Below are 114,028 nucleotides of genomic sequence, written 5' to 3'. Positions count from 1 at the left end.
GACGCCACGATCGTCAACATCGCGATCCCCAGCATCGAGCGGGACCTCGGCGCCTCCTTCGGGGCCATCCAGTGGATCACCGCCGGTTACGCGCTCGCCTTCGCGGCCGGTCTGATCACCGGCGGACGGCTCGGCGACATCTACGGCCGCAAGCGCCTGTTCCTCCTCGGCACGGCCGGCTTCACCCTCGCCTCGGCGCTCTGCGGCTTCGCGGCCAACCAGGAGATGCTGGTCGGCTCCCGCCTCCTCCAGGGCGCGGCCGCCGCGATGATGGTGCCGCAGGTCCTGTCGATCATCCACGTCACCTTCCCCGCGCACGAGCGCGGCAAGGTGTTCGGCATGTTCGGCGCGATCATCGGCCTCGGCGCGGTCTCCGGCCCGCTGCTCGGCGCGCTGCTCACCCAGTGGAACATCGCGGGCCTGGAGTGGCGGCCGATCTTCCTGATCAACCTGCCGGTCGGCATCGCCGGCCTGCTCCTCGGCCGGAAGTTCATCACCGAGTCCAAGGCGCCGAAGGCGCTCCGTCTGGACATCGTCGGCATGCTCCTGGTGACGGCCGCGCTGCTCATGCTGATCTACCCGCTGACCCGCGGCCGCGAGCTGGACTGGCCGCTGTGGGGCCACCTGATGATGGCCGGCAGCCTGGTCGTGTTCGGCGCCCTCGTCGCGTACGAGAAGTACAAGACGAAGAAGGACGGTTCGCCGCTCGTCGAGCTGTCGCTGTTCAAGGTGAAGAGCTTCGCCGCCGGCATCGCGGTGCAGCTGACCTTCGGTGTCGTGCTCGGCATCTTCTTCCTGGTCTGGACGCTCTACATGCAGATCGGGCTCGGCTGGAGCCCGCTGAAGGCGGGGCTCACCGGAGTCCCGTTCTCCATCGCCGTCTCGGTGGCCGCCGGTCTCTCGGTGCAGAAGCTGGTGCCGCGCTTCGGCCGCAAGGTCCTCCAGGCCGGCGCGCTCACGATGATCGCGGGCGTCCTGCTCTACTTCTTCGTGGCGGGCCGCTACGGCACCGGGATCCACCCCTGGCAGATGATCGCGCCGCTGGTGGTCATGGGCCTCGGCATGGGCCTGATCGTGGCCCCGCTGACGGACGCCGTGCTCTCCGAGGTGCCGCGCGAGCACGCCGGTTCCGCCTCGGGTCTGATCAACACGACCGGCCAGATGGGCAACGCGCTCGGCCTCGGCCTCGTCTCGGTCGTCTTCTTCGGCGTCATCGACGACAAGCACCTCGCCCAGGCGCCGGCCGAGGTGGGCGCGGCCTTCACCGACGCCTTCCAGAACTCCCTCGGCTGGGCGGCCGGCGTGCTCGCCGCGATCTTCCTGGTGATGTTCGCGCTGCCCGCAGAGCCGAAGCAGCACCTGGAGGGCGGCGACGGGGACGAGGACGCCCCCGAGTCCGTGGAGAAGGAGCCGGCGCTCGCCCACTGACGGGGAGCACCGCTCGCCGAAGGGCCCTGCCCGGGGACACCGCCCCGGGCAGGGCCCTTCGCCGCACCCCCGCGCTCCTCTGAGGAACTCGGGCGCGGCCGGTCGGCGGTACGGGCGTCAGCGGACCCGGGAGCGGGACTCCATCGCGTCGCGGGCCGCGTCCTCGGACTCGTACACCTCGCACATGTGCCGGCCGTCGGGGGTCGAGGTGTGCTCGACCTCCCACAGGCTGACCTCGCTGCCGTCGAGCAGCAGGAACTGGTGCTCGTAGAGGGTGAAGCCGGCGTCCCGGCCGCCTTCGACCGGGCAGTGGCGTCCGAAGGCCTGCGTGATGTGGTGCGCGAAGGCCAGCCGGAGGCGGCGGACCGTGCGCTCGCCCGGCCGGTCCGCGTTCTCCGCGCGCCGCAGGACGCGGCGCGCGTGGTCGGCGGAGTTGTCCGGCACGTACATCCGGGGCTGGGCGGGTATGGGGCGGGCGAGCAGGGCGCTCAGCAGCTCCAGGTCGTCGTCCTCGTCGAGGACGCGGCCGTCGGAGCGCTCGGCCGTCCAGCCCGGCAGCGGCCCGGTCGGCAGCCGGGACGCGGCGAGCCGGGCCTCCGACTCCTCCGCGTACAGCTCGTGCTGCCGGGCGCCGTCCCGGCCGGTGTTGTGCACGAGCTCCCAGAGGCTGAGCGCACTCCCGTCGGCGAGCAGGTACGTGTGGCGGTGGGTGGTGCGGTGCAGCGACGCGCTGTGGTGCGAGGAGTGCAGCGTGCTGGAGTGCGCGAGCGCCGAACCGAGGCGCTCGACGGTCGAGTCGGGCAGGTCGAAGGAGTTGAGCGCCCGGCCGAGGAGGCGCTCAAGGTGCGTCTCGGTCGTCTCGAAGGGATCGTGAGGATCCTGCGGATCGTTCAAGAGGGTCTCCAGGCCGTCGCCGCATGTCACTTGGTGCTTGCTTAACGTAGTCCCTGGGTCTGACATCGTGTCCGGGGTTCGGAAAAACGAAGGGCGCGCACCGGAAGTTCCCGCAGGTTCGGCGCCAACTCCCGTGGACTTACCGGAAGTACGCGTCCGCCGCCGGTCCGTACAGCTCGCGGTACGAGGGGAAGTCGCCGCCCGGACCGCGCCGGCCGCCCGGGGCCGCGAGGACGGCCCGGACGATCGCCCGGGTCACCAGGTCCGCGCCCGCCGCCAGGATCTCGTTCAGGGCGAGCGGCCCCTGCTCCGCCGGCAGCTCCCGCGCCCCGGTGGCGAGCGCGAAGACCGTGTCCCCGTCGTTCATCAGGTGGACGGGGCGCACCGCGCGCGCGATGCCGTCGTGGGCCGTGCCCGCGACCTTCCGCGCCTGGGAGCGGGTCAGCGCCGCGTCCGTCGCGACGACGGCGAGCGTGGTGTTCAGCGGCGGCGGCGCGGCTGTCCGCCGCGCCTCGGCGAGCCGCCGCCCGGCCGCCTCGTGGACCTCCGGCTCCGGGAGGACGAGCCGGCCGTCCGTGAAGTAGCAGCCGTACGGGACGCCGTTCGACGGGTCGACGACCGAGCCCGCCGCGTTGACGACCACGAGCGCGCCGACCGTGATCCCCGACTCCAGGACGGTGCTCGCCGTCCCCACCCCGCCCCGCAGCCCGCCGGCCACGGCACCCGTGCCCGCGCCCACCGCACCCGTCTCCACGCGCGCGTGGTCCCCGCTCGCAGCGGCCGCCTCCACCGCCGCCCGTCCCGTCGCCGCGTCCGGCCGGGCCGCGAAGTCGCCGCCGCGCCCCAGGTCGAAGACGCACGCCGCCGGCACCACCGGCACCACGTGGGACGGGTCGGGGCCCACCCGCACGCCCCGGTGCCGCTCCTCCAGCCAGGCCATCACCCCGGCGGCCGCGTCCAGGCCGTACGCGCTCCCGCCGGTCAGGACCACCGCGTCGATCCGCTGGACCACGTTCCGCGGGTCCAGGGCGTCGGTCTCCCGCGTGCCGGGCCCCCCGCCGCGCACGTCCACGGCCGCGACCGCCCCGCCCTCCGGGGCCAGGACCACCGTCGTCCCGCTCAGCGCCCCGGGCCCGGCCACGCGCGCGTGCCCCACGCGCAGCCCGCTCACGTCGGTGATCGCGTCCCGGCCGGCCGTCTCCTCGGGAAGTGTCATGTCCCCTGCCTACCACGGGGCTTGGCTCCCCGCGCCCGGGCCGGCGCTCCGCGCCCGGGCGGATGCGGCCCGGGCCCGTCGCGGCGGCGTCGTCCACCGGGCCGTCGAGCACGCCTCCCCGGTGTGCGCGGTCCGTCGCCCCTCAGGCCGTGGCCGTCGGCCGGGTCGCCGGGTTGTGTGCGGTCAGGGTCACGCCGATCGCGACGGCGGCGGCCGCGACCAGGCCGGCGGAGAGGACCGCCCAGCGGCCGGCGAAGGAGCACATGAGGATGGCGAACGCCGCGCCCGGGAGGACGAGTTGCTGGGCGATGCCGACCTTGAAGTAGCGGGCGTGGAGCAGCCACACGGACAGCAGGAAGACCGCCGACGGGATCGTCACCGAGGCGGAGGCGGCGAGGGTGGAGATGTGGGCCTTGCCGACGGACTGCTCGACGGCGATCTCCAGGCCCGCGCCGACGGCGGCGGCCGAGGTGAAGATGACGTAGTGGCCGTAGCCCCACAGGAAGCCCTGGCGGCTGGAGGTCAGCCGGGCGTGGGCGGGGACGACGAAGTAGATCCACCAGGCGGCGAAGACCAGCAGCAGGCCTCCGGCGGCGATCGGCAGCAGCTCGCCGAGCGCGTCGTGCTCGACGATGCCGGACTTCACGGCGACGGTCGCGGCGGCGACGGTCTCGCCGAGCACGATGATGGTGAACAGGCCGTACCGCTCGGCGATGTGGTGCGGGTGCCAGGTGCTCGGGCCGTCCTTCTCCGCGTACACGGGCACGGCCATCTCGACGAGCGCCATCACGAGGAAGACCCAGGGGCGGGCGGGCTCCGGGGCGAGGACCAGCGCCAGCCAGCCGACCTGGCAGGCGAGGACCCCGACCGCGTACCGCCGGCACATCGTCCGCTCGGCGGGATCGGTCGCGTGGTGCGCGGCCCGCAGCCACTGCGAGGCGAGCGCGACCCGCATGACGAGGTAGCCGAGGTAGACGACGAGGAAGTCGTGCTCCTGGGCGGCGCGCGAGACACCGGCGGCGAGGATGAGCACGCCGGCGATCTGGACGAGCGTGACGACCCGGTACAGCACGTCGTCGTTGTCGTACGCCGACGCGAACCAGGTGAAGTTCATCCACGCCCACCAGATCGCGAAGAACACCATCGCGTAGTTCGCGATGCCCTCCCCCGCGTGCCCCTCGGCGACCGCGTGCACGAGCTCCGCGCCCGCCTGCGCGACGGCCACGACGAAACACAGGTCGAAGAACAGCTCCAAGGGCGTGGCGGCCCGGTGGGACTCCTCGCGGGAGCGCGCGGTGAGAGGAAGAAGCGGTTGCGTCATGGCCCCAGCACATCAGAGCGGGCCACCCGCATGCCACGCGGACACGACGAGGGCGGCGCCGTGCGGGGGTGGGGGCCGCGCGCGGCGGTGTCGTTCGCCGGCGCGGCCCCACGAGGTCACGGCGGCGGTGTCGTTCGCCGGCGCGGCCCCACGGGCTCACGCTAGGGGGAGGGAAGCGGGGCGGGACGGTGCCGGAAGGCCCGAGGGGGAGGGCCGGAGGTCCCTGTCCCTCCGGCCCGCCGCTGACGGGACGTACGCCCCGCCGGACGGGACGACCAACGCCCGCCCGTCCGGCGACCATCGGCACTCACCTGCCCCTGGCGCCCCGGCGCAGCCTGGAAGGGCAAGGAAAGCCCGCGAAGAGGCAGGGAAGCGCCATGAGTTCCGTAGTCCGAGCCCAGGACGGCACAAGGGCGGGTGGGCCTGCCCCCTCGTACGACACGGCCTCCTCGTGCGACCCCGTCCCCTCGTACGACCCGGCCCCCTCGTACGACACGGAGCAGTACCGCCCCGGCAGGCCGATCACCGACTGGGAGCCCGAGAACGAGCTCTTCTGGAAGTCGATCGGCAGGAAGGTCGCCACCCGGAACCTGTGGATCGCGGTACCGGCGCTGCTCGTGGCCTTCGTCGTCTGGCAGGTGTGGTCGGTCACGGCGACCAACCTGAAGGACGTCGGCTTCGGCTACTCGACGTCCCAGCTGTTCTGGCTGACGGCCGTTCCCGGCCTGACCGGAGGCACGGCCCGGATCTTCTACACCTTCCTCGGCCCGATGGTCGGCCAGCGCCGCTTCACCGCCCTGTCGACCGTGGTGCTGATCGTGCCGCTGATCTGGCTCGGCATCGCGATCCAGGACCCGACGACCCCGTACGCGGTGATGGTCGCCATCGCGGCCCTCTGCGGCATCGGCGGCGCGAACTTCGCCTCCTCCCTCGCCAACATCGGCTTCTTCTTCCCCAAGGCGAAGAAGGGCAGCGCGACCGGCATCAACGGCGGTCTCGGCAACCTCGGCGTCTCCGTCGTCCAGCTGCTCACCCCGATCGTCATCACCTGGTCGACCATCGCGATCGGCTCGGCCCAGCACAAGGCCGACGGCACCCCCGTCCACCTGCAGAACGCCGCCTTCCTCTGGGTCCCGGTGGTGCTCGTCCTCGCCGCGGTCGCCTGGTTCGGCCAGAACGACCTGAAGGTCGCCGCCACCCCGTTCCGCCGGCAGAAGATCATCTTCAGGCGCAAGCACAACTGGCTGATGACCTGGCTGTACGTCGGCACCTTCGGCTCCTTCATCGGCTTCGCCGCCGCCCTGCCGATGCTGATCAAGACCACGTTCCCGGACCACTCGGTCGCCACCTACGCCTGGATGGGCCCCGCCGTGGGCGCCCTGGCCCGCTGGGGCGGCGGCTGGATCGCCGACAAGTGGGGCGGCGCCCGGGTCACGATCCTGTCCTTCGTCGGCATGGCCGCGTCGATCGTCGGAGTGATCGCCTTCCTGCCCTCGGGCGGTGACGGCGGCTCCTTCCGCGGCTTCTTCCTCTGCTTCCTCGCCGCGTTCTTCTTCTCCGGCATCGGCAACGGCTCGACCTTCCGCCAGATCCCCGTCATCTTCCGCGGCACCCACCTCAAGGGGCTCGACGAAGGCACTCCGGCGCACGCCAGGGCGCTGAAGCAGGCGGAGATGGAGTCCGGCGCCGTCACCGGCTTCACCTCGGCCGTCGCGGCCTACGGCTTCTTCTTCATCCCGGCGCTCTTCGGCTCGGTGGCCGTGACCAGCGCGATGTGGGGATTCGTCGCCTTCTACCTGAGCTGCACGGTCGTGACCTGGTGGTTCTACGCCCGCAAGAACGCCGAGGCGCCCAGCTGAACCGACACCTCCGAGGAAAGGCCCCGCCGCGGCGGGGCCTTTCCGCACGCCGGGTACGGGACTTCGGTCCGTCGACAGGTGACCAACGCCGACCGGAACGATCGATCGGGAGGAGTGGGATGGAAGCAGGCAACGACGCGATCGAACGAATCGAAGAAGGCGGTGCGGGCAGTGACTGCGACCCCTGCTGAAGCGACGGAAGCGACGGAAGCGACGGTGAACGGGCAGGCCTGGAAGGGCTTCAAGGGCGGACTCTGGCGGGACGCCGTCGACGTCCGCGACTTCATCCAGCAGAACTACACACCGTACGAGGGCGACGACTCCTTCCTCGCGGGGCCCACCGAGCGGACCACCGCCGTCTGGAAGACGATCACGGACGAGTTCCCCGAGGAGCGCGCCAAGGGCGTCCACGACGTCGCGTACGACGTCCCCGCCACCATCACCGCCCACGCCCCCGGGTACGTCGACCGCGACAAGGAACTGATCGTCGGCCTCCAGACGGACGCCCCGCTGAAGCGCGCGATCATGCCGTACGGCGGATGGAGGATGGTCGCCGGTGCCCTGGAGACCTACGGCTACCCGGTCTCCGCGGACCTGGAGAAGGTCTTCACCGAGTACCGCAAGACCCACAACGCCGGCGTCTTCGACGCCTACACCCCCGAGATCCGCGCCGCCCGCAAGGCCGGCATCGTCACCGGACTCCCCGACGCCTACGGCCGCGGCCGCATCATCGGCGACTACCGCCGCGTCGCCCTCTACGGAGTCGACCGCCTCGTCGAGGTGAAGGAGGAGGAGAAGGCGGAGCTCGACGCCCTCCCCGCCGGGAACCGCACCCTGGAGGAGACCATCCGGCTCCGCGAGGAACTGTCCGAGCAGATCAGGGCCCTCGGCGAACTCAAGACGATGGCCGCCTCCTACGGGCACGACGTCTCCGGCCCCGCCACCACCGGCCGCGAGGCCGTCCAGTGGCTGTACTTCGCCTACCTCGCCGCCGTGAAGGAGCAGAACGGCGCCGCGATGTCCCTCGGCCGGACCTCCACCTTCCTCGACGTCTACCTCCAGCGCGACATCGAGGCCGGTCTCCTCACCGAGGAGCAGGCCCAGGAACTCGTCGACGACTTCATCATCAAGCTCCGCATCGTCCGCTTCCTGCGCACCCCCGAGTACGACGAACTGTTCTCCGGTGACCCCACCTGGGTCACCGAGTCCATCGGCGGCATGGGCGAGGACGGCCGCCCGCTGGTCACGAGGACCTCCTTCCGCTACCTCCAGACCCTCTACAACCTCGGTCCGGCCCCCGAGCCGAACATGACCGTCTTCTGGTCGCCGCGGCTCCCCCGGGGCTTCAAGGAGTTCTGCGCCCGCGTCTCCATCGACACCTCCTCCGTGCAGTACGAGTCGGACGAGCTGATGCGCCCCCGCTTCGGCGACGACACCGCCATCGCCTGCTGCGTCTCCGCGATGCCCGTCGGCAAGCAGATGCAGTTCTTCGGCGCCCGCGTGAACCTCGCCAAGACCCTCCTGTACGCGATCAACGGCGGCCGCGACGAGAAGTCCGGCGCCCAGGTCGGCCCCTCCACCGGAGCCCTCACCTCGGACGTCCTCGACTACGACGAGGTCATGGCCAAGTTCGACGAGCAGATGGAGTGGCTCGCGGACGTCTACGTCCACGCCCTGAACGTCATCCACTACATGCACGACAAGTACGCCTACGAGCGCATCGAGATGGCGCTCCACGACCGAGACGTGCGCCGCACCATGGCCTGCGGCATCGCCGGCCTCGCCGTCGCCGCCGACTCCCTCGCCGCCGTCAAGTACGCGAAGGTCACCCCGGTCAGGGACGCGACCGGCCTCGCCACCGACTACGTCGTCGAGGGCCACCACCCGGCGTACGGCAACAACGACGAGCGCGTCGACGGGATCGCGGTCGGGCTGGTCGAGGAGTTCATGCGGAAGGTCCGCAAGCACCCCACCTACCGGAACGCCGAGCACACCCAGTCCGTCCTGACCATCACCTCCAACGTCGTCTACGGCAGGAAGACCGGCAGCACCCCCGACGGGCGCCGTGCCGGCGAGCCCTTCTCACCCGGCGCCAACCCGATGAACGGCCGCGACACCCACGGCTACGTCGCCTCGGCCCTCTCGGTCGCCAAGCTCCCCTACGAGGACGCCGAGGACGGCATCTCGCTGACCAGCACCGTCACCCCCGACGGCCTGGGCCGCACCCCCGAGGAGCGGATCAGGAACCTCGCGGGCGTCCTCGACGGCTACATGGCGAGCGACGGCTTCCACATGAACGTCAACGTCCTCGACCGCGACGTCCTCACGGACGCCATGGAGCACCCGGAGAACCACCCGCAGCTGACCATCCGGGTCTCCGGATACGCGGTGAACTTCGTCCGCCTCACCCGCGAACAGCAGCTCGACGTCCTGAACCGCACCTTCCACGGCTCGCTGTAGCCGTGTCCCCGCGCCCGGGGCCGGCGGCCCTCACCGCCGGTCCCGGGGCACGCCCGACACCTCCGAAGGAGGCCCTGCCATGACCAGCCTCGCCACCGGTCCCGCCACCGGTCCCGCCACCCCGGCCGCCGCGGCGACCCGGCGGCCCTCGGAGGGCTCGGTCCACTCCTGGGACCTGTCCACCGGGGTCGACGGCCCCGGCACCCGCTTCGTCACCTTCCTCTCCGGCTGCCCCCTCACCTGTCTGTACTGCCACAACCCCGACACCTGGCGGATGCGCGACGGCACGCGCACCTCCGCCGACGACGTGATCGCCGAGGCCGCCAAGTACCTCCGCTTCATCTCCGCGTCCGGCGGCGGCGCCACCGTCTCCGGCGGCGAACCGCTCCTCCAGCCCGTCTTCACCGGCGAGCTGCTGCACCGGATGAAGCACGAGCTCGGCCTCCACACGGCCCTCGACACCTCGGGCCTCCTGGGCGTCCGCGCCACCGACGCCCTGCTCCGCGACACCGACCTGGTCCTGCTCGACATCAAGTCCTGGGGCCCGGACACGTACGAGAAGGTCACCGGCCGGCCCCTGCGGCCGACTCTGGACTTCGCCCGGCGCCTCGCCGACCTCGGCCAGGAGGTCCACGTCCGCTTCGTGCTCGTCCCCGGACTCACCGACGACCCCGCCGACGTCGAGGGAGTCGCCGCCTTCGCCGCCGGTCTCGGCAACGTCTCCCGCGTGGACATTCTCCCCTTCCACAAGCTCGGCGAACCGAAATGGCAGGCACTCGCCATGCCGTTCACCCTGCACGACACCCCGTCCCCGACGCCCGGTCAGATCGCCGCGGCCCGCGAGGTCTTCCAGGCCCACGGCCTGAACGCCGTCTGAGCGACGCCCTCACCCAGTAACCACCCAAAACAGGAAAAACAGCCCGTACGGCCTTACCGTGGCGGCGTGACCGAGCCACCCCAGACAGTCGATCCGACCCCCGGGCCGGGCGATCCGACCCCCACCACCGCCGCCACCGGAGAACCCGCGGCCGCCGGAACCCCGCCGCAGACCCCCGCCGCCGTGCACCGCCGCGCGACCCTCGCGGGGACCGCCGTGTCCGTGCTCCTGATCATCGCGATCGTCTTCGGCAGCCGACTGCTCCGCGACTTCGACTCGGCCCTCCTGCCCTACGCCGTCGCGACCGTCTTCCTCGCCTTCGGCGTCGCCCACCGCTACACCGTCTGGGTCTCCGCCCCCGCCGCCCGCCGCCTCTTCCGGCAGGGCTGGCGGTCCTTCTTCTCCGCCGCGAACTTCCGCCGGGCACCCACCGCCCTGCCGAAGATGATCGCCACCTACCTCGGCTTCCAGAAGTTCCTCGGCGCCCGCTCGCACGCCCGCTGGGCCGCCCACCAACTCGTCTTCTGGGGCTGCCTGCTCGCCGCCGCCATCACCTTCCCCCTCACCTGGGGCTGGTTCACCTTCACCTCGTCGACCGGCTCGGGACCCGGCTACGAGATGCGGATCTGGGGCTTCAAGGTCATCGGATTCGACTCCCTCAGCGTCCTCGGCTGGCTCATGTTCCACGGCCTCGACATCGCCGCCGTCCTCGTCATCGCCGGCGCCTCCTACTTCCTCTGGCGCCGCATGAAGGACCGCGGAGCCATCACCGGCCAGCGCTTCGCCTACGACCTGGTCCCGCTCATCTGCCTCGTCGTCATCTCGGTGACCGGGCTCCTGCTGACCTTCTCGTCGATCTTCCTGCACGGCGGCGGCTACGAGTTCCTCGCCGTCCTGCACATGGTCTCCGTCGTCTTCACCCTCATCTACATCCCGTTCGGGAAGTTCTTCCACATCGTCCAGCGGCCCGCCGCCGTCGGCATGCAGCTCTTCAAGTACACCTCCCGCCGCAAGGACGAGGCGGTGCTCGCCTGCCGCCGCTGCCACGAGCCCATCGACACCGCCCCCTACGTCGAGAACCTCCAGGGCACCATGCGCGACCTCGACCTCGGCTTCGACGCCTGGGCCGAGTACTGCCCCCGCTGCAAGCGCGTCCTCCGCGGCAACGCCTACCTCGACCACGTGAAGAAGGGCTTCAAGTGACCGCGACCGACCCCGCGACCACCCCCGGCCGGCCGCTGCCGCTCGACCCCTCCCTCGCCCCGCCCGGCACCCGCCAGTTCCGCGACGCCGGCGGGATCCCCGCGGACCGCTGGCACGCCGACCAGAACGGCGAGACGCTCGTCCCCACGCACTGCTGCTTCTGCGGGGTGCAGTGCGGGATGTACCTGCGCGTCGACCGCGGCGGCAAGGTCTTCGGCGTCGAACCCCGCAACCACGACATCAACCGGATGCGGCTGTGCCCCAAGGGCATCAACGCCTACCAGCAGGTCAACCACCCCGACCGGCTCACCGCGCCGCTCATGCGGCGCAACCGCGACGAGGAGTTCCGCGAGGTCGGCTGGGACGAGGCGCTGGACCACACCGTCGCGGAGATCCGCCGCATCCAGGGCGAGTACGGCAACGACGCCTTCGGGCTGCTCGGCGGCGCGAGCCTCTACTCGGAGAAGACCTACCTCGTCGGCAAGTTCGCCCGCGTCGCCCTCAAGACCCGGCACGTCGACTACAACGGCCGCCTCTGCATGGTCTCCGCCGCCGGAGCGAACAAGCTCGCCTTCGGGATCGACCGCGCCGGGAACCCGTTCTCCGACATCCTCCTCACCGACTGCCTCCTCATCGCGGGCTCCAACGTCGGCGAGTGCTTCCCCGTCATGACCCAGTACCTGTGGGGCGCGCGCGACCGGGGCGCCACGCTCATCGTCGTCGACCCGCGCGAGACGGCCATCGCCCGCACCGCGGACGTCCACGTCGCCCTCAAGCCCGGGACCGACTCGGCCTTCTTCAACGCCGTGCTGCACGTCGTCGTCGCCGAGGGCCTCGCCGACGAGGCCTACCTCGCCGCCCACGCCACCGGCTGGGACGAGGTGAAGAGCACGGTCGCCGCCTACCCGCCCAGCCGCTCCGCCGAGATCTGCGGCGTGCCCGAGGAGCAGATCGTCCAGGTCGCCCGGATGTTCGCCGGCGCGGGCAGGGCCATGGCCTGGCACGCCCGCGGTGTCGAGCACCACTCCCAGGGCGTCGAGAACTGCCTGACCATCATCAACCTCTGCGTCGCCACCGGGAACATCGGCAAGCCCGGCGCCGGGTACGGCACCATCACCGGCCAGGGCAACGGCCAGGGCGGCCGCGAGCACGGCCAGAAGTCCGACCTGCTGCCCGGCGGCCGCTCGATCACGAACCCCGAGCACCGCCGGCAGATCTGCGAGATCTGGGGCATCGACGAAGCCGAACTCCCGCTCGCCGGCACCTCCATGATGGAGATGGTCTGGCAGATGCAGCGCAAGGAGATCCGCGGCCTCGTCGGCATCTGCAACAACCCCTTCGTCTCCCTGCCGAACTACGCCACCGTCAAGGACGGCTACGACACCCTCGAGTTCCACGCCCAGTTCGACTTCTTCCTCTCCGAGACCGCCGCCAACGCCCACGTGGTCTTCCCCGTCACCGTCTGGGCCGAGGACGAGGGCGTCATGGCCAACGCCGAGGCCCGGGTCGTCAAGCACAACAAGGCCCAGGAGCCCCCCGCCGGCGTCCGCACCGACACCTGGGTCATGTGCGAACTCGCCCGCCGCCTCGGCGCCGGGGACAAGTTCGAGTTCCCCGACTCCCGCTCCGTCTTCGAAGAGCTCCGGATCGCCTCCGCCGGCACCGTCAACGACTACTACGGCATCACCTACGAACGCCTGGAGGAGACCGGCGGCATCGCCTGGCCCTGCCCGAGCACCGAGCACCCCGGCACCCCCCGCCTCTTCGAGAACGGCCGCACCTACCACCCCGACGGCACGATCCACCTGCAGGTCGTCGAATGGCACCCGCCGATGGACCCGTACAGCGAGGAGTACCCCCTCTCGCTCACCACGGGCCGCACCGTCGCCCACTTCCTCTCCGGCAACCAGACCCGCCGGCTCGGCGCCCTCGTCGAACAGACCCCGCGCCCCTGGGTCGAGGTCCACCCCTCCCACGGCTTCCGCAACGGCGAACCCGTCCGCGTCGTCACGCGCCGCGGCAGCGAGGTCTTCCCCGCCCTGGTCACCGAGGCGATCCGCCCCGACACCGTCTTCGTCCCCTACCACTGGCCCGTCCCCACCGCGGCGAACGCGCTCACCATCGACGCCCTCGACCCCCGCTCCAAGATCCCGGAGTACAAGGTCTGCGCCGCCCGCATCGAGGCCGCCGAACGCGTCGACGAGGTCCCCGCGCCCCCCACCGCCCCCGGACACCAGGCCTACCCGGAGACCCAGGTCTCCCGCACCGACCCGCTGCCCCCGACGTCTTCCCAGGGCCGCGGCACCGCGGAGAGGAGCTGACCCGCACATGATGGGCCGCACGATCTTCATCGACCCGGGCCGCTGCATCGGCTGCCAGGCCTGCGTCTCGGCCTGCCGCGAATGCGACTCCCACCGCGGCAAGTCGATGATCCACCTCGACTACCCCGACGAGGGCCACTCCGTCGCCTCCCTCCCCACCGTCTGCATGCACTGCGAGGACCCCGTCGCCCCCTGCGCCGAGGTCTGCCCCGCCGACGCGATCCTCGTGACCGCCGACGGCGTCGTGCAGCAGGCCGACACCACCCGCTGCATCGGCTGCGCCAACTGCGTCAACGCCTGCCCCTTCGGCGTGCCCAAGATCGACCTCCAGGCGAAGCTCCAGATGAAGTGCAACCTCTGCTACGACCGCACCGCCTACGGCCTCGCCCCCATGTGCGCCACCGTCTGCCCCACCGGCGCCCTCTTCTACGGGACCCTCGACGAGCTCAGGGCCGAACGCCCCGGCGTCCAGGTCGCCGACACGTTCACCTTCGGCACCACCACCGTCAGCACGGGCGTGGCGATGGTCGTCCCCGCCGACAAGGTCCAGTGGCCGGTGCCCGGCGGCCTCCCCGTCGTCGAGATCAATGGAAGGGACGTCCGTTGAGCGTCACCGATCCCCAGCCGCCCTCGGCGGAGGCCCCCGGCGACGCGGCGCGGGAAGCGCTCCACGACCGGATCGCCGCCGACTCGCTCACCACCCGCCGCGACTACCTGCGGATCGTCGCCACCGTCTCCGGCGGCCTGGCCGTCGGCGGGGTCGCCGTCGCGTCCGGCATCCTGCACCGGCACGGCGACAGTGCGGGGACCCCCGAGGTCAGGAAGATCGCCGACCGGATCGAACCGGGTGAGTCGCTCGCCTTCCGCTACCCCGGCGACGAGGACCGGGCGATCGCCGTCCGCATGGAGGACGGCACCCTCGCCGGCTACTCCGCCGTCTGCACCCACCTCGCCTGCGCCGTGCTGTGGCGCAAGGAGCGGGGGAGCGAGGGCGAGCTGTACTGCCCCTGCCACGAGGGGATCTTCGACGCCCGTACGGGAGAGGTCACCGCCGGACCGCCGCCGCGGGGTCTGCCGAAGGTGATCCTGATCGAGCAGGCCGACGGCAGTGTGTGGGCGGTCGGCACGGCCCGCTCGGGCGAGAGCGCCCTGGAGGGCTTCTGCCGCCAGCACGGCGACGACCGTCCGGGCTGCCCCGGCTTCGGCGCCGGCGGCCCCGGAGGCAGGGCGGCGGAGAGGAGTGAGCGGACATGAGCGACAGCACGTTCCCCCGGGATCCGGAGGCCCCGCGCTCCCCGGCGCCGTCCCCCGGCGGCGGGGACCCCGAGCCGCCGCGCCCGCCCGCGTACACCCCCGGCAGCGCGCAGCCGCGGCTGAACCGGCCGGTGCACGAGCGCTACCCGCAGATCCGTCCGACGAGCGGCTACGGCGACCCTCGGATCCGGCGCACCGGGCCGGGGCCGGGGGCCGGTACGGAGCAGGAGCCGGAGCGGTCCTCGAAGCTGTCCGCCCGGCTGGCGCTGGCGCTCACGGTCGTCATCGGCCAGCTCTGGGGGCTGACGATCGTGGTGGACGAGTGGATGACCGGTGACACCGGCACCGCCTGGTGGGGCGCGGGCTTCCTCGTCCTGTCGTTCCTCGTGGTGCTCGGCCTCTGGGCGATCGACCCGAAGGACCGCTGATCCGAAGACCCCTGAGCCGGGGCGCCGCCCGACCGGCGGGGCCCGTCCGGCCGGCGGGGCCCGTCCGGCGCGGTGGTGGCGGGCCGGTGCCCCGGTGCGGGATTTCGCAGATCAGGCGGGTACGGGGCGGGGCGGCGGGCGTACCCTGAGAGTATGAGTTCCGCCCCCGCCCACGGCCCGCGAGACGCGAAGCGACCCGGCAGCGCATCCAGCCCCGAGAACACTCCGAAGCCGGTGCTCGTCTTCGACGATCCACTGGACCAGCAGTCCGCGGACGACACGGACCGCGGGTGGGGCGAGCGGCCTCCCGCCGGCGGCGACAGCGCCGCCGACCTCGCGCGCTTCCTCGACGAGAAGCCGCCGCACCACCTCTGAACCCGGCGTACGACGCCGGTCAGGAGGTGGAGTGCGTCCCCGTGCCATCGACGACCCCGGAGCCCGGGGTGTTGTTGGTCGTGTACGGGCCGCGCTGGGCGACGAGGTGGTCGCGGATCTCCTTGAGGACCTCGAGCTCGCTGATCTCCATGGTCTCCGCGACGCCCTCCTTCGCCTTCTCGTGCGCGGCGCGCTTGGCGAGGATCTTGGCCATCGGCAGGACCATCAGGAAGTAGACGACGGCGGCGGTGATCAGGAAGCTCAGCACCGCGCTGAGGACCAGGCCCCACTGGAGCTGGATGCCCTGCATCTCCCCGTCGACCACGCGGCAGGGTGCCTTGAGGCAGGACGCGTAGCTCTCCAGGTCCTTCGTGCCGAAGGCGCCGACGATCGGGTTGATGATGCCCTTGACCACCGAGTTCACGATGTTCGTGAACGCGGCACCGATGACGACCGCGACCGCCAGGTCGATCACGTTGCCACGCATCAGGAAGGCCTTGAAGCCTCCCAGCAAACTTTCCTTCTTCTCGGCCACCAAGGTGCCTTTCGTCGCTCGTGATGTCGCGTGTACCGCGGTGTGCGGAGCCATTAGGCCGCGAACGGCGCAGACGCGTCCAATCCGTACACACGGGACGGTGACTTGACAGGTAGTCAGTGCGAATCAGCACAGCGTCACCGCCAGTTGGGACGTGACGCCGGCACCCGCCAGCGCCGTCGCCGTCGATCGCGGCACGGACAGGACGACGAGCGCCCCGCCGTCCGATCGGGTCTCGCCCGGCCGCGGGACCTCGGCCACGCGGGCGCCCGTCGCGACCACGCGGGCCTCACCGCCGCCGAGGCCGGAATCGGGCGCGGCGATGACGTCGACCCGGTCGCCGGGCCGCAGCAGTCGAACGGTCGCGGCGTCGGCGATCCGCACGGGGGCGGACACCAGGGGCGCGGCGGCGGGCGGTCGGGCGCGGGCGGTCTGCGCGGGCCGGGCGGAGTCCGCGCCGCCGCTCCCGCGCGGGACGGATCCGCTGGTGACGGCCAGCGCGACCGCGGTCAGCGCCAGGAGCAGCACCGGAGCGAGTCGGCCCCGGCGCAGCGCCCGCCGCAGCCGGTGCCGGGTGCCCCGGACCCGTAGCGGTTCGAAGGGGGGCACCGGGCAGGGGCCGGGGAGGGAAGAGGTGGTCGTCACGCGGGGTACCGCCGTCCTGGTCGGGTGCGCACGAGGGGTGCGTACACGGGTGCCCCGTACGCGGGTGCGTACACGGGCGCGCACGTGGGCCCGTACGCGGCGCGTACGTGGGTGCTCACGTGGAGTACGCGCCCCACTCTCCCCGCCCCGTCGCCGTCCCGCTCCGGCCTGGGGATCACCCCGTACCTGTGGACAACTCCCTCACCCCCGCGAGGGGTCTGCGGCCGCCCGCGAGGGGTTCACGGCAGTTCGATCCCCAGGTTCCAGCCATCGTGCGCGTGGGTGCACAGGCAGTCCCGGTCCGCCGTCGCGGGCAGCGCGCCCACCGCGTCGAAGAGGACGTCCCGGAGCCGTCCGACGTTCTCGCCGAACACCCGCAGCACCTCGGTGTGGGAGACGCCCTCGCCGGTCTCGGCGCCCGCGTCGAGGTCGGTGACGAGCGCGAGGGAGGTGTAGCAGAGGCCGAGCTCGCGGGCGAGGACCGCCTCGGGGTGTCCGGTCATGCCGACGACGGACCAGCCGGCGGCGGCGTGCCAGCGCGACTCGGCGCGGGTGGAGAAGCGGGGGCCCTCGACCACGACCATCGTGCCGCCGTCGACAGGTTCCCAGCCCCGCCCCCGGGCGGCCTTGACCGCGACCCGCCGGCCGTCGGGGCAGTACGGGTCGGCGAAGGTGACGTGGACGACGCGCGGCACGGCCCCGTCGGCCCGTCGCTCCCCGTCGAAGTAGGTCTGCGCGCGGTTCTTCGTACGGTCGACGAGCTGGTCCGGTACGACGAGGGTGCCGGGCCCGTGCTCCTCGCGCAGTCCGCCGACGGCGCAGGGTCCGAGGACCTGCCGGACGCCGACGGAGCGGAGCGCCCAGAGGTTGGCGCGGTAGTTGATCCGGTGCGGCGGGACGGTGTGGCCGCGGCCGTGCCGGGGGAGGAAGGCGACGCTCCGGCCGGCGATCTCGCCGAGGAAGAGGGAGTCGCTGGGGCTGCCGTAGGGGGTGTCGACGGACACCTCGGTGACGTCCTCCAGGAAGGAGTAGAAGCCCGAGCCGCCGATCACGCCGATGTCCGCGTACACGTCATGGTTCGCCATGGCGTCAGCCTAGGGGCGGTCCTGAGGGATGGGGTCCGGTTCCCGGATGTGCCGAGGGGCCCCGTCGCGGTGTGCGACGGGGCCCCTCGGGGAAACGATCAGGCAGCCGAGCTTCCGGTGCTCGACGCGGACGCCGAGGAGGTGGAAGAGGACGACGACGAGGTCGACGCGGCCGGCTTCGCGTCCGACGTCGAGGACGACGTGGACGAGGACGACGGGGTCGAGGACTTCGACGGGGCCGGCGAGCTGCTGGACGACGAGCCGCGGCTGTCGTTCCGGTAGAAGCCGGAGCCCTTGAAGACGATGCCGACGGCCGAGAACACCTTCTTCAGGCGTCCCTTGCAGCTGGGGCACTCGGTCAGCGCGTCATCGGTGAACTTCTGCACCGCCTCGAGGCCTTCGCCGCACTCGGTGCACTGGTACTGGTAGGTCGGCACTTGACTTCCTCCTGGCACTCACACTCATCGAGTGCTAACGACGATCCATAGTGACGTATTCCGTGGGTTCAGTCCACCGCCACCGGCACGCGGTGACCGATGCCACGCGCGGCGACCCGGCTCGACTCGCGCGGCCTCAGCCGCGACCGGAGGGCGAGGAGCGTGGCCAGGGCGAGCGCCGTGCCCGCCATCGGCACCAGGAAACCGCTGCTCGCGCCCTGTGTGTCGGCGAGGCGGCCGGCGACCGTGACGGCCGCGGCCTGGCCGAGCGCGACGGCGCCGGTGAGCCAGGTGAAGGCCTCGGTGCGGGCCGAGGCCGGGATCAGGGTCTCGACGATGGTGTAGCCGGTGATGAGGGCGGGGGCGATGCACAGGCCCACGACCAGGCCCAGGGCGCCGAGGAGCAGCACCGAGTGCGCGGTCCACAGCAGGGACGCGGCGACGGTGAGGCCGGCGTAGCCGAGGATCAGGCGGCGGCGGGGGCCGGTCTTCCAGGCGACGGCGCCCATGGCGATGCCCGCGAGCATGTTGCCGGCGGCGAAGATCCCGTACAGCAGGCCGTTGGCGCCGGGGTTGCCGATCTCCTCGGTGAAGGCGGTGAGGGAGACCTGCATGCCGCCGAAGACGGAACCGATGCCGAGGAAGGCGACGATCAGGACCCGGACGCCCGGGACGGAGAGGGCGGAGCGGTGCGGCTCGGCGGTGGTGGCCGCGGCGACGCCGTACGCGGGCTGGGTGGCGCGCTGGGCGGCGAAGAACAGGCCGCCGACGAGGGTGAGGGCGGCTTCGGCGATCAGGCCGGCGGCCGGGTGGATGCCGGTGCACAGGGCGGTGGCGAGGACCGGGCCGACGACGAAGGTGAACTCGTCGGTGACGGACTCGAAGGCCGCGGCGGTCGGCATCAGCGGGGTGCCGTCGAGCTTGGCGGCCCAGCGGGCCCGGACCATCGGGCCGACCTGGGGCACCGAGGCGCCGGCGGGCACGGCGGCCAGGAACAGCGCCCAGAGCGGGGCGCCGGTCAGGGCGAGGGCCACGAGCAGGGAGACGGACGCGGTGTGCACGAGGACGCCGGGGACCAGGACGGCGCGCTGGCCGAAGCGGTCGGCGAGCCTGCCGCTCTGCGGCGCGAAGAGCGCCATGGAGACGCCGGTCACGGCGGCGACCGCGCCGGCGCTGCCGAAGGAGCCGGTGGTGTGCTGGACGAGCAGGACGATGCCGATGGTCAGCATCGCGAAGGGCTGCCGGGCGGCGAAGCCGGGGAGCAGGAAGGACAGCGCACCGGGGGTGCGCAGCAGCTGCCCGTAGCCGGGCCGCTTGTCCGAGACGACCGTGGACGCCACGGTCCTGGCCTTTCTGCCGCCTGGTAGCGCGCCCCGGCACGGTGGTGCGGGTGTCGCCGAGAGCTGTCCTCATGCGCGTTACTGCGGTAGATACCGGGCCGGCCCCACTGCGGAGGGGCGCCACGGCCGCCATACGGTCGCGCCAGCTCTGCGTCAGGCAGAGTTGGTTCGATCAGGTGTGCCTTCATGCTACAGGGAAGAGCGTCTTCCCGCCTGGGAAAACGCTCCCGCACCTGAATTAATGCCTGGGATTAACCGGCGGTACCGCCGGATTTCTTCGGGGATCGGTGGAAGCGCGTCGTCGTGCCCTCCGGAGCGGAGACCGCCGTCGCTCCGCCGGTGCCGAGCCAGCCGGCGAGCTTGCCGCCCTGGCCGACCGCGCGCAGCCGCCGCTCGGTGGCGTCCCGCACCGGGTCGGTGGTGACGACGAGGAGCTCGTCCTGGTGCCGCAGGACGGTCGCGGGTCCGGGGACGAAGCTCGCCCCGTCCCGTACGACGAGGGTGACGGCCGCTCCGGCCGGCAGGCGCAGCTCGGCGACCTCGACGCCGTGCATCCGGGAGTGCTCCGGGATGGCGACGGAGAGCAGGTGGCCGCGGAGCCGCTCCAGGGGCGCGGACTCGACGCCGAGGTCGGCGGCCTCCGAGGAGTCGCCGAGCTTCAGGGCCCGGGCGAGCCAGGGCAGCGTCGGGCCCTGGACGAGGGTGTAGACGACGACGAGGACGAAGACGATGTTGAAGATCCGCTCGCTGCCCTCGATCTGCGCCACCATCGGGATGGTGGCGAGGATGATGGGGACGGCGCCGCGCAGGCCGGCCCAGGACATGAGGGCCTGCTCCTGCCAGGGGATGCGGAACGGCAGCAGGCTGACCAGGACCTCCATGGGCCGCGCGACCACGGTGAGGACCAGGCCGATGACGACGGCGGGCCAGAAGTCGTGGACGAGCTCGTGCGGGGTGACGAGCAGGCCGAGCAGGACGAACATGCCGATCTGGGCGATCCAGCCGAGTCCCTCGGCGAAGCCGCGGTTCGCGGGCGCGTGCGGCAGCTTGGCGTTGCCGAGGACCATCGAGGCCAGGTAGACGGCGAGGAACCCGGAGCCGTGGGCCATGGCGCCGGCGGCGTACGCGACGACGGCGATGGCCATGACGGCGATCGGGTAGAGGCCGGAGGCGGGCAGGGCGATGTGGCGGAGCCCGTAGGAGCCGACGAGGCCGACGGTCAGGCCGACGGCGACGCCGATGGCGAGTTCGAGGGCGATCGTGCCGACGAGGACGTACCAGTCGTCGACCGGTCCGGCGGTGGAGAAGGCGACGACGAGGATGACGACGGGGGCGTCGTTGAAGCCGGACTCGGCCTCCAGGACACCGGTGACCCGTGAGGGCAGGGGCACCTTGCGCAGCACGGAGAAGACGGCCGCGGCGTCGGTGGAGGAGACGACGGCGCCGATGATCAGGGCCTGCCGCCAGTCGAGGCCGACGAGGTAGTGGGCGGCGGCGGCGGTGATGCCGACGCTGACGGCGACGCCGACGGTGGAGAGGACGACCGCGGCGGGCAGGGCCGGCTTGATCTCCTTCCACTTCGTGCCGAGGCCGCCCTCGGCGAGGATCACGACGAGGGCCGCGTAGCCGATGACCTGGGTCAGCTCGGCGTTGTCGAAGGCGACGTTGCCGATGCCGTCCTGGCCCATGGCGACGCCGATGCCGAGGTAGAGCAGGAGGCTGGGGAGGCCGCTGCGGGACGAGATCCGCACGGCCGCGACCGCGATCAGCAACACGAGCGAGCAGATGAGCAGGAGTTCGTTGAGCTGGTGGACAGTCAGTGGCCGTTCCTTCCCCTCGCGTGCAGCTGGATCGTTCCTCCAGCGGACGACACTTCGTTACCTTACCTAATCTTTAACGTTTTCTTGACGCCCTCTTTGCACCTCCTCGTTCATCTGTACGGTTCTCTTCCTGACACCGCGTCCAGGCCGCCCGGACGCTGCGCCTAAGGTTGCTCCCGTACTCCAGGACCACCCTGCCCCTCGAAGGACAGCGATGCCCTCCAACACGACCGCGCCCCCCGCCAAGAAGAAAGGGCGGCGTGCCCGCCTGCTCCTCCTCGTCCTGGTCCTCGCCCTGGTCGCGGGCATCGGGTTCGGCGGCTACTGGGGTGTCAGCACCGTCCGGGCCTCGTTCCCGCAGACCACCGGCGAGATCCGGCTCGACAAGCTCTCCGGCGAGGTGGAGGTCAAGCGCGACGCCAACGGCGTCCCGCAGATCTACGCCGACAACGAGACGGACCTCTTCCGCGCCCAGGGCTACGTCCAGGCGCAGGACCGGTTCTACGAGATGGACGTCCGCCGCCACGTGACCGCCGGCCGGCTCTCCGAGATGTTCGGCGAGAGCCAGGTCGACACCGACGCCTTCCTGCGCACGCTGGGCTGGCGCCGGGTCGCGCAGCAGGAGTACGACGAGGTCCTGTCGCCGGAGACGAAGAAGTACCTCCAGGCCTACGCGGAGGGCGTCAACGCCTACCTGAAGGACCACGAGAAGCCCGCCGAGATCTCGGTCGAGTACGCGGCCCTGAACCTGACCAACGACTACGTGATCGAGCCCTGGACCCCGGTCGACTCGGTGGCCTGGCTCAAGGCGATGGCCTGGGACCTGCGCGGCAACATGCAGGACGAGATCGACCGCTCCCTGCTGACGAGCCGGCTGAACGCGAGCCAGATCAAGCAGCTGTACCCGGACTACCCGTACGCGCTCCACCAGCCGATCGTGGACCAGGGGGCCGTCGACGAGTCCACCGGGAAGTTCGACCCGAAGGCCGTGGCCGGCGAGGCCGACGGCGCGACCACCGGCGAAACCCCGGGCACCGGCCCCGGCGCCTCCGGCACGCAGTCCCAGCTCGGGGCGCTCTCCGAGGTCCTCGACACCGTCCCGGCCCTGCTCGGCCCCAACGGCAACGGCATCGGCTCGAACTCCTGGGTCGTCGCCGGCAAGTACACGACCTCCGGCAAGCCGCTGCTCGCCAACGACCCGCACCTCGCGCCCCAGCTGCCGTCCCTCTGGTACCAGATGGGCCTGCACTGCCGCTCGGTCTCCGCGACCTGCCGCTACGACGTCGCCGGCTACACCTTCTCCGGCATGCCCGGCGTGATCATCGGCCACAACGACAAGATCGCCTGGGGCCTCACCAACCTCGGCGCCGACGTCACCGACCTCTACCTGGAGAAGATCGGACCCGACGGCTACCTCGTCGACGGCAAGGTCAAGCCCTTCACCAGCCGCGAAGAGGTCATCAAGGTCGCGGGCGGCGACGACCGCAAGATCACCGTCCGCTCCACCGATCACGGCCCGCTCGTCTCCGACCGCTCCTCCGAACTGGAGACGGTCGGCCAGACGGCCCCCGTCGGCAACTCCGCCCCCGACCGCGGCACCGGCTACGGCGTCTCCCTCCAGTGGACCGCCCTCCAGCCCGGCAAGTCCATGGAGGCGATCTTCGCGATCGACCGCGCCAAGGACTTCGCCACCTTCCGGGAGGCCGCGAAGAACTTCGAGGTCCCGTCCCAGAACCTGATCTACGCCGACACCGCGGGCAACATCGGCTACCAGTCCCCGGGCAAGATCCCGCGGCGCGGCAAGGGCGACGGCACCGTCCCGGCGCCCGGCTGGGACTCCTCGTACAAGTGGAAGGGCTACATCCCCTTCGAGCAGCTGCCGTACGAGTACAACCCGGAGCGCGGCTACATCGTCACCGCCAACCAGGCCGTGATCGACCAGAAGACCTACCCCGACCTGCTCACCAAGGACTGGGGCTACGGCTCGCGCAGCCAGCGGATCAACGACCTCATCGAGTCGAAGACCAAGGACGGCGGCAAGATCTCGCCGGACGACATGCGGACCATGCAGACGGACAACCGCAGCGAGATCGCGACCCTGCTCAACCCGCTCCTGCTGAAGATCGACATCTCCGACCCGCACGTCCGCGAGGCGCAGAAGCTCCTCGAAGGCTGGGACTACACCCAGGAGCCCGACTCGGCCGCCGCCGCCTACTTCAACGCGGTCTGGCGCAACGTCCTCAAGCTCGCCTTCGGGAACAAGCTGCCCAAGGAGCTCCGCGCCGAGGGCGACTGCGTCAACGTCCGCCCGGTCGACGCCACCGGCCCCGTCGACGAGCAGAACAAGCTCGTCCGCGAGTGCGGCGAGCGCGACCCCGACTCGGCGCAGCCGGACGGCGGCGACCGCTGGTACGAGGTGGTCCGCCCGCTCCTCAAGCAGGAGAAGAGCGAGTGGTGGACGACCCCGGGCGGCCGCACCGACCAGCCCACCGAGACCCGTGACCAGCTGCTCGCCCAGGCCATGAAGGACGCCCGCTGGGAGCTGACCGCCAAGCTCGGCAAGGACGTCTCCACCTGGAGCTGGGGCCGGCTGCACCAGCTGACCCTGAAGAACCAGACCCTGGGCACCGCCGGACCCGGCGTCGTCCAGCAGCTCCTCAACCGCGGCCCGTGGAACCTGGGCGGCGGCGAGGCGGCGGTCGACGCGACCGGCTGGAACGCGGCCGGCGGCTACGAGGTCATCTGGGTGCCGTCGATGCGGATGGTGGTCAACGTCGGCGACTGGGACAAGTCCCGGTGGATCAACCTCACCGGTGCCTCCGGCCACGCCTTCCACACGAACTACACCGACCAGACGGACGCCTGGGCCAGGGGCGACCTCCTCGACTGGGCCTACGGCGCCGCGGCCGTCGACGCGGCGACGAAGGACAGGCTGGTCCTCAAGCCCTGATCAGGGCGTGAAACGGGTGATCCCTGCCGGGGTCACCACCGCGTGCACGGGGTGGTCGTGCGGTTCCTCCGGGACCCGCGCGACCACCTCGTCCGCGTAGAGGAGTACCACCAGGGCCGGGTCCTTGCCCGCCCGCGCCAGCCGGGCGAGGACCCGGTCGTACGAGCCACCGCCCCGCCCGAGCCGCATCCCGCGCCCGTCGACCGCGAGGCCGGGCAGCAGGACGGCGTCGGCGGCGCAGACGGCCTCGGGGCCGAGCCGCGGCCCGGTCGGCTCCAGAAGGCCGCGGCCGGCCCTGGCCAGCGCCTCCCGCCCCTCGTACGCGGCCCAGTCCAGGTCGTTGTCCGGGAGCAGTACGGGCAGCAGGACCCGCACCCCGCGCGCGTGGAGCGCGTCGAGCAGCGCGCGCGTGCCCGGTTCCCGGCCCACCGACACATAGGCGGCGACGGTGGAGGCCTCCGCGAGTTCGGTGAGTTCCACACCACGTCGCGCGAGGGATTCGGCCGTGTCCGCGAGGGAATCAGCGCTCAGGGCGGCGCGCGCGGCCAGAAGTCGGCTGCGCAGCAGGGTCTTTTCTGACGTCTCAGGTGTCATGACGGCCTCATGTGAATGCATGAATGTCTCGTAACTGTCTTTATGTGAAGGAAGTTAACCGAAGCCACATCTTCCTCTCATTCCGAACGACTAAAGTGCACGCATGAATCAGTCGCTCCCCAGGCTCGGCCGGATCAGCAAGGCTGTCATCCCGGCCGCGGGCCTCGGCACCCGCTTCCTTCCTGCGACCAAGGCGACGCCCAAGGAGATGCTGCCGGTCGTCGACAAGCCGGCCATCCAGTACGTCGTCGAGGAGGCCGTCGCGGCCGGGCTCTCGGACGTTCTGATGATCACCGGCCGGAACAAGCGCCCCCTGGAGGACCACTTCGACCGGAACTACGAGCTGGAGGAAGTCCTGAGCCGGAAGGGCGACGCCGAACGCCTCTCCAAGGTCCAGGAGCCCAGTGACCTCGCCACCATGCACTACGTGCGCCAGGGCGCCCCGCGCGGCCTCGGCCACGCCGTGCTGTGCGCCGCCCCGCACGTCGGCGACCAGCCCTTCGCCGTCCTCCTCGGCGACGACCTGATCGACCCGCGCGACCCGCTGCTCGCCCGCATGGTCGAGGTCCAGGAGCGCGAGGGCGGCAGCGTGATCGCCCTCATGGAGGTCGACCCCGAGCAGATCCACCTGTACGGCTGCGCCGCCGTCGAGGCCACCGTCGACTCCGACGTCGTGCGAGTGACCGATCTCGTCGAGAAGCCGGAACCGGCGGAAGCTCCGAGCAACTACGCGGTCATCGGCCGCTACGTGCTGGATCCGGCCGTCTTCGAGACGCTGCGGGACACCGAGCCCGGCCGCGGCGGCGAGATCCAGCTGACCGACGCCCTGCAGAAGCTCGCCGCCGACGAGAAGATCGGCGGCCCCGTCCACGGCGTCGTGTTCAAGGGGCGCCGCTATGACACCGGCGACCGCGGGGACTATCTGCGTGCCATTGTCAGACTCGCGTGCGAGCGTGAAGATCTGGGACCGGACTTCCGGACCTGGCTCCGGAGATACGTCAGCGAGGAGATGTAGCACCTTGAGCAGCAGCACGGCACCGTCGCCGTCCCCCGACGACAGCGGCCACGACCACGGGGCGGGCCCCGCGGACCCCTGCGCGGGCCCGGCCCGCGACCTGTGGTCGGTGGACGAGCACCTGGCCGACATCCTCGCGACCGTCGGCCCGCTCGAACCCATCGAGCTGCAACTCCTCGACGCCCAGGGCTGCGTCCTGGTCGAGGACGTGACGGTGCCGGTCGCGCTGCCCCCCTTCGACAACAGCTCCATGGACGGGTACGCGGTCCGGGTCGCCGACGTCTCCGGCGCCACCGAGGAGTTCCCCGCCGTCCTCACCGTCGTCGGCGACGTCGCGGCCGGCGACGGCGGACTGCCCACCGTCGGCCCCGGCGAGGCCGCCCGGATCATGACGGGCGCCCCGCTGCCGCCCGGCGCCGAGGCCGTCGTCCCCGTCGAATGGACCGACGGCGGCACCGGCGGCGGCGCCGCCACCGGCATGCGCGCCGCGAGCACCGCCCCCGAGGGCGCCGCCGGCGAGGTCCGGGTCCACCGGTCCGCCGAGTCCGGCGCCCACGTCCGCAGGGCGGGCAGCGACGTGACGGCGGGAGAGCTCGCCCTCGCGGCGGGCACGGTCCTCGGACCGCCGCAGATCGGCCTGCTCGCCGCGATCGGCCGGGGCACCGTGAAGGTTCGCCCCCGCCCCCGGGTCGTCGTCATCTCCACCGGCAGCGAGCTGGTCCAGCCCGGCGAGCCGCTGGGCGAGGGCCAGATCCACGACTCCAACAGCTTCGCGCTCGCCGCGGCCGCCCGGGACGCCGGCGCGCTCGCCTACCGGGTCGGCGCCGTCGCCGACGACGCCGAGTCGCTGCGCGCCACCATCGAGGACCAGCTCATCCGCGCCGACCTCATCGTGACCACCGGCGGCGTGAGCGTCGGCGCGTACGACGTGGTGAAGGAGGCGCTGACCGCCGACGGCCAGGTCGACTTCCGCAAGCTGGCGATGCAGCCCGGCAAGCCGCAGGGCTTCGGCGCGATCGGCACCGAGCAGATCCCGCTGCTCGCGCTCCCGGGCAACCCGGTCTCCTCGTACGTCTCCTTCGAGCTGTTCGTCCGCCCCGCGATCCGCGCCCTGATGGGTGTCGACGACCTCCACCGGCCCCGCGTCCGGGCCGTCCTCGCCGCCGACAAGGCCCTCTCCTCGCCCCCCGGCCGCCGCCAGTTCCTGCGCGGCACCCACGACCCGGAGGCCGGCACCGTCACCCCCGTGGGCGGCGCGGGATCCCACCTGATCGCGGCCCTCGCGCACGCGGACTGCCTGCTCGTCGTCCCGGAAGAGGCCGAGACCGTCGAACCGGGCACCACCCTGGAAGTGGTCCTCCTCGGCTGAGGGGGCGAGGGTGGCGGTACGGTGTCGTCCCCAACAGCGACCGGGAGTGTCACGGCCATGAGCACGCAGCAAGGTCTCACCCACATCGACGAGGCGGGTGCGGCCCGCATGGTCGACGTCTCCGCGAAGGACGTCACGTCCCGTACCGCGCGGGCCAGCGGGCGGGTCCTCGTCTCGCCGCGCGTGATCGAGCTGCTGCGGGGCGAGGGCGTCCCGAAGGGCGATGCCCTCGCCACCGCCCGCATCGCCGGGATCATGGGCGCGAAGAAGACCCCCGACCTCATCCCGCTGTGCCATCCGCTCGCCGTCTCCGGCGTGACGCTGGACCTCGCGGTCACCGACGAGGCCGTCGAGATCCTCGCGACGGTGAAGACCACCGATCGCACGGGCGTCGAGATGGAGGCCCTGACCGCGGTGTCGGTGGCCGCTCTGACGGTCGTCGACATGGTCAAGGCGGTCGACAAGGGCGCGGTCATCTCCGACGTGCGGGTGGAGGAGAAGACGGGCGGGAAGTCGGGCCACTGGACGCGGAGCGCGTCGTGACGGGCGGTGGCCGGGCGGCGGGGTCGCACGTCCACGGGCACCGGGAGCCGGCCGGCGCCGGGGAGGCGCCCGCGGCGCTCGGTTCCGGCCTCGGCGGGGCCCTGGCCGGCCCGTACGCCGCCCTCGTCGTCACCGCCTCCAACCGGGCGTCCGCCGGGGTCTACGAGGACAAGGGCGGTCCGCTGATCGCCGAGGGCCTCACCGCCATGGGCTTCGCCGTCGACGGCCCCCAGGTCGTCCCGGACGGGGCGCCGGTCGAGGCGGCCCTGCGGGCGGCGGTGGCCGCCGGGTACGACGTCGTCGTCACCACCGGCGGTACGGGCATCTCGCCCACCGACGAGACCCCCGAGGCCACCCGCAGGGTCCTCGACCGCGAGATCCCGGGCATCCCGGAGGCGATCCGCGCGTACGGGCGGGAGAAGGTGCCGACGGCGGCGCTCTCGCGCGGTCTCGCCGGCGTCGCGGGCGGCACGCTCGTCGTGAACCTCCCGGGGTCCCCGGGCGGTGTGCGGGACGGCCTGGCCGTCCTGGAGCCGCTGCTGCGGCATGCCGTCGACCAGATCCGCGGCGGCGACCACCCGAGAGCCTCGTGATCCCGACCTGGCCGGTGATCCTCGTGGACGGGGACGTCGTGCTCCGGCCGATAAGGATGCGCGACCAGCGGGACTGGCGCGAGGTGAACCGGCGCAACCGGGAGTGGCTGCGGCCCTGGGAGGCGACGGTTCCGCCGCCGCCCCCGGGCGGTCCCGTCGGCCAGCGGCCGACGTACCGTCAGATGGTGCGGCACCTGAGGTCGGAGGCGAACGCGGGCCGGATGCTGCCCTTCGTCATCGAGTACCAGGGGCGGCTGGTCGGCCAGTTGACGGTCGCCGGGATCACCTGGGGCTCGATGTGCTCGGGGCACGTGGGGTACTGGGTGGACAGCGAGGTCGCCGGGCGCGGGGTGATGCCGACGGCGGTCGCGCTCGCCGTCGACCACTGCTTCCGCGCGGTCGGGCTGCACCGCATGGAGGTGTGCATCCGTCCGGAGAACGGGCCGTCGCGCCGGGTGGTCGAGAAGCTCGGGTTCCGCGAGGAGGGGCTGCGGCCCCGCTATCTCCACATCGACGGCGCCTGGCGCGATCATCTGGTCTTCGCGCTGACGGCGGAGGAGGTGCCGGAGGGGCTGCTGAGGCGCTGGCACCAGGCGAGAATAAAATAAGTGTTCGATTTTAATCGGTAGTTGGCACACAAACGATCTGAACAATCACAAAAAAGTTCAGTGATATCAGCCAGATCGTGCGACACACCGGGCCAATTGGCCGATGCCCCCACGCGAACCCCTCTACCGTGTGAAGCGTGAGCAGCAGCGGCCTCATCTACGCAGTCATCGTCGGGGCCTGGGCCGCCTACTTGGTGCCGATGTGGCTCCGCAGGCAGGACGAGCTGAACGAAGCCCGTCCGACGGAACGCTTCAGCACCGCCATCCGGCTGCTTTCCGGACGGGCGGGCATGGAGCGCCGGTACGCCAAGGAGCTCAAGCAGCGGGACCTTGCGGCGGAGGGACCGACGCCCGACGTGGACCCGGACGCGGCGACCGAGCATCTGAGCTCGGTCGACGTCCGGGCCTTCTCCGCGCCCGCGGCCAGAACCGAGGCGCGCCTCGAACTCCCGGAGCCCGAACCGGAACCGGCCCCGGCGTCCGCCGCCCCCGCCCGCCCCGCCGCGGGCGCCACGGGCACCGCCGCCGAGCGCGCCCGGCGCGGCAAGGTCCTCGCCCGGCGCCGGCGCACCACCACGCTCCTCTTCGGCGGCTTCACCCTCGGCGCCGTCGTCGCGGCCGTCGGCGGCGTCACCTTCCTCTGGGCGCCCGCCGTCCCCGCGCTGCTCCTCAGCGCGTACATCGTGCACCTGCGGATCCAGGAGCGACGGCGCTTCGTGTACGTCATGGACCGCCGCCGCGCCGAGGACGCGGCCGCCCGGCTCCGTGAGAGCCGCCGCCCGACCCCGACGCCCGAGCCCGCCGCCGACCCGACGCCCTCCCCGCAGGAGGCCGACCGCCGCGCCCTCGTCGAGCAGACCGACCATGCGGAGTGGGTCGACCAGCAGCGCGAGCGCGGCCCCGCCCGCGGCGACAGCTGGGACCCCGTCCCGGTCCCGCTCCCCACCTACGTCACCGCCCCGGTCGCCCCGCGCGCCAGCAGCGGCATCGACATCACGGACCCGGAGACCTGGAGCGCCGCCCGCTCCTCCACGGCCGCCGACCCCACCCCCGTCCCCTCCCCGGCACCCCGCCAGCGCACCACCCCGCCGCGCCGCACCCGCGACCACGGCCGCACGCCCCTCTTCGACCAGTACGCCGACGACGACCGCCCCCGCGCCGCCAACGAATGACCCCTCCGGGTGTCCTCACCGGCCCCCGGCTGACCTGCAGGCCAACGGATTTTTGCGTCAGCCGGTCGGGATGCTAATGTTTCACACGTCGCAAGGGCCTGTGGCGCAGTCTGGTAGCGCACCTCGTTCGCATCGAGGGGGTCTGGGGTTCAAATCCCCACAGGTCCACAGACGACTGTTCTTGAGTAGCTCTCAAGGACGTTGACGAGATCCCGTCCGATCGCAAGATCGGGCGGGATCTTCGTCGTTTCGGGGGTCGGTCGATGCCTGTTCGGGGTGGTGGGTGGCGGCGTATCGGGTCTGGCGGGTTGTCGGGCGAGCGCACGGCCGCTGCCGAGGCATGCGAACCGGCCCCGGTCGCCCGGGGCCGGTGATGGTGCTGTGCGGCTGCGACGCTGCCCGATCAGAGTCTGGCCGGCGGATGCCGCCCCGTGTCGAGTGGTGTGGGCACGCTCTCCGGCCGCGCAGGCTGCGTCGCGGCCGATCGGTACGGTCACGTGCGGAGTGGGTCAGGGCCCTCCGTACAGCAGTTCCCCGTCGATGTCCGCGAGCCGGGCGCAGCCGGCGAGGGCCATGGACGTGGCGAGTTGGGCGCGGTACGAGTCCAGGAGGGTGGCGACGCCCATGGCGCCGCCGAGGGCCAGGGACCAGACGACGGGGCGGCCCAGCAGGACGGCCCGGGCGCCCAGGGCGAGGGCTACCAGCACGTCGGTGCCGGTGCGGATGCCGCCGTCGACGAGGACCGGGACCTCGGTGCCCACCGCCGCCGCGACGGCGGGGAGGGCGTCCGCGGAGGAGACCGCGCGGTCCAGCTGCCGGCCGCCGTGGTTGGAGACGATCAACCCGGCCGCGCCCGCGGCCACGCACGCCCTGGCGTCGTCGGCCCGCAACACCCCCTTGACCAGCACGGGGAGCCCGGACATCCGGTGCAGCCGGCCGATGGCGTCCAGGCCCAGCGAAGGGTCCTGCTCCCAGCCGGGCAGCCGGGTGCCGATGCCCACCGAGCGGCACAGTTCGTCGTCCTCGGGCAGGGGCAGCGGCAGTCCCGAAGTCGCCCGGGGCGGCACGTACGGGGCGTCGACCGTCAGCACCAGGGCCCGCGCGCCGGCGGCGACGGCCCGATCGACCTGGCGGCGGGTGATCTCCGCGTCCCGCAGCCAGTACACCTGGTACCACCAGGGCCCCGCCACCGCGGCGACGTCCTCCGGATGTCGGGTCGCGCGGGAGGAGAGGACGAGCAGCGAGCCGGCCGCGGCGACGCCCGCCGCCGTGGCCGTCTCGCCCTCGTCGTGCGCCATGCGGTGAAAGGCCGTCGGGCCGGCGAGCACCGGCGACGCGAGCCTCGTCCCCAGCAGGTCGACGTCCGTCTCGACGGACGAGACGTCGCGAAGCACCCGTGGCAGCAGCCGCCGGCCGCGCCAGGCGGCTGCCGCCTCGCCCACGCTTATCTCCTCGTCCGACCCGGCGGCGTAGAACTCGTACGCGGCCCTCGGCAGGACCTTGCGCGCCAGCTCGGCCAGCTCCCCCGACGCGCGGATGCCGGCGCTCGCCGAGCCGGAGAGTTCCTGTGCCGTCGCCATGTCAGACCCAGTCCTCCGCGCCGCCGGCCGCGCCGTCACCGGACACCGTGACCTCGAACTCCAGCGCCGCCACGGCCTGCCGGGCGCGCTCCACGGCTTCGGCCGCGTCCGCACCCCGGGCGCGTACGAAGGCCGCCCGGGACTCCGAGCTGTCCAGGTCCCCCAGCACCTCGCCGGCGCCGAGCAGGGCCTCGGCGGCCACCACGCCGGGCCGGGCGGCGGCTTCGTCCAGGCCGCCGATCCGCGCGAGGGTGCCGCGCGCCTGCGGGACGGCGAACCAGATCGCCTCCGGGCTGCGGTCCACCGACGGGTCGGCCAGCGTCTTGCGGATGTCCGCCAGCACCGGCTGTCCCAGCGTCTGGCGCACCACGCAGTCCACCAGGTCCACGCCGGTGACGTCCCGCACCAGGTACGGGATCTCGTCGCCGGCGAGTCGGACGTGGGTCTCGATGACCCGGGGTCCTGCCGCGGTCAGCACGACCTCGGTGTGGGTGACGCCGTACGCGATGTCGAGGGCGTCGAGCAGCCGCCGCACGTATCCGTGCACCGCGTCGGTCTGCTCGGGGGACAGTTCGGCGGGCACGACGTGGCCGAGCTCGACGAAGCCCACCGGGTCGGAGAACTTCCGCGTCACGGCGAGGATCTCGTGCTCGCCGTCCTCGGAGAAGGCCTCGACGCTGAACTGCGGCCCCTCGTGAAAGCGCTCCACCAGCACGCCCGCGTCCGGGATGACCTCGAAGTCCGCCGCGGCGCGGGCGAAGGCCGCCTCCGCCTCGTCGACGCTGCGGACCACGGAGACGCCGAAGCTGCCCGCTCCCTGCACCGGCTTGACCACGCACGGAGTGCCGTGCTGCGCCAGGAAGGCCCGCAGTTCGGCCACGTCGGCGACTCGCCCGCCCGGGGTCTCGTCCACGCCGAGTTCCGCCAGCCGACGGCGCATCGCGTCCTTGTCGTGGACATAGGCGATGGTCTGCGGCGAGTGGCAGGGCAGGCCGAGGGCGGCGGCGACCGCCGCGGCCCGGTCCTGGTCGCGCTCGCCGAAGGTGCCCACGCGGGTGAAGGGCTGCCGCTCGTGGACGGCGGCGGCCAGCGCGATCCACTCCGCGTCGGGGGCGTCGCTGCGCAGGGCCAGCACGCGGTCGTGCTGCCCGGGCTTGCGGATCTTGGGGACGAAGTCCATCCGGCACAGGATGGTCGTGACGACGTCCGGGCCGCCTGCGTCGCGGATCAGGCCGGGGATTTCCCTGCCGCCGCCGACGATCAGCACGTGTTCTGTCATGGGGTCACCTCGCTGGGAGAACCGGAAGGGGAGGAGAGCGCCGGGGCGGGTGTCGCGCGGGGTGCGCCGGTTGCCCGTACCACCACGGCGGCCAGCGCGAACACCGCGGCGAGCACGGCCCAGCCCGCCGTGCCCAGCGGCAGCAGCACGCCTGTCATCAGGACCGGGCCGACGATCTGCTGGCCGGTCATCCCCAGGCTGAAGGCGGCCAGGTAGCGGGACCGGGCCGGCACGGGCGACAGCTCGTACGACAGGTTCCACACGGCGACCGAGTGCAGGTTCTCGCCCACCGTCAGCAGCACCACGGCGAGTACCGCGCAGGCCGCGGCGGGCCACACCGGGACGTGCTCGGCGCCGGCGAACGCCGCGCACGAGACCAGCAGCGGGACGAGGGCGACGGGTACGAGTCGCAGGGCGCCCGCGGTGCTCTCGGCGAACCGGGCCACGTACACCTGGAGCAGCACGGTCAGCACGGTGTTGACCGCGAGCAGCACCGAGACCGCCGAGGACGGTGCGTCGGTGGCTGTGGTCAACCACAGCGGCAGGAGGACGAAAAGCACCGAGTCGTGCAGCGACAGCACGCCGTTGGAGACGGTGAAGAGCATGAACCGCAGGTCCCGGAAGGGGCTGCGGACCGCCGTGGGCTGCGGCTCGGCGGGGGCGGGCCCGGCGGCATCCGCCTGTGGCGCGGGGTCTGCCGGAGGCACGGCCGCGGTCCGGCGGCGCAGCTGCTCCACCACGGCGGCGATCACCCAGAAGGTCGCGGCGTTCGCCAGGAACAGCGCGACGAACGCCGCCCGTTCCTGGATCGCGAGGACCGCGCCCGCGAGCAGGAAGCCCGCGGTCAGGCCGATGTTGCGCACCGAGCGGATGGAGGCCATCGTCCGGGTCTGGTTCTGCCCGCCCTCGATGATGCCCACAACCACCTGCTGGAGGGGTGAGCAGCCCCGGTCCAGGGCGGTGAGTACGCAGGTGAGCACGGCGTACGGCCAGAAGTCGTCGATCAGCGCGAATCCGGCGTAGCCGAGGCCGCGCAGCGTCAGCAGGGCGACGTAGACCCGTACCGGACCCACTCGGTCGGCCAGCCGGCCGAGCGGCACGGGGCTGAGCAGCCCGGCCACCGCGGCGACGGACAGCACCAGGCCGACCTGGGCGGCGGGCAGGCCGACGACCGTGACGAAGTACAGGGTGGAGGCGGCCAGGAACATGCCCGAGCCGACCGAGTCGACCGCGGCGCCGGCCGCCAGCCGGCGTCCCGCGGGTGTCTTGGGCAGGATTGCCAGCAGCAGGCCGGAGATCCGGCCGGCCGGCCGCTGTTCCTCCTCCTTCGTGCCGCTCGGCTGCCCGCTCATCCGCCGCTCCGTTCTGCGGACGCGGATCCGGCGATCCAGTCGACCAGTTCGGCGGTACGCCGTACGTGGACGGCCGTGGCGGCCTCCGGGGGCGGCTGGCGCAGGTGGTTCCAGGTGTACCGGCGGGCCGCGTTGACGCAGATCTCGGCCTGTTCGTCCGGGTACGCCGGGGCGGCCGACAGCAGAGCCGCGGCCAGCGCGAGCCGGCCGATGCGGTCCACCAGCACCCAGCCGCCGGCGGCGGTGTGCGCCGGGTCGGCCCCGACCCACTCGTCTCGCGTGGCGCCCAGGCCCGACAGCGCCGACTCGGCGATCTCCCAGGCGGCGGCCGCCCGGTCGGCCGGGCACGGGCCCAGCGCGGTACGCAGCCGATCGCACACCCCGTCGTACACCTCGGCCGCGGCCAGCGCGGTGACCAGGGCCGCCACCCGGCCGTGCGCCGCCACGGCGGCGCGTGCGGTGCCGTCCGGCACGTCGGCGTCCGTCGCGGACCGGTCTGTTCCGGTCATGGCCAGGACACGCACGGTGTCCGTTTCCACGGCCCACAGCGCGCACCCGCGCAGCACGTCGGCCGCCGGGTCCCGCTCGGCCGCCTGATCCGCGGCCCAGGCCCTGGCGGCGGTCAGGTCGATCAGCCGGTCGCACAGCTCCTCGTCCAGCGCGGCCCGCCAGGCAGAGGCACCGGCCGGACCGGCCTCGCCCGCCTCCCGTGCGTCCAGCACCGTCCGCAGCCGCCGCGTGGCGTTCTCCAGCGAGGCGGCCGCGGCGGCCGCACCCGCTTCCCCGGTCGCCTCCACCGTGCTCACGCCCGCTCCAGCCAGCGCGCGTACCCGTCGTGCCGGCCGCCGACCACGTCACGGAAGAGGTCGCGCAGCTGCTTGGTCACCGGGCCGACGCCGCCCGCACCCAGCGGGCGCTCGTCCACCGAGGCGACCGGCACGATCTCGGCGGCGGTCCCGGTCAGGAACGCCTCGTCCGCGATGTAGACCTCGCTGCGCGGGATGCTCCGCTCCGTCACCCGCAGGCCCAGGTCGCGGGCCATGGTGATGACGCTGTCACGGGTGATGCCGGGCAGGACCCCGTCGCTGACCGGCGGCGTGACCAGGGCGCCGTCGCGCACCAGGAACAGGTTGGCGGCCGAGGCCTCCGCGATGTGCCCGGTCGCGGTCAGCATCAGCGCGTCGTCGTATCCGGCACGCTGCGCGCCCACCTTGGCGAGCGCGCTGTTGACGTACGCGCCGGTGGCCTTGGCGAGCGGAGGCACCGTCTGGTGGGAGTTGCGCTGCCAGTTGCTGACGATCAGCCGGCAGCCCTCCGCCTCGGCCTTGTCGCCGAGGTACGAGCCCCAGGGCCACACCGCGATCGACATCTTCACCGCGTCCAGCTGCGGCGCGACGCCCATCTCGCCGTAACCCAGGTAGGCGATGGGGCGGATGTAGCAGGATTCGTGGCCGTTGATCCGGACCAGCTCAAGCACCGCGGAGACCAGCTCTTCGTCGGTCCAGGGCAGCTCCATCAGGTACACGCGCGCCGAGTCGCGCAGCCGCGCGATGTGCTCGCGCAGCCGGAACACGGCCGGGCCCGAGTCCGTGGCGTAGGCGCGGATGCCCTCGTAGACGCCCCATCCGTAGTGCAGGCTCGGCGTGAGCACATGCACCTTCGCGTCGTCCCAGGGGACCAGCTCGCCGTCCATCCAGATGAACGGGGTCGGGGTCAGTGGCATGTCTGCTCAGTCTCCTTGTGAGGTGGTGCCGTCCTGCCCGAGGCCGAGCAGCCGGTCGTGCTCGCTCGCCCCTTGCAGGCGTACGGTCTCGTCGAGGTCGGCGCGGCCCTCGCCGGTGAAGCGGAACCAGCCGTGCCGCGCTTCGAGGTCGCAGCCGCGCAGCTTCTTCGCGTCGTAGGCGGCGAGGCCGTACCAGATCTCGCGCACGTCGTGGGCCAGTGCCCAGCGGATCGTCTCGTGGTAGGTGAGGGCGAAGTAGACGCCCTTGGCCCGGTCGTCGTCGAAGCCCGCCGTCCGCCCGTACAGGGCCCGGCCGGCCCGCAGGTACAGGACGAAGCCGAGGGTCTCGCCGTCGCGTTCGGCGCTCAGGACGAGGCAGCTGTCGCCGACCGTCTCCCGGATGGCGTCGAAGTCCCGCTGGACGCGGGGCCGTCCGCCGGGCAGCCCGTACTTGGCGCGCAGGGCGACCTGGAGGTCGACGATCGAGGCGGAGAGGGCCTCCGGTCCCTCGCGGACGACGGTGCGGAAGCCGGCATCCGCGTACTCGCGCAGTTCCCGGTTGGCACGCTTGCGCTTGCGGCTGACCAGGCCCGCCAGGTACGCGTCCCAGTCCGGCGCGTCCAGCCGCAGGACGGACTCGGCGCCGAGCACGGCCGGGACGTGGCCGCGGGCCTCCGCCGCCGGGCCGAGAACGGCGGCCTGCTCGTCGGTGGCGTACAGCAGCGAGCTGCTGCGGCAGCCGAGCTCGGCCGCGGCCTCGTCCAGGAGGCGCGGCAGCTCGGCGAGGACCCGCGTCCGGCCGGCCGCGTCGCGTCCGGTGGCGTGCACGATGCCGTGGTGTGAGCCGAACATGCCCAGTGCCACGGAGGGGTACTGGGCGCGGCGGGCCTCGTCCAGGCTGCCGCCCAGCTCGTCCCAGCGCGCCCGCTCGGACGGGGCCAGCAGCTCCGGGGCGCCGAACGCATTCGGCTCGCCGGTCATCTTCGGAGTGTCGTAGAAGAGCAGCCCGCCGCCGTCGCGGGTGACGAGCAGAGGGGCGAGGGCCACCAGCTCACCGGCCTCGCGCACGGCGAGGTAGCGGACCTCGTGCAGGTCGGTGCGCTCGGTGAAGCGCCACCAGCGGTCGTCCTCCCAGATCACCGCGGGCGCGGCGAGGGCCGGGAACTCGGCGGCGGTGGGGCGCCGGTCGGGGTGCAGGACCTCTGCGGTCAGGTCGCTCACGGGGAGGCCTCCTCCGGCCCGGTGCCTGCGGGTTCCCGGCCGTATCCGGCTTCCGCGGCCGGGATGTCCGGCTCGGCGCCTGCCGGTTCCCAGCCGAACGCCGCTTCCGCCTCCGCGCCCGTCTTGTCGAGCAGCGCGAGCAGTTCCCCGGCGTCCTGCGCCTCGACCAGCCAGGTCGCGATGAAGTCGCCGGACTTGCGGCCCGCGTACCGGGCGCCGCTCCAGTCCTCGCCGAGCCGGGCGAGGACGGTGAACCCCCGTGTCCCGGCCGGTGCTTCGGCGGGCAACCGGACGATGCGACCGTCGCGCGGCGGCAGGCCGAAGTTGGCCACCAGCGGCGCGGCGGCGGCGTGCGCGCGTACGGCGTCCAGGTCCACCGGCAGCCCGCACTCGAGCCTGGCCCACAGGTGCCGCGGGTCGAGGCCGAGCAGGGCCTCCAGCATGGCCGGGATCGGGGTGCCGCCCACCCGGCCGGCGATCTCGCAGAGCACGATCCCGCCGGCGTCCGTCACGAAGAACTCGGCGTGCACGAAGAGCGCGGGGGCGGCGGGCAGCGCACCGACCAGCTTCCAGGTCTCCGCGACCAGCCGCTCGTACAGCGGGTCGTCGGCGGGCAGCGTCCAGCTGCCGTTGCCGGAGTCGGTCCAGTGCGACAGGCAGCCGCCGTCGGTGTAGACGGACGGCACGCACACCACCGGCTCCCCGCCGACGTGCAGCGCGTCCACATGACACATGCGGCCGGTGACGTACCCCTCGACCTCGTGGTCCCCGGTGGTCAACCGGTCGGCCAGCTCCGGGACCCGCGCCGGGTCGTGCAGCACCACGACGCCGGTGGAACCGGATCCGCCGCGCGGCTTGACCACGACCGGGCCGGGGTGGGCGGCCATGAACGCCTCGACGTCGGCCGCGGAGGCGACCGCCGCGAACGGCGGCACCGCCAATCCGCCCTCCGCCGCGAGCTCCTTCATCAGCACCTTGTCGCGGTACGCGCGGGCGCTGTCGGGGAGCTGGCCGGGCAGACCGAGTCCGGCGCGCAGCGCTGCGGCCCGCTCCACGTCCACCTCGGCCAGGGCCAGTACGCGCGTGACGGCGTGCCGGCCGGCCATCCGCCGGGCGGCGTCGAGGACGGCGTCGTCGTCGGTGTAGTCCGGGACCCGCTCGACCTCGGCGAAGCCGGGCCCGGGGTCCACTCCCTCCGCAGTGACGGCCAGCAGACGGCCCGACTCCTCGCGCAGCCACTCGGCGAACGGCAGCCCCGCGTTGCGCGGGCTGAGCAGGACGAGGATCACGCCGACACCTCCGGCCAGGCCACGCCCTGCTCCGCGGCGAGCGCCGCGAACGCCGAAGCGGTGTGCGGGTCCAGCGGAATGCCCAGCTCCGTGCGCTGGGCGGCGATCCGCCGCTGCGGGTCGCCGGGCACCTGGACGGGCTGCTCGGCGTCGGCGCCGGGCCGGGTGCCGCGGGTGGTGTGGAGCATGCCGGCGAGCCCCGTCGCGAAGTCCTGCCGGCCGACGAAGGCGGCCGGGTCCAGGCAGACGATCAGGTGGCCGATGCCGCGGCTGCGGCCGGGGGTGGACGCGCCGATGTGCTCCAGCTCCCAGTCGGCCGGCGAACCGGTCAGCACCGCGCCGAGCAGGGTGGCCACCATGGCCAGGCCCTGCCCCTTGTAGCCGCCCAGCGGCGAGAGCGCGTACGCCTGCTGAGGGTCGGTGGCCGGGCGGCCCTCGGCGTCGGTCGCCCAGCCGGGGTCCAGCGCCCGGCCCTGCTTGCGGCGCTCCTTGATCTCGCCGAAGCAGACCTGGCTCGTCGCCATGTCGAGGGCGAACTCGTCGTCCTCGACGGCGGCGGCGAAGCTCAGCGGGTTGGTGCCGTAGAGCGGTTCGGTCCCGGAGAAGGGGGCGACCCGCGAGGCGGCGGAGGTGGTGACGATGCCGACCAGGCCCTCCCGGGCCAGGTACCGGCTGTAGACGGAGGCTGCGCCGAAGTGGTTGGAGTTGCGGACGCCGACCGCGGCCACGCCGTGGCTGCGGGCCCGCTCGGCTGCGATCCGGGCGGCGGCCAGGCCGGCCACCACGCCCAGCGCCCCGTCGGCGTCGAGCATCACGGCCGCGCCGCTGTCCCGGACCGTACGGATCTCCGGGCGGGCGGTGGCGATCGCGTCGGCCAACTCGTCGAGGTACTGCGGCAGCAGCCGCAGGCCATGGGTGTCGATGCCACGCAGTGACGTCTCGGTCAGGGCCTGCGCCACCTCCCCGGCGTCCTCGGCGGACAGGCCGGCACGGGTCAGGGCCGTCTCGGCCAGCGCCACGGCTGTGGCGGCCGGGAGCAGGGGCGCGGCCGGGGCCGAGCTGCCGGCGGATTCCCCGGCGGTCGTCGGGTACTGCACGTCGTGCACGTGGGTCATGCGGGTCGGTTCGCCTTCCAGAGCATGAGGGAGGACGGGCTGTGGCCGTCCTGGAGGGTGCCGTCGCAGGGCCGGTCGCCGTCGAGATCGCTGCCGTCGTCATCTCCGGCGGTATCCGGCAGGACGTGGAAGCCGGTCGCGCGGCAGGCTTCCCGGGCGCCGTCGTGCCCGGTCCGGAGCCAGACGGTGTCCGCCCCGTCGGCGACCGCGCGCGTCACCGCTCCGCGGACGAGCGCCGCCATTTCCTCGGCGGTCGCCGGGTCGGCGGACGGCGCGGGCAGCACGTCGAGCTGCCGGACCGTGTCCCCCGGTGCCCGGTCGGGCAGTGGCCGACGCCGGATCCGTACCGAGGCCAGCGCCGTGCCGTCGCGGTGCACGGACAGCTCGCCGCCGTCCCAGCCGGCCTGGCCGGCCGCCGCGGGACGCACGGTGAAGGCCGGTCCCCGATACTCGGGCACGAAGCCCGTGCCGGGCGCCGAAGGCAGCGTGATGCGGCCCGCGTCGTCCAGCAGGATGCCGGTGCCGGTGTCCACCGCCAGCAGCGCGATGCTGTCGGCGTCGAGGTGATCGACGAACGGGCCCAGGTGGGCCGTCGCGGAGACGCCCGCGCTGGACTCCGGCATACAGCCGAGCATGGTGCCGAGGCCGGCGGCCCGTGCCGCGCGCAACATCCGCAGGGCCGGCGTGATCCCGCCGGCCTTCATGAGCTTGAGGTTCACGCCGTGGAACGCCTCGGCGCAGGCGTCGAGATCGTGCGGCCCGGTGATGCTCTCGTCGGCGTAGACCGGGATCGGGGAGATCTCCTTGAGCGCCTTGGCCGCCGCCCACGACTCGCGGGGGAAGGGCTGCTCAAGCAGCGTCACGCCGAGCTCGGCCATCGCGCCGAGCGCGGCGGCCGTCGCGGCGGGCTCCCAGCCGCAGTTCCCGTCGACGAAGAACGGCGCGTCGGTGTGTTCGCGCAGCGCCTTCAGGATGTGCAGGTCACCGGGGGCGGCCAGCTTGACCTTGTACGCGGGCCAGCCCGGTCGATCAAGGAGCTTGCGCACCATCACATCGGGCTCGTCGAGACCGATGCTGTAGCTGGAGTGCAGCTCCCCGGGCTTGTCGGCGCCCAGCCGCCGCCACAGCGGTACGCCGGCCAGCCGGGCCGCCAGGTCGTGCGCGGCCACGTCCAGAGCGGCCAGCGCGAACGGCGAGTCCGCCAGCAGCGGGGCCAGCACCGACCAGGCGCCCTCGGGGTCGTCGGCCGCCAGCTCCCGAAGGACGCCGACGACAGAGCGCAGCGAGGCGTGCAGCGCGTCGAGCGAGGAGTTGTAGCGGTCGGTCATGAAGGCCGAGGCCTCGCCGAAGCCGGAACGGCCACCTGCCGTCAACTCGACGAGCACGCCCGGCTGTACCGGGATCGCCTCGCGGGCGCTGCGCCAGACGTCGTGGTCCGTGAGGCGGATCTCGTGGATGTGGAGCCTCACCACTGCTCCCCCGCGTACGCCGGCAGGGTCGTGCCGAAGGAGACCGGCTTGAGCTCGTCGTACCACTGCGCGTGCTCGTCGTACGCCGCGAAGAACGGCCGCCCGACCCAGTCGGGCCGACGGGCCTGGAGGAAGCTGAGGACGAACGCCTTCTCGCCCGCCACCTCCGTGGTGCCGTGCAGCATGACCTTGCCGGGCGCGGCCGACATCACCGGGCCGCGGGCGGTCCGGGCCAGGCCGGAGACGCCGCGGACGGCCTCGCGGTAGATGTCGAGGGCGCGGGTGAGGGGCAGGCCGAAGTAGCCGCTCGCCCCGGTGTCGCGCTCCACGAACATGTAGTAGGGGATGACGCCCAGTTCGACCTGGAGCTGCCACATCCGCGACCAGGCGGCCGGGTCGTCGTTGACGTGCCTGACCAGCGGGGCCTGCGCCCGCACCTCGGCGCCGGTGGCACGGATCCGGGCGATCGCCTCGCGCACCCCGTCCGTCTCCAGCTCACGCGGGTGCGAGAAGTGCGCCATGAGGGCCACGTGCCGGCCCTGTGCGACGCACTGTTCGAGCAGCCGCAGCAGGTCGTCCGCGTCCGGGCCGGTGGTGAACCGCTGCGGCCAGTACGACAACGCCTTGGTGCCGAACCGCAGGGTGCGCACCGACGGGGTCTGCGCCAGCAGCGGCTCGACCCAGCGGCGCACCACATCCGTCCGCATGATCATCGGGTCGCCGCCGGTGAAGAGCACGTCGGTGACCTCGGGGTGGTGGGACAGGTAGCCCGTGAGGTCCACCGGGTCACGCAGCGCCTGGCGCAGCTCCTCCTGGCTGACGAACTGCGCCCAGCGGAAGCAGTAGCCGCAGTACGAGTGGCAGGTCTGCCCCTGGGAGGGGAAGACCAGCACCGTCTCGGCGTACTTGTGCTGGAGACCGTTGAGCCGGCGCCCGTCGAGGGTGGGAACGTTGGACTCGAGCTGGCCGCCCGGGTGCGGGTTGAGGTCCCGCTGGGCCGCTGCGGCGGCCTCGCGCAGCTCGGCGCGCGGCGCGCCGGTGTCCAGCAGCGCCGCCATCCGGTCGAAGACCGGCGCGGGCAGCATGTCGCGGTGCGGGAAGGTGAGCCGGAAGATCGGGTCGTCCGGCACCGCCGACCAGTCGATCAGCTCGTCGGCCACGTACTCGTTGACCTTGAAGGGCAGGACGCTGGAGACCACGCGCAGGTCGCGGACGTACTCGTCCGGCATGCCGCGGTCCCGCGCGAGCTGCGCCAGGCGCTCGTTCGCGTAGTGCTTCACCAGGCTTCTCGATTCCCGCTCAGCGCGCGACGTGGGACTTGGACCAGTCGAACTCGACGAGGTCCTGGACGCCCATGCGATCGATCAGGGTGTGCAGGCCGGTGTAGTCGCGGACGAGGCGGCTGCGGCTCCGTTCCGCCTGGCAGTCGTGAAGCATCTCGTGGCCGCCCTCGACACCGACGAGGTCCATGATCCGATGCCACGTCGTGTAGTCGGTGGCCACGAAGGCTTCCAGGCCCTCGAAGAGCATGTCGCGGAAGAAGCGCTGCTTCTTCTCGTCGAGGCGGTCGTGGACGACCTCGGCCAGCACGGCGGAGATCGAGGCGTGGCAGTACTCGTCCCGGTTGTGCAGCTTGGCCGTGCTGCTGTTGATCGGCTGGATGTCCGGGTCGTCGGCGAGCAGGTCCAGGTAGGCGTTGATGGAGATCTCGGAGACCGTCGCGAAGGCGAGGGTGGTCAGCGAGGCCTCCCAGCGCTCGCTCGCGCTCTCGCGCAGCCGCAGGTGCTCACGCGCCGTGTGGGAGATCGGCAGCTCGTGATCGGGCATCGCCCAGCCGCGCTTGCGCCGGGTGACGGCGCTGGCGTTGAGGTGCATCAGTGTGTGGTACTGCTCGTCGACCATGGCCTGGGCCAGCGAGATGTTGAGCGCCTCGTCCTGGAGCTCGGGGTACTCGCCCTCCATGACCAGGGCGAAGGCCGGGTTGGCCACCTTCTGCTCGGCCATGATGGTGTGCCGGTTGTAGGCGATCCAGGCCCAGCTGAGCAGCTGGGTCTTCTTCTCCGGGGCCAGCGCCTGGAACGTGGGGTGGTCGCGGAAGGGCAGGATCCGCTCGGGGTAGTCCGGCCGGTCGAGCTCGAAGAGCTCATCGAGGTTGGGCTCGTCGCGCTTGACGGTGGCGCGGCGCTGCCAGTTGCCGACCAGGCGGCGGATGACGGCGCTCTCGATCTGGTCGTCGGGGTTGTGGCGGGGCACGCCCTCGGGCAGTCCCCTGAGCTCCTCCGGCAGCCCGGTGGGGAACTCTTCGTCCTGAACCGGTTCGTTCCGGTCGTCAGCCATGGTTCTGGGCCTCACGTGGTGTCAATGTGGGTGGACTGGCGACAGCGCTGCTGTGGCGGCGCGGACCGCAGGGCCTGAACGGCTCGTTGCGGGTGCGACGGCGCGCGGTCGGCCGGCGGCTGGCGCGGGTCAGCGCTGGGCGGTCGGCGGCGGTACGGGTCAGCGCTGGGCGGCGATCCAGTAGCGGGTGAGGTGGCGCCGCTTGTCCGTGTAGGCGGAACGGGCATGCACCATGCGCTGGTTGTCCCAGACCAGGACGTGGTTCTCGGGGATGAGCACCGAGATGCGGTTCTCCCGGAAGAAGGCCTCGGCCTGCTCCGCGAGGTGGATGCCGAAGTTGCCGAGCGGCAGCTGACCGGGGTCGACGGAGGCGTCGACCGGCGGGTCGTACTGGCCGGTGGTCAGCAGGTTGTAGCTGAAGCGCAGGACCTCCTGGCCGCCGTCGGTGACCTCGACGACCGGGCGGCGTACGCCTCCGGTGCCGACGCCTCCGGTGTTGTGGCCGATCCAGTCGATGGTCTGCTCGTAGAGCGCGGCCCGGTCGCGCTCGGCCAGCGAGGCGACGAACTGCCGCATGTCGGCAAGTTCGGTGTGGCCGCTGCCGCAGGTGGCCTGAACCCGGCAGTGCAGGGCCAGGTAGGTGGGCGGCGGGTTCCAGCCCGGCGCCTCGGTGTGCACCAGGATCGTGTTGACGCTCTTGGAGTATCGACGCTCCTCGAATCCGGGGGCGGCCTTCACCTGGTAGCGCAGCGAGCCGTCGTACTGCGGGACCAGATCGCCGAAGACGCCGACCGCGGCGGCTGCCTCCTCGTCCGTGGTGATCCCCTCGAGCAGCGTGTACCCCTGCTCGGCAAGTTCCCGAGTGTGAACATCAAGTGCCGTAGACATGCAGGATTCCCCCATCCTCAGTTGGTCTCGCGGCCGGGTGGCGTGCCGGCGATCCAGTCGAGATCGAGCCCCCCCGGCGGGCTCCGGGTGATCTTCCGGGAGGGGCGGGCGGGGGTGCAACGTCCCGCGTTGTGAGATGAATCACGGAACCAAAAGGCTTCCAACCTGTTGCGGCACCAGACGTTTTCCCAGGTGAACCAAGTCTGAATGGGGGTGATTCGCATCCGGTCGAGTGGTCGGTCGCTGCATGGGGCGTCTGGTTGGCATGCGGCGTATGACCACTATCGGTATCCGTCCCGCCGCGCGGGACGACCTCTCGGCCATCGTTGCCATGCTCGCGGACGACGCACTGGGTGCCACCCGCGAGTCACCGGACGATCTGGCTCCCTGCCGGTCGGCATATGAGCGACTGCAAAGCGATCCGAACCGGCTGCTGGTTGTCGCCGATCGCGACGGCGAGGTCGTCGGCACCCTCCAGCTCACGATTGTTCCGGGACTGTCCCGCAGGGGCTCGACCCGGTCGATCATCGAGGGCGTACGGATTCACAGGTCCGAGCGCGGCCACGGCCTCGGCGCCCAGCTCATCGAGTGGGCCGTCGACGAGTCCCGCCGCCAGGGCTGCCAACTGGTGCAGCTCACCTCGGACTCGGCCCGCATCGACGCCCACCGCTTCTACGAGCGCTTGGGTTTCACGGGCTCGCACGTGGGCTTCAAGCTGCAGCTCTGACAGATCCGTTCGCCATGCCGCCCGAGGTGGCCGAACGGTGATGGTGCCCTTGGACCGGGGCGCCGGCTCGGCGGGGGATGACGCCCCGGTTGCGCCGGCAGGGTGGGAAACGATCTCCGTCGGACTGGGGAGCGATCTCCCTTCGCTTCCGTGATGCCTGGTCAACGGTACTCGTGAACACCCCACAGACACTGAGGATCCCGTCCGATCGCAAGATCGGGCGGGATCTTCTTCGTTTCCGGGGTCGTGCGCCCTCTGGGCCGGGTGGAGGCCGGGCGGGACCTCGTGGCGGCTGGGGGAGGGTGGCCGGCCGGCGGGCGGTCGGGGCCTCGTGGTGACCACTTCCGGCGATTACCTGTAGATCTCGCGAACCGGATAATGATGGCCGTATCCGCCTGTTGTCCGGATTTAATTGCGCATTGTCGCAGCTCAAGTCTCTCTCAATTAGGTTGTGATCATGCTGGCGGGTCATGATTCTTTCGATGTTCGTCGAGAACCGAATGTGAGAGGTGTACGTGTCTGTTGCAAGCCGGCCTGCCGCAAGACCTGCGGCAGGATCCCGCAGAAGACGACTGATATCCATTGCGCTGACGGGCGCGCTGTCCGCTTCCGCTCTTGTCGCCCTTCCCGGCCTCGCTCCGACGGCCTCGGCCGTTTTCGTATCCCCGGTCGATACGGGAGAGCAGAGCGAGGAGGACTACGCGCTCGAAGAGGCGGCGACCACGGGGCAGCCCTACGAGCTGGAATCCGCCCGCACCGAGACCACCGACACGTGGGCCCAGCCCGACGGGACGTGGACGGTGAACCGGCACGCGGCCGCCGTCCGCCTGCTTCGTGACGGGGAGTGGATTCCGACCGACCCGACGCTGGTCCTCTCCGCGAACGGCGTGCGGCCGAAGGCGTCGCTGGTGGACGTGACGTTCTCCGGCGGCGGCACCGCCCCCCTGCTCTCCGGAGTGAAGGACGGGCGCACGCTCACGCTGAACTGGCCCACGGCGCTGCCGCAGCCCACGCTGGCCGAGAACGTGGCCACGTACGCCGAGATCCTGCCCGGCGTCGACCTCCAGCTGAAGGCGGAGGTCGAGGGCTTCTCCCAGCTCCTGGTCGTCAAGACGCCCGAAGCCGCGCAGAACCCGCAGCTGGACAGCCTGAAGTTCAAGTTCGAGACGGTCGGCCTGGACGTCTCGGTCGACGGTGAGACCGGCAGCCTGACCGCCGTGGACCCCTCGGGCCACGCGGTCTTCTCCAGCCCGACGCCGCTGATGTGGGACTCCACGAAGATCAGCAGCGAGTCGGCGCCGGCCGGTGGTGCCCAGGCGTTCTCCGCCGACGCCGTGGGAGGGACGGCGGACGACGGGACGACGGCACCGGAGGACACCTTCGAGCCGCCGCCGGGTGCCACGGACGCGCCGATGGACACCACGGTCACCGGGGACACCCTGGAGATCAAGCCGGACCAGACCATGCTGGCCGCTCCCGAGACCCAGTACCCGGTCTACATCGACCCGCAGTGGGCGTGGGGCGAGCGGCAGAACTGGACGCGCGTCTACAAGCACTACCCGAACTACTCGTTCTGGAACTCCACCGACCCGATCCGGGTCGGCTACGAGGCCCAGTCGGGTGGCTCGGACCGCATCTCGCGCTCGTTCATCCAGATGGACACGAGCGACGTCATGGGCACCGAGGTCAAGTCGGCCACCTTCCGCGTCAAGAACACCTGGTCCTGGTCCTGTGAATCCCGCCCCGTGGAGGTCTGGCACACCACGGGCATCACGTCGAAGACGACCTGGAACAGGCAGCCGACCAAGCTCTCCCTGCTCAGGACGGTGAACGACTCCAAGGGCTGGGACTCGAAGATCCCGGGCTGCGCGGCGGGGAACCTCGAGTTCGACATCACCTCCAAGGTCAAGGCGCGGGCCAAGGAGGGGACGAAGAACCAGGGCCTGCCGAACATCACCCTGGGTCTGTACGCCCAGAACGAAGGGGACACCTTCGGCTGGAAGAAGTTCGACCCGAAGACGGCCACCCTCGAGATCGGGTACAACACCCTGCCGAAGCCGCCGAGCGGCCTGGGGACGTACCCCAAGACCGACTGCAAGACCGGTGGTGTCATCGGCAACACCCGCGTCAGCCTGTACGCCACGCACTCCGACCGTGACGGCGGCAACCTGACGGCGCGCTTCAACCTGTACAAGGCGGGTGTCGCCGACCCGGTCAGGACGATGGACCTGCCCGCCCTGAAGGACAAGGTCACGACCTGGGCGGTGCCCGACGTGGACCTGCCGACGGGCAACTACACCTGGAACGTCGTCACGAAGGACAAGGAGCAGGCCTGGGGCCCGACCTCGGTGACGTGCAAGTTCAGCGTCGACCGCACGCGTCCCAGCAGCCCGCCGACCATCACCTCGACGGTCTTCCCCAACGGCGAGACCAAGTGGCCCACCAACACCGGCAAGGCGCGGACGCCCGGCGCGTTCACGTTCGGCCCGAACACCGTCCCCGACGTGGCCCAGTACTACTACTGGACGGACACCGACCCCGACGTCACGCCCGTCAGCGCGAGCGCGCCGACGGTGACCATCACCCCGCCGAGCTACGGTCCGCACTTCGTGTACGCGTACAGCGTGGACAAGGCGGGCAACCGCTCGGACACGGCCACGTACATCTACTACGCGGCCACGACGAAGACGCGGGACGTCCCCTTCGACCTGAACGGTGACGCGGTCCGCGACATCTGGGCCGCGGACGGCAACGGCACCCTGCTGACCTACGCGGGCCAGGGGTCGGGCGAGTTCAGCAACGCCACCAACGGCGGCGGGTCGTTCGCCGGCAAGCAGATCACCACCTTCGGCGACTGGGGCGAGGACGGCTACAACGACCTGGTGTCGCTGGAGTACGACGAGGTCGACAAGCGCAAGAAGATCTACACGTACAAGAACAACGGCCTCGGCAAGATCGATCCGAACTCGAGGCTCGAGCTGAGCGTCACCTGCCGGGTCAAGAACCCGGACGAGGGCTGCGAAGGCGAGGAGAGCTGGACCGGCGACGACCACTGGGCCACCGCCGACCAGATCGCCGCCCCCGGAGACATCAACGACGACGGCCAGCCCGACCTCCTGGTCAAGGAGGGCAAGCTGCTCTGGGCCTACTTCGGCAACCGTGCCGGCAACGACCTGGACTTCGGCCGCACGCGGGCGCCCGTCCTGGTCGGCGGTACGAACTGGGACAAGTACACGATCATCACCCCGGGTGACATCAGCTGGGACGGACTCCCGGACCTCTGGCTCCGCGACGACGTGACCGGTGACATCCTGCTCGCCTGGGCCGAGTACGCGCCCGACGGCGGCCTGGACGCCGCGACCTGGGGCCTCCCGGAGAACCTGATGAAGATCGGCAGCGGCGTCACCAAGGCCGCCTACCCGATCGTGGGCTCCTCCGGCGACATCACGAGCGACCCGGCCGACAACCTCCGCGCGGAGCTCTGGGCCCGTCAGGCCTCGGACAACGCCCTGGTGGCCTGGAAGGGCCAGTCGACCAGCGCGACCAGCAACATCATGTTCGGGGCCAAGTTCACGATCGACGGCATGACGGGCGGCGCCTACATCCCGTCCGGCACCGTCATCGAGTCCGGCCAGTCCTACACCTCCAACGCAGCCAAGCTCACCATGCGGGCCGACGGCAACCTCGTCGTGACCTCCAACGCGGGCAACGTGCTGTGGAGCTCGGGCACGGCCGGCAACAACGGCGCCACGGCCGTCCTGCAGACCGACGGCAAGCTGGTGATCAAGAACGCGACCGGGGTCGTGCTGAAGCCGTTCGGCGTGACCGCCCCCAACGGCTACGCGATGCTGCAGGACCGCGGCAACCTGGTCATCTACGACGCCGCGGGCCGGTCGACGTGGGCGGCGAACACCGTCGTCCGGCACGACTACGACGGTGACGGCCGCAGCGACATGGCGGCCTGGTACGCGATCCCCGGCGGTACCTCCGCGCTGCACACCTTCAAGTCCAACTCGGACGGCACCTTCGCCGCGCCGATCAAGTCCTACGAGTCCGCGGTCGGCAGCTGGAACGTCAACCGGATGCAGTTCGCCACCGGCGACTACAACGGTGACGGCAAGGGCGACATGGCCGCCTTGTACGACTACGACAACGGCGTGGTCAAGCTCTTCACCGCGCTCGGCAAGACGGGCGGCGGCTTCAGCGCCCCCTTCGCGTCCTACACGTCGCAGAAGGGCGGCTGGTACTCCGCGTCCATGACCCTCCAGTCGGGCGACTTCAACGGTGACGGCCGCGACGACATCATGGCCTGGTACAACTACGGCGCCGGCAACGACACCCTCTTCACCTTCACCGCCAACGTGAAGGGCGGCTTCAACTCGCCCTTCCCCTCCGCGCAGATAGCGGCAGGGCACTGGGACGTCAACGACAGCAAGTTCGCCACCGGCGACTTCAACGGTGACGGCCGGGACGACCTCGCCGCCCTCTACGGGTACCCGAACGGCGACCTGAAGATGCACACCTTCCTGGCCCTGTCCGACGGTGGCTTCAGCCAGAACAGCCTGGTGTCCTGGGGCGGCACCGCCACCAGCTGGGGCAGCTGGGCCCGCACCGGCCTGCACGCGGGCGACTTCAACGGCGACGGCCTCGACGACGTCTCCTTCTGGTACGACTACGCCGACGGCAAGGACTCCCTGTTCAAGCTCCCCGCCTCCACGGCGCGGGACGGGAAGTTCGCCAGCTCCAGCATCCGGGGCCTCGACATCCCGGCCGGCAACTGGTACTACCAGGGCGCCCAGTACGTGCCGGGCGACTACAACGGTGACGGCCGCGACGACATCGGCAGCTTCTACGGCTACTCCACCGGTGCGGTCAAGGCGTTCACCCACCTCTCGAACGCCACCGGCTTCGACTACCACAAGGCCGGCTGGACCACGGAGACCGGCTGGACCTGGGCGAACAGCACCTTCCTGCGCCCCTACAACTACTAGGAGCACGCCCACCACCAGGAAATGACGACGATGCCCGGGAATTCTTCCCGGGCATCGTCCCTTTTTATGTGTTCGACGTTCCGCCGGCGTCCGGACGTCGGATCGCGATTTCTTGTTCTGAATTTCTCGGTTCCAGCTCGGATCCCGGATTTGCGGTGGCGGGCGTGAGTGGCGTTCGGTGAAATTCACGCACCCGCGAGAGGTGGGGAGTGGGGAATTCACCGCACCTGTGCTTCCGCCACCGTTCTGGCGGTCGCGGTCACGACGGGAGTTCTGCCGTCGGGCACTCCGCCGTTCGTCGTTCCCGGGGTGTCTCAGGTCAGCGGCTTCGCGTAGCAGCGGCTGTTGGGGTAGTCGCGGTAGTGGCCGAACTTGGGGGCGGGGGCGTAGCCGCTGGAGAGGTAGAGGGCGATGGCCTCGGGTTGGGCGGTGCCGGTTTCGAGGACCATGCGGGTGCGGCCGGCGGAGCGGGCGTCGGATTCGAGGGCGGCGAGGATGCGGCGGGCGAGGCCGAGGCCGCGGGCTTCGGGGACGACGTACATGCGCTTGAGTTCGGCGTCGCCGTCGGAGTAGCCCTCGGGGTTGGCGTCCTGGGCGCGCCAGCCGCCGGTGGCGACGGGGGTGCCGTCCTCGTCGTAGGCGAGGAGGTAGAGGCCGTGGGGCGGGGTGAACATCGTCGCGTCCAGAGGTGTGGCATCGCCCTCGTCGCCGTAGCGGACGGCGTACTCGGCCTGGACGGCGTCCTCGAGCTTGACGGCGTCCGGGTGGTCATAGGGCGTGGGCTGGATGTTCATGCGGAATATCGTACATGTATGCACTGGGTGGGTGTCGGTATTCTCCCGGGATGCTCACTGTCACGTCCGTGAATGTCAATGGTCTCCGTGCCGCCGCCAAGAAGGGCTTCGTCGAGTGGCTGGCCGGCACCTCGGCCGACGCCGTCTGCCTGCAGGAGGTGCGCGCCGAGGAGGCGCAGCTGCCCGCCGAGGTGCGGGCGCCCGAGGGGTGGTTCACCGTGCACGCGCCCGCCGCCGCCAAGGGGCGCGCCGGGGTGTCCCTCTACACGCGGCGCGAGCCCGACCGGGTGCGCGTCGGCTTCGGGTCGAGCGAGTTCGACGGCAGCGGCCGGTACGTCGAGGCGGACCTGCCCGGCGTGACCGTCGCCAGCCTCTACCTGCCCTCCGGTGAGGTCGGCACCGAGCGCCAGGACGAGAAGTACCGGTTCATGGGCGAGTTCCTGCCCTACCTGAAGGAGCTCAGGGAGCGGGCCGCGGCCGAGGGGCGCGAGGTCGTCGTCTGCGGCGACTGGAACATCGCCCACCGCGAGGCCGACCTCAAGAACTGGAAGTCCAACAAGAAGAACGCCGGCTTCCTGCCCGAGGAGCGCGAGTGGCTGGGCCAGGTCCTGGAGGAGGCCGAGGGCGGTTACGTCGACGTCGTCCGGGCCCTCCACCCCGACCGGGAGGGCCCCTACTCCTGGTGGTCCTACCGCGGCCGCGCCTTCGACAACGACAGCGGCTGGCGCATCGACTACCAGATCGCCACCCCCGGCCTCGCCGCCAAGGCCGTCAAGGCGTACGTCGAGCGCGCCGCGACCCACGAGGAGCGCTGGAGCGACCACGCACCCGTGACCGCCGTCTACGACCTGTAGTCCTGCGGCGCCGCGGGCCCCTGGCGCGTGCCGGGCGTCAGGGGGTCTCGCGGAGGTGGCGGTCGAGGGCCATGGAGAGTTCGGCCTCGACGACGCTCTTGGCGAGGGGGCGGAGGCGCTGGACGTCGCTCTCGCCGGCGTGGGCGCGGAGGAGTTCGGTGAAGAGCTGGGCGAGGGCGTCGGCGTGCTCGCGGACGCGGGCGCCGGCCTTGAGGACCTCGGCGAGGGGGACGCCCTCGTGGACGAGGGCGGCGGAGACGTCGAGGAGGCGGCGGCTGATGTGGATGATGGCCTCGCCGTCGGTGACGAGGTAGCCGAGGTCGAGGGCGGCGGCCAGGTTCTCGGCGGTGACCTCGCCGGCGAAGTGGTCGGCGAGCTCCTCCGGGGTGAGGCGGACGGGCTCCTCCTCGCTGGGGGCGCCGAGGGCGAGGACCTCGCGGACGTTGCGGCCGCTCTCGAAGGCGGTGGTGAGGTCGGCGATGCCGTTGAGGGTGTGGCCGCGTTCCAGGAGGGCGGCGATGGTGCGGAGCCGGGCGAGGTGCTGGTCGTCGTACCAGGCGATGCGGCCCTCGCGGCGGGGCGGCGGGATCAGGCCGCGTTCGCGGTAGAAGCGCAGGGTGCGCACGGTGATGTCGGCGGCGCTCGCGAGTTCCGCCATGCGGTACTCGCGCACGCCGGGGTCCGTGCCCGTGCCGTCGGCCGCGTCGCCGTCCGCGTGCTCGCCCGTGTCGGGTGCTGATCCTTCTGCCACGTTCGCCAGCCTATGTTGTACCGCCGGTAACTTTCCCTCGCCGTACCCCTACCGCTCGGTATGGCGCTGCTCTACAGTCCCGATTGTGCCAGTGATTGCTGGCGTAATGGGCCGGGCGCGCGGGAGGCGGCATGGCGAAGCACGAGCACGTACGGGTGGCGGTGATCGGATCGGGGTTCGGCGGCCTTGGCGCCGCCGTCCGGCTGCGCCGCGAGGGAATCACCGACTTCGTGGTCCTGGAGCGGGCCGACTCCGTCGGCGGCACGTGGCGCGACAACAGCTACCCCGGCTGCGCCTGCGACGTACCGTCCCACCTCTACTCCTTCTCCTTCGCGCCCAACCCCGACTGGCCCAGGACCTTCTCCGGCCAGCGGCACATCCGGGCCTACCTGGAGCACGTCACCGACACCTTCGGCGTCCGCCCCCACCTGCGCCTCGGCCACGAGGTCCTGCGCATGGAGTGGGACGCCGAGGCGCTGCGCTGGGAGATCGAGACGAGCCGCGGCACCTTCAGCGCCGAGGTCGTCGTCTCCGCCACCGGCCCGCTCTCCGACCCCAAGGTCCCCGACGTCCCGGGGCTCGCCGACTTCCCCGGCAAGGTCTTCCACTCGGCCCGCTGGGACCACGACTACGACCTCACCGGCAAGCGCGTCGCCATGATCGGCACCGGCGCCTCCGCCATCCAGATCGTGCCCGCGATCCAGCCGAAGGTCGGCAGGCTGACCCTCTTCCAGCGCACGCCCCCGTGGGTCATGCGCCGCATGGACCGCGCCATCACCGGACCCGAGCGCTGGCTCCACCGCGCCCTGCCCGTCACCGGCACCCTCCGCCGCGGCCTGCTCTGGGGCATCCGCGAACTCCAGGTCGGCGCCTTCACCAAGCACCCGGGCGAGCTCGGGATCGTCGAGAAGCTCGCCAAGGCCAACATCGCCAAGGCCGTCAAGGACCCGGTCCTGCGGGCCAAGCTGACGCCCTCGTACCGCATCGGCTGCAAGCGGATCCTGCTCTCCAACACGTACTACCCGGCCGTCGCGCAGCCCAACGTCGACGTCGTCGCCTCCGGCCTGCGCGAGGTCCGCGGCTCGACCCTCGTCGGCGCGGACGGCACCGAGACCGAGGTCGACGCGATCGTCTTCGGCACCGGCTTCCACGTCACCGACATGCCGATCGCCGACCGGGTCGTCGGCGCCGACGGGCGGACCCTCGCCGAGGCGTGGAAGGGCGGCATGGAGGCGCTGCGCGGCGCCACCGCCGCCGGCTTCCCCAACTTCATGACGGTCATCGGCCCCAACACGGGCCTCGGGAACTCCTCGATGATCCTCATGATCGAGTCCCAGCTGAACTACATGGCCGACTACCTGCGCCAGCTGAACGTGCTCGGCGGCCGCGCCGCGCTCGCCGTCCGGCCCTCCGCCGTCGGCGCCTGGAACCGCAAGGTCCAGGCCCGGATGGAGCGGACCGTCTGGAAGGCCGGCGGCTGCGAGAGCTGGTACCTCGACGCCAACGGGCGCAACACCACCCTGTGGCCGGGCACCACGGGCGAGTTCCGGCGCGAGACCCGGCAGGTCGACCTCTCCGAGTACGAGGTCATCCGCGCCCCCAGGACCGCACCCGCCGCCAAGACCCGCACCCCGCGCAAGAAGGAGGCCGCCCAGTGAACCGCCCGACCCCGCTGCCCGACTCCCGCACCCTCACCGCCGTCTCCGCGGACGGCGCCCGCATCCACGTCGAGGTGTACGGCCCCGCCGACGCGCCCGCCGTCGTCCTCGCCCACGGCTGGACCTGCTCGATCGCCTTCTGGGCCGAGCAGATACGGGCCCTCGCCGCCGACCACCGGGTCATCGCCTATGACCAGCGCGGCCACGGCAGGTCCCCCGCGCCGGGCGCGGGCGGCTACTCCACGACGGCGCTCGCCGACGACCTGGAGGCGGTGCTCGCGGCCACCCTCGGCCCCGGCGAGCGGGCCGTCCTCGCCGGCCACTCCATGGGCGGCATGACGATCATGGCGGCCGCGGAGCGCCCCGGTCTCCGGCAGCACGCCGCCGCGGTCCTGCTCTGCTCCACCGGGCCCTCCCGGCTCACCTCCGAGGCCACCGTCGTCCCGCTGGGGCCCGGCGGCCTCCGCAGCCGGCTGACCGCGGCCGTCCTCGGCGCGAAGGCGCCGCTCGGCCCGGTGAACGCCATGTCGAAGCGGATCCTGAAGTACGCCACGATGGGACCGGCGACGGCGCCGGAACGCGTCGAGGCGTGCGCCCGGATCGTGCACGCCTGCCCGCGCGGCGCCCGCCACGGCTGGTCGCAGGTCCTGGCCGGCCTCGACCTCGAACCCGGGCTGCGGGAGCTGCGGATGCCGGTGGCCGTGCTCGTCGGCACCGCCGACCGGCTCACCCCGCCCGTCCACTCCCGCGGCATGGCGGAGGCCCTGCCGCACTGCACGTCGCTCGTCGAACTGGCCGGCACGGGCCACATGACACCGGTGGAGGCCCCCGAGGCCGTCACCACGCAGATCCGCGAACTGACCCTCACGTACCTGGGCGTGAAGGAGACCGAGGAGGCAGGGGCATGAGCAGGGTGAGCCTGGAAGGACAGGTCGCGGTCGTCACCGGAGGCGCGCGAGGCGTCGGCGAGCTGCTCGCCCGCAAGCTCTCGGCGCGCGGCGCGAAGATCGCGCTCGTGGGGCTGGAGCCGGAGCAGCTGAAGGAGGTCGCCGGGCGGCTGCACACCGAGGCCGACTGGTGGCACGCCGACGTGACCGACCACGAGGCGATGGCGAAGGTCGCCGCCGAGGTGAAGGAGCGGTTCGGGAAGGTCGACATCGTCGTCGCCAACGCCGGTGTCGCGGCGGGCGGTCCGTTCGTCGAGTCCGACCCCGGCGCCTGGCGGCGGGTCATCGAGGTGAACCTCATCGGCGGCGCCGTCACCGGCCGGGCCTTCCTGCCCGTCCTCATGGAGTCCCGGGGGTACTTCCTCCAGATCGCCTCGCTCGCGGCCCTCACCCCGGCCCCGATGATGACGGCGTACTGCGCCTCCAAGTCCGGTGTCGAGGCGTTCGCGCACAGCCTGCGCGCCGAGGTCGCGTACAAGGGCGTGAAGGTCGGCGTCGGCTACCTGTCCTGGACCGACACGGACATGGTGCGGGGCGCCGACGAGGACGACGTCATGAAGGAGCTGCGGCAGCGGCTGCCGTGGCCGGCGAACCGCACGTACCCCCTCGGCCCGGCCGTCGACCGGATCGTGGCGGGCATCGAGCGGCGCTCGGCCCACGTGTACGCCCAGTGGTGGCTGCGCGGGATGCAGTCGGTCCGCGGCTACCTGCCCGGCATGATCGCGACCGTCGGACAGCGCGAGATGCGGCGTTTCGAGCCGCGGCTCGGCTCGGTGTCCAAGGGCCTGGTCGGCGCGGGCGGCGCGGCCGACGAGCAGGCCAGGGCGGAGGGCTCCACCCCGCGGTAGCGGTCCGTGACTGATCGAAATGCGCGGAATGTTTGCCCGTGCAAGGCTGGTCGAGGCCGAAGGGGCACACCGCCCCGGCCACCCCTCACCCGTCTAGGAGTGAACTTCCATGGGCATGCAGGACCAGTTCAAGGACAAGGCGCAGCAGGCCGGCAACCAGGCCAAGCAGGCGATGGGCAAGGCGAAGGACCAGGCGTCCCAGCGCGCCTCGCAGGGTCGCGACCGCTCCGACGAGGAGTCGCGCCGGGCCCAGCAGGAGGCGCAGGACCGCATGGACCAGGACTACGACGCCTGACGTCGGCCCGTCCTTGAGGGAAGGCGCACCCGGGAGACCGGGTGCGCCTTCGCATGTGCGTACCCGGGTCAGGCGATGGTGTTGTACGGGCCTCCGCCGAAGGTCAGGCCCGCGAGCTGCGCGCCGAGCAGCGGGGCCTGCCAGTTGCCCGTGCCCCGGTAGAGGTACTGGGACGTCGCGCCGAAGCCGACCAGGTCGGGGCGGCCGTCCCGGTTCGCGTCACCGACGCCGACCAGGTGCTGGTACGTGTTCCAGCCGCCGCCCACCTTGGTGCGGGCGGCGAAGGTGCCGTCGCCCTTGCCGAGGTACTGCCAGAGGACACCGGTGGTGTCCCGGGCGTACAGGTCGCCGGCGGTCCCGCCCGCGACGTTCCCGACGGCGGTCAGCTGGTTGTAGACGCCCCAGCCGGTGCCGATCTTCTTCCGGTCGCCGAACGGCTTGGTGGCCGAACCCGTGCCCGGGTACAGGTACAGGCCGCCGGTCTTGTCGACGGCGACCAGGTCGGCCCGCCCGTCGCCGGTCAGGTCGCTGCCGCCGGCGATCTGGGTGTACGTCTGCCAGCCCGTGCCGATCTGCGTGCGGCCGCCGAAGCCGCCGCGCCCGTTGCCCTGGTACAGCCACAGCGCGCCGGACGGCTCCCGCGCGATCAGGTCGCCGACGTTCGAGCCCGCGAGGTCGCCGGTGGCCTCGATCCGGTCGTAGATCTGCCACCCCGTGCCGATCAGCTGGTGCGGGTCGGCCTGGAGCTGGGTGTCGTACGAGGTGTCGGCGCGCCACAGGCGGCCCGCGCCGTCCCGGAGGAGGAGGTCGGGGGCGCCGTTGTCGTCGAAGTCGTGCGGCTTGGGGGTGCGGGTCGCGGTGAAGGAGCCGGAGGCGGTGGCGGCCGGGCCGATGCCGTTGAGCGGACGGGCGGTCAGCTGCCAGGTGTAGTCGCCGTTGTACTCGCCCCGCCAGTCGAAGGTCGTGCTCGGCTGGGTCGGGTAGTCGTAGACCGTGTGGGTCTGGCCGGTCCGTGTGTGCCGCATGGTGAGCGTGACCTCGGTCCTGCTCTGCGACAGGTTCCAGGTGAAGAACGCCGTCCCGGCGTTCTTGTCGAGGTCGACCGTGGCGGGGATGTCGTTGCCCGTGATCTCCAGCCGGGTGGGCTCGCCCGTGATCGCCTCCAGGGTGACGACCGGAGTGTCGTTCTCCGTCGCGGTGATCTTGTACATGCCCTCGCCCTGGTCGACGCTGCCGCCGCGCACGTGGAGGCTGCCGTCACCGGCGGTGGCGGACGAGGTCAGGTGGTCGAGCAGCTTCACCGACTTCGTCTCGGCGTCCGGGTTGTACGCGGTGAGGGCGTACTGCGGGCCCGGACCGTAGGAGAAACCACCGGCCTCGCCGTACACGACCCAACCGCCGACCAGGCTCACCTTGAGGTCGTTCGACGGCGCGTCGGCGACCGGGATCTCCTCGACGGCGTCCGTGGCGCGGTTCAGGCGGAAGATCGAGGGTGTGGAGGTGCCGACGCCCGTGGTCCAGGCGACGTGCGTCGCGGAGACGGCCTTGATCTCGGCACCCGCCGGGTGTTCGTGGATCTCCTTGACCTCGTCGGTGGCGAGGTTCAGCAGACCCCACTTCCTCACGCCGTCCACGGTGAACCGGATCAGGGCGTCGTCGGCGGTGCCGGGCGAGACCGTGATCAAGGTGGCGCCGGTGGGCAGGCCGGCGACGGGGACGGTGCCGCCCGCCTTGCTGTGCTTGCGCAGATCGGGGCCCACGGTGGTGAACAGGGCGTCCGCGGCCGAGCCGACGAAGACGGTCGGGGTGGCGGCCAGCGGGTCCCAACCGATCTGGTAGCTCGACATGGTCGTCAGGTCCCGGACGGTGACCATGTTCGTGCCCTTGAGGATCAGGTAGTCGTTGGTCCGGGTCGACCGCAGGTAGGTCGGGCCGGTGTAGCCCTGCCCGCTGTCCTGCCCGTACCAGGCGAAGCGCTTGATGTTGCTGCCGACGGTCTGAGTGAGGAAGCCCTTCACGCCGGCGTCGAGCAGCGTGGAGTTCTTGGGGTAGGCGAAGGGGGTCGCGGTGGTCGCCGCCGCGTCGGCAGTCTGCGCGGCGGGGGGCGCGGGGGCGGCGGTCGCCGGGACGGTCAGCGCGCCCGCGCCGAGGGTGGCGGCGAGGACGGTGGTGACGGCGGCGGCGAGGCGCCGCCGGGTCGAGCGAGCGTGAGGCACGTTCGGTTTCCTCCCAGAGCACTGGCGCACCGTGCGCCACACCGGTTCTGACTCACCAGGTGACGAAAAGTTGTGCGAGTGAGTGACTGATTTTCGAGATCGTCCGTGACGGCTGTGGCCCCGGCACCGGTCGTGACCGCCTCGTGGCGTGGTCGCGCCGGGAATCGTGGCGCGTAACTCCCGCGCGTCGGGCGCCGGATCTTCGTACCGTGAGCGCCATGGCCGTACTTGAGCGACTCCGACCCGACCACGCGCCCGCCCTGCTCGCCTTCGAGCGGGAGAACCGGGGGTACTTCGCCGCGTCCGTGCCCGACCGGGGGGACGCGTACTTCGCCGAGTTCGAGGACCGGCACCGGGCGCTGCTCGACGAGCAGGAGACCGGCACGATCCACTTCCACGTCCTCGTGGGGGAGGGCGGGGCGATCCTCGGGCGTTTCAACCTGGTCGACGTCGCCGACGGAGGTGCCGAACTGGGCTACCGGGTGGCCGAGCAGGCCGCCGGGCGCGGTCTCGCGACGGCCGGGGTGCGGGAGGTGTGCCGGCTGGCGCGCGAGGAGTACGGGCTCAGCCGGCTGACCGCCGTCACGACCCTCGACAACGCGGGGTCGAGGGCCGTGCTCGGGCGGGTCGGCTTCGGCGCGGTGGGCAGCGTGACGCTCGCCGGACAGGCCGGTGCCGCCTACGAGCTGGACCTCCTGTCGGTCTAGGCCTCCGGCCTCGGGGGCAGTTTCGGGCGGGAGCGGTCGGGGAGGCCCTCGTAGCCCGGGGGGCTGGCGGCGGGGGTCTCGGCGAGCAGGGAGAGGGCGACGTGGACGGCGTCGTCGAGCTGGGCGTGCCGGCCCTCGGCCCAGTCGAGGGGCGTGCGGAGGACGGCCAGGTCGGGTTCGACGCCGTGGTTCTCCAGGGACCAGCCGTACTCGGGGAACCAGGCCGCGTTCATCGGGACGGTGATCTGGGTGCCGTCGCCGAGGCGGTGGCGGCCGGTCATGCCGACCACCCCGCCCCAGGTGCGCTGGCCGACGACGGGGCCGAGACCGAGGAGCTTGAACGCGGCGGTGATCATGTCGCCGTCGGACGAGGTGGCCTCGTCGGCGAGGGCGACGACGGGGCCGCGCGGGGCGTTGGAGGCGTACGACACGGGCTGGGCGTTCCGGGTGAGGTCCCAGCCGAGGATCTTGCGGGTCAGCTTCTCGACGACGAGCTCGCTGATGTTGCCGCCCGCGTTGCCGCGCACGTCGACGATGAGCGCGGGCCGGGAGACCTCCATGCGCAGGTCGCGGTTGAACTGCGCCCAGCCGGAGCCGCCCATGTCGGGGATGTGGAGGTAGCCGCAGCGGCCGCCGCTGACCTCCCTGACCACGGCCCGGCGCTTGGCGACCCAGTCCTGGTAGCGGAGCGGGCGCTCGTCGACGAGCGGGACGACGGCGACGCGGCGGGCCCGGCCCTCGCCCTCGGCGGGGGTGAAGGTGAGTTCGACGGTGGTGCCGCCGGTGCCGGAGAGCAGCGGGTACGGTCCGGTGACCGGGTCCACGGGGCGGCCGTCGACATGGGTGAGGACGGCGCCCTCGCGGATGCCGGTGCCGGCCAGCGGGGAACGGGCCTTGGAGTCGGAGGACTCGCCGGGCAGGATCCGCTTCACCGTCCAGCCGGCCTCGCGGGGAACGAGGTTGGCCCCGAGGAGGCCCATGGGCCGCTGGTAGTGCGGGGGTCCCTCGTTGCGGCGGGCGGGGGTGACGTACGCGTGCGAGGTGCCCAGTTCGCCCATGACCTCGCGCAGGAGGTCGGCGAACTCGTCGGGGGAGGAGACCCGTTCGACGAGCGGCCGGTACTGGTCGAGGACGCCCGCCCAGTCGACGCCGCCCATACCGGGCTCCCAGAAGTAGGCGCGGACGATCCGCCCGGCCTCGTCGAAGGCCTGCCGCCACTCGGCGCCGGGGTCGACCTCGTGGAGGATGCGCCGCAGGTCCAGGTAGACGGTGGAGTCGCCGTCGCCGGACTCGGTGGCCGGGACGGCCCGCAGTTCGCCCTCGTCGGCGACGACGAGCCGGGTCCCGTCGCCGCTGACCGCGAACCAGTCGAGGTCCTTGGCGAGTTCGGACTTGCGGGCCTTGGTGATGGTGAAGTGCTCCAGGGTGGGGCGGCCCGAGGTGTCGGCGGGGTTGGCGAAGGTCTCGCCGAGGGCGCCGGAGATGGGCCAGCGCAGCCAGACCAGGCCGCCGCCGCTGACCGGGTGCAGGGCCGAGTACTTGGACGCGGCGACCGGGAACGGGGTGACGCGGTCGGGCAGTCCCTCGATCTCGACGGTGACCGTGCCGTCCCCGGTGTCCGTCTCGTCGTCGGCGGGGTCCAGGCCGCCGGCCGCCGGCCGCCCGTCGGGCAGCAGCGCGAACGGGGAGGGCGTGGCGGAGGAGAGCGGCACCAGGTAGGGGCGGCAGCCGAGCGGGAACGACAGGTCGCCGGTGTGCACGTCGTACACCGGGTCGAAGCCGCGCCAGGACAGGAAGGCGAGGTAGCGGCCGTCGCGGGTGAAGACGGGGTTCTCGTCCTCGAAGCGCCCGTTGGTGACGTCGACGACGGTCCGGGCGCCGGGCCCGGAGATGCGGGCCATCTTGATGGAGCGCAGGGAGCGGCCGATGCCGGGGTGGGACCAGGTGAGCCAGTCGCCGTCGGGGGAGAAGGCCAGGTCGCGGACGGGCCCGTTGACGGACCTGATGAGTTCGGTGACTTCCCCGTTGGAGTCCTCGGTGGCGTCGAGGAGGAGGAGCCGGCCGTCGTGGGAGGCGATGGCGAGCCGTTCGCCGTCCGGGTCGGCGATGAGCTCCTCGACCCGGCCGAGGTCGCCGGAGGCGAGCCGGCGCGGCGGCCGGTCGCCGCTGGCGCGCGGCAGGTAGGCGACCTCGACGGCGTCCTCGCCCTCGGCGTCGGTGACGTACGCGACCTGCCCGCCGCTGCCCAGCATCTCGGGGAGCCGGACGCGGACGCCCGGCTCGTCGATGATCGTGCGGGCCGGGCCGTCGCGGTGTGTCAGCCAGTACAGGCTGCCGCGTACGGAGACGGCGCTGGCGCGGCCGGTCTCGTCGACGGAGACCGCGTCGACGTGGTGGGCGGCCGGCACCTGGTAGGCGCGGCGGCCGACGCGCTGCCCGCCGAGCCGGACCTCCAGCCTGCGGGGCCGCGAGTCGGCGGTGAGGTCGTCGACGATCCACAGCTCGCCCGCGCACTGGTAGACGACCCGGCGCCCGTCGCCGGAGGCGTGCCGTGCGTAGAAGGCGTCGTGGTCGGTGTGGCGGCGCAGGTCGGTGCCGTCGGGCAGGCAGGAGTAGAGGTTGCCGACGCCCTCGTGGTCGGAGAGGAAGGCGATGCGGCCGCCGACGACCATGGGGGAGTCGAGGTGGCCGCCGATGTCGGGCAGCAGGCGTTCGCCGTGCAGCCAGAGGCGTCCGGTGGCGCCGCCCAGGTAGCGCTTCCAGGCGGCCGGTTCGTGCGGCGGCTTCCCGGTGAGGAGGAGGGTGCGGCGCTCCCCGCCGTTGCCGGCGGCGTCCGGGTGGCCGCAGACGGCGGGGTCGTCGGTGACGGCGATGTCGGAGACCGGGCCCCAGGGCATGCGGAGGCCGGGGGAGCCGTCGGTGGGGACGGTGTAGGCCCAGGAGTAGTACGAGAACGGCTGCCCGTGCGAGGAGACGGCGAGGATGTCGGACCGGCCGTCCTTGTCGGGTGGCGTCCAGCCGCAGACCCGGGTGTCCGTGGACCCCCAGTAGCCGAGCCGCCGCGCGGGTCCGCCGTCGACGGGGACGAGGTGGATCTCGGGGTCGAGGCTGCGCCAGTTCGTGTACGCGATGTGGCGGCCGTCCGGCGAGAAGCGCGGATGCCCGACCCGGGTGCGGTCGACGGTCAGGCGCCAGGCCCGGCCGGGGCGGTCGTCGCCCGCGACGAGCGGGGCGATCCAGAGGTCGTCCTCGGCGGCGAAGCACAGCAGGTCGTCGTGGAGGTGCGGAAAACGGAGATACGCGACGTCGTCACTCACCTCCTCATGCTTTCCGCGCTGAGGGGGTCAGGCAACTCGTACGTGTATGCGGGCGTCTTCACCGGTGGTGTGCTCGTGCGCGGAGCGCGGTCGGGGCGGGGGTGCTCGGGTGGGACTCGTGGGTGGCCGGAGGGCGGCTCGGATGTGGTCCAGGACACGTACGAAACGGTTTCGTTTCGCTGACGGGGTGGGTATCTTCGTACTGTACGAAACCGTTTCGTTCGGATCGGAGGCCGTTCATGGCACGCAGCAGGCTCACTCCCGAGCGGGAGTCCGAGCTGCACGCGGCCGTGCTCGACCTCCTCCGCGAGGTCGGCTACGACGCCCTCACCATGGACGCCGTCGCCGCCCGCACCCACTCCAGCAAGGCCACCCTCTACCGCCAGTGGGGGAGCAAGCCCGAGCTGGTCGCCAGGGCGCTCCGCGCCAACAAGCCGGCCGATCTCAGCGAGATCGACACCGGTTCGCTGCGCGGCGACTTCCAGGAGATGGTGGCGCGGACCGACGACTGTCAGATGGAGAAGGACTCCGCGCTGATGCGGGGTCTGGCCCATGCGGTCCATACCAACCCCGAACTGCACCGGGCACTGCGCGAGTTGCTCATCGAACCCGAGCTGAGCGGCTTCGACGAAGTGCTGAACCGAGCGGTCCGCAGGGGCGAGGTCGACGCCGACAACCCGGCGCTGAAGCTCATCCCGCACATGCTGATCGGGGCGTTCGTCGCCCGGCCGCTGATCGACGACCAACCGGTCGACCGCGCCTTCCTCACCGCGTACGTCGACGCCGTCGTGCTCCCCTCACTCGGCGTCTGATCCGGCTTCCCCGGCCGATCCGCACCATCAGCACCACCCGCACCACCCGCACCACCTGACATCGCACCGCTCACGACGTCGGGCCGGCTCCCCATGTCCTGTCCCACCCACACTGGGAGTACGCCCCCGTGGCAACGTTCCTGTACAAGCTCGGCCGTTCCGCCTTCCGGCGCCGACGGCTCGTCGCCCTCCTCTGGGTGGCGCTGCTCGCGATCGCCGGCGTCGGTGCCGCCACCGCGCCCGCACCCACCTCGGGCTCCTTCTCGATCCCCGGCACCGAGGCCCAGCGCGCCTTCGACCTGCTCGAAGAGCGCTTCCCGGGCGCCGGGGCCGACGGGGCCACCGCCCGCATCGTCTTCAAGGCGCCGGACGGCCAGAAGGTCACCGACCCGGCCCACAAGGCCGTCGTCGAGGAGACCGTCGCCGCGCTGAAGTCCGGCTCGGACCAGATCGTCTCGGTCGCCGACCCGTACACCGCGCGCGCCGTCTCGCAGAACGGCTCCACCGCCTACGTCTCGGTCACCTACAAGGTCAACGCCATGGAGCTGACCAAGGAGACCCGCGAGGCCCTCAAGGACACCGGCCGCAGCGCGCAGGGCAAGGGCCTGACCGTCGAGATCGGCGGCGACGCGCTCCAGAGCCCGCCCGAGCAGGGCGCGAGCGAGGCCATCGGCATCGTCCTCGCGGGCGTCGTGCTCGTCCTCACCTTCGGCTCGCTCGTCGCGGCCGGGCTCCCGCTGCTCACCGCGATCATCGGCGTCGGCATCGGCGTCTCCACGGTCAGCGCGCTCGCCAGCGTCCTGGACCTCGGCAGCACCACCTCCATCCTGGCGTCGATGATCGGCCTCGCCGTCGGCATCGACTACGCCCTCTTCATCGTCTCCCGCTACCGCGCGGAGCTCGCCGAGGGCCGGGACAACGAGGAGGCCGCGGGCCGCGCGGTCGGCACGGCCGGCTCCGCCGTCGTCTTCGCCGGACTCACCGTCGTCATCGCCCTGGTCGGCCTGTCCGTCGTCAACATCCCGATGCTGACGAAGATGGGCCTCGCCGCCGCCGGCACGGTCGTGATCGCCGTACTGATCGCGCTCACCCTGATCCCCGCCCTGCTCGGCTTCGCCGGGAACAAGGTCGTCGGCCGCAAGCAGCGCAAGGGCCTGAAGAAGGACGACGGCAAGCCGAACGGGGGCACCCGCTGGGCCCGGTTCGTCATCCGCCGTCCCGTGATGGTGCTGCTCGTCGGCGTCCTCGGCCTCGGCGCGATCGCGCTGCCCGCCTCCTCCCTGGAGATGGGCCTCCCGGACGACGGCGTGAAGCCGACCTCCGCCACCGAGCGCCGGGCGTACGACGCGCTGTCCGACGGCTTCGGCCCCGGCTTCAACGGCCCGCTGCTCGTCGTCGTGGACGGCGACAAGGCCGCCGCGGACAAGGCGGTCTCCACCATCAAGGGCCTGGAGGGCTGGGCGGCGGTCACCCCGCCGACGCCGAACAAGGCCGGCGACGCCGCGATGATCACGGTGGTCCCGAAGGACCGGCCGTCCTCCGCCGAGACCGAGAGCCTGGTGCAGGACATCCGGGAGGCCACCGGCGACGACGTCCTCGTCACCGGCGCCACCGCGATGAACATCGACTTCTCGCAGAAGATGAACGACGCCCTGGTGCCGTACCTGGCCCTCGTCGTCGGCCTCGCCTTCCTCCTGCTGACGCTGGTCTTCCGCTCGGTCCTCGTCCCGCTGAAGGCGGCCCTCGGCTTCCTGCTCTCGGTGGTCGCGGCCCTCGGTGCGGTCGTCGCGGTGTTCCAGTGGGGCTGGCTCGGCAGCCTCTTCGGGGTCGAGCAGACCGGCCCGATCATGTCGATGATGCCGATCTTCATGGTGGGCGTCGTCTTCGGTCTCGCGATGGACTACGAGGTCTTCCTCGTGACCCGGATGCGCGAGGCGTACGTGCACGGCGAGCGGCCCGGCGAGGCGATCGTGACCGGCTTCCGGCACAGCGCCCGGGTGGTCGTCGCCGCCGCGGTGATCATGATCGCGGTCTTCGCCGGCTTCATCGGCATGGACGACCAGATGGTCAAGATGATCGGCTTCGGCCTGGCCGCCGCCGTCCTCTTCGACGCCTTCGTGGTCCGCATGGCGATCGTCCCGGCCGTCCTGGCGCTCCTCGGCCACAAGGCCTGGTGGCTGCCGAAGTGGCTGGACCGGATCCTGCCGAACGTGGACGTGGAAGGCGAGGGCCTCGCCAGGTCGACCGGCGAGGACGCGGGCGCGAAGCCCGACCTCGTGAAGGTCTGAGGTCCTCGAAGGCCTGAGGTTCCCGAAGGCTTGAGTTCCCCGAAGGGCTGACGTCCTCCGAGGGCTGAGGTTCTCCGAGGCCCGGGTGGCCCCCGTACGCCGTCAGTGCGTCGTCATCGACGCACCGGCGGCGTACGTGTGCCGGAGGAAGCGCAGCAGGGCCGTCGTGTCGAACTGGACGACGGTGACCCCCTCCTCGGTGTGGAGCTCGACGACCGTCTGGACGCGGCCGCAGGGCCAGACGCCGATGTCGCCGCGGCGGGTCGGCGCGCGCAGACCGGTCTCCAGGAGCGCGCGGGGGAAGGACCACTCGACGGGGCCCGGGAAACCGAAGCGGACCGTCGCGGGGGAGGAGGCGGGGTCGTAACGGAGGTGGACCGGGACGGGGAGGGACAGCGGGGCGTCGCTGATGATCCGTCCCTTGGCGTGGTCGTCGACTTCACGGTCGTGTGCGGCGGCCATCGGGGGCTCCTCACGTTTTGTCCTCTTATCGACTAATGTCCCACTCCTTCCCGGCGACTGCGCGGCGCATGCGTGAGCGGCGCCGGGTGTGGGCGGGGTCACGTGCTCCCGTGCGCCGCTTTCTGTGACTGATGCGCTCTTGCAAGCTCTTCGCAGGAGCGCTCTATCATTCGGGACGTGCATGTACCTGACGGATTCATCAACGCCCCCGTATCGGCCGCCGCCGGTGTCGTCGCCGCCGGCGCCGTCGCCGTCAGCCTGCGCGGGGCCCGTCGCGAACTGGACGAGCGCACCGCCCCGCTCGCCGGTCTCGTCGCGGCCTTCATCTTCGCCGTGCAGATGCTGAACTTCCCGGTCGCCGCCGGGACCAGCGGACACCTGCTCGGCGGCGCGCTCGCCGCGATCCTCGTCGGGCCCTGGACCGGCGTCCTGTGCATAGCCGTCGTCCTGCTGATGCAGGGCATCCTCTTCGCCGACGGCGGCCTCACCGCCCTCGGCGTGAACATCACCGTCATGGGCGTCGTCACCGTCGTCGTCGCCTACGCGCTCTTCCGCGGCCTCGTCCTCCTCCTGCCGCGCACCCGCCGCTCGGTCACCGTGGCGTCCTTCGTCGCCGCGCTCGTCTCCGTACCGGCCGCCGCCGCCGCCTTCACGCTCGTCTACGCGATCGGCGGCACCACCGACGTCCCGCTCGCCAAGGTCCTCACGGCCATGGTCGGCGTCCACACCCTCATCGGCATCGGCGAGGCCGTCATCACCATGCTGACCGTCGGCGCCGTCGTCGCCGTCCGCCCCGACCTCGTGTACGGCGCCCGCGGCCTCACCGCCCCGCTCAAGCTCCGCGTCGACGGCGAACTCGTCGACGCCGCCCCCGCGACCCCGGCGGCCACCCCGGCCGGCTCCCCGAAGAAGCTGTGGATCGGCGGCCTCGTCACCGCCCTCGTCCTCGCCGGCTTCGTCTCCTTCTACGCCTCCGCCAACCCCGACGGCCTGGAGAAGGTCGCCGCCGACAAGGGCATCGACAGCAAGGTCGAGGACCACGCGGCCGCCGGCTCCCCGCTCGCCGACTACGGCGTCAAGGGCATCGAGGCCCCCCGGCTCTCCGGCGGCCTCGCCGGCGTGATCGGCGTGGGCGCCACCCTCGCCGTCGGCACCGGAGCCTTCTGGGTCGTCCGCCGACGCCGCACCCACGCCGAAGCGACGGCCTGACATGGGAGCGGGGCACGCCCACAAGCTCTACCGGCACGCGCACTCGCCGGTCCACGAGCTGCCCCCGCACACCAAGCTCGCCGCCGTCCTCGGCTTCGTCGTGGTCGTCGTCTCCACGCCCCGCGAGGCCGTCTGGGCCTTCGCCCTCCACGCCGCGCTCCTCGCGGCCGTGGCGGCGACGGCCCGCGTCCCGGCCGGCTTCCTCCTGAAGCGGCTGCTCATCGAGGTCCCGTTCGTCGCGTTCGCGCTGCTCATGCCGTTCGTCGTGCCGGGCGAGCAGACGACCTTCCTCGGGATCCAGCTGAGCGTCCCCGGCCTCTGGGGCGCCTGGAACGTCCTCGCCAAGGGCACCCTCGGCGTCGCCGCCTCCGTGCTCCTCGCCTCCACCACCGAACTGCGCGCCCTGCTCCTCGGCCTCCAGCGGCTCAAGCTCCCGCCGCTGCTCGTCCAGATCGCCTCGTTCATGATCCGGTACGGCGACGTCATCACCGACGAGATGCGCCGCATGTCCGTCGCCCGCCGCTCGCGCGGCTTCGAGGCCAGGGGCGTCCGGCACTGGGGCGTCCTCGCCAAGTCCGCCGGCGCCCTCTTCATCCGCTCGTACGAGCGCGGCGAACGCGTCCACCTCGCCATGGTCAGCCGCGGCTACGCGGGCACCATGCCCGTCATCGACGAGGTGACCGCCACCCGCGCCCAGTGGGCCGCGGCCGCCGCCCTCCCGCTCACCGCACTCCTGATCTGCCTCCTCGGATGGACGCTATGACCACGGCACCCGCGCCCGCACCCTCGCTCGAAGTCCGCGGCCTCGCGTACGCATACCCCGACGGCCACCAGGCCCTCTTCGGCGTCGACCTGACCGTCGGACGCGGCGAGCGGGTCGCCCTCCTCGGCCCCAACGGCGCCGGCAAGACCACCCTCGTCCTCCACCTCAACGGCATCCTCACCGGCGGCGCCGGAAGCGTCACCGTCGCCGGACTGCCGGTCGGCAAGCGGCACATGGCCGAGATCCGGCGCAAGGTCGGCATCGTCTTCCAGGACCCCGACGACCAGCTCTTCATGCCGACCGTCCGCGAGGACGTGGCCTTCGGACCGGCGGCGGCGGGCATCCGGGGCGCCGAGCTCGAAGCCGTCGTCCGCAAGGCCCTCGACCGGGTCGGCATGGGAGCGTACGCGGACCGGCCGCCCCACCACCTCTCCTTCGGGCAGCGCCGCCGGGTCGCCGTCGCGACCGTCCTCGCCACGGAGCCCGAGATCCTCGTCCTCGACGAGCCGTCCTCCAACCTGGACCCGGCCTCGCGCCGCGAGCTCGCCGACATCCTCCGCTCCCTCGACGTCACCGTGCTCATGGTCACGCACGACCTGCCGTACGCCCTGGAGCTCTGCCCGCGCTCGGTGATCCTCAGCGAGGGCGTCATCGCGGCCGACGGACGGACCGGCGACATCCTCGCCGACGCGGAGCTGATGGCCGGCCACCGCCTGGAGCTGCCGTTCGGCTTCGTGCCGGGCTCCGTCGCCTGACACCACCGGAAGCCCGACACCCCGGAAGCCCCTCGGAAGCCCGCCCTCCGGAAGCCTGACACCCCCGGAATCGGACCACCACCGCCCACGTTGCACCATGGGAACCGGTCGTACGAGAGGGAGTGTGAGTCGGGTGGACGTCCAGGGCACGGTGGCGGCGGGCTGGGAGCCCGTCAGGGACGCCTTCCTGCGCAACTTCGCACAGCGCGGCGAGCGCGGCGCGGCCGTCGCCGTCCACCGGGACGGCGTCAAGGTCGTCGACCTGTGGGCCGGGACCAAGGACGCCGACGGCCCGGAGACGTGGTCCGAAGACACCGCCCAGGTCGTCCGCTCGGCCACCAAGGGCGTCTCCGCCGCCGTACCCCTGCTCCTGCACCAGCGCGGCCTGCTCGACCTGGACGCCCCCGTCGCCGCGTACTGGCCCGAGTTCAAGGCCGCCGGCAAGGACCGAGTCACCGTACGGCAGCTGCTCGCGCACCGGGCCGGCGTCCCCGTCCTCGACCACCCGCTCACCCTCGCCGAGGCGATCGACCTCCCGACGGCGACCGCCGCCATCGCCGCCCAGGCCCCCGTCTGGGAGCCCGGCACCGCCCACGGCTACCACGCCCACACCTTCAGCTGGCTGCTCTCCGGCCTCGTCCACCGCGTCACCGGCCGCACCATCGGCCGCTGGGTGGCCGAGGAGATCACCGGCCCCCTCGGCCTCGACCTGTGGATCGGCCTCCCGGAGACCGAGACCCACCGGGTCGGCCGGCTCGGTCCCGTCGAGGAGATCGAACCGCCCGACAGCGGCGCCCTCAGGCTCCGCCCCAAGCGCTCCGTCACCGAGGCGTACAAGGACCCCTCCTCCCTCACCCGGCGCGCCTTCGGCGTCATCGAGCCCGCCCCCGACGAGAACGACCCCGCCTACCGGGCCGCCGAACTCCCCGGCTCGGCCGGCGTCGCCACCGCCCGCGCGCTCTCCCGCTTCTACGCCGCCACCCTCGGCCCCGTCGACGGCGCCGAGCGCCTCTTCGCACCGGCCACCCTCGCCCTCGCCCACACCGAGGAGTCCGCGGGCCCCGACCAGGTGCTCCTCGTCTCCACCCGTTTCGGCCTCGGCCACATGCTCCACGGCCCGGCCTCCCCGCTCCTCGGCCCGACCTCCTTCGGCCACCCCGGCCGCGGCGGCTCCCTCGCCTTCGCCGACCCCGACTCCGGCATCGCCTTCGGCTACGTCACCAACGGCATGCGCAAGACGGTCACGGCCGACCCCCGCGCCCAGGCCCTGGTCCGTGCGGTCGCCGCCGCGACCCGCGCCGGCGAGTAGGGTCGGGCGCCGGAGCAGTACCCAAGGAGCAAGGGGAGCAGGGCACATGACCGCGGACTCCGCGAACACCACGGACACGACGCACGCGACGGACACGACGTACGACCCGCACGCCACGTACGAGAAGCTGCTCGCCCTGCTCGACGAGCGCGGCGCCGCCTACCGGGTGATCGAGCATGCCCCCGAGGGCGCCACCGAGGCGGTCAGCGCGCTCCGCGGCCACGAGCCCGCCCAGGCGGCCAAGTGCATCATCGCGATGGTGAAGATCGGCAAGAAGGAGAAGCGCTTCGCGCTCGTCGTCGTCCCCGGCCACAAGCGGATCGACCTCGCCGCGGTGAAGGCGCTGTACGGCGGCACGTACGTCTCCTTCGCCTCCCCGGAGACCGCCGAGGAGCTCGCGGGCTCCCCGAGCGGCACCATCCTGCCGTTCTCCTTCGACGAGCGCCTCGACCTGTTCGTCGACCCGGGCCTGCTGGTCCACGAGGAGTTCTACTTCAACGCGGCACGGCTCGACCGCTCGCTCGCCCTGTCCGCGAAGGACTACGTGTCGATCGCGGAGCCGCGCGTCGAGCCCGTGTCCACCGACTGACCCGGGCCCCGCGGCCGTACCGGGACCCGCGGCCGTACCGGGATCAGGCGACGGCCGGCGTGAGCGCCAGCACCATCCCGAGGCCGACGAGCACCGCGCCGATCACCTTGTTGAGCACGGCCTGCTTGCGCAGCAGCCGCGTCCGCAGGCTCTGCTGCGAGAAGAGCACGGCGGCGAGACCGAACCACACCAGGTGCGCGAACGACATGAAGAGGCCGTAGCCGACCTGCTGGAAGACGGGGGTGTCGGCGCTGACGACCTGCGTGTACGTGCTCAGGACGAAGAGCATCGTCTTGGGATTGAGCGCGTTCGTCAGGAAGCCGGTGCGCAGCGCCCCCGCCTTCGACAGGCCGGCGCCGTCCGACAGGTCGACGTCCACCCGGGACGTGGCGACGAAGGTCTTGTACCCGATGTACACCAGGTACGCCGCGCCGATCAGCTTCATCGCCGTGAACAGCATCGGCGACCGGCTCACCAGCAGGCCCACGCCCAGCATCGTGTACGTGACGTGCACGAGCACGCCCAGGGCGATCCCGACGGCCGCGAGGACCCCCGCCACCCGCCCGTACAGGTAGCTGTTGCGGACCGTCATCGCGAAGTCCGCGCCGGGGCTGATGACAGCCAGAACCGTGATGACCGCTACGGCGATCAGCTGACCCATGTTCCCGATCCCCCACTCCGTCCGCACCCCCGATCGGAGCGGACCAGTGACGCTAGTCGATCTCCCGCCTGGCGCGCGAGGGCGAGTTGACGGAGTCGGCGCCCTGGTGCGGACGGATCGATCGGTGCTGAGATCGCCCCATGGAACTCACACGGCGGTTCGAGGGGTACGGGGCACTGGTCACCGGCGCGGCGCGCGGCATCGGCGCGGCCACCGCCCGGCGCCTCGCGGCGGAGGGCGCCCGGGTCCTGGTCACGGACATCGACGAGGAGGAGGCCGGCCGGACGGCGGCCGACCTCCCCGGCGCGCTGGCCCTGCGCTGCGACGTCGGCGACCGGGCGTCGGTCGAGGCGGCGGTCGCGTACGCCGTGCGGACCTTCGGCGGCCTCGACGTCCTCGTCAACAACGCCTTCGCCCCCGTCGTCCCCGACTCAGCCCGCTTCGAGGACGACTCCGACGACGGGTGGGACGGCCAACTCGACGTCACGCTGCTCGGCGCCGTCCGCTGCTCCCGCGCCGCCCTCCCGCACCTCGCGGCGGCCGGCGGGCGCGGCGCCGTCGTCACCATCGGCTCCGTCAACGCCGAGGCGGACTTCGGCAACCACGCCTACAGCGCCGCCAAGGCGGGCCTCGCGTCCTTCACCCGCACCCTCGCCGGCGACGCCGCCCCGCGCGGCGTGCGCGTCAACCAGATCAACCCCGGCACGATCGCGACCACCGGCTGGGCGGGCAAGGAGGCCGAACTCGCCGCCCTCGCCGACCGCGTCTACCCCCTCGGCCGGGTCGGCACCCCGGACGACGTGGCCGCCGCCGTCGCCTTCCTCGCCTCCCGCGACGCCTCCTGGATCACCGGCACCGTCCTCCGCGTGGACGGCGGACTCCTGGCGGTGAACACGCACTTCGCGGAGGTCCTGGGGGACTGAGGCCGGGGCCCGTCGAGCCGCCGGGGTCGCGCCGGGGTCGCCGAGGGCTCCGGGCCCGTCGAGCCGTCGGGGATCCGGGCCCGTCGAGCCGCCGAAGCCTCGGGTCCGCGGAGTCGTCGAGGGAGGCTCCGGGGCCGCCGAGCCGTCGGGGCCCGGGGCCGCCTAGCCGTCGGGGCCCGGGGCCGCGGAAAGGAATTCGGAGGGCGGGCGCAACCTCGGGAGGTGCCGCACGTCTGGTGGGTTGAAGGCGCCCTTCACCGCACCACCCAGACCGTGTCCCCACCTCTTCGGGAGAGCCCCATGTCCCTCCGCACCCGGCGGAACCTCCGCCCCCGGGTCCTCGGCGCCGTCACCGCCGCCGCCCTCCTCCTCCTGGGCGGCGCCTTCGCCGTCCAGGCCGTCGCCGACTCCGCCCCGAAGCCGGCCCCGGCCGCGCCGAAGGCCGTGACGGCGCCCGACGCGACCCCCGCGCCCGGGACGGCGCCGAAGGCGGCCCCGGCTCCGGCCTCGCCGTCGGTCGAGCCGACTCCGGTCCCGGTCCCGGCCCAGCCGTCGGTCGAGTCGTCCCCGGCTCCGGCCCCGGTCCCGGCCCAGCCGTCGGTCGAGCCGATCCCCGCTCCGATCCCGGCCCAGCCGTCCTCCAGCAACGCGCCCAAGGTGATCCACCCGGGCACCGGCGCCGGCACCACGAAGTAGCACCATCAGAGGGGCGGGCGGCCTGCTCGCCCGCCCCTCTTCCCCACCCCCGGAACGAGGCCCATGCAGTACGCGATATCCGCAGCGCCCCCGTCGTGGTGGTCCCGCCTGCTCGCCCGCGTGTCGGGAGCCGAGGACGTACCGGTGGTCCGGCCGCGCCGGCACCTGCGCGCGGTGCCGGCCGTGCGCGAGGACGAACGGCCGCCCTCGCTGACCGAGTTGTACCGGGCGCGGCGGATGGACATGGTGCGGCTCGCGCTGTTCCTGGTCGACGACCTGCACACGGCCGAGGACGTCGTCCAGGACGCCTTCGCGGCCGTGTGCCGCGTGTACGGGACGTCGCTGGCAGGGCTCCAGGACCCGGGGGCGTACCTGCACACCGCCGTCGTGAACGCGGCCCGCTCCGTGCTGCGCCGCCGCCGGACCGCCCGCGCGTACACACCGCCCCACCAGGGCGCGGGCCCGCCCGTCGACGAGGACCTGCTCCTCGCCGAGGAGCACCGGCACGTCCTCGACGCGCTGGCGCGGCTCACCCACCGGCAGCGGGAGGTCCTCGTGCTGCGCTACTGGTCCGAACTCACCGAGGCCCAGATCGCCGAGACGCTCGGCCTCTCCCGCGGCACCGTCAAATCCACCGCGAGCCGCGCCCTCGACGCGCTGGAGAAACAGCTGGAGGCGACGTCCCGATGACGCACCACCGCACCACCGAGGCCCGCCTGCGCGCCGCCCTCGTCGCCCGCGCCTCCCTGGTCACCCCAGGGGACCTCCGTCCCGCCGTCCCTCCCCGGGGCCGGACGTGGGGCACCCGCCGGGTGTACGGCCTGGCCCTCGCCGCCTTCGGTACGGCCGTGGCCGCGGCGGCCGTCCTCGTCCTCGGTCTCGCCCCCGGCGCCCCCGTGAACCCGGCTCCCGCGCCGCCGGCCCGCCCCCCGGCCGCCACCGAGCCCCGTCCGGTGCCCGAGACGCCCGCCCCGGCCGCCCCGTCGGTGAAGGACCCGCAGGCCAGCGTCACGCCCGGCAAGGATCGTTAGACAGGTGAAACTTTCTCTTACATAATCCTTAGACATGGGAAAGACTTATGAACGCATAGACGGCCGCCTCCGCACCTTCATCGAACAGCAGCCGGTCTTCTTCACCGCGACCGCCCCGCTGGCCGGCGACGGCACGGTCAACCTCTCCCCCAAAGGCCTCAAGGGCTCCTTCGTCGTGCTCGACGAACACCGCATCGCCTACCTCGACTTCGCCGGCAGCACCGCCGAGACCGTCGCCCACCTGCGCGAGAACGGCCGGATCACCGTGATGTGGTGCGCCTTCCAGGGCCCGCCCAACATCGTGCGCGTCCACGGGCGCGGCGAGCCCGTCTTCCGCGACGACCCGCGCTTCCCGGAGCTGCTGTCCCGCTTCACGGACATCGACCCGTCCCAGCACGGCCTGCGCGCCATCATCGTCGTGACCGCCGAACTGGTCCGCGACTCCTGCGGATACGGCGTCCCCTTCATGTCCTACGACGAGGACCGCGACCTCCACGGCAAGCGCTTCGCCCGCGAGGACGACGCCTCCCTCAGCGCCTACTTCGCCAAGAAGGACCACATCGCCCAGAGCATCGACGGCCTCCCCGGCCTCCCCCTCCCCCTCCCGCCCAGCACCTTCTGAGCAACCGCCCCGCCCTTCCCGGCGATTGGCTCCTCCCCCCCCGAAGTGGCGTGTCTGCGAGCGGCTCGCGACGGGAAAGCTGGTGTGGGCGGAGCTTGCCGTGGAGGGGGAGTCGGATGGGGCGTGAGGGGACGGCGGCGACTCGGGTGGGCGGGGTCGTGCCGCGGGGAGGGTGGCGGCCGAAGCTGTGGGCGTTACGGGGGGACCGCACGGGGAGCGGGCCGATCACCGAGGCGGAGTGCACCACTTGCCATGACGGCTCCGGCCCCGCGGACGACGGGCGGGGCCCCGCTCTGTGGTGCCTGGCGCACGCGCAGGAGACCGGGCACACGGGCTTCCGGCGCATCCGCACGGACTTCTTCAGGGCGTCGTGCGACGGCGCGGGGGCGCAGGCCGGCGGTCGCTGACAGGGCGGTCGGCGTGGTGGCCGACACGGTGGTCGGCGGGGTGGTCGACACGGCCGTCGGCACAGTGGTTGGCGCGGTGGTCGATTCGGTGGTGGCGCACCGCGTCCCCGGGGTCAGCCGGCGTGGAGCATCAGGCCGATGCCCACGACCATCAGGCCCGCCGCCGCGATGCGGGGGCCGCCGAAGCGCTCCTTGAAGAAGAGGGCGCCGATGGCGGCGCCGACGATGATGGACGATTCGCGGAGTGCGGCGATCGGGGCGAGGGGGGCCTGGGTCTGGGCCCAGAGGACGAGGCCGTACGCCGCGACGGAGAGCGCGGCGCCCAACAGGCCGCGAGCCGCGTACGGTTGGAGCTGGGGGAGCAGGGCGGCGCGGCGGACCCAGAGGGCGTAGGCCGGGATCGCCAGGCCTTCCATGATCATCAGCCAGGAGACGTAGCCGAGCGGGGTGCCCGAGGCGCGGACGCCGATCCCGTCGACGACCGTGTACAGAGCGATCGCCAGGCCCGTCGCGCCCGCCGCGAGCAGCGCCGGCCAGTGCGGGCGGGTGTCCTTGCCGCGGATGCCCCACAGGGCGAGGCCGGTCAGCCCCGCGCAGGCGACGGCCACGCCGAGGAGCTGCCAGCCGCCGGGGACCTCGTCGAGGAACACGGCCGCGAGGGCGGTCACGACGAGCGGGGCCGACCCGCGCGCGATCGGGTACATCTGGCCGAAGTCGCCCAGCGTGAACGAGCGCATGAGCAGGGCGTAGTAGCCGATGTGGAGGAGCGCGGAGGCGATCAGGTACGGCCAGGCGCCGGCCGCGGGCAGCGGCGCGAAGGGGGCCGCGGCCAGGCCGATCAGCGCGCCGCCGCCGGCGATCAGCGTGAAGGAGAGCAACTGGTCCTTGATGCCGTGGGCGATCGCGTTCCAGCTGGCGTGGGTGACGGCCGCGACGAGGACCGCGAGGGTGACGAGCGGGGTCACGCCGACGGCTCGCGGACGTCGACCAGCGTGCCGCCGGCGTGGCTCACCAGCGCCTTCGGGTCGAGCGCGAAGACCGTGTGCGGGGTGCCCGCCGCCGCCCACACCACGTCGTGTTCGAGGATGCCCCGGTCGGCGAGGACCCGCGTCCGCGTCCGGTGCCCGAAGGGCGGGACGCCCCCGATCGCGTACCCGGTCGTCTCCCGCACCACCTTCGCGTCGGCCCGGGTCACCTCCTCCGCGCCCAGCTCCTCCCGTACCCGCTCGACGTCCACCCGCGACGCCCCGTCCATCAGCACGAGGACCGGCACCCCGTCCGCGGCGAAGATCAGCGACTTCACGATCTCCGCGACCCGGCACCCGATGGCGTCGGCGGCCTGCTGCGCGGTGCGGGTCTCGTCCGGGAAGCGCCTGATCTCCACGTCGAGGCCCAATTCCCTGAGGGCGGCGGCGAACTGGGGGTGTGCGGGCGCGGTGGCGTCGTCAGCGGTCGTCATAGCGGCACGCTAGCGGTGGGTGTACAGGGCACGCGACTCGATTCCGGGTTCCGGACGTCGGGCGCGGGGACGGAAGGCCCTCCGCGGAGACGGATGACCCTCCACGGGGACGGACGGCCCTCCGGCCCCGCCGACCGGCCCCGCCCCCGCCACCTGCCGCACCTACCCGACCGCGGACCGCCCCTCCGTCACCCCGCCCGCAGGACCTGTGCGACGACCGGGCCGGCCGCGTCGCCGCCGTGGCCGCCGGCTTCGACGACGGCGGCGGCCGCGAGGTCGCCGGAGTAGCCGGTGAACCAGCTGTTGGAGGTGGCCTGGTCGCCGACCTCGGCGGAGCCGGTCTTGGCGCCCTTGGGGGAGGGGACGGTGGCCATCACCTTGGTCGCGGTGCCGGTCGAGCTCGTCGCCGCCGCGCTCATCATCCGGCGGAGGCCCGAGGCGACCTCGGGGGAGAGCGGCGAGGCCCGGGCGAACTCGCGGTCGTCGAGGTCGCGGGCCACCAGGTACGGCTGGAGGAAGCCGCCGTTCTTGACGGTCGCGGAGAGCGAGGCGACGTTCAGGGCGCTCATGGTGATCTTGCCCTGGCCGATGTACGAGGCGGCCGTCTCCACGCCCTGCGACTCGGGCACGCTGCCGTCCGACGTGGGCACGCCGACCTGCCAGTTGAGGCCGATGCCGAAGGAGCGGCGGGCGGTCTCGCCGAGCGCGGTGTTCTCCTCGTCCTTCTCGCTGAGCGGCTTGACCGCCTTGATGAAGGCCGTGTTGCAGGAGCGGGCGAACGCCTCGGTGAGGGTGCCGTCGGCGATCGAGAAGTCCTTGAGGTTGTGGAACGTGTAGCCGTACCAGGGGACGGTGGAGGGACACGCGACCTTGCTGCCGGGCGTGGACAGGCCTCGCTGCAGCATCATCGCGGCCGTGACGATCTTCATCGTCGAGCCGGGGGCCTGCTTGCCCTGGAAGGCCGTGTTGAAGCCGCCGGCCGGGCTGTTGGCGACCGCCCGTACCGCCCCCGTGGACGGCTCGATCGCGGCCACCGCGGCCGTCCCGTACGCCTTGACCGCCTTCTCGGCCGCCGCCTGGACGCCCGCGTCGATGGTGGTCTTCAGGACGCCGGGCTCGCCCTTGGTCAGGACGAGGAGGGTGGTGTCGGGAACGGTCGCGCTGCCCGAGTCGATCCAGGTCTCGATGCCGCTCGTCCCGCCCGCCTTCGCCCCGTACCGCTTGCGGAGCTCGTCCAGGACCGGCCCGAGCGAGGGGTACTTCTCCGCGGTCAGCTCCTTGCCGGCCCGGTCGACGGCCTTGACGGAGGCGGTCGTCGCGACGCCGGTGCGGAGGGTGCCGTCGGCGGTGAGCTTCGGGTGGAGCACGGTCGGCAGCCACTTCACCAGCGGGCGCCCGGTGGTCTCGCCGCGCATGACGGTGAGTTCGGAGGCGTACGACCAGGGCTTGGACACGCCTTCGAAGGTGACGGTCGCCTCCACGGTGAACGGCACCTTGGCGCCGACCGGCGTCCCCGGCGTGATGGTGGCCTTGGAGACGCCCGCGCCCTGCCGGTAGGCGAGGACGGCGGGTCCCGCCGCGACCGGGTCGTTCGTGAGCTGTGCCGCCCGGTCCGACTCGCCGGCCGCCCAGGCCGCCAGGAAGTCCCGCGCGGTCGACGTCACTTCGTCGCCGGTGACGGGCCCGGTCCGCGGCGCGGCGGCGGACTGCGAACCGATGTCCGAGTCGCCTCCCGTGATGCCGTTCCAGAGGTTGTAGCCCCCGTATCCGATCCCGCTCGCCACCACGGCGAACACGCTTCCCACGATCGCGACCTTGGCCCCACTGCGCATGGCTGCGCCTCCCCTCCCCAGGTGGCCGTACAGTCAAGCGTGTCCCGTCCGTTGTGTCGAGCAACTATCGCCATTTCCGTCACACTTGCCTCACGGGTCACACCACAGGACGGGCGAACGGCATGAGCGAGACGCGTACCGGCAGCGGCAAGGTGGTCGTGAACAGGGCGATGTCGCTCGACGGCTTCGTCGCCGGCCCCGAGGACGCGATGGACTGGGTCCTCGACATCGTGCCGCCCGAGGTGCTCGCGGCGAACGCGGCGGCCACCGGCGCCATGCTCGTCGGCCGCCGGACCTACGAGGTGGGTGCGCGCATGAGGGCCGAACAGCCCGACGGCGCCGAGTACCCCTTCGTCGGACCCGTGTTCCTCCTCACCCACCGGCCGCCGGACCCGCCCGACCCGGCGTTCACCGTCCTCACCGGCGACATCGCCCGGGCGGTCGCCACGGCCCGTGCCGCCGCGGGCGGCAAGGACCTGGAGATCCTCGGCTCCGACGTCGCCGCCCAATGCCTGCGCCGCGGCCTCGTCGACGAACTCCTCGTGTACGTCTTCCCGGTCCTCCTCGGCGACGGCGTCCGCATCCTGCCCCCGGGCCTCCCCAGGACGGACCTGGAGCCGCTCTCCTCCACCCGCGCGGGCGCCGTCACGGTCCTCCGCTTCCGCGTCCACCGCGCGGAGCCCGGCAGCAGTACGGACGCCTGAGCGGCGCGGGCTCCTTGGCCGTACGGACTCCTGGGGCCGGGCGCCGAGCGGCACCGGGGACCCGCACGACCCGCACCGCAGAGGGCGCGACCACCGGTCGCGCCCTCTGCGCGTCGCGCCCCACCGCCCACCGCCACCCTTGGCTTGAACATGTTCAAATTCCGTGCCAGGGTACGGCGTGCGCGTGCGGGCCCACCGGCCGCGCGCGGCTCGGGCAACCGCTAGGGGTGGATGTGTCGCGTCACTGTCGAACCGCGCTGGTCCTGCTTGCCACGGCCCTCGCCCTCACGGCCTGCGGCAGGCTCTACGAACTCCCGCCACCCCAAGGCGAACCGGTCCTTCTGGAGCGGGCCGACTTCATCACCACCTGGACCGACGCCGACGACGGCACCGTCACGCTGAAGCCGGACGGCACGTTCGTCGCCCACGACATCTGCGTCGCCGTCAGCTGGGACGAGGGTCTGGCCTGGTCGGGGACCGGCACCTGGAGGCAGAAGGCCAACAAGGAGCAGAGCTTCCTCCGCCTCCGCTTCGACGACGACCACCCCGAAGCGAGCGACCAGAGGCCCGACTCCTACTCCGCCATCAAGTCGGGCAACGTCCTGAAGCTCTGGACCAGGGTCGGCGACCCGGACCACGACCACCCCCACTGCACCCTGACCAGACCGGCACCCTGACCGGAGCCCGGACCGGCTGCCACCGACACCGACACCGACACCGACACCGGTGGCGTGGCCACCGATGACGACGAAGAGGGCGCGACCACCGGTCGCGCCCTCTTCTCCGCAATTCCCCCGCTACACCCAGGTGTCGAGCCACATTCGGGCCCGCCATTGGTCGAGCGGAATGGGGGTGCCGGTGTAGATGGGCCAGAAGTAGATGAAGCCTCGCGGATCAAGGACTTCACGACCCTGACCAGCGACGAAGCTGTTGGTCAGGGTCGCCTGGCGGCTCCGGGGCCGTCTCTGGGCCGTCGGCAAGCGCTACTGAGCGAACTCGGCGGTTGCGGAATCCACCCATCGAGCGAGAAGACTGAATGCCGCGAGCTGTTCCAGAGCTTCGTGCTCAGGCAGCTCATCAAGATCGGCTTCGTGACTGTTGGGGTTCCGGAGGCCGGCGTAGCAACCTTCTGCCAGGGCGCGTGCACCACGCTGCGTGCTGCGGTAAGTGTCGCTTCCGTCATCAGGGAGTACGCGAAGCCGAGGCTGGCCTGGGGCGACGGCGTCCATTGAGAAGGCCTGGTTGAAGAGCGCGACCTCGGACGGACGTCGAAGCTTCAGCTTGTTCTGAGTCTCGGCGTTAACCTTCCTGGCTGCGGCTGTGATCGCCTCCCGGAAGTGACCGCTTCGCCAGAGGGACTTTGCTCCGTCCCAAACCCATGGGTGTAGTGAACTGGCACTCAATCGTGGTGCGTTGTCGCCCAGGTTCTCGCGTATCTCGGCGTCGTGCAGGATACCCGTCCGTACGCGGACGGCAGTCTCTCCATGGCCTTCCCAGCGCTTCGCCGGGTTGTACGACAGTGTCAGCAACTCCCTCCACTCTGGCTCGACGTGCTCGAAAATCTGCTCGACGATGTGGGCCTGCTCAAAGATCTCTTCATCGGTGGGGATCGTCCCGGCGACATACGGACCCCTGCCGGTGGGGCTGCCGTATCCCTCGATCAGGGTCAGGAAGCGCGTGAGCTGCTCCACTGCCCAGTCAGGCTTTGCGATGGGTTTCACGAGGAAGATTCTTCCTCCTGCCGATCCTGGGCGGCAGGCTTTTGGCCCTGCGAGGTGAAGGAGTGCCCGCTGTCTTCGAGACCCTGGAAGAGGGTGTCCACGGCGCTGCGAGTGCGGCCCTCGCTGCTCGGCATGAGGTGCGTGTACGTGCGCAGGGTGAACCCCGGATCGGCATGGCCGAGGTACTGGCTCAGGGCCCGGATGTTCTCCCCGGCGTCCAGGAGCACGGACGCGTAGAAGTGCCTCAGCGCGTGCATGCCGTGCTCCGGCGCCGACGCGTACCGCTCGCCTTCTTCCGGCTCCGGGATGATGCCCACGGCCGCGAGGGCGGGCTTCCACATGAAGTCGTTGAAGTGGCTCACCCGGATGTGGCCGCTGGCCGACCCGGTGAAGATGAGCGACTTCGTCACGAGCGGTCCGTCAGGGGTCCGCCAGGGGAGCGTGATCCTGACGGCCGGGTGCCTCTCCGAGTGCGCCTTGAGCGCAGCCGCCACGGACGTAGGAAGGGGAACGTCGCGCACCTTGCCGCCCTTCGGCAGAGCGAAGACGAACTTGCCCCGGATGCGCTTGAGCTGATGCTCCACGGAGATCCAGCCGCCTTCGTGGTCCACCTCATCCTCGGAGAGACCGAAGACCTCCCCCTGCCGCAGTCCGCACCCGCCGGCGGCGTCGACGGCGGCCCTCAGGTGCTCCGGCAGGGCGGCACGCACGCCGAACACCTGCTTCGCCGTCCAGGGGACGACGCGGGTGTGGCTGGGCTTCGGGATCTGGATGGACTTCGCCTTGCACGGGTTCTTGGAGATGAGCCCGTCGTCCAGGGCCGCGCTGAACGCGGCGGAGACAGTGCCGAAGACGATCCGGCGGTGTGAGGCGGCGGGCACGTTGGCCTCCAACTCGCCGAGCCACGTACGGATGTGGCCGGGCTGGAACGACGCGAGCGGCCTGGTCCCGATGTAGGGGAACGCGTGCAGGCGCAGCCGCCGCTCCGCCGCCTCGCGGCTGTTCACCTCCGTCGTGTGCGTCGCCACCCACTTCTCCGCGAACTGCCGGAAGGTGACGCGCCCCGCCCGGGGGTCGACGTACTGCCCCCGCGCCATGTCGGCCGCCGTCTCGTTCAGCCACAGCTCGGCGAGGCGCTTCTGCTTGTCGGGGAAGCTCTTCGACTTCTCCGTGCCGTCAGGACCGACGTACCGGGCCCGGTAGCGCATCCCCGTGCCGTAGCGGTCGCTCTTGACCCGCCGGGGCGTGCCGTCGGCGACGGTCTCGGTCTTGTACCAGCGGTCCTGGATGTGGCCAGCCATGTGGGCTGCGTCCTCTCGGTTGGTGGTGTGCCTGCCCTCAGGGAGGGAGGCATGGGGGTGCCGTGGGAGCGGCTGTGGAGGGGTTTCGGGATGGCGAGGGAGGGTGCCTCCCTGCCTCCCTGGGTGGGGTTCTGTGCAGGTCACCGGCAGGGAAGCGGGTCAGGGAGGCGGCGAGGGAGTTCTCCCTGCCTCCCTGGCGCCTCCCTGCCCGTGACGGGGGTGTGACGGCCAGGGTCACGGCCGTGACGGGCCCCCTTTACCCGCCTTACCTCGCAGGTCAGTGGCCCTTACCGCCCCCTCTACCGGGGTAAAGGGCTCCCTTTACCTGAGCGGGTTCCGGCCGGGGTGTGACGGTGGGGCGTGACGGGGGTGTGACGCCGCCACGGGTAGCGGGGAGGGGCTCTACCTCCCGGTCGGCCGGCGGGTCAGGCGGCGGTGTCGGTGGCTTCCTGCTGCTGGACCCAGGTGCGGACGGCGGCGGGGTCGTAGCGGACGTGGCGGCCGACGCGGAAGCCGGGCGGGCCTGTGCGCTGCTTGCGCCAGTGGTAGACGGTCTCGATGGGGACGGAGAACATCGCGGCGATGTCCTCGGGGGTGAGGTAGCGGTCCGGGAGTCCGGCGCGCAGGGTCTCGATCGGCTTGCTGGCCATGGGGTTGGGTGACTCCTCGTGTCCGTCGCGGGGCGGGGTGGGAGTGGTGCCGGTGGCCGTCCTAGAGATTGGGTGTATTTCAGCGTCCGCAGCTTCCTAGCGTCCGCACGTCCCTGTCTGTGCAGGTCAGGGGGACGAGGGGTGCGGAAGCTGGTGCGGACGCTGCGGACGCTGGACGGCTGTAGCGTCCGCAGCTTCCTGCCGTGTCCGGGCCGCTGGTGTGCGGCCCGGTCCGGCATCGTCAGTACTGGTCAGGGTGCCTGTGGCCCTGTCCGATCGGGGGTACGTCGGGCCACAGAGAGCCCGTCGGGGGTCCGGACGCTGTCTGCTCGGGGAGGTCGGTCCGGGTCAGGATGAGGAGCTTGTGGCGGTGCCGGTCCCGGCTACGTTGCGTGTCGTCCACAGTGATGCCGATGGACCGCAGGAGTGGGGCGAGGCGCTTGACCTTCCCTCCGGCGCGGGTGGCGTCCTTGGGCCACGTGGGAGGCCGGATGCCGCCCGGGGGCTGGACGTGCTCCAGGAGCTGGGCGGCGGTCCCGGTCCATGTGCCGCACTGCTCGACCAGGGTGGCGACGGCGGAGCCGAACGGGTCGCCCTCCAGTGCGTCCCCGGCGACGTTCGCGGACGCGGCGAGGTAGTCGTCGAGCGTCGTCCACTCCATGACCTGGTCGACGGCCGCGAGGATGCGGGCGAAGTCGGCCATGCGGGGCAGGGAGTCCAGCTTCACGTTCGGCAGGACGGCGAGGACGGCGGCGAGGAGGTCGAAGAGCGAGCCGAGGACGGCCGGCCGGATGGTCTCGAACGCGGTGGCCAACTCTTCCTCGGTGCGGCGCTGCTCGGGTGCGATCAGCTGGAGGTCGAGCATGAGCAGCCGCTCGGCCAGGTCCCCGGCGAGAGCTCCGGCGTCGATGGTCGTCATGGCCAGCACGCGCCGGAAGGAGAGGACCACGACGTCGTCGTCGGTGTAGAGGGCCCGGTCGACGATGCCGTCTCCGGTGACGGCCTTGCACAGGGTGTCGGAGAGCCACTGCGGCAGGGTGGAGATGTTGTCCAGGCACAGGGCCCATGAGCTGAACGCCTGTGTCGCCCACGCCTTGTGGTCCCGGGGCTGGGAGCGTTTGGCTGCCGGGGAGGGGTCGATCAGGTTGACCATCATCTGCGCGGCGGCGGACTTCCCCGTGCCCTGCTCGCCCTTGAAGGTGAGGACGGGGTGGGGGATGGTCGGCATCCACGCGGCGATCAGCCACGTGACGAGCTGCCGGAAGGCGGACTCGTCCATGTTCAGCAGGCTGTGGAGCATGGACAGGCCGTCCCCGAGCAGGACCGGTGCGGGCATGGGGGCCATGGCCCCGGACCGTCGGAAGAGCACGGGGGAGCGCTCGACGATGTGCCAGCCGCCGGCGGTGACGGTGACCGCGCGGCCGTCAGCGGTGCCGAGGTCGACCACGATCGTTCCGGCGTCGTCGTGCCCGACCCGCAGGTGCACCGGTACGGGGTCGTCCGACTCCGCGATGCCCTCCAGGACCGTCATGGCGTCCGCCAGCGCGGACTGCGAGGCCACGTCGCCATCGAACGTCTCCGCATACAGGCGGGCGAGGCGCTGCCGGACCCCGGACCGGCCACGCAGGGGAAGGGCGATGTTCGGGCCGTCGATCGCGACCGCGTAGGGGCGGCCGTCGGTCGACATGACGAACCGGTACCGCTCACGGGCCAGCTGCACGAGCCGCACGGCGGCGGACGGCTTCTTGCCCTCGTCGTCGACCGGCTTGCGCTTGTTCACGGCCCCCCTTCCGGTGTTCACGGCCGACTGCCCGGTGTTCACGGGCGCCGGGTCGGTCGACCGGTCGGGGTCGATCGGTCGGGCGGTTCCGTTCACCGGCTTGGTGGTGCTGTTCACGCGCTCACCCCTCGATCGGTCGACTGCTCACAGGTGTTCATCCGGGCCGTACGCCGCCCGTGGTCGAGCCGACCGACCCGCACGCGAGGCTCGACCGAGTCGCGGCGCTTCGCCTGGTCGGGGGTAGACCGTGCGGCCGACGAACGGGCGTGAACGATCCTCGCGAGCATCAACCAGTCGACCCCGTCCGGCCCCAACTCGATCAGCTCCGAGTCGGCCGACTGGTCGGCTACGGGGGACGTGCGGTCGGTCGGGTCGTCGGTCGACTGAACACCCGTGAACGCCGGGTCGGTCGACCAGACCAGCAGCAGCGCGAGCGACAGGAACAGTCGGTCGGCCTTGGCGTGGTTGCAGGGCTGGCAGGCGAGCACGAGGGCGTTCGCGGACCACGTCCGGTAGAGCGAGATCGGCACGACGTGGTCCATCGTCGCCTCCCGCAGGTCGCGGAAGCGGTGCCGGCAGTAGGCGCACCGCCAGCCGTCGCGGGCCGCGAGCTGTGCCTTGCGGCTGCGACGGCGGGCGGAGTTGAGCCGTGGAGAGGCGTGCAGGCTCACCGGGCCACCCCGGAGACGTCGACCAGGTCGAGCACGGTCCGCAGCGCGGCGGACAGGGAGCCCAGGTGCATGGCCATGGCGGTCGGGCTCGCCGTGCCGAGGTCGAGGTTCTCGACCCGGCTCAGCGCGTCCCTGGCGGCCGCCAGCAGCACGGGCGGCACCGGCACGACGGTGGGCGTCTGCGGGGCCAGTTCCTTCGGTCGCATGGCGGGCCACAGGTCCCACACGGTAGTCCCGAGGACGCGGGCGACGGCGTGGGCGTGACGGGCGTAGGGGCGCCGTCCGGGCTCGTTCACCCACCGCTCGACGGTCTTCGGGTCGACCTGGAGCTGTTCGGCGAGTTCGGCGTAGGTCAGATCGGCCTCGACGATGGCCGCCGCCAGCCGCAGGTTCCCCTCGGTGGGCGCCACGGCGGACAGGTTCAGCGGGGTCTCGGGCGCGATCGTCACAGCGCCGCCTCCAGCCCGAACGCGCGGGTGATCGCGGATCCGACGCACCGCAGGTATTCGAACGGCGGCAGGGTATGGCTCCCGGGCGCGTCGCCCCGGTAGACGGCCATGACGCGCTCGGACCGCTGGTCCAGCGAGAGGAGGTCCGTGGTGATCAGCGCGAACCGCACCGAGTCGCGCACGACGTCGTCCCTGTCCAGGTCCGCGTATTCCAGGCACACGCCCGGCGTCGTCACCAGCAGGGTCAGCAGCTCCGCGAACGACACGTGCGCCGTGATGGGGACGCTGAGCCGTACCGGCTCGTTCGCGTCCGGGGCGCCGAATGCGTCGACGTGACTGCCGACGGGGCGACTGACTAACTGAAGAGCAAGAGATCCAGGCATCATGGGAGTGCCCCTTCGTGGGTCGGGGAGCGGCTATCTGCTTGGCGGTAGGGAGCCGCTCCCTGCTTCGTCCTAGGTCATTGATCAGGACGTTTCCATGCCTCAGCTCCCATGCAGGGAGCCGTACCCGCTTCGATCGAACCGACCGGCGGGCGCATCCCTAAGGTTCCCTAGGGCACCCTAGGGTGTCAAGCGGTACGCTAGGGAACGCATCCAACGAGGCAGGGAGTTGACGTGGTGTCGGATCAGGCCAGCCATCGGGCGCCGTACGCACGCATCGCCGCGCACTACGAGGAACTGATCACGTCCGGGAAGCTGCAGCCGGGTGAGCTTCTGCCCAGCATCAAGGCCCTCTCCCAGGAGTGGAGCGTCAGCACCGCGACCGCCGAGAAGGCGCTCCGCAAGCTCCGCACCGACGGGCTCGTCCGGGGCATCCACGGCATCGGCACCGAGGTGATCGACCGCCCCGCTCCCATGTCCTCCGGCGCGCAGCGTCAGGACCGGGGCCGCCGTAGCGGGTCGAGCTGGGGAGCGGGTGAACGATCCGACTCCCACGAAGCAGCGGTGGTCCCGGCGCCGGCCGACGTGGCGCAGGTGCTTGGCATCGAGTCCGGCGTGGACGTGATCCGCCGTAGGCGCGTCTACCGCGACCGACACGGCATCGTCGCGCACTCCACGTCGTGGATCCCGGTGCAGTACGGGAAGCTCGTCCCCCAGCTGGCGGAGAGCGAGCGTCTGTCCGGCGGAACGTCCCTCCAGCTCATCGCGCAGGCCACGGGGCGGCCGATCACCCGCCGGATCGACACGGCGTCGGCCCGACTGCTGACGCCGACGGACGCGAAGCTCCTGGAGCTGGACCCCGCAAAGCCGCCCACGGAACCTGTGGTCGTGATGACCGCGAAGTTCGTCGACAGCGGGGACCACGTGGTGGAGTACGGCGTGGACCTCGGCGGCCCTGGCCGGACGTGGCTCACGGAGTCGGAGCTCGCGCAGTGACGGCGGACCAGGCCGCAGGGCCCTTCTGCGTGCTCATGGCGGGGCTTCCCGGCTCGGGCAAGACGACGCTCTCCCGCGCGCTTACGGCGCGCGGATTCGTCCGACTGTGCCCGGACGAGGAGATGTTCCGTCGACACGGCGTGTACGGCGTCGACTTCCCGCGGGGCACGTTCCCGACCCTGGAGCGCCCGGTGCTCGAAGAGATTGCCGTGGAGCTCAGTGACCACCTCCGTGCCGGCCGCAACGTGGTGGTCGACCACGGCTTTTGGACCCCTGACGACCGCGCCCGGTGGATGGGTATCGCGACAGGAGCCGGAGCTCTCCCGCTGCTCGTCTACCTGGAAGCGAGTCACGAAGAACTCTGGTCGCGGGTGAGCCAGAGGAACGCCCAGCACGAAGCTGATCCGAACTCGATCTACTTCTCGGAGAACGACCTGGCCCGCTACCGGACCCGGTTCGTCCCTCCGGAGGTTGCGGAGCCTCACGTCCTCTACAGCGGTGACCCCGAGCCGGTGCTGAAAGCGCTCGAAGGGGCTGGGCTGAAAACTGAGTGCTAGACGCTAGACCGCAGGTCGGGAGCCCATTTGCCTGCTAGCGCCCCTGCTAGACCTAGCGGCAACGACCGCTAGGTCTAGTGGCGGCGACCTACCTGGTTGCTGAGGAAGGCGCTGAAGAGCTCACTCTCATCGGGCCGACCGAACAGACGCTTGGGCACCACCAGCAGGCACGCCTTCCCGCCCCTGCGCCCGACGAGCACATGGAGCCGAGTCGTCTCGCGATAGCGGCTGAGCTCGCGCCATGCCATATGCCGAGTCTCATCACCCCGGGACACGGTGATGCCGGTGTCGTCCGCTGTTGTCTGTTTCTCCTCCGAGGCGTGGCCGACCCGGTAGTACCGAGTGGTCAGCACCCGCACGATCCCCAGCCAGACAGCTATGAAGACCACCGCGGCACCAAGAGGTACAGGGCGCACAGAGCCGCCGTCTGCTGAGAGTGACACGCTCTGGAAAGCGATCAATGCCGAACCAACGAAGACGATGAGCCACATCCGTCGAAACAATCCAACGGCTTTGACGGCTTCGTTGAACTCATCGCGGGTCAGTGCACCGGACACGGTGAAGGAGGTCTGGCGTATGTCGCTCACGAGAGCGGAGCCTACCCGTCCGCTCCTGAGCAGCGGGACGTAACGGTGGTCTGAGGGCACACTGCGCAGAGTCGCTGTTGCGTCAGGCGCGGGCGGCCGGCGCGGTGCGGCTTGTCGCTTGTCGCTTGTCTTGTCGTCCGGGTCTCAAGTTGGCACCCGAACGCGCCAACAGGGCCGCTGACCAGGGATGCGGCAAGCGACAAGACAAGTGACAAGACAAGCAACAAGGGTCCCCCTCGGCCGTGTGTCGCCGGAACAACAAGAGGAGCACGCCCCCCGGCCGGGTGCTCCTCTTGCTTGTGAGGGGGCGGTGGTCGGGACGGGACGCGGCGCCTCTTGGCGAGGTGCCGCCCGCTCGGGTCGGTGACGCTGTGTGGGTCTACTGGCTAGTGGACAGTGGCTACTGGACAGTGGAAACAGCCCAGTTCAAGGTCCCTGCTGTCCAGTAGAGGGGATCTCCACCGGCTAGTGGAAAGTTTCCAGTAGCCACTATCCAGTAGCTCTCAGTGCCGCCCTCCGGCGTGGTTGGGGGGCTTAGGTGGCCACGACGAACGTGTGAGGAGGGAGAGTCAGCGTCCGGCGGCCGATCCCCTCTATGGGCGTTCTGACCTGGGGCGATGCTCTTAGCGGAGGAGAGATCTTGCGGACGCTGCGGACGCTGGCGGACGCTATACATTTTGTTTAGCGTCCACAGGGAAACCACAGGTCAGGGGCGGCGCGAACGGGGCTGCGGACGCTGCGGACGCTGTTTTCTCTCAACTCTCTAGGACGAGAGGGAGAGGCTTTTCAGGAGCGGGGCGGCCGAGGGTGCACACTGCCGTCCCCCGCCCCTCTGAAAAGCCCTTCCGGAGCTCCACACAGCCGCAGACGCCCAGAGCCTCGCGGACACTGCTGGCCGGGCCCGGTGGTCTTGGAAGAGACCACGCTGCGGCCGGCGGTGGACTCTTCTGTTCCGCGCTGGCAGTGGGGGCCGCCAACCGTGACGTCGTCTTGCTGGGAGCTACTGCCTACTGCCCACCCCGTCCAGCGAGTAGGCAGTACACCTCCCCATGACTGACCGAGTCCTCCTTCTGACCAGTGCGTTGGGCAGTAGGCAGTAGGCAGTAGGCAGTAGGCCCGAGGGTCACGGGAGAGCTGGGAGCCTTCCGGGTCTACTGGGTAGTGGGGACCCCGGTACCCAGTAGACGCGCCCCAGTAAGCGCGTGGGCGCCTCTACTGGGGTGTCTCCTACTGGGTAGTGGGGTGTCGCCCCAGTACCCAGTAGACGCCGATGGCGGAGACCTTGTACGGGCCGCAGGCGCCCGAAGGTCGTCCGCCCGGGAGGGCGGTCCTTCCTGCTTCTAGCCCTGGCCCGCGCTCGACGGCCGGGCTGGGCCGTCTGTGGGCCGTCGAGGGGCCGCCGCAGCCCACCGTCAGCCACCGATGACGACGAAGAGGGCGCGACCACCGGTCGCGCCCTCTTCTCCGCAATTCCCCCGCTACACCCAGGTGTCGAGCCACATTCGGGCCCGCCATTGGTCGAGCGGAATGGGGGTGCCGGTGTAGATGGGCCAGAAGTAGATGAAATTCCAGACGATGAGGAGGACGAGGCAGCCGGCGGCCACCGCGCCGAATGTGCGGCGTCTTTCGGAGGAGCCGCGTGGGCCGATGAGGGCGCCGAGCATCATCGCGACGGCCAGGCAGAGGAAGGGGACGAAGACGACGGCGTAGAAAAGGAAGATGGTGCGTTCCTGGTAGAGGAACCAGGGGAGCCAGCCGGCGGCGATGCCGCAGGCGACGGCACCGGCGCGCCAGTCGCGGCGGAAGGCCCACCGCCAGAGGACGTAGAGGATGGCGAAGCAGGCGGCCCACCACAGGAGCGGGGTGCCGAGCGCCAGGACCTCCTGGGCGCACTTCTCCTTGGCGGAGGAGGGGCAGCCGCGGGTGCCCGGGGCCGGGGACTCGTAGAAGTACGAGACGGGGCGGCCGAGGACGATCCAGGACCAGGGGTTCGACTGGTAGGTGTGCGGCGACGTCAGGCCGACGTGGAACGTGTAGACCTCGGACTCGTAGTGCCAGAGGCTGCGCAGCCAGTCCGGGAGCCAGCCCCAGGTGCCGCCGCCGGCCACCTTGTCGTGCTCGACGGCCCAGTTGCGGAAGTAGCCCTTGTCGGAGACGAGCCAGCCGGTCCAGGTCGCCAGATAGGTGGCGATGGCCACCGGGACGACCGACACGAACGCCGGCACCAGGTCCCTCTTCAGGACCGCGAGGTGCGGGCGGACGGCGCCCGCCGTGCGGCGGCCCGCGACGTCCCACAGGACGGTCATCAGGCCGAAGGCGACCATGACGTACAGGCCGTTCCACTTGGTCGCGGCCGCCAGGCCCAGCGAGACGCCGGCCGCGAGCCGCCACGGCCGCCAGCCGAGGCGCAGCGACTCCGCGATCTCCGCGTCCGGGCGCAGCACGCCCTCCTCGTCCTCGGGGAGCGCCGCGGCGAGCCGCCGCCGCGTCCGGTCGCGGTCGAGGACGAGGCAGCCGAAGGCGGCGAGGACGAAGAACATCAGCACCTGGTCGAGGAGCGCGGTGCGGCTCATCACGAAGTGCAGTCCGTCGACGGCGAGCAGCAGGCCGGCCAGGCAGCCCAGGAACGTCGAGCGGAAGAGGCGGCGGCCGATCCGGCAGAGCATCAGCACGGACAGCGTGCCGAGCAGCGCCACCATGAACCGCCAGCCGAACGGCTCGAAGCCGAACAGCTTCTCGCCGACGCCGATCACCCACTTGCCCATCGGCGGGTGGACGACGTATCCGGGGTCGGTCGGCACGAGCACCGCGCCCGGGTCGGACAGGATCGTCTTGTCGATGTCCTTCGGCCAGGCGCCCTCGTACCCCTGGTTGATCAGGGCCCAGGAGTCCTTGGCGTAGTACGTCTCGTCGAATATCACCGCGCGCGGCTTGCCCAGGTTCCAGAACCGCAGCAGGCCGGCGACCGCCGTGACCAGGAGCGGACCGCCCCAGGCCATCAGCCGCCAGAGCCGCTCGGCGGGCCCGGGTCCGAGGCCGATGAGCGACCACACGCGGGCGGAGGGCCGGGTGTACGACGGGACGAGCCGCTCCCGCAGCCCGATGGGTGCGGAGCTTCCGGCGGGCGGCTCGTAGCCGAAACGCCGCAGCCGCTGCTGCCACGAAGAGGGCTCTGCCACGGCTTGCCGGCCCTCCAGGGTCTCGGGTGCGGTACTGGTCACCGCGCCATCGTAGGGAACGCGCCTGTGCGCGTCGCCTGTCCGGGCTGCGAGGATGTTCCGTGTGACAGGAACGCTGGTACTCGCAGGGACCCCCATCGGTGACATCGCGGACGCTCCGCCCCGACTCGCCACCGAACTGGAGAACGCGGACATCGTGGCCGCCGAGGACACCCGGAGGCTGCGCGGGCTGACCCGCGCGCTGGGCATCCACACCACGGGCCGGGTCGTCTCCTACTTCGAGGGGAACGAGTCCGCCCGGACGCCCGAGCTGGTCGAGGCGCTGGTCGGCGGCGCCCGCGTCCTCCTGGTGACCGACGCCGGCATGCCGTCCGTCTCGGACCCCGGCTACCGCCTCGTAGCCGCCGCCGTCGAGCAGGACATCAAGGTCACGGCCGTCCCCGGCCCGTCCGCCGTCCTCACCGCCCTCGCCCTCTCCGGTCTCCCCGTCGACCGCTTCTGCTTCGAGGGCTTCCTCCCGCGCAAGGCCGGCGAGCGCCTCGGCCGCCTGCGCGAGGTCGCCGACGAGCGCCGCACCCTCGTCTACTTCGAGGCCCCGCACCGCCTCGACGACACCCTCGCCGCGATGGCCGAGGTCTTCGGCGCCGACCGCCGCGCCGCCGTCTGCCGCGAGCTCACCAAGACGTACGAGGAGGTCAAGCGAGGCCCCCTCGCGGACCTCGCCGCCTGGGCCGCCGAGGGCGTCCGCGGCGAGATCACCGTCGTCGTCGAGGGCGCCCCGGAAACCGGCCCCGCCGAACTCGACGCCGAGGAGCTCGTCCGCCGCGTCCGCGTCCGCGAGGAGGCCGGCGAACGCCGCAAGGAGGCCATCGCCGCCGTCGCCGCCGACGCGGGCCTTCCCAAGCGGGAGGTGTTCGATGCCGTGGTGGCGGCAAAGAACGCGGACGCGTCGGGCCACGGAAAAGGTGGTCGGGCCGCGGAAAAGGTAAAGGACTAACCTGAAAGGCAAAGCCGAACCCGGCGCCGGGACTCTTCTTAGGGCGCTTGGCAAGGGAAGAGCCAAAAGCCTTCCATGGTTTCTCCCGCGCTGATGCGCTCCGGCCCGAAAAGGCGTCCACTGATCAGTGGAGAGGAGCTGGCATGAGCGAGATCACCGGCACCGGCATATCCGTCGCCCACGAGGCGTACGCCTTCGCCTGCATGCGCTGCGGATACGGCTGGGAGCAGGCGTACGACATCGAGCACCACGTCGACGCCGCCGGACAGGAATTCGTCGTCTACAAGGCGGACGGGGAGCGGGTCCCGTCCCCGCTGTCCAGTCCCACCTGCATGAACTGCAGCGGTCACGTCGTGAGGATCATGCGCGCGGGTCAGGTGTCGTCGGTGCTCGACCTGATCGCCGCGACGGAGAGGCACCAGCACGGGGCGCGGGCGACGAAGCCGGTCTCACCGGCCGGGCCGATCGGTCAGGAGCTGACCGAGGACACTCCCGAGAAGCCGCCGGTGCCGCACCACTGGCACCTGTCGAACCTCCTGCACCCGTTCCGCCACAACAAGTAGCGCTTTGGCGGTGGCACTCATGGCCCTCGTACGATCGGGCCATGAGTGCCAAGGACGCCCCGCCGCCGTTGCCCGAACCGCTCCTCGTGGAGGTGGCGGACTCGCACACGCACCTGGACATGCAGTCCGGGACCGTGGAGGAGGCCCTGGTCAAGGCCGCCGCGGTCGGGGTGACGACGGTCGTGCAGGTGGGCTGCGACGTGAAGGGCTCGCAGTGGGCCGCGGAGACGGCGGCCGCGCACGCGAACGTGCACGCGGCGGTGGCGCTGCACCCCAACGAGGCGCCCAGGATCGTCCTGGGGGACCCCGACGGCTGGTCGCGGCAGGGTGCCCGTGAGGGCGGCGGGGACGCGGCCCTCGACGACGCGCTCGCCGAGATCGACCGGCTCGCGGCCCTGCCGCACGTGCGCGGGGTGGGCGAGACCGGGCTCGACTTCTTCCGCACGGGGCCGGACGGCATCGCCGCGCAGGAGCGTTCCTTCCGCGCGCACATCGAGATCGCCAAGCGGCACGGCAAGGCGCTGGTGATCCACGACCGGGAGGCGCACGCCGACGTGCTGCGCGTGCTGGACGAGGAGGGCGCCCCGGAGCGGACCGTCTTCCACTGCTACTCCGGCGACGCCGCGATGGCCGAGATCTGCGCCGCCAAGGGCTACTACATGTCCTTCGCCGGCAACGTGACCTTCAAGAACGCCCAGCCGCTGCGGGACGCGCTCGCCGTCGCCCCGCTGGAGCTGGTCCTGGTCGAGACCGACGCCCCGTTCCTGACCCCGGCGCCCTTCCGCGGCCGGCCGAACGCCCCGTACCTGATCCCGGTCACCGTGCGGGCGATGGCGCGGGTGCGGGGGATCGGCGAGAACGAGCTGGCGGAGGCGATCGCCGTGAACACCGCCCGGGCCTTCGATTACTGATCCATAACGGTTACGTGTCGTAGTCGGGTCGTCCGGGAGAGTGACGGCGGTCGGGACTAGGGTCCCGGCCTCGTGAGCACTTCCCAGGGCAGTCACCGAGCCGGACGGCGGGGCGCGACCCTGCCCCTGCACGAGCAGCCGACCATGGCGGCGCCCCTCGTGGCGCCGGGCGCCGGTCCGGGCGCCCGCGCGGCGGGCGGTCAGGGGTCCGGCACCGTCCCCGGGCAGGGCTCCCGGGCCGGCTCCCGGCGGGCCGCCCGGCGCCGCAAGGCCTCCGGGGGCGCGGGCGACGGGCTGCGGCGACTCGTGCCGCAGGCCCTCGTCGTGGCCTTCCTCGCCGGCGGCACGAGCGCCTTCGTCGCCGACGACAAGGAGGTCCGGCTCTCCGTCGACGGCGTGCCGCGCACCCTCCACACCTTCGCCGACGAGGTCGAGGAGCTCCTCGCCGACGAGGGACTGGCCGTCGGCGAGCACGACATCGTCGCCCCGGCCCCGGGCGAGGCGCTCGCCAGCGGCGACGAGGTCGTCGTCCGCTATGGGCGTCCGGTGTCCCTCACGCTCGACGGGCAGCGTCGCCAGGTGTGGACGACCGCCCGGACCGTCGAGGGGGCGCTGCGCCAGTTCGGGGTCCGCGCGGAGGGCGCGTACCTCTCCGTGTCCCGCGGAACGGCGATCTCGCGGCAGGGCCTCGCCGTCGACGTGCGGACCGAGCGGACGGTCACGTTCCTCGTGGACGGGCGGGAGCGGACCGTCCGCACGAACGCCGCCACCGTCCGCGAGGCGCTCGTCGAGGCGGGGATCACCCTCGCCGGGCAGGACACGACGTCGGTGCCGGCCGGCGCGTTCCCGCGCGACGGCCAGACGGTGAACGTGCTGCGGATCACCGGCTCCCGGCAGGTGCGGGAGGAGGTGATCCCGTACGCCGTCGAGACGGTCCGCGACCCGGAGCTCTTCGCCGGCACGGAGACCGTCGAACGGCAGGGCGTCCCCGGCGTCCGCCGGGTCACGTACAGCCTGCGCACGGTCAACGGCGTCAGGCAGAAGCCCCGCAGGACCGGCGAGGAGATCGTCCGCGAGCCGGTCGGCCGCAAGGTGCGGATCGGCACCCGGCCGCTGCCCACGTCCGTCGACGGCGCCGACGGGCTCGACTGGGGCGCGCTCGCCGCCTGCGAGTCCGGCGGCCGTCCGAACGCCGTCGACCCCTCGGGGACGTACGGCGGGCTCTACCAGTTCGACCCCGGCACCTGGCGCTCCCTCGGCGGCAGCGGAGTCGCCCAGGACGCGCCCGCCGCCGAGCAGACCTTCCGCGCGAAGAAGCTGTACGTGCAGCGGGGTGCGAGCCCGTGGCCCCACTGCGGCCGGCGGCTGCACGGCTGAGGAGGCGCGGGGACCCCGCCCGCGCGGCCGGGCGGGGGGGCGGGGCCGTACCGGTGAGCCGTAGGTCGGCCGTGGCGGGGCCCCGTAGGCTGTACCGGTGAGCACCACCACCGGCCCCGAAAGCCCCGACGCCCTCCTCGGCCCCGCCGACATCCGTGAGCTGGCCGCCGCCCTCGGCGTGCGCCCCACGAAGCAGAAGGGCCAGAACTTCGTCATCGACGCCAACACCGTCCGGCGGATCGTCCGCACGGCCGAGGTGCGGCCCGACGACGTGGTCGTGGAGGTGGGCCCCGGGCTCGGCTCCCTCACCCTGGCGCTCCTGGAGGCCGCGGACCGGGTGACGGCCGTCGAGATCGACGACGTGCTCGCCGCCGCGCTGCCGGCCACGATCCAGGCGCGCATGCCGGCCCGCGCCGACCGTTTCGCGCTCGTCCACTCCGACGCGATGCACGTCCAGGAGCTGCCGGGCCCGGCGCCGACCGCGCTGGTCGCCAACCTGCCGTACAACGTGGCCGTGCCGGTCCTGCTCCACATGCTGGAGCGGTTCCCGACCATCGAGCGGACCCTCGTCATGGTCCAGGCGGAGGTCGCCGACCGGCTCGCCGCCAAGCCGGGCAACAAGGTATACGGCGTCCCTTCGGTCAAGGCGAACTGGTACGCCGAGGTGAAGCGCGCGGGCTCGATCGGCCGCAACGTCTTCTGGCCCGCGCCGAACGTCGACTCCGGTCTCGTCTCCCTCGTCCGCCGCACCGAGCCGCTGGCGACCACCGCCACCCGCCAGGAGGTCTTCGCGGTCGTCGACGCGGCCTTCGCCCAGCGCCGCAAGACCCTCCGTGCCGCCCTCGCCACCTGGGCGGGTTCGCCCGCGGCCGCCGAGGACGCCCTCGTCAAGGCGGGCATCTCGCCGCAGGCGCGCGGCGAGATGCTGACCGTGGAGGAGTTCGCCCGGATCGCGGAGGCGAAGGCGTGAGTGGCGGCACGGAGTCCCGGGGCGTTCCCGGAGTCGTCACCGGAACGGGCGCCGGGGCCGTCACCGTACGGGTCCCCGCCAAGGTCAACGTGCAGCTGGCGGTCGGCGCGGCGCGCCCCGACGGCTTCCACGACCTGGCCAACGTCTTCCTCGCCGTGTCGCTGTACGACGAGGTGACCGCGACCCCGGCCGACGGGCTCACGATCACCTGCGAGGGCCCGGACGCCGACAAGGTGCCGCTGGACCGGACGAACCTGGCCGCGCGGGCCGCCGAGCTGCTCGCGGCGCGGCACGGCATCTCCCCGGACGTGCACCTGCACATCGCCAAGGACATCCCGGTCGCCGGCGGCATGGCCGGCGGCAGCGCCGACGGCGCGGGCGCGCTCCTCGCGTGCGACGCGCTGTGGGGTCTCGGCTCCTCGCGCGAGGAACTCCTGGAGATCTGCGCCGAGCTGGGCTCCGACGTGCCGTTCAGCCTGGTCGGCGAGGCGGCGCTCGGCACCGGGCGGGGCGAGAAGCTGACCGCGCTGCCGGTGGGCGGCGCCTTCCACTGGGTGTTCGCCGTCGCCGACGGCGGTCTGTCGACGCCGACGGTGTTCCGTGAGTTCGACCGGCTCGCCGAGGGCGTCGAGATCCCCGAACCGGCCGCGTCCCCGGCCCTCCTGGACGCCCTGCGCACCGGCGACACCACCGCCCTCGCGCGCGCCCTCGCCAACGACCTCCAGGCCCCGGCGCTCTTCCTGCGCCCCTCGCTCGCCGCGACCCTCGCGGCCGGCACGGAGGCGGGTGCCCTCGCCGCCCTGGTCTCCGGCTCTGGCCCGACGACCGCGTTCCTCGTGAAGGACGCGGACGCCGCCGAGACCGTCGCCGCCGCGCTGATCGCCTCGGGCACCTGCCGTACGGCCCGCCCGGCGACCTCCCCGGCGCGGGGTGCGGTCGTCCTGCCCGTCTGAGCCCGGCGGTCGGTACCGCCCCCTCCGGCGCGGCCGCCCGGCTCGCCGCCCGGTCGCCACCGCCCGTCCGGCGTCGTCTCCCGCTACTCAGCGGCCGGTTGAGTATCCGCGCCCTGTCGTGGGGCGGGCGGGCGCGGGACCGTCTCCGTATGGGAATGAGCGCGCGTGAACTCGCGGCCGCCACGCCGGCGACGCGGGACCGGTACGTCGATCTGCTCCGGGTCGCCTCGCTCGGGGTGGTGGTGCTCGGGCACTGGCTGATGGCGGCGGTCACGGGTGACGGGCGGGTGGGGAACCTGCTCGCCGTCGTGCCGGAACTCCAGGTGGTGACCTGGGTGTTCCAGGTGATGCCGGTGTTCTTCTTCGTCGGCGGGTTCTCGCACGCCCTGGCCCACCGCTCCCGTCCGCGGTACGCGGCCTTCCTGCGGGCCCGGCTCCAGCGGCTGCTGCGGCCGACGATGGTGTTCGTCGAGGTGTGGGGGGCGGCCGCGCTGGTGCTCCAGCTGACGGGAGTGGACGGCGGGCTCGCGGGGGTGGCGCTGCGGCTGGTCACGCAGCCGCTGTGGTTCATCGGGATCTACCTGGCGATGGTGGCGTTCACCCCGCCGCTGCTGCGGCTGCACGAGCGGTGGGGGTGGGGCGCGTTCGGGGCGCTCGCGGGCGGGGCGGTCGCGGTGGACGTGCTGCGGTTCGTGGCGGGCGTCCCGTTCGTGGAGTTCCTGAACTTCGCGTTCGTGTGGCTGGCCGTGCACCAGCTCGGCTTCCTGCGGGCCGACGGCATGATCCGCCGCCCGGCGCTGCTCGCCGGCGCGGGCCTGGTCGGCGCGACGGCACTGGTGGCCCTGGGGCCGTATCCGCTGTCGATGGTGGGGATGCCGGGCGAGAAGGTGTCGAACATGGCGCCGCCGACCCTCGCCCTGCTCTGCCACGGTCTGTGGCTGGTCGGCGCGGTCGAGCTCCTGAAGGGCCCGGGGGCGCGGTTGGTCGCGCGGGCCGGGGTGTGGCGGGGGGTGGTCGCGGCCAACGGGATCGCGATGACGGCGTTCCTGTGGCACCTGACGGCGATGCTCGGGGTGTACGGGGTGCTGCTCGGGCTCGGCGTGGAGCTGCCGGATCCGGCGTCGGCCGCCTGGTGGGCGCAGATGCCGCTGCGGTTCGCGGCGGCCGGTCTGCTGACGGCGCTGCTGGTCGCGGTGTTCCGCCGCTTCGAGGCGCCGGTGCCGGCGGCCCCGGCGACCGACGCGGGTGGGCCCCTCGCCGCCCTCGGCATCACCCTGGCGCTGTTCGGCGTCCTGGGCCTGTCCCTGACGGGCTTCGCAGGGCTCCTGGAGGGCCGTTCGGCGACCCTGATCGCCGTACCCGTGACGGCGCCGGCGGCCGTGGGGCTCGCACTGGTGGGGTGGCTGATGGTGGAGCGGGCGGGGCGGGATCCGCGTGGCTGACGGCCGGGGTCAGTCGTCGAGGCGCTCGTCGTCGATGTCCACGGTGGCGGTTCCCGGCGGGTAGAGGTCCGGCCGGTCCGTCAGGATCAGGCCCATGGTCGGGCGATGTGGCGCGGGCAGGGCGGTGTACAGCGCGTGGCAGACGTCGGGTCCGCCGAAACCGCCGCGAGCCATCCGCGCCACGGTCACCGATGCGACGGTGTCGAGGGGGACGACGTCGACGCCGGGCAGCGCCAGGGCCGCGTCACCCGCGCCCTCGTCCTCGGTCTCGGCCTGGAGCAGGCACAGAGCGGGCACCTGAAGGTGGCGGAACGGCGACGCGGCCGCGTTGTCGGCGACGCGCTGGAGCTTGCGGTGGCCGCGTGCGAGGGCGAGCACGGCGGAGGTGTCGAGGATGATCACGCCGCCGTGTCCCCGAGGGCCGTGCGGGCGTTCGCGGCGGCGACCTCGTAGACCTTGTCCAGTGCGTTCGGGGTCGCGTCGAACTCCTCGTCGGTGAGGGTGGAGTGCATCCGCTCGCGCATGATCCGCCGGCTCTCGGCCAGCCTTTCCCGCGCCTGCGCGGTGGTGAGCTGCGTCGCGGCCAGTTCCGTGACGAGCGCTCCTATCGTGGTGCCCCGCTCGCGGGCCAGCGAGGCGAGGTGGTCGCGGGTCGTGTCCGGCACCTTGATGGTGGAGTCAGCCATACGCCGAGGGTACACCGCTGGTACACCGGGGGTGTACCGGCGGTGGCGACGTACCCTGGGACGTCGATCGATCCCCCGTACAGGAGTCAACGTGGCCGTCAACCTGGTCAATGTCGAGACAGTCAGCAAGGTGTACGGCACCCGTGCCCTGCTCGACGGCGTCTCGCTCGGCGTCTCCGAAGGGGACCGGATCGGGGTCGTGGGCCGCAACGGCGACGGCAAGACCACCCTCATCCGGATGCTGGCGAAGCTGGAGGAGGCCGACACCGGCCGGATCACCCACAGCGGCGGGCTGCGCCTCGGCGTCCTCACCCAGCACGACTCGCTCGACCCGAAGGCCACCATCCGCCACGAGGTCATCGGCGTCATGGCCGACCACGAGTGGGCCGGCAGCGCCAAGATCCGCGACGTGCTCACCGGGCTGTTCGGCGGGCTCGACCTGCCCGGCTTCGAGAACGGCCTGGACACCGTCATCGGCCCGCTCTCCGGTGGCGAGCGGCGGCGCATCGCGCTCGCCAAGCTCCTCATCGAGGACCAGGACCTGATCGTCCTCGACGAGCCCACCAACCACCTCGACGTCGAGGGCATCTCCTGGCTCGCGCAGCACCTCCAGGCCCGCCGCTCGGCGCTCGTCTGCGTCACCCACGACCGCTGGTTCCTCGACCAGGTCTGCACCCGCATGTGGGACGTGCAGCGCGGCGCCGTCCACGAGTACGAGGGCGGCTACTCCGACTACGTCTTCGCCCGCGCCGAGCGCGAGCGCCGCGCCGCCACGGAGGAGACCAAGCGGCAGAACCTGATGCGCAAGGAGCTGGCCTGGCTGCGGCGCGGCGCCCCCGCCCGCACCTCCAAGCCGCGCTACCGCATCGAGGCCGCCAACGAGCTGATCGCCGACGTGCCGCCGCCGCGCGACACCAGCGAGCTGATGAAGTTCGCCAACGCCCGCCTGGGCAAGACGGTCTTCGACCTGGAGGACGTGAGCGTCACCGCCGGTCCCAAGGAGCTGCTCAAGCACCTCACCTGGCAGCTCGGCCCCGGCGACCGCGTCGGCCTCGTCGGCGTCAACGGCGCGGGCAAGACCTCGCTCCTGCGCGCGCTCGCCGACGCGGCCGTCAGCGAGGGCGAGAAGCAGCCCGCGGCCGGGCGGATCGTCGTCGGCAAGACCGTCCGGCTCGCCTACCTCTCCCAGGACGTCACCGAACTCCCCGCCACCCTGCGGGTCCTGGAGGCCGTGCAGCAGATCCGCGACCGCGTCGACCTCGGCAAGGGCCGCGAGATGACGGCCGGGCAGCTGTGCGAGCAGTTCGGCTTCTCCAAGGAGAAGCAGTGGACGCCGGTCGGCGACCTCTCCGGTGGCGAGCGCCGCCGCCTCCAGCTGCTGCGCCTGCTGATGGACGAGCCCAACGTCCTCTTCCTCGACGAGCCCACCAACGACCTCGACATCGAGACCCTCACCCAGCTGGAGGACCTCCTCGACGGCTGGCCGGGCTCCATGGTCGTCATCTCCCACGACCGGTTCTTCGTCGAGCGCACCACCGACAAGACGTTCGCCCTGCTCGGCGACAAGACCCTGCGGATGCTGCCGCGCGGCATCGACGAGTACCTGGAGCGGCGCCGACAGATGATCGAGGCGTCCGTCCCGACGCCCGCCGCCGCGCCCGCGCAGGCGAAGGCCGGTGTCTCCGCCGCCGACGCGCGCGCCGCGAAGAAGGAGCTGCAGAAGGTCGAGCGGCAGCTCGACAGGCTCTCCGAGAAGGAGGCGAAGCTGCACACGCAGATCGCCGACAACGCCACCGATTTCGAGAAGGTGGCGAAGCTCGACGCGGAGCTCCGGGAACTCGCGGGGGAGCGCGAGGAATTGGAAATGCGCTGGCTCGAACTGGCCGAGGACGCATAACGAGGGCATCACAGGCCGGTCCTCCCTTGGGTACAAGGGGCGGACCGGTCGCTTTTGCGCCATCGCGTGAGTGGTAGAAAGAAAACCCGTTCACGTCAAGGGGGAACCGCTGATGACCCAGCCGCCCAGCAACCAGCCGCCGGGGGGCTTCGGAGCCCCTCAGGACCCGAGCCAGGGTCCGCCCCCGGGAATGCCGCCCGTGCCGCCGCAGGCGCCGCAGACCCCGCCGCCCACCGCGCCGGGTCCGTACGGCCAGCCGGCGCAGCCCGGGTACGGCTACCCGCAGGCGCCGGGCCAGCAGCCGGGCCAGCCGGCCGCGCCGGGTCCGTACGCGCAGCAGCCGGGTCCCTACGGCCAGCAGCCCGGCCCGTACGGCCAGCCGCAGCAGCAGTACGGCTACCCGCAGCAGGGCCAGCCGCAGGGCCCCTACGGCGGCTACCCCACCCAGCCGATGTACCCGGGCGCGCCCACCCCGCCGCCCTCCGGTGGCGGCGGCCTCAAGGGCCGGACCGGCATCGTCGCGGCCGTGGCCGCCGGGGCCGTCCTGGTCGCCGCCGTCACGACCTGGGCGGTCGTCTCCGGCGGGGACGACGAGAAGGGCCCGATCGCCGGACCCACCAGCTCCGCCAGCACCTCCGCCGGTCCGAAGCCCACCGAGTCGGTGGACCAGGGCGACGGCTCCGGCGACGGCGGGGGCGGCGACGACGACCTGAACGCGGACCGCAAGCCCGGCGAGGACAAGGTCGCCTGGCTGCTGAAGAACGACGTCGACCTGCCCCGCAACGGCTCCGACGTCTTCGGCCCGTGGATCGTCGGCGACACGGTCGTCAAGGCCATGTACAAGGGCGTCGACGGCTACGGCCTGAGCGACGGCAAGCGCAAGTGGCACGTCGACCTGCCGTTCGAGCTGTGCGCGGCCCCGCCGGCGCCGGCCGCCGACGGCTCCATGGTGTTCGGGTACGCCGAGAGCGCCAAGGACGGCGCCAAGTGCACCGAGCTCCAGAAGATCGACCTGAAGACCGGCAAGGCGGGCTGGAAGAAGGCCGTGCCCAAGGCCACGGGCTTCTTCGCGTTCTCCGACAACACCCTGGCCATCAGCGGCAACACGGTCACCGCGGCCGGCACCAGCAGCGCCTACGGCTTCTCGCTCGCCGACGGCCGGCAGCTCTTCAAGGGCGCCACCACCGGCTGCAAGCCCTTCGCCTACGCGGGCGGCAGCAAGCTGATCGCCGCCATGGACTGCCCGTCGGGCAGCGCCGGCAAGAAGATCCAGGCGGTCGGCCAGGTCGACCCCAACACCGGCAAGCCGAAGTTCACCTTCCAGCTGGAGGCGGGCTGGGAGGTCGACAAGGTCTACTCGGTCGACCCGCTGGTCGTCTCGGCCACCCAGCGCGAGCAGAAGAAGTGGACCATCTTCGCGCTCGACGCCGGCGGCAAGCTCCGCTCGCAGATCCAGGGCGGCAAGGACAAGTTCGCGCCCGACTGCGGCGGCAGCTTCGTCATCTTCGGCAAGAACCTCCAGGGCTGCTCCGGGGTCGCCGCCGACGCGAACACCTTTTACATGGCGACCGAGGGCGGCTACGGCAAGACGAACGAGGTCGTCGCCTTCGACCTGGGCAACGGCAAGGCCAAGTGGCGCGCCAAGGCCCCCGAGGGCCGGTCGGTGACGCCGCTGCGCATGGAGGGCTCCGACATCCTGCTGTACGTGACCCCCCTGTACAACAAGGGCGGGGCCGTCGCCACCCTCGCGCCGACCGGCGGCGCGCCGAAGATCGTGCTCCAGCACCCGGTCGCGGCCTCCGACATCGAGGGCAGCTTCTACAGCGCGGGCTACGCCTACGGCAGCGGCACCTTCGTGGTGGCGAGCGGACGTGTGTCGGCGTCCAACGACAAGGACGAGATGCAGGTCAAGACCATGATGGCCTTCAGCAAGTGAGGTGCACGGACCGATGACGCAGCCACCCCCGCCCCCGCCGAACCAACCCCCGGATCCCCAGGGCGGCTTCGGCGCCCCGACGCCGGAGCCGGGTTACGGCTACCCGCAGCAGCCCGCGCCCGAGCCGGGCTACGGCTACCCGCAGCAGCCGCCGCAGCCGGACCCCGGTTACGGCTACCCGCAGCAGCCGCCCGCGCCGCCGCAGCAGCCGTACGGCTACCCCACGCAGCCCCAGCAGCCGCAGCAGGCCCCGCAGTACGGCGGCTACGGGCAGCCGCAGGGCCCGGGGGGACAGCCCCCGTACGGCTATCCGACCCAGCCCCAGCAGGCCTACGGCGGCTACCAGCACCCGGCGCCCGCCCCCTCGGCGCCGGGCGGGAAGAAGCTGTCCGCCCAGCTCCAGATCGTGATCGCGGCGGTCGTCGCCGTCGCGGTGATCATCGGCGTCGGCATCTGGTACGCCGGTTCCGGCGGCGACGGCGACCAGGCCAAGGGCACGGGCGGCACCTCGCAGGGCGCCACCGGCGGCGGCTCCGGGGACACCAAGGGCCTCGGCGGCGGCAAGGAGAAGGCGCCCGCGAACACCCAGGGCAAGAAGGCCTTCGACGTCGTCGAGCCGAAGGTCCCGGACGTCACCGACGTGTCGGGCTCCTGGATCACGGACAAGGCGTACGTGAAGACCGGCGTCAACTCGATGGTCGCCTACGACCTCGACAAGGGCACGGTCCTGTGGACGCTGCCGCTGACCGGTCAGGTCTGCGGCACCTCGCGGCACATGACGGCCGACCACAAGGTGCCGATCCTCTTCGAGGCCAGCAAGCGGGTCGCGCCGCGCTACTACCAGCTGTGCACCGAGGTCGGCATGGTCGACCTGAACACCGGCAAGCTGCTGTGGTCGACCTCGGTCACCGGCGGCACGGGCGGCGACCAGAAGGTCCGGTTCGGCGAGGTCACGCTCAGCGGGGCGACCGTCGCGGCCGGCGGCACCGACGGCGGCGCCGCCTTCGACGCGGCCAACGGCAACCCGCGCTGGAAGCCGCAGGCCAACAGCCAGAACTGCTACGACCAGGGCTACGGCGGCGGCGAGGGCCTCGTCGCGATCCGCAAGTGCGGTCCGTACGACAGCCAGTACGTGATGGTCCAGAACCTGAACCCGACGACGGGCGCCCCGCTCTCGCAGTACAAGATGCCGACCGGTGTGAAGTACGCGTCGGTCGTCTCCACCAAGCCGCTGGTCGTCGCGGCCGACGTCGGCGAGTCCGCCGGCGACGGCAGCGGCATCTCGGACTTCTTCTCGATCGACGAGAAGACCGGCAAGCTGAAGGCGAAGATCACGGCGGACGCGGACCAGTACGGGGCCCGCTGCCGCTCGACGAAGGTCGAGTCCTGCTCCCAGGCGCTCGTCGGCAACGGCCGGCTCTACGTGCCGACCGAGGAGCACGAGGGCAGCACCGGCGAGTACGGCGACGAGACCAACGAGGTCATCGCCTTCGACCTGACCACCGGGCGGACCCTGCCGGAGAAGGCGGACGCCGGGGACAAGTACACCCTGGTCCCGCTTCGGATGGACGGCGGCAACCTCATCGCCTACAAGGAGCCCCCCTACGACAAGGGCGGCCGGATCGTCTCGATCGACGGCGGCACGATGAAGGAGACGCTGCTCCTGGAGAACCCGGCGGACAAGGCGATCCGCGACATCGAGAGCGGCTTCTCCGTGGACTACTCGGAGATCCTGTACGGCGACGGTCGCCTGTTCATGTCCGCCATGATGATCTCCAAGCCGCGGGCGTCGGCCTCGCCGGACGAGAAGAAGTACCTGGCGGTGTCGTACAGCACCCGATGAACGCACGGACGTCGTACGGGCGTTCGTGAGACGGGAACAGCCCGGCGTGTCGGTTTCACCCCGACGTGCCGGGCTGTTTGCGCACCGCGCCGGGTGGCGAAGAATTCGGGGTCGAGCGGGCCGGCCGGGGGACGGCGGGCCCGGAGGATGGGGGATGACCGGATGGGCGTACGCCTCGTGGTGGTCGACGACCACCGCCTGCTGGCGGAGGCGCTCGCCTCGGCGCTGAAGCTGCGCGGGCACCGGGTGCTCGCGGCGGGCGCGCCGGTGGCGGCGGCCGCGGACCTCGTGGTGGGCCGGGGGCCGGAGGTCTGCCTGCTCGGCACGGCCGCGCCGGCCGCGCCGGGCGCCTTCGACGTGGTCGCGCGGATCAAGCGGGAGCGGCCGCAGGTGGCCGTGGTGGTGCTCGGCCCGGTGCCGTCGCCGCGCGGCATCGCGGCGGCGTTCGCAGCCGGTGCCTCGGGGTACGTCCGGCACGACGAGCGCATCGAGGGCGTCGAGCGGGCCCTGGTGAAGGCCAGGGCGGGGGAGTGCGCGGTGGCGCCCGCGCTGCTCCAGGGCGCCTTCGCGGAGCTGCTGCACCCGGCGGCCCAGCCGGACGACGAGGCGCAGCGGCTGCTGCGGATGCTGACGCAGCGGGAGGTGGAGGTGCTCGTCCGGGTGGCGGAGGGCGAGGACACCCGGCTGATCGCGGCGGGGATGGGGATCGCGTCGAGCACGGCGCGGACGCACGTGCAGCGGGTCCTGATGAAGCTGGGGGTCGGCTCGCGTCTGGAGGCGGCGGCGCTGGCGGCCCGGACGGGGCTGCTCGACCGGGCGGTGCCGGGGCAGCGCGGCCCCTCCTGAGGCTTCCGGAGCGGCTTCCGGCGAGGTGGCACGGCTGAGGGTCCCGGTCGCGGGGCCCGGCTTCGCCATTGACGCTGATGTTTGAATGTGATTCTTTATGCGTGGTTATGTTTGGTCCGCCCGGAGGGTAGCCCCGTGAAGAAAACCGTCACCACGCTCGCCGACGGGCGCGAGTTGATCTACTACGACACCCGCGACGACGCGGTCCGCACCGCCGTCGACCCGCGCCCCCTCACCCCCGTCGTCTCCCGCTCCGAGATCCGGTACGACGAGCTCACCGGCGACCCCGTCGCCGTCGCCTCGCACCGGCAGGCCCGCACCTACCACCCGCCGGCCGACGCCTGCCCGCTCTGCCCCGCCGTGGACGGCCGCGAGAGCGAGATCCCGGAGGCGGACTACGAGGTGGTGGTCTTCGAGAACCGCTTCCCCTCCCTCTCCGGCGGCGTCGGCCGCTGCGAGGTCGTCTGCTTCACCGACGACCACGCGCTCTCCTTCGCCGACCTCACCGAGGAGCGGGCCCGGCTCGTCCTCGACGCCTGGACCGACCGGACCGCCGCGCTCTCCGTCCTGCCCGGAGTCGAGCAGGTCTACTGCTTCGAGAACCGCGGCCGGGAGATCGGCGTCACCCTGCCGCACGCGCACGGCCAGATCTACGCCTTCCCCTACGTGTCCCCCCGGACGGCCGCCATGCGGCGCCGCACCGACGAGCACCGGGCGGCGACCGGACGGAACCTCTTCGACGACGTCGTCGCCCGCGAGCGCGCCGACGGCGAGCGGGTGGTCCTGGAGACCGAGCACTGGATCGCCTTCGTGCCGTACGCCGCCCACTGGCCGTACGAGGTGCACCTGCACCCCAAGCGCCGGGTCCCGGACCTGCTCGCCCTCGACGAGGCCGCCCGCACAGAGTGCGCACAGGTCTACCTGGAACTCTTGAGGCGCTTCGACCGGATCTTCGGCCCGGACGAGCCGCCGACGCCCTACATCGCCGCCTGGCACCAGGCGCCGTTCTCGGACGAGCGGCGCGAGGACTTCGGACTGCACCTGGAGCTCTTCACCGTCCGACGGGCCTCCGGCAAGCTGAAGTACCTCGCGGGCACCGAGTCCGGCATGGGCGCGTTCATGAACGACGTACGGCCGGAAGACGCGGCCCGACGACTCCGAGAGGTGGCGACCGCATGACCACGCACGCGAAGAGGTACCTGGTGACGGGAGGCGCCGGCTACGTCGGCAGCGTCGTCGCCGCCCACCTCCTGGAACGGGGCCACCGCGTCACCGTCCTCGACGACCTCTCCACCGGCTTCGCCGAAGGGGTCCCGGACGGCGCCGAGTTCGTCGAGGGCCGCGTCCAGGACGCGGCGAAGTGGCTCGACGCCTCCTACGAGGGCGTCCTGCACTTCGCCGCCTTCTCGCAGGTCGGCGAGTCCGTCGCCCGGCCCGAGAAGTACTGGGAGAACAACGTCGGCGGCACCATGGCCCTGCTCGCGGCCATGCGCGACGCCGGGGTGCGCCGGCTCGTCTTCTCCTCCACCGCCGCGACCTACGGCGAACCGGAGACCGTGCCGATCCCCGAGTCCGCGCCCACCTCGCCCACCAGCCCGTACGGGGCGAGCAAGCTGGCCGTCGACCACATGATCGGCGGCGAGTGCGCCGCCCACGGCCTGGCCGCCGTCTCGCTGCGCTACTTCAACGTGGCCGGCGCCCACGGCCCGCTCGGCGAGCGCCACCACCCCGAGTCCCACCTCATCCCGCTCGTCCTCCAGGTCGCCCTGGGCGAGCGGGAGGCGATCTCCGTGTACGGCGAGGACTACCCCACCCCGGACGGCACCTGCGTCCGCGACTACATCCACGTCGCCGACCTCGCCGAGGCCCACCTCCTGGCGCTCGACGCCATGACCGCGGGCTCCGTGCCGGCCGGCGAGCACCTGATCTGCAACCTCGGCAACGGCAACGGCTTCTCCGTCCGCGAGGTCGTCGAGACCGTCCGCGCGGTCACGGGCCACCCGGTCCCCGAGGTCACCGCCGCCCGCCGGCCCGGCGACCCGGCCGTCCTGGTCGCCTCCGCCGACACGGCCCGCGAGCGGCTCGGCTGGACGCCGTCCCGCCCCGACCTGGCCGCCGTCGTCGCCGACGCCTGGGCGTTCGCGCGGCTCCGCGGGGAGGAGGGGGCATGAGCGTCGCCGACGGCTTCGAGGCGCTGTACGGCGCCGCGCCCGACGGGGTGTGGGCCGCCCCCGGGCGGGTCAACCTCATCGGTGAGTACACCGACTTCAACGACGGCTTCGTGCTGCCCCTCGCGCTGCCGCACACCACCGTCGCCGCCGTCTCCCGCCGTGACGACGGCGTCCTGCGGCTGCACTCCGCCGACATCGACGGCGGGATCGTGCAGCTGGAGGTCGACGCCCTGGAGCCGCTGTCCGGCGGCGGCTGGGCGGCCTACCCGGCCGGGGTCGTCTGGGCGCTGCGGGAGGCCGGGCACCCGGTGACCGGGGCGGACGTGCACCTCGCGTCGACCGTGCCGACCGGCGCCGGGCTCTCCTCGTCGGCTGCCCTGGAGGTCGTCACGGGGCTGGCCCTGAACGACCTGTTCGGGCTCGGGCTCTCCCGCCCCGAACTGGCCCGGATCGCCCAGCGCGCCGAGAACGCCTTCGTGGGCGTCCCCTGCGGCGTGATGGACCAGATGGCCTCCGCCTGCGCCGAGGACGGCCACGCCCTCCACCTGGACACCCGGGACCTCTCGTACCGCCAGGTCCCCTTCGACCTGGCCGGCGAGGGCCTGCGGCTGCTCGTCGTCGACACCCGCGTGAAGCACGCGCTCGGGGACGGCGCGTACGCGGAGCGGCGCGCCGGGTGCGAAGCGGGTGCGCGGGCGCTCGGCGTGAAGGCCCTGCGCGACGTGAGCGCCGTGCACCTATCCGAATCCCTCGCCCTCCTGAGCGACGAGACGATCCTGCGGTACGTCCGGCACGTCGTCTCGGACAACGCCCGGGTGGAGCGGGTCATCGCCCTGCTCGACGCCGGCGACACCCGGGCCGTCGGGCCGGTCCTCACGGAGGGGCACGCCTCGCTCCGCGACGACCTGCGGGTGTCCTGTCCTGAACTCGACCTCGTGGTCGAGGCGGCGAACGCGGCGGGGGCGCTCGGCGCCCGGATGACCGGCGGCGGCTTCGGCGGCTCGGCCGTCGTCCTCGTCGACGCCGACCGGGCCGACGAGGTCGCCGCCGCCGTCGGCACGGCCTTCGCCGCCGCCGGGTACGCGGCCCCGGGGATCTTCCCCGCCGTGCCGTCGGAGGGCGCGCGCCGGCTCTGAAACCGGTCCCGCACCCGGACGACTTCGCGCAGTTCCGCCAAACGGCCCCCACCGTGGCGCCCCGCCCCTACTCTGTTGGGCAGCGCCGGTGGGGGCCGGTGCTGTTCAGGGGGCGAGACCCGTCGGGTACGGCGCCGGAAGCGGGGTAACAGTCAACGCACGGCGGCGGCCGGGCGAGCGACGGACCCGCCTCCGGCGTCGTACCGCGCCGGTCCTCTCCTCGACGCATGGGGGTCTCCGTGGCACGTATCCGGGTCCTGGTGGTGGACGACCACCGCATCTTCGCCGAGTCGCTGGCCGCGGCCCTCGCGGCGGAGCCCGACGTCGACGTGGCCGCCGCCGGGAGCGGCCCGGCGGCGCTGCGCTGCCTGGAGCGCGGTATCGCGGAGGGGCGCAGGTTCGACGTGCTCCTGGTCGACGCCGAACTCGGCGCGGGGCCCGCGGGCGCGGCGCAGGCCGGCCGGGCACCGGACGACCCCGAGGCCGCGGTCGACGGGATCTCCCTGGTCGCGGGCGTCCGCCGGGTCCAGCCCGCCGTCCGCACGGTCGTCCTCGGGGAGAAGGACGACCCGCGGCGGGCGGCGCTCGCGCTCCAGGCCGGGGCCTCCGGCTGGGTCGCCAAGGACTGCTCGCTCCAGCGGCTGCTCGCCGTGGTCCGCGGGGTGCTGCGGGACGAGACGCACCTGCCGCCCGCGCTGCTCACGGGCGTCCTGCGGGAGCTGACGGCGGCCCGCAAGCACCGGACGGACAGCGAGCGCCTGGTGGAGTCGCTGACCCCGCGCGAGGCGGAGGTGCTGCGCTGCATGGTCGCGGGGCTGGGCCGCAAGGCGGTCGCCGAGCGGCTCTTCCTCTCCCCGCACACCGTCCGTACGCACATGCAGAACGTGCTGGGGAAGCTGGGCGTGCACTCGACCCTGGCGGCGGTGGCGCTGGCCCGCCGGGCGGGTGTCGGACCGGCCGAGCCGGCTCCCGCGCTAGCCGGGGACGTTGTCGAACGGGGCGGTCAGCCGGCGTAGCAGCGCGGCCAGGTCGCCGCGCTGGGCGCGGGAGAGCTGGGAGAGGATGGCGCGCTCCTGGGCGAGCAGCCCGGCGAGGGCCTCGTCGGCGCGGTCGCGGCCCTCGGGGGTGAGCCGGACGAGGACCCCGCGTCGGTCGCTGGGGTCGGGCAGCCGCTCGACCAGGCCCTTCTTGGTGAGCCGGTCGATGCGGTTGGTCATGGTGCCGGACGTGACGAGGGTCTGGGTGAGGAGCTGGCCGGGGGAGAGCTGGTAGGGCGCGCCGGCCCGGCGGAGCGAGGTGAGGACGTCGAACTCCCAGGGCTCCAGCTGGTGCTCGGAGAAGGCGAGCCGACGGGCGCGGTCGAGGTGCCGGGCGAGCCGCGAGACGCGGCTGAGCACCTCGAGCGGTTCCACGTCGAGGTCGGGGCGCTCGCGGCGCCATGCAGCGACCAGTCGGTCGACCTCGTCCTCCATGACGATCAGTGTAGAGGGTCTGTTGACATAAAGTCTCTTGGGTTCAAGTTTCTTGATGTCGAGTATCTTGGAGTCAAGATATATTTCCCTGGACTACGGGGAAGGGACCCGGCCGGAACTCCGTTCCGCTTCGGCAACACGTGCCAGCAAGGGGGCTTCGAACATGCATTCCGTGGAATCCGCCGCACCCACCTGGGATCCGCAGCAGTACCTCCGCCACTCCGGCCACCGCACCCGGCCGTTCCTCGACCTGCTCGCCCGAATACCGCACCTGCCGGCCCAGGACCGGCCCGCCCGCATCGCCGACCTCGGCTGCGGCCCCGGCAACGTGACGGCCCTCCTCGCCGACCGGTGGGCCGACGCGCACATCACCGGCTTCGACCTCTCGCCGGAGATGCTGGAGCGCGCCGAGAAGGACTGGGCGGGCACCACCCGCGGCGGCGGCTGGCTCGACTTCCGGCCCGCGGACGCCGCCCACTGGACCCCCGACGAGCCCTACGACCTGATCGTCTCCAACGCGGCCCTCCAGTGGGTCCCCAACCACCCCGAGTCCCTCGCCCCCTGGGTCGAGGGGCTCCACCCCGGCGGCACCCTCGCCTTCCAGGTCCCGGGCAACTTCACCTCGCCCAGCCACGCCCTCCTCGGGGAGCTCTGCGACACCCCCGAGTGGCGCGGGCGCCTCGGCGACCAGGGCCGCCGCTTCGTCCACATCCTCGACCCGGCCGAGTACCTCACCCGGCTGACCGACCTCGACTGCGAGACGGACGTCTGGGAGACCACGTACAGCCAGCTCCTCCACGGCGAGGACCCCGTCCTCGACTGGGTCAAGGGCACCGCGCTGCGGCCCGTCCTCACCACCCTCGGCGACGACCAGGAGGCGATCGACGCCTTCCTCGACCAGTACCGGGCGCTGCTCCGCGAGGCCTACCCGGCAGGACCGCACGGCACCGTCTTCCCCTTCCGGCGGATCTTCGCCGTCGCCCGCAAGCGGGGCTGAGCGCACCGGGGGGACGCCGAGGACGGGGGAGACGCACGGGCGCCCCGCACCGGAACTCCGGTGCGGGGCGCCCGCGTGCGCGGCTCAGTACATGGCGTTGTACGTCTGGAAGCCCGTGCCGATGCGGTAGCGCGGCTTGAAGGTGCCGTCGCCGACGCCCAGGTAGCGCCACAGCTCGCCCGCCCCGTTCACCGCGAGCAGGTCGGCCTTGCCGTCGCTGTTGAGGTCGCCGGGGGCCGCGATCCGGGCGTACGTCCAGCCGCTGCCGATCTGCTGCCGCGCCGCGAACGGGGCGTTGGCCACGCCGGTGCCGCGGTACAGGAACAGCCTGCCGTTGCCGTCCCGGGCGATCACGTCCGGACGGCCGTCGCCCGAGTAGTCGCCCGCGCCGATGATCGCGTTGTAGCCCGCCCAGCCGGTGCCGACCTTGATCCGGGCGTGCAGGGCCGTGCCCTCGCCGTTGCCCCGGTACAGGTACAGGTTGCCGGCGGCGTCCCGGCTCAGCAGGTCGCCCCTGCCGTCGCCGTTCAGGTCGCCGATGCCCGCGATCTTGTTGTAGATGTGCCAGCCGCTGCCGAGGATCGTGTCGCCCTCGCCGTACAGGTAGCCCTGGACGACGGGCAGGAAGTCGGCCTCGTTGTCCTCCCCGAGGGACGAGGCCCAGGTGAGGGAGTAGCCGTTCCAGCCGGTGCCGCCCTCGTACCGCTTGCTGAGGCGCCCGTTGTTGTCGGAGTAGTAGACGAAGACCTGGCCCGACTTGTCCCGCGCCAGGACCGCGTTCTTGCCGGAGGAGGCGATCGAGCCCGAACCGCTGAACTGGTCGACCGGCCGCGCCGCGCGGTCGTAGCTGACCTGCGCGCGCGGGCCGAGGCGGCCGTCACCCAGACCGAGGTAGCACCACAGCGTGCCCTCCTGGTCGCGGGCGATCAGGTCGGCCCTGCCGTCGCCGTTCTGGTCGTCGACCGGCACGACCTGGTTGTACGTGCCCCAGCCGGTGCCGACGGCCCGGCGCGGCTTGAACGGGGCCGCCTTGTCGCCGGTGCTGCCGTAGAAGAACAGCTGCCCGCCCAGCGTCCGGGCGAGGACGTCGCCGCGGCCGTCGCCGTCGTTGTCGCCGAGACCCACGACCTGGTCGTACAGGTTCCAGCCGTTGCCCACCTTCGCCGCCGGCCCGAACGGCGCCGTCAGCGAACCGGTCGCCAGGTACAGGTACAGGTCGCCGTTGTGCTTGCGGCCGATGAGGTCGGCCTTGCCGTCGCCGTTCACGTCACCGGGCGAGAAGACCTTGTTGTAGATCGTCCAGCCGTTGCCCACCCACTGGCGGGTGCCGGAGGTCGCCGTGGCGTCGGAGAAGAGCTCCAGCTGCCCGTACTTCGAGACGGTCAGCACCTCGGGAGCGCCGTTGCCGTTCAGGTCGCCGATCGGGACGATGTCGTTCTTCAGGACCGTGGAGCCGCCGTAGCCGATCCACGCCTCGGTCGGCGAGACCGCGGTCGACGGCACGGCGTACAGCGAGCCGTTCCACTCGCGGTTGAGCAGGTCCGTACGGCCGTCGCCGTCCACGTCGAACCGCGGCGGCAGGACCGCGTCGGCCTGGGCCGTGCCGGCCTTGGCCGCGCCGGACAGCGCCGACCAGTCGAGCTTCAGCGCCGTGCGGTCGCGCTGCGGCAGCTCCACGGACGGCCGCGGAGCGGGCTCGGCCACGGCCGGGGACGCCAGCAGCATGCCGGCGGACAGGACGAGCGCGGTGCAGGTCGTGACGCGGCGCGCGCGCCCGGAGAATGCGGAACGCAAAAGATCCCCCCCTGGGGAACGAGAAAAGGGCCCGCGGGCAGGGATCCGCGACGCGTCCGTACGGCAGTCGGCACGTACGGAGGGCGGACACCCCCCTCGGATGTGGACCGGAGTGTACTCCTGTTCGAGTGTGGGGAAGCCACTGTTTTTCCCCGACCCCGTCAGGTCCCCGGCCCGACCGCCGGTCCTCCGGCCCCGACCGCCGGTCCTCCGGCCCCGACCGCCGGTCCTCCGGCCCCGCCCCGCCGGTTCTCCGGTCCCCGCCCCGTCAGCTCTTGCGGTGCCCTATGAGCCGCGGCTTCTGCTCCATGCCGTCGAGGCCGTGCCACGCCAGGTTCACCAGATGGGCGGCCACCTCGGCCTTCCGCGGCTTGCGCACGTCCAGCCACCACTGGCCGGTCAGCGCCACCATGCCCACCAGCGCCTGCGCGTACAGCGGCGCCAGCTTCGGGTCGAAACCGCGGGCCTTGAACTCCAGGCCCAGGATGTCCTCCACCTGCGTGGCGATGTCGCTGATCAGCGACGCGAACGTGCCCGTCGA

At 72.2% G+C, this 114,028-nt stretch carries 102 protein-coding genes and 1 tRNA gene (2 of these 103 only partly in view); 58 read left to right on the top strand and 45 right to left on the bottom strand.

All coding sequences use genetic code 11. The features are described 5' to 3' along the window. Window positions 1-1,428: the 3' portion of an MFS transporter gene (locus tag ACIQFX_RS24395; RefSeq protein ID WP_402467016.1), read on the top strand. 108 nt of this gene lie to the left of the window's left edge; only the last 1,428 of its 1,536 coding nucleotides appear in the window; its start codon lies beyond the left edge, outside the window; its stop codon occupies window positions 1,426-1,428. A gap of 117 nt (window positions 1,429-1,545) precedes the next feature. On the opposite strand, the gene ACIQFX_RS24390 is transcribed toward ACIQFX_RS24395, so the two are convergent. The 3 genes from ACIQFX_RS24390 to ACIQFX_RS24380 all read right to left on the bottom strand — a co-directional run bounded on the left by ACIQFX_RS24390 (window position 1,546) and on the right by ACIQFX_RS24380 (window position 4,859). After that, window positions 1,546-2,388: a DUF6227 family protein gene (locus ACIQFX_RS24390; protein WP_402467013.1), complete on the bottom strand. Its 843-nt coding sequence runs from the start codon at window positions 2,386-2,388 to the stop codon at window positions 1,546-1,548. Window positions 2,389-2,461: 73 nt separating this feature from the next. Then, window positions 2,462-3,538, bottom strand: coding sequence for a P1 family peptidase (locus ACIQFX_RS24385; RefSeq protein ID WP_402467011.1), 1,077 nt, complete (start codon window positions 3,536-3,538; stop codon window positions 2,462-2,464). Between the two features lie 142 nt (window positions 3,539-3,680). After that, window positions 3,681-4,859, bottom strand: a complete 1,179-nt coding sequence (locus ACIQFX_RS24380; RefSeq protein WP_402467008.1) for a low temperature requirement protein A — start codon at window positions 4,857-4,859, stop codon at window positions 3,681-3,683. Window positions 4,860-5,236: 377 nt separating this feature from the next. On the opposite strand from ACIQFX_RS24380, the gene ACIQFX_RS24375 reads away from it, so the two are divergent. The 9 genes from ACIQFX_RS24375 to ACIQFX_RS24335 all read left to right on the top strand — a co-directional run bounded on the left by ACIQFX_RS24375 (window position 5,237) and on the right by ACIQFX_RS24335 (window position 15,636). Next, window positions 5,237-6,718, top strand: coding sequence for an MFS transporter (locus ACIQFX_RS24375; RefSeq protein ID WP_402467005.1), 1,482 nt, complete (start codon window positions 5,237-5,239; stop codon window positions 6,716-6,718). A gap of 162 nt (window positions 6,719-6,880) precedes the next feature. Continuing rightward, a complete protein-coding gene (pflB, locus tag ACIQFX_RS24370) occupies window positions 6,881-9,178 on the top strand; it encodes a formate C-acetyltransferase (RefSeq protein ID WP_402467003.1) in 2,298 nt (765 codons plus the stop codon). A 79-nt stretch (window positions 9,179-9,257) separates the two neighbouring features. After that, window positions 9,258-10,055, top strand: coding sequence for a pyruvate formate-lyase-activating protein (gene pflA / locus ACIQFX_RS24365; protein WP_402467001.1), 798 nt, complete (start codon window positions 9,258-9,260; stop codon window positions 10,053-10,055). A gap of 66 nt (window positions 10,056-10,121) precedes the next feature. Then, complete coding sequence (locus tag ACIQFX_RS24360) at window positions 10,122-11,258, top strand: MFS transporter (protein WP_402466999.1); 1,137 nt, start codon at window positions 10,122-10,124, stop codon at window positions 11,256-11,258. Next, window positions 11,255-13,579, top strand: a complete 2,325-nt coding sequence (locus ACIQFX_RS24355; RefSeq protein ID WP_402466997.1) for a molybdopterin oxidoreductase family protein — start codon at window positions 11,255-11,257, stop codon at window positions 13,577-13,579. Before ACIQFX_RS24360 ends, ACIQFX_RS24355 begins: the two co-directional genes overlap by 4 nt. Before the next feature lie 7 nt (window positions 13,580-13,586). Continuing rightward, window positions 13,587-14,186, top strand: coding sequence for a 4Fe-4S dicluster domain-containing protein (locus ACIQFX_RS24350; RefSeq protein ID WP_367826066.1), 600 nt, complete (start codon window positions 13,587-13,589; stop codon window positions 14,184-14,186). After that, on the top strand, window positions 14,183-14,833 hold the full coding sequence (locus ACIQFX_RS24345; RefSeq protein WP_402466993.1) for a ubiquinol-cytochrome c reductase iron-sulfur subunit: 651 nt from the start codon (window positions 14,183-14,185) through the stop codon (window positions 14,831-14,833). The genes ACIQFX_RS24350 and ACIQFX_RS24345 overlap by 4 nt, the downstream gene beginning before the upstream one ends. After that, complete coding sequence (locus tag ACIQFX_RS24340; protein ID WP_402466991.1) at window positions 14,830-15,261, top strand: hypothetical protein; 432 nt, start codon at window positions 14,830-14,832, stop codon at window positions 15,259-15,261. Before ACIQFX_RS24345 ends, ACIQFX_RS24340 begins: the two co-directional genes overlap by 4 nt. A 153-nt stretch (window positions 15,262-15,414) precedes the next feature. Next, window positions 15,415-15,636: a hypothetical protein gene (locus ACIQFX_RS24335; protein WP_402466988.1), complete on the top strand. Its 222-nt coding sequence runs from the start codon at window positions 15,415-15,417 to the stop codon at window positions 15,634-15,636. Between the two features lie 19 nt (window positions 15,637-15,655). Here the strand turns inward: ACIQFX_RS24335 and mscL are convergent, their stop codons facing one another. The 6 genes from mscL to ACIQFX_RS24305 form a co-directional block, all read right to left on the bottom strand. Continuing rightward, complete coding sequence (gene mscL, locus ACIQFX_RS24330; RefSeq protein ID WP_402466986.1) at window positions 15,656-16,171, bottom strand: large conductance mechanosensitive channel protein MscL; 516 nt, start codon at window positions 16,169-16,171, stop codon at window positions 15,656-15,658. Window positions 16,172-16,297: 126 nt separating this feature from the next. Further along, window positions 16,298-16,816: a hypothetical protein gene (locus tag ACIQFX_RS24325; protein ID WP_402466983.1), complete on the bottom strand. Its 519-nt coding sequence runs from the start codon at window positions 16,814-16,816 to the stop codon at window positions 16,298-16,300. Window positions 16,817-17,055: 239 nt separating this feature from the next. Beyond that, entirely contained in the window at window positions 17,056-17,901 is an 846-nt protein-coding gene (locus ACIQFX_RS24320) for an S-methyl-5'-thioadenosine phosphorylase (RefSeq protein WP_402466980.1), read from the bottom strand. Window positions 17,902-17,999: 98 nt separating this feature from the next. Further along, window positions 18,000-18,338 (bottom strand): FmdB family zinc ribbon protein, encoded by a 339-nt coding sequence (locus ACIQFX_RS24315; RefSeq protein ID WP_402466978.1) that lies wholly within the window; start codon window positions 18,336-18,338, stop codon window positions 18,000-18,002. Window positions 18,339-18,406: 68 nt separating this feature from the next. Beyond that, window positions 18,407-19,678 (bottom strand): MFS transporter, encoded by a 1,272-nt coding sequence (locus ACIQFX_RS24310; RefSeq protein WP_402466975.1) that lies wholly within the window; start codon window positions 19,676-19,678, stop codon window positions 18,407-18,409. A gap of 251 nt (window positions 19,679-19,929) precedes the next feature. Next, window positions 19,930-21,453, bottom strand: a complete 1,524-nt coding sequence (locus ACIQFX_RS24305) for a potassium/proton antiporter (protein WP_402466973.1) — start codon at window positions 21,451-21,453, stop codon at window positions 19,930-19,932. Between the two features lie 259 nt (window positions 21,454-21,712). On the opposite strand from ACIQFX_RS24305, the gene ACIQFX_RS24300 reads away from it, so the two are divergent. Then, window positions 21,713-24,448, top strand: coding sequence for a penicillin acylase family protein (locus ACIQFX_RS24300; protein WP_402466971.1), 2,736 nt, complete (start codon window positions 21,713-21,715; stop codon window positions 24,446-24,448). Here the strand turns inward: ACIQFX_RS24300 and ACIQFX_RS24295 are convergent, their stop codons facing one another. Further along, the gene (locus tag ACIQFX_RS24295; RefSeq protein WP_402466969.1) at window positions 24,449-25,042 is read right to left on the bottom strand and encodes a 5-formyltetrahydrofolate cyclo-ligase; all 594 of its coding nucleotides are present in this window, start codon (window positions 25,040-25,042) and stop codon (window positions 24,449-24,451) included. It lies immediately after the preceding gene. A 103-nt stretch (window positions 25,043-25,145) separates the two neighbouring features. On the opposite strand from ACIQFX_RS24295, the gene galU reads away from it, so the two are divergent. The 7 genes from galU (at window position 25,146) to ACIQFX_RS24260 (ending at window position 30,510) form a co-directional block, all read left to right on the top strand. Next, the gene (gene galU / locus ACIQFX_RS24290) at window positions 25,146-26,057 is read left to right on the top strand and encodes a UTP--glucose-1-phosphate uridylyltransferase GalU (RefSeq protein WP_402466966.1); all 912 of its coding nucleotides are present in this window, start codon (window positions 25,146-25,148) and stop codon (window positions 26,055-26,057) included. 4 nt (window positions 26,058-26,061) lie between these two features. Continuing rightward, the gene (gene glp / locus ACIQFX_RS24285) at window positions 26,062-27,426 is read left to right on the top strand and encodes a gephyrin-like molybdotransferase Glp (protein ID WP_402466964.1); all 1,365 of its coding nucleotides are present in this window, start codon (window positions 26,062-26,064) and stop codon (window positions 27,424-27,426) included. Window positions 27,427-27,483: 57 nt separating this feature from the next. Continuing rightward, on the top strand, window positions 27,484-27,969 hold the full coding sequence (gene moaC / locus ACIQFX_RS24280; RefSeq protein WP_402466962.1) for a cyclic pyranopterin monophosphate synthase MoaC: 486 nt from the start codon (window positions 27,484-27,486) through the stop codon (window positions 27,967-27,969). Between the two features lie 101 nt (window positions 27,970-28,070). After that, a complete protein-coding gene (locus tag ACIQFX_RS24275; protein ID WP_402467410.1) occupies window positions 28,071-28,562 on the top strand; it encodes a molybdenum cofactor biosynthesis protein B in 492 nt (163 codons plus the stop codon). Then, entirely contained in the window at window positions 28,559-29,170 is a 612-nt protein-coding gene (locus ACIQFX_RS24270) for a GNAT family N-acetyltransferase (protein ID WP_402466960.1), read from the top strand. Before ACIQFX_RS24275 ends, ACIQFX_RS24270 begins: the two co-directional genes overlap by 4 nt. Before the next feature lie 137 nt (window positions 29,171-29,307). Further along, entirely contained in the window at window positions 29,308-30,342 is a 1,035-nt protein-coding gene (glpR, locus tag ACIQFX_RS24265; RefSeq protein WP_402466958.1) for a gephyrin-like molybdotransferase receptor GlpR, read from the top strand. A gap of 94 nt (window positions 30,343-30,436) precedes the next feature. Beyond that, window positions 30,437-30,510: transfer RNA gene (locus ACIQFX_RS24260), tRNA-Ala, on the top strand. Window positions 30,511-30,851: 341 nt separating this feature from the next. Here ACIQFX_RS24260 and ACIQFX_RS24255 read toward each other — a convergent pair. The 12 genes from ACIQFX_RS24255 to ACIQFX_RS24200 all read right to left on the bottom strand — a co-directional run bounded on the left by ACIQFX_RS24255 (window position 30,852) and on the right by ACIQFX_RS24200 (window position 44,595). Then, window positions 30,852-31,922 (bottom strand): alpha-hydroxy acid oxidase, encoded by a 1,071-nt coding sequence (locus tag ACIQFX_RS24255; RefSeq protein ID WP_402466955.1) that lies wholly within the window; start codon window positions 31,920-31,922, stop codon window positions 30,852-30,854. Window position 31,923: 1 nt separating this feature from the next. Next, window positions 31,924-33,201: an ATP-grasp domain-containing protein gene (locus ACIQFX_RS24250; RefSeq protein ID WP_402466952.1), complete on the bottom strand. Its 1,278-nt coding sequence runs from the start codon at window positions 33,199-33,201 to the stop codon at window positions 31,924-31,926. Beyond that, complete coding sequence (locus tag ACIQFX_RS24245; protein ID WP_402466950.1) at window positions 33,198-34,553, bottom strand: MFS transporter; 1,356 nt, start codon at window positions 34,551-34,553, stop codon at window positions 33,198-33,200. The genes ACIQFX_RS24250 and ACIQFX_RS24245 overlap by 4 nt, the downstream gene beginning before the upstream one ends. After that, on the bottom strand, window positions 34,550-35,359 hold the full coding sequence (locus ACIQFX_RS24240) for a hypothetical protein (protein WP_402466948.1): 810 nt from the start codon (window positions 35,357-35,359) through the stop codon (window positions 34,550-34,552). The genes ACIQFX_RS24245 and ACIQFX_RS24240 overlap by 4 nt, the downstream gene beginning before the upstream one ends. Continuing rightward, window positions 35,356-36,276: a branched-chain amino acid transaminase gene (locus tag ACIQFX_RS24235; protein WP_402466946.1), complete on the bottom strand. Its 921-nt coding sequence runs from the start codon at window positions 36,274-36,276 to the stop codon at window positions 35,356-35,358. The genes ACIQFX_RS24240 and ACIQFX_RS24235 overlap by 4 nt, the downstream gene beginning before the upstream one ends. Window positions 36,277-36,282: 6 nt before the next feature. After that, window positions 36,283-37,497, bottom strand: a complete 1,215-nt coding sequence (locus ACIQFX_RS24230) for a GNAT family N-acetyltransferase (protein ID WP_402466944.1) — start codon at window positions 37,495-37,497, stop codon at window positions 36,283-36,285. Next, a complete protein-coding gene (locus ACIQFX_RS24225; protein WP_402466941.1) occupies window positions 37,494-38,786 on the bottom strand; it encodes an acetyl-CoA carboxylase biotin carboxylase subunit family protein in 1,293 nt (430 codons plus the stop codon). Before ACIQFX_RS24225 ends, ACIQFX_RS24230 begins: the two co-directional genes overlap by 4 nt. Continuing rightward, window positions 38,783-39,901 (bottom strand): Ldh family oxidoreductase, encoded by a 1,119-nt coding sequence (locus tag ACIQFX_RS24220; protein ID WP_402466938.1) that lies wholly within the window; start codon window positions 39,899-39,901, stop codon window positions 38,783-38,785. Before ACIQFX_RS24220 ends, ACIQFX_RS24225 begins: the two co-directional genes overlap by 4 nt. Then, window positions 39,898-41,370 carry a dipeptide epimerase gene (locus ACIQFX_RS24215; protein ID WP_402466936.1) on the bottom strand — a complete coding sequence of 491 codons (1,473 nt, stop codon included), beginning with the start codon at window positions 41,368-41,370 and terminating at the stop codon, window positions 39,898-39,900. The genes ACIQFX_RS24220 and ACIQFX_RS24215 overlap by 4 nt, the downstream gene beginning before the upstream one ends. Further along, window positions 41,367-42,650, bottom strand: coding sequence for a KamA family radical SAM protein (locus tag ACIQFX_RS24210; RefSeq protein WP_402466934.1), 1,284 nt, complete (start codon window positions 42,648-42,650; stop codon window positions 41,367-41,369). Before ACIQFX_RS24210 ends, ACIQFX_RS24215 begins: the two co-directional genes overlap by 4 nt. A 19-nt stretch (window positions 42,651-42,669) precedes the next feature. Continuing rightward, complete coding sequence (locus ACIQFX_RS24205; protein WP_402466932.1) at window positions 42,670-43,707, bottom strand: diiron oxygenase; 1,038 nt, start codon at window positions 43,705-43,707, stop codon at window positions 42,670-42,672. Between the two features lie 159 nt (window positions 43,708-43,866). After that, entirely contained in the window at window positions 43,867-44,595 is a 729-nt protein-coding gene (locus tag ACIQFX_RS24200) for a TauD/TfdA family dioxygenase (protein ID WP_402466929.1), read from the bottom strand. 274 nt (window positions 44,596-44,869) lie between these two features. On the opposite strand from ACIQFX_RS24200, the gene ACIQFX_RS24195 reads away from it, so the two are divergent. Together ACIQFX_RS24195 and ACIQFX_RS24190 are read left to right on the top strand one after the other, a co-directional pair. After that, window positions 44,870-45,322, top strand: a complete 453-nt coding sequence (locus tag ACIQFX_RS24195) for a GNAT family N-acetyltransferase (protein WP_402466926.1) — start codon at window positions 44,870-44,872, stop codon at window positions 45,320-45,322. A 515-nt stretch (window positions 45,323-45,837) separates the two neighbouring features. Further along, the gene (locus ACIQFX_RS24190) at window positions 45,838-50,313 is read left to right on the top strand and encodes an FG-GAP-like repeat-containing protein (protein ID WP_402466923.1); all 4,476 of its coding nucleotides are present in this window, start codon (window positions 45,838-45,840) and stop codon (window positions 50,311-50,313) included. A 314-nt stretch (window positions 50,314-50,627) separates the two neighbouring features. Here ACIQFX_RS24190 and ACIQFX_RS24185 read toward each other — a convergent pair whose 3' ends face one another. Next, entirely contained in the window at window positions 50,628-51,107 is a 480-nt protein-coding gene (locus ACIQFX_RS24185; protein WP_402466921.1) for a GNAT family N-acetyltransferase, read from the bottom strand. Between the two features lie 50 nt (window positions 51,108-51,157). On the opposite strand from ACIQFX_RS24185, the gene ACIQFX_RS24180 reads away from it, so the two are divergent. After that, window positions 51,158-51,961: an exodeoxyribonuclease III gene (locus ACIQFX_RS24180; protein ID WP_402466918.1), complete on the top strand. Its 804-nt coding sequence runs from the start codon at window positions 51,158-51,160 to the stop codon at window positions 51,959-51,961. A 37-nt stretch (window positions 51,962-51,998) separates the two neighbouring features. Here the strand turns inward: ACIQFX_RS24180 and ACIQFX_RS24175 are convergent, their stop codons facing one another. Beyond that, window positions 51,999-52,619 carry a MerR family transcriptional regulator gene (locus tag ACIQFX_RS24175; protein WP_402467407.1) on the bottom strand — a complete coding sequence of 207 codons (621 nt, stop codon included), beginning with the start codon at window positions 52,617-52,619 and terminating at the stop codon, window positions 51,999-52,001. A 224-nt stretch (window positions 52,620-52,843) separates the two neighbouring features. Between ACIQFX_RS24175 and ACIQFX_RS24170 the strand changes: the two genes are divergently transcribed. The 4 genes from ACIQFX_RS24170 to ACIQFX_RS24155 all read left to right on the top strand — a co-directional run bounded on the left by ACIQFX_RS24170 (window position 52,844) and on the right by ACIQFX_RS24155 (window position 56,460). Next, window positions 52,844-54,370, top strand: coding sequence for a flavin-containing monooxygenase (locus ACIQFX_RS24170; RefSeq protein ID WP_402466915.1), 1,527 nt, complete (start codon window positions 52,844-52,846; stop codon window positions 54,368-54,370). Beyond that, a complete protein-coding gene (locus ACIQFX_RS24165; protein WP_402466913.1) occupies window positions 54,367-55,278 on the top strand; it encodes an alpha/beta fold hydrolase in 912 nt (303 codons plus the stop codon). Before ACIQFX_RS24170 ends, ACIQFX_RS24165 begins: the two co-directional genes overlap by 4 nt. Further along, entirely contained in the window at window positions 55,275-56,165 is an 891-nt protein-coding gene (locus ACIQFX_RS24160) for an SDR family oxidoreductase (RefSeq protein WP_376482554.1), read from the top strand. Before ACIQFX_RS24165 ends, ACIQFX_RS24160 begins: the two co-directional genes overlap by 4 nt. A gap of 109 nt (window positions 56,166-56,274) precedes the next feature. Continuing rightward, window positions 56,275-56,460, top strand: coding sequence for a hypothetical protein (locus tag ACIQFX_RS24155; protein WP_402466910.1), 186 nt, complete (start codon window positions 56,275-56,277; stop codon window positions 56,458-56,460). 68 nt (window positions 56,461-56,528) lie between these two features. Here ACIQFX_RS24155 and ACIQFX_RS24150 read toward each other — a convergent pair whose 3' ends face one another. Further along, entirely contained in the window at window positions 56,529-58,676 is a 2,148-nt protein-coding gene (locus ACIQFX_RS24150) for an FG-GAP-like repeat-containing protein (RefSeq protein ID WP_402466907.1), read from the bottom strand. 218 nt (window positions 58,677-58,894) lie between these two features. On the opposite strand from ACIQFX_RS24150, the gene ACIQFX_RS24145 reads away from it, so the two are divergent. Next, a complete protein-coding gene (locus ACIQFX_RS24145; RefSeq protein ID WP_033202126.1) occupies window positions 58,895-59,383 on the top strand; it encodes a GNAT family N-acetyltransferase in 489 nt (162 codons plus the stop codon). Here ACIQFX_RS24145 and ACIQFX_RS24140 read toward each other — a convergent pair. Then, on the bottom strand, window positions 59,380-62,700 hold the full coding sequence (locus ACIQFX_RS24140; RefSeq protein ID WP_402466904.1) for a S41 family peptidase: 3,321 nt from the start codon (window positions 62,698-62,700) through the stop codon (window positions 59,380-59,382). The genes ACIQFX_RS24145 and ACIQFX_RS24140 overlap by 4 nt on opposite strands. 239 nt (window positions 62,701-62,939) lie before the next feature. Here ACIQFX_RS24140 and ACIQFX_RS24135 point away from each other — a divergent pair, with 239 nt between their 5' ends. Together ACIQFX_RS24135 and ACIQFX_RS24130 are read left to right on the top strand one after the other, a co-directional pair. Further along, entirely contained in the window at window positions 62,940-63,512 is a 573-nt protein-coding gene (locus tag ACIQFX_RS24135) for a TetR/AcrR family transcriptional regulator (protein WP_402466901.1), read from the top strand. A gap of 128 nt (window positions 63,513-63,640) precedes the next feature. Beyond that, window positions 63,641-65,800 (top strand): MMPL family transporter, encoded by a 2,160-nt coding sequence (locus ACIQFX_RS24130; RefSeq protein WP_402466899.1) that lies wholly within the window; start codon window positions 63,641-63,643, stop codon window positions 65,798-65,800. 102 nt (window positions 65,801-65,902) lie between these two features. Here ACIQFX_RS24130 and ACIQFX_RS24125 read toward each other — a convergent pair whose 3' ends face one another. Next, complete coding sequence (locus ACIQFX_RS24125) at window positions 65,903-66,262, bottom strand: SsgA family sporulation/cell division regulator (RefSeq protein WP_376482567.1); 360 nt, start codon at window positions 66,260-66,262, stop codon at window positions 65,903-65,905. A gap of 177 nt (window positions 66,263-66,439) precedes the next feature. On the opposite strand from ACIQFX_RS24125, the gene ACIQFX_RS24120 reads away from it, so the two are divergent. The 5 genes from ACIQFX_RS24120 to ACIQFX_RS24100 all read left to right on the top strand — a co-directional run bounded on the left by ACIQFX_RS24120 (window position 66,440) and on the right by ACIQFX_RS24100 (window position 70,887). After that, window positions 66,440-67,471 (top strand): energy-coupling factor ABC transporter permease, encoded by a 1,032-nt coding sequence (locus ACIQFX_RS24120; RefSeq protein ID WP_402466896.1) that lies wholly within the window; start codon window positions 66,440-66,442, stop codon window positions 67,469-67,471. A 1-nt stretch (window position 67,472) separates the two neighbouring features. Then, entirely contained in the window at window positions 67,473-68,234 is a 762-nt protein-coding gene (gene cbiQ, locus ACIQFX_RS24115) for a cobalt ECF transporter T component CbiQ (RefSeq protein ID WP_402466894.1), read from the top strand. Then, a complete protein-coding gene (locus ACIQFX_RS24110; protein WP_402466891.1) occupies window positions 68,231-68,989 on the top strand; it encodes an energy-coupling factor ABC transporter ATP-binding protein in 759 nt (252 codons plus the stop codon). Before cbiQ ends, ACIQFX_RS24110 begins: the two co-directional genes overlap by 4 nt. A gap of 133 nt (window positions 68,990-69,122) precedes the next feature. Continuing rightward, window positions 69,123-70,298 carry a serine hydrolase domain-containing protein gene (locus ACIQFX_RS24105; RefSeq protein ID WP_402467404.1) on the top strand — a complete coding sequence of 392 codons (1,176 nt, stop codon included), beginning with the start codon at window positions 69,123-69,125 and terminating at the stop codon, window positions 70,296-70,298. Between the two features lie 46 nt (window positions 70,299-70,344). Then, a complete protein-coding gene (locus ACIQFX_RS24100) occupies window positions 70,345-70,887 on the top strand; it encodes a YbaK/EbsC family protein (RefSeq protein ID WP_402466888.1) in 543 nt (180 codons plus the stop codon). 43 nt (window positions 70,888-70,930) lie between these two features. Here ACIQFX_RS24100 and ACIQFX_RS24095 read toward each other — a convergent pair whose 3' ends face one another. Beyond that, window positions 70,931-71,548 carry a LysE family translocator gene (locus ACIQFX_RS24095; RefSeq protein ID WP_402466886.1) on the bottom strand — a complete coding sequence of 206 codons (618 nt, stop codon included), beginning with the start codon at window positions 71,546-71,548 and terminating at the stop codon, window positions 70,931-70,933. 140 nt (window positions 71,549-71,688) lie between these two features. On the opposite strand from ACIQFX_RS24095, the gene ACIQFX_RS24090 reads away from it, so the two are divergent. From ACIQFX_RS24090 to ACIQFX_RS24070, 5 genes are all read left to right on the top strand, one after another. Further along, window positions 71,689-72,471, top strand: a complete 783-nt coding sequence (locus ACIQFX_RS24090; RefSeq protein WP_402466883.1) for an SDR family NAD(P)-dependent oxidoreductase — start codon at window positions 71,689-71,691, stop codon at window positions 72,469-72,471. A gap of 300 nt (window positions 72,472-72,771) precedes the next feature. Further along, on the top strand, window positions 72,772-73,167 hold the full coding sequence (locus ACIQFX_RS24085; protein WP_402466881.1) for a hypothetical protein: 396 nt from the start codon (window positions 72,772-72,774) through the stop codon (window positions 73,165-73,167). Between the two features lie 63 nt (window positions 73,168-73,230). After that, a complete protein-coding gene (locus ACIQFX_RS24080) occupies window positions 73,231-73,857 on the top strand; it encodes an RNA polymerase sigma factor (RefSeq protein WP_402466879.1) in 627 nt (208 codons plus the stop codon). Further along, on the top strand, window positions 73,854-74,198 hold the full coding sequence (locus tag ACIQFX_RS24075; protein WP_402466876.1) for a hypothetical protein: 345 nt from the start codon (window positions 73,854-73,856) through the stop codon (window positions 74,196-74,198). Before ACIQFX_RS24080 ends, ACIQFX_RS24075 begins: the two co-directional genes overlap by 4 nt. 34 nt (window positions 74,199-74,232) lie before the next feature. Next, the gene (locus ACIQFX_RS24070; protein WP_402466874.1) at window positions 74,233-74,820 is read left to right on the top strand and encodes a pyridoxamine 5'-phosphate oxidase family protein; all 588 of its coding nucleotides are present in this window, start codon (window positions 74,233-74,235) and stop codon (window positions 74,818-74,820) included. Window positions 74,821-75,340: 520 nt separating this feature from the next. Here ACIQFX_RS24070 and ACIQFX_RS24065 read toward each other — a convergent pair. From ACIQFX_RS24065 to ACIQFX_RS24055, 3 genes are all read right to left on the bottom strand, one after another. Then, a complete protein-coding gene (locus ACIQFX_RS24065) occupies window positions 75,341-76,192 on the bottom strand; it encodes an EamA family transporter (protein ID WP_402466872.1) in 852 nt (283 codons plus the stop codon). Continuing rightward, window positions 76,189-76,686, bottom strand: a complete 498-nt coding sequence (locus ACIQFX_RS24060) for a YbaK/EbsC family protein (RefSeq protein WP_402466869.1) — start codon at window positions 76,684-76,686, stop codon at window positions 76,189-76,191. The genes ACIQFX_RS24065 and ACIQFX_RS24060 overlap by 4 nt, the downstream gene beginning before the upstream one ends. 188 nt (window positions 76,687-76,874) lie before the next feature. Beyond that, window positions 76,875-78,518 carry a penicillin-binding transpeptidase domain-containing protein gene (locus ACIQFX_RS24055; protein ID WP_402466866.1) on the bottom strand — a complete coding sequence of 548 codons (1,644 nt, stop codon included), beginning with the start codon at window positions 78,516-78,518 and terminating at the stop codon, window positions 76,875-76,877. 122 nt (window positions 78,519-78,640) lie between these two features. On the opposite strand from ACIQFX_RS24055, the gene ACIQFX_RS24050 reads away from it, so the two are divergent. Next, window positions 78,641-79,222 carry a dihydrofolate reductase family protein gene (locus ACIQFX_RS24050; RefSeq protein WP_402466864.1) on the top strand — a complete coding sequence of 194 codons (582 nt, stop codon included), beginning with the start codon at window positions 78,641-78,643 and terminating at the stop codon, window positions 79,220-79,222. A gap of 233 nt (window positions 79,223-79,455) precedes the next feature. Then, entirely contained in the window at window positions 79,456-79,899 is a 444-nt protein-coding gene (locus ACIQFX_RS24045; protein ID WP_402466862.1) for a hypothetical protein, read from the top strand. Window positions 79,900-80,205: 306 nt separating this feature from the next. On the opposite strand, the gene ACIQFX_RS24040 is transcribed toward ACIQFX_RS24045, so the two are convergent. The 7 genes from ACIQFX_RS24040 to ACIQFX_RS24010 form a co-directional block, all read right to left on the bottom strand. Then, entirely contained in the window at window positions 80,206-80,943 is a 738-nt protein-coding gene (locus ACIQFX_RS24040) for a TIGR02391 family protein (protein ID WP_402466860.1), read from the bottom strand. Beyond that, entirely contained in the window at window positions 80,940-82,244 is a 1,305-nt protein-coding gene (locus tag ACIQFX_RS24035; protein WP_402466857.1) for a tyrosine-type recombinase/integrase, read from the bottom strand. The genes ACIQFX_RS24040 and ACIQFX_RS24035 overlap by 4 nt, the downstream gene beginning before the upstream one ends. Window positions 82,245-82,669: 425 nt before the next feature. Continuing rightward, entirely contained in the window at window positions 82,670-82,894 is a 225-nt protein-coding gene (locus ACIQFX_RS24030; protein WP_402466855.1) for a helix-turn-helix transcriptional regulator, read from the bottom strand. A gap of 241 nt (window positions 82,895-83,135) precedes the next feature. Continuing rightward, complete coding sequence (locus ACIQFX_RS24025) at window positions 83,136-84,791, bottom strand: ATP-binding protein (RefSeq protein WP_402466853.1); 1,656 nt, start codon at window positions 84,789-84,791, stop codon at window positions 83,136-83,138. Next, a complete protein-coding gene (locus tag ACIQFX_RS24020) occupies window positions 84,788-85,345 on the bottom strand; it encodes an HNH endonuclease (protein ID WP_402466850.1) in 558 nt (185 codons plus the stop codon). Before ACIQFX_RS24020 ends, ACIQFX_RS24025 begins: the two co-directional genes overlap by 4 nt. Continuing rightward, on the bottom strand, window positions 85,342-85,794 hold the full coding sequence (locus ACIQFX_RS24015; protein ID WP_402466848.1) for a helix-turn-helix domain-containing protein: 453 nt from the start codon (window positions 85,792-85,794) through the stop codon (window positions 85,342-85,344). The genes ACIQFX_RS24020 and ACIQFX_RS24015 overlap by 4 nt, the downstream gene beginning before the upstream one ends. Beyond that, window positions 85,791-86,060 (bottom strand): hypothetical protein, encoded by a 270-nt coding sequence (locus ACIQFX_RS24010; RefSeq protein ID WP_402466846.1) that lies wholly within the window; start codon window positions 86,058-86,060, stop codon window positions 85,791-85,793. Before ACIQFX_RS24010 ends, ACIQFX_RS24015 begins: the two co-directional genes overlap by 4 nt. A 354-nt stretch (window positions 86,061-86,414) precedes the next feature. On the opposite strand from ACIQFX_RS24010, the gene ACIQFX_RS24005 reads away from it, so the two are divergent. Both ACIQFX_RS24005 and ACIQFX_RS24000 read left to right on the top strand, forming a co-directional pair. Next, entirely contained in the window at window positions 86,415-87,173 is a 759-nt protein-coding gene (locus ACIQFX_RS24005) for a GntR family transcriptional regulator (protein ID WP_402467401.1), read from the top strand. After that, window positions 87,170-87,730: an AAA family ATPase gene (locus ACIQFX_RS24000; protein ID WP_402466844.1), complete on the top strand. Its 561-nt coding sequence runs from the start codon at window positions 87,170-87,172 to the stop codon at window positions 87,728-87,730. Before ACIQFX_RS24005 ends, ACIQFX_RS24000 begins: the two co-directional genes overlap by 4 nt. Window positions 87,731-87,804: 74 nt before the next feature. Here the strand turns inward: ACIQFX_RS24000 and ACIQFX_RS23995 are convergent, their stop codons facing one another. Next, complete coding sequence (locus ACIQFX_RS23995; RefSeq protein WP_402466841.1) at window positions 87,805-88,317, bottom strand: YcxB family protein; 513 nt, start codon at window positions 88,315-88,317, stop codon at window positions 87,805-87,807. A 1,478-nt stretch (window positions 88,318-89,795) separates the two neighbouring features. Beyond that, entirely contained in the window at window positions 89,796-91,538 is a 1,743-nt protein-coding gene (locus ACIQFX_RS23990) for a dolichyl-phosphate-mannose--protein mannosyltransferase (RefSeq protein WP_402466839.1), read from the bottom strand. A 52-nt stretch (window positions 91,539-91,590) separates the two neighbouring features. Between ACIQFX_RS23990 and rsmI the strand changes: the two genes are divergently transcribed. The 7 genes from rsmI (at window position 91,591) to ACIQFX_RS23955 (ending at window position 98,709) form a co-directional block, all read left to right on the top strand. After that, on the top strand, window positions 91,591-92,493 hold the full coding sequence (gene rsmI, locus ACIQFX_RS23985; RefSeq protein WP_402466837.1) for a 16S rRNA (cytidine(1402)-2'-O)-methyltransferase: 903 nt from the start codon (window positions 91,591-91,593) through the stop codon (window positions 92,491-92,493). 143 nt (window positions 92,494-92,636) lie between these two features. Beyond that, the gene (locus ACIQFX_RS23980; RefSeq protein WP_402466834.1) at window positions 92,637-93,056 is read left to right on the top strand and encodes a hypothetical protein; all 420 of its coding nucleotides are present in this window, start codon (window positions 92,637-92,639) and stop codon (window positions 93,054-93,056) included. A gap of 41 nt (window positions 93,057-93,097) precedes the next feature. Continuing rightward, complete coding sequence (locus ACIQFX_RS23975) at window positions 93,098-93,967, top strand: TatD family hydrolase (protein ID WP_402466832.1); 870 nt, start codon at window positions 93,098-93,100, stop codon at window positions 93,965-93,967. A gap of 72 nt (window positions 93,968-94,039) precedes the next feature. Next, a complete protein-coding gene (locus ACIQFX_RS23970; RefSeq protein ID WP_402466829.1) occupies window positions 94,040-95,344 on the top strand; it encodes a ubiquitin-like domain-containing protein in 1,305 nt (434 codons plus the stop codon). Between the two features lie 97 nt (window positions 95,345-95,441). Next, on the top strand, window positions 95,442-96,314 hold the full coding sequence (rsmA, locus tag ACIQFX_RS23965) for a 16S rRNA (adenine(1518)-N(6)/adenine(1519)-N(6))-dimethyltransferase RsmA (protein ID WP_376482632.1): 873 nt from the start codon (window positions 95,442-95,444) through the stop codon (window positions 96,312-96,314). After that, window positions 96,311-97,267, top strand: a complete 957-nt coding sequence (locus ACIQFX_RS23960; RefSeq protein WP_402466827.1) for a 4-(cytidine 5'-diphospho)-2-C-methyl-D-erythritol kinase — start codon at window positions 96,311-96,313, stop codon at window positions 97,265-97,267. Before rsmA ends, ACIQFX_RS23960 begins: the two co-directional genes overlap by 4 nt. A gap of 149 nt (window positions 97,268-97,416) precedes the next feature. Beyond that, window positions 97,417-98,709 carry an acyltransferase gene (locus tag ACIQFX_RS23955; RefSeq protein WP_402466825.1) on the top strand — a complete coding sequence of 431 codons (1,293 nt, stop codon included), beginning with the start codon at window positions 97,417-97,419 and terminating at the stop codon, window positions 98,707-98,709. 9 nt (window positions 98,710-98,718) lie between these two features. On the opposite strand, the gene ACIQFX_RS23950 is transcribed toward ACIQFX_RS23955, so the two are convergent. After that, complete coding sequence (locus ACIQFX_RS23950) at window positions 98,719-99,111, bottom strand: hypothetical protein (RefSeq protein ID WP_402466822.1); 393 nt, start codon at window positions 99,109-99,111, stop codon at window positions 98,719-98,721. Beyond that, window positions 99,108-99,395, bottom strand: a complete 288-nt coding sequence (locus tag ACIQFX_RS23945; protein WP_402466819.1) for a hypothetical protein — start codon at window positions 99,393-99,395, stop codon at window positions 99,108-99,110. The genes ACIQFX_RS23950 and ACIQFX_RS23945 overlap by 4 nt, the downstream gene beginning before the upstream one ends. 91 nt (window positions 99,396-99,486) lie before the next feature. On the opposite strand from ACIQFX_RS23945, the gene ACIQFX_RS23940 reads away from it, so the two are divergent. The 8 genes from ACIQFX_RS23940 to ACIQFX_RS23905 all read left to right on the top strand — a co-directional run bounded on the left by ACIQFX_RS23940 (window position 99,487) and on the right by ACIQFX_RS23905 (window position 110,240). Then, entirely contained in the window at window positions 99,487-101,292 is a 1,806-nt protein-coding gene (locus tag ACIQFX_RS23940) for an ABC-F family ATP-binding cassette domain-containing protein (protein WP_402466817.1), read from the top strand. Between the two features lie 112 nt (window positions 101,293-101,404). Then, the gene (locus ACIQFX_RS23935; RefSeq protein ID WP_402466815.1) at window positions 101,405-103,228 is read left to right on the top strand and encodes a PQQ-binding-like beta-propeller repeat protein; all 1,824 of its coding nucleotides are present in this window, start codon (window positions 101,405-101,407) and stop codon (window positions 103,226-103,228) included. Between the two features lie 13 nt (window positions 103,229-103,241). Further along, window positions 103,242-105,071 (top strand): PQQ-binding-like beta-propeller repeat protein, encoded by a 1,830-nt coding sequence (locus ACIQFX_RS23930; protein ID WP_402466813.1) that lies wholly within the window; start codon window positions 103,242-103,244, stop codon window positions 105,069-105,071. Window positions 105,072-105,233: 162 nt separating this feature from the next. Then, window positions 105,234-105,917, top strand: coding sequence for a LuxR C-terminal-related transcriptional regulator (locus ACIQFX_RS23925; protein ID WP_402466810.1), 684 nt, complete (start codon window positions 105,234-105,236; stop codon window positions 105,915-105,917). A gap of 135 nt (window positions 105,918-106,052) precedes the next feature. Continuing rightward, complete coding sequence (gene galT / locus ACIQFX_RS23920) at window positions 106,053-107,096, top strand: galactose-1-phosphate uridylyltransferase (protein ID WP_402466807.1); 1,044 nt, start codon at window positions 106,053-106,055, stop codon at window positions 107,094-107,096. Then, the gene (gene galE, locus ACIQFX_RS23915) at window positions 107,093-108,088 is read left to right on the top strand and encodes a UDP-glucose 4-epimerase GalE (RefSeq protein ID WP_402466804.1); all 996 of its coding nucleotides are present in this window, start codon (window positions 107,093-107,095) and stop codon (window positions 108,086-108,088) included. Before galT ends, galE begins: the two co-directional genes overlap by 4 nt. Then, entirely contained in the window at window positions 108,085-109,224 is a 1,140-nt protein-coding gene (gene galK / locus ACIQFX_RS23910; RefSeq protein ID WP_402466802.1) for a galactokinase, read from the top strand. Before galE ends, galK begins: the two co-directional genes overlap by 4 nt. A 227-nt stretch (window positions 109,225-109,451) precedes the next feature. Continuing rightward, window positions 109,452-110,240 carry a LuxR C-terminal-related transcriptional regulator gene (locus ACIQFX_RS23905; RefSeq protein WP_402466800.1) on the top strand — a complete coding sequence of 263 codons (789 nt, stop codon included), beginning with the start codon at window positions 109,452-109,454 and terminating at the stop codon, window positions 110,238-110,240. Here ACIQFX_RS23905 and ACIQFX_RS23900 read toward each other — a convergent pair. Then, window positions 110,199-110,696 carry a MarR family winged helix-turn-helix transcriptional regulator gene (locus ACIQFX_RS23900; RefSeq protein WP_402466797.1) on the bottom strand — a complete coding sequence of 166 codons (498 nt, stop codon included), beginning with the start codon at window positions 110,694-110,696 and terminating at the stop codon, window positions 110,199-110,201. The two genes, ACIQFX_RS23905 and ACIQFX_RS23900, sit on opposite strands and share 42 nt — an antisense overlap. A gap of 163 nt (window positions 110,697-110,859) precedes the next feature. Here ACIQFX_RS23900 and ACIQFX_RS23895 point away from each other — a divergent pair, with 163 nt between their 5' ends. Beyond that, window positions 110,860-111,693 carry a trans-aconitate 2-methyltransferase gene (locus tag ACIQFX_RS23895; RefSeq protein WP_402466795.1) on the top strand — a complete coding sequence of 278 codons (834 nt, stop codon included), beginning with the start codon at window positions 110,860-110,862 and terminating at the stop codon, window positions 111,691-111,693. Window positions 111,694-111,777: 84 nt separating this feature from the next. Here ACIQFX_RS23895 and ACIQFX_RS23890 read toward each other — a convergent pair whose 3' ends face one another. Continuing rightward, on the bottom strand, window positions 111,778-113,487 hold the full coding sequence (locus tag ACIQFX_RS23890; protein WP_402466792.1) for an FG-GAP repeat domain-containing protein: 1,710 nt from the start codon (window positions 113,485-113,487) through the stop codon (window positions 111,778-111,780). Window positions 113,488-113,755: 268 nt separating this feature from the next. Beyond that, window positions 113,756-114,028 carry the 3' portion of a TetR family transcriptional regulator gene (locus ACIQFX_RS23885; protein ID WP_402467398.1) on the bottom strand. The gene runs 417 nt beyond the window's last position, so the window shows 273 of its 690 coding nt (coding positions 418-690); its start codon lies off the right edge, out of view — the gene reads right to left on this strand; it ends in the stop codon at window positions 113,756-113,758.

Source organism: Streptomyces sp. NPDC093089 (assembly GCF_044754405.1).
Lineage (GTDB): Bacteria > Actinomycetota > Actinomycetes > Streptomycetales > Streptomycetaceae > Streptomyces.
Note: the sequence above shows the minus strand (reverse complement) of the source record. Positions and strands in the feature narration are given on the sequence as shown.

What these genes read in the sequence shown, in the direction of transcription:
- ACIQFX_RS24075 (WP_402466876.1), top strand. Translation starts at nt 73,854, where the DNA reads ATGACGCACCACCGCACCACCGAGGCCCGCCTGCGCGCCGCCCTCGTC.
- ACIQFX_RS24390 (WP_402467013.1), bottom strand. Translation starts at nt 2,388, where the DNA reads ATGTCAGACCCAGGGACTACGTTAAGCAAGCACCAAGTGACATGCGGC.
- ACIQFX_RS24350 (WP_367826066.1), top strand. Translation starts at nt 13,587, where the DNA reads ATGATGGGCCGCACGATCTTCATCGACCCGGGCCGCTGCATCGGCTGC.
- cbiQ (WP_402466894.1), top strand. Translation starts at nt 67,473, where the DNA reads ATGGGAGCGGGGCACGCCCACAAGCTCTACCGGCACGCGCACTCGCCG.
- ACIQFX_RS24170 (WP_402466915.1), top strand. Translation starts at nt 52,844, where the DNA reads ATGGCGAAGCACGAGCACGTACGGGTGGCGGTGATCGGATCGGGGTTC.
- ACIQFX_RS24110 (WP_402466891.1), top strand. Translation starts at nt 68,231, where the DNA reads ATGACCACGGCACCCGCGCCCGCACCCTCGCTCGAAGTCCGCGGCCTC.
- ACIQFX_RS23925 (WP_402466810.1), top strand. Translation starts at nt 105,234, where the DNA reads ATGGGCGTACGCCTCGTGGTGGTCGACGACCACCGCCTGCTGGCGGAG.
- ACIQFX_RS24220 (WP_402466938.1), bottom strand. Translation starts at nt 39,901, where the DNA reads ATGACCCACGTGCACGACGTGCAGTACCCGACGACCGCCGGGGAATCC.
- ACIQFX_RS24080 (WP_402466879.1), top strand. Translation starts at nt 73,231, where the DNA reads ATGCAGTACGCGATATCCGCAGCGCCCCCGTCGTGGTGGTCCCGCCTG.
- ACIQFX_RS24295 (WP_402466969.1), bottom strand. Translation starts at nt 25,042, where the DNA reads ATGACACCTGAGACGTCAGAAAAGACCCTGCTGCGCAGCCGACTTCTG.
- ACIQFX_RS23905 (WP_402466800.1), top strand. Translation starts at nt 109,452, where the DNA reads ATGGGGGTCTCCGTGGCACGTATCCGGGTCCTGGTGGTGGACGACCAC.
- ACIQFX_RS24070 (WP_402466874.1), top strand. Translation starts at nt 74,233, where the DNA reads ATGGGAAAGACTTATGAACGCATAGACGGCCGCCTCCGCACCTTCATC.
- ACIQFX_RS23895 (WP_402466795.1), top strand. Translation starts at nt 110,860, where the DNA reads ATGCATTCCGTGGAATCCGCCGCACCCACCTGGGATCCGCAGCAGTAC.
- pflA (WP_402467001.1), top strand. Translation starts at nt 9,258, where the DNA reads ATGACCAGCCTCGCCACCGGTCCCGCCACCGGTCCCGCCACCCCGGCC.
- ACIQFX_RS24090 (WP_402466883.1), top strand. Translation starts at nt 71,689, where the DNA reads ATGGAACTCACACGGCGGTTCGAGGGGTACGGGGCACTGGTCACCGGC.
- ACIQFX_RS23975 (WP_402466832.1), top strand. Translation starts at nt 93,098, where the DNA reads ATGAGTGCCAAGGACGCCCCGCCGCCGTTGCCCGAACCGCTCCTCGTG.
- ACIQFX_RS24300 (WP_402466971.1), top strand. Translation starts at nt 21,713, where the DNA reads ATGCCCTCCAACACGACCGCGCCCCCCGCCAAGAAGAAAGGGCGGCGT.
- ACIQFX_RS24175 (WP_402467407.1), bottom strand. Translation starts at nt 52,619, where the DNA reads ATGGCGGAACTCGCGAGCGCCGCCGACATCACCGTGCGCACCCTGCGC.
- ACIQFX_RS24085 (WP_402466881.1), top strand. Translation starts at nt 72,772, where the DNA reads ATGTCCCTCCGCACCCGGCGGAACCTCCGCCCCCGGGTCCTCGGCGCC.
- ACIQFX_RS24200 (WP_402466929.1), bottom strand. Translation starts at nt 44,595, where the DNA reads ATGTCTACGGCACTTGATGTTCACACTCGGGAACTTGCCGAGCAGGGG.
- ACIQFX_RS24125 (WP_376482567.1), bottom strand. Translation starts at nt 66,262, where the DNA reads ATGGCCGCCGCACACGACCGTGAAGTCGACGACCACGCCAAGGGACGG.
- ACIQFX_RS24095 (WP_402466886.1), bottom strand. Translation starts at nt 71,548, where the DNA reads ATGGGTCAGCTGATCGCCGTAGCGGTCATCACGGTTCTGGCTGTCATC.
- ACIQFX_RS23945 (WP_402466819.1), bottom strand. Translation starts at nt 99,395, where the DNA reads ATGGCTGACTCCACCATCAAGGTGCCGGACACGACCCGCGACCACCTC.
- galU (WP_402466966.1), top strand. Translation starts at nt 25,146, where the DNA reads ATGAATCAGTCGCTCCCCAGGCTCGGCCGGATCAGCAAGGCTGTCATC.
- ACIQFX_RS24185 (WP_402466921.1), bottom strand. Translation starts at nt 51,107, where the DNA reads ATGAACATCCAGCCCACGCCCTATGACCACCCGGACGCCGTCAAGCTC.
- ACIQFX_RS24205 (WP_402466932.1), bottom strand. Translation starts at nt 43,707, where the DNA reads ATGGCTGACGACCGGAACGAACCGGTTCAGGACGAAGAGTTCCCCACC.
- ACIQFX_RS24320 (WP_402466980.1), bottom strand. Translation starts at nt 17,901, where the DNA reads ATGGCGAACCATGACGTGTACGCGGACATCGGCGTGATCGGCGGCTCG.
- ACIQFX_RS23980 (WP_402466834.1), top strand. Translation starts at nt 92,637, where the DNA reads ATGAGCGAGATCACCGGCACCGGCATATCCGTCGCCCACGAGGCGTAC.
- ACIQFX_RS24195 (WP_402466926.1), top strand. Translation starts at nt 44,870, where the DNA reads ATGACCACTATCGGTATCCGTCCCGCCGCGCGGGACGACCTCTCGGCC.
- ACIQFX_RS24380 (WP_402467008.1), bottom strand. Translation starts at nt 4,859, where the DNA reads ATGACGCAACCGCTTCTTCCTCTCACCGCGCGCTCCCGCGAGGAGTCC.
- ACIQFX_RS24250 (WP_402466952.1), bottom strand. Translation starts at nt 33,201, where the DNA reads ATGACAGAACACGTGCTGATCGTCGGCGGCGGCAGGGAAATCCCCGGC.
- ACIQFX_RS24385 (WP_402467011.1), bottom strand. Translation starts at nt 3,538, where the DNA reads ATGACACTTCCCGAGGAGACGGCCGGCCGGGACGCGATCACCGACGTG.
- ACIQFX_RS24160 (WP_376482554.1), top strand. Translation starts at nt 55,275, where the DNA reads ATGAGCAGGGTGAGCCTGGAAGGACAGGTCGCGGTCGTCACCGGAGGC.
- ACIQFX_RS24155 (WP_402466910.1), top strand. Translation starts at nt 56,275, where the DNA reads ATGGGCATGCAGGACCAGTTCAAGGACAAGGCGCAGCAGGCCGGCAAC.
- ACIQFX_RS23935 (WP_402466815.1), top strand. Translation starts at nt 101,405, where the DNA reads ATGACCCAGCCGCCCAGCAACCAGCCGCCGGGGGGCTTCGGAGCCCCT.
- ACIQFX_RS23930 (WP_402466813.1), top strand. Translation starts at nt 103,242, where the DNA reads ATGACGCAGCCACCCCCGCCCCCGCCGAACCAACCCCCGGATCCCCAG.
- moaC (WP_402466962.1), top strand. Translation starts at nt 27,484, where the DNA reads ATGAGCACGCAGCAAGGTCTCACCCACATCGACGAGGCGGGTGCGGCC.
- ACIQFX_RS24050 (WP_402466864.1), top strand. Translation starts at nt 78,641, where the DNA reads ATGAGCGAGACGCGTACCGGCAGCGGCAAGGTGGTCGTGAACAGGGCG.
- ACIQFX_RS24055 (WP_402466866.1), bottom strand. Translation starts at nt 78,518, where the DNA reads ATGCGCAGTGGGGCCAAGGTCGCGATCGTGGGAAGCGTGTTCGCCGTG.
- galE (WP_402466804.1), top strand. Translation starts at nt 107,093, where the DNA reads ATGACCACGCACGCGAAGAGGTACCTGGTGACGGGAGGCGCCGGCTAC.
- ACIQFX_RS24035 (WP_402466857.1), bottom strand. Translation starts at nt 82,244, where the DNA reads ATGGCTGGCCACATCCAGGACCGCTGGTACAAGACCGAGACCGTCGCC.
- ACIQFX_RS24255 (WP_402466955.1), bottom strand. Translation starts at nt 31,922, where the DNA reads ATGGCGACGGCACAGGAACTCTCCGGCTCGGCGAGCGCCGGCATCCGC.
- ACIQFX_RS24340 (WP_402466991.1), top strand. Translation starts at nt 14,830, where the DNA reads ATGAGCGACAGCACGTTCCCCCGGGATCCGGAGGCCCCGCGCTCCCCG.
- ACIQFX_RS24030 (WP_402466855.1), bottom strand. Translation starts at nt 82,894, where the DNA reads ATGGCCAGCAAGCCGATCGAGACCCTGCGCGCCGGACTCCCGGACCGC.
- ACIQFX_RS24375 (WP_402467005.1), top strand. Translation starts at nt 5,237, where the DNA reads ATGAGTTCCGTAGTCCGAGCCCAGGACGGCACAAGGGCGGGTGGGCCT.
- rsmI (WP_402466837.1), top strand. Translation starts at nt 91,591, where the DNA reads ATGTTCCGTGTGACAGGAACGCTGGTACTCGCAGGGACCCCCATCGGT.
- ACIQFX_RS24060 (WP_402466869.1), bottom strand. Translation starts at nt 76,686, where the DNA reads ATGACGACCGCTGACGACGCCACCGCGCCCGCACACCCCCAGTTCGCC.
- ACIQFX_RS24180 (WP_402466918.1), top strand. Translation starts at nt 51,158, where the DNA reads ATGCTCACTGTCACGTCCGTGAATGTCAATGGTCTCCGTGCCGCCGCC.
- ACIQFX_RS24100 (WP_402466888.1), top strand. Translation starts at nt 70,345, where the DNA reads ATGACCGCGGACTCCGCGAACACCACGGACACGACGCACGCGACGGAC.
- ACIQFX_RS24235 (WP_402466946.1), bottom strand. Translation starts at nt 36,276, where the DNA reads ATGCCACTGACCCCGACCCCGTTCATCTGGATGGACGGCGAGCTGGTC.
- ACIQFX_RS23900 (WP_402466797.1), bottom strand. Translation starts at nt 110,696, where the DNA reads ATGGAGGACGAGGTCGACCGACTGGTCGCTGCATGGCGCCGCGAGCGC.
- galK (WP_402466802.1), top strand. Translation starts at nt 108,085, where the DNA reads ATGAGCGTCGCCGACGGCTTCGAGGCGCTGTACGGCGCCGCGCCCGAC.
- ACIQFX_RS23955 (WP_402466825.1), top strand. Translation starts at nt 97,417, where the DNA reads ATGGGAATGAGCGCGCGTGAACTCGCGGCCGCCACGCCGGCGACGCGG.
- ACIQFX_RS24335 (WP_402466988.1), top strand. Translation starts at nt 15,415, where the DNA reads ATGAGTTCCGCCCCCGCCCACGGCCCGCGAGACGCGAAGCGACCCGGC.
- ACIQFX_RS24135 (WP_402466901.1), top strand. Translation starts at nt 62,940, where the DNA reads ATGGCACGCAGCAGGCTCACTCCCGAGCGGGAGTCCGAGCTGCACGCG.
- ACIQFX_RS24245 (WP_402466950.1), bottom strand. Translation starts at nt 34,553, where the DNA reads ATGAGCGGGCAGCCGAGCGGCACGAAGGAGGAGGAACAGCGGCCGGCC.
- ACIQFX_RS24145 (WP_033202126.1), top strand. Translation starts at nt 58,895, where the DNA reads ATGGCCGTACTTGAGCGACTCCGACCCGACCACGCGCCCGCCCTGCTC.